Origin of the sequence: Nitrosospira sp. NRS527 (assembly GCF_018406445.1) — a bacterium.
In the GTDB taxonomy this organism is placed as follows: Bacteria; Pseudomonadota; Gammaproteobacteria; order Burkholderiales; family Nitrosomonadaceae; genus Nitrosospira; species Nitrosospira briensis.
On sequence record NZ_AP024515.1, the window covers coordinates 1,671,644 to 1,786,986 of the forward strand.

Annotated in this window: 108 protein-coding genes and 4 pseudogenes (1 of these 112 cut by a window edge); 43 read left to right on the forward strand and 69 right to left on the reverse strand. The window is 53.9% G+C overall.

The features are described 5' to 3' along the window. The 26 genes from KJS40_RS07435 to KJS40_RS07560 all read right to left on the reverse strand — a co-directional run. Positions 1–820: the 5' portion of a hypothetical protein gene (locus KJS40_RS07435; RefSeq protein ID WP_213536939.1), read on the reverse strand. 305 nt of this gene lie to the left of the window's left edge; only the first 820 of its 1,125 coding nucleotides appear in the window; it begins with the start codon at positions 818–820; the stop codon falls past the left edge of the window. Continuing rightward, positions 813–1,424 carry a GNAT family N-acetyltransferase gene (locus tag KJS40_RS07440; RefSeq protein ID WP_213536940.1) on the reverse strand — a complete coding sequence of 204 codons (612 nt, stop codon included), beginning with the start codon at positions 1,422–1,424 and terminating at the stop codon, positions 813–815. Before KJS40_RS07440 ends, KJS40_RS07435 begins: the two co-directional genes overlap by 8 nt. After that, the gene (locus KJS40_RS07445) at positions 1,424–2,950 is read right to left on the reverse strand and encodes a hypothetical protein (protein ID WP_213536941.1); all 1,527 of its coding nucleotides are present in this window, start codon (positions 2,948–2,950) and stop codon (positions 1,424–1,426) included. The genes KJS40_RS07440 and KJS40_RS07445 overlap by 1 nt, the downstream gene beginning before the upstream one ends. An 11-nt stretch (positions 2,951–2,961) precedes the next feature. Beyond that, entirely contained in the window at positions 2,962–3,399 is a 438-nt protein-coding gene (locus KJS40_RS07450) for a hypothetical protein (RefSeq protein WP_213536942.1), read from the reverse strand. A gap of 45 nt (positions 3,400–3,444) precedes the next feature. Then, positions 3,445–3,828, reverse strand: a complete 384-nt coding sequence (locus KJS40_RS07455; RefSeq protein ID WP_213536943.1) for a hypothetical protein — start codon at positions 3,826–3,828, stop codon at positions 3,445–3,447. A 91-nt stretch (positions 3,829–3,919) separates the two neighbouring features. Beyond that, positions 3,920–5,956, reverse strand: a complete 2,037-nt coding sequence (locus KJS40_RS07460) for a hypothetical protein (protein ID WP_213536944.1) — start codon at positions 5,954–5,956, stop codon at positions 3,920–3,922. A 12-nt stretch (positions 5,957–5,968) separates the two neighbouring features. Beyond that, complete coding sequence (locus tag KJS40_RS07465) at positions 5,969–6,508, reverse strand: glycoside hydrolase family 24 (RefSeq protein ID WP_213536945.1); 540 nt, start codon at positions 6,506–6,508, stop codon at positions 5,969–5,971. A gap of 49 nt (positions 6,509–6,557) precedes the next feature. Further along, the gene (locus KJS40_RS07470; protein ID WP_213536946.1) at positions 6,558–6,821 is read right to left on the reverse strand and encodes a hypothetical protein; all 264 of its coding nucleotides are present in this window, start codon (positions 6,819–6,821) and stop codon (positions 6,558–6,560) included. After that, on the reverse strand, positions 6,818–7,135 hold the full coding sequence (locus KJS40_RS07475; protein ID WP_244859486.1) for a hypothetical protein: 318 nt from the start codon (positions 7,133–7,135) through the stop codon (positions 6,818–6,820). Before KJS40_RS07475 ends, KJS40_RS07470 begins: the two co-directional genes overlap by 4 nt. Next, positions 7,120–7,299 carry a hypothetical protein gene (locus KJS40_RS07480; protein ID WP_090459777.1) on the reverse strand — a complete coding sequence of 60 codons (180 nt, stop codon included), beginning with the start codon at positions 7,297–7,299 and terminating at the stop codon, positions 7,120–7,122. The genes KJS40_RS07475 and KJS40_RS07480 overlap by 16 nt, the downstream gene beginning before the upstream one ends. A 169-nt stretch (positions 7,300–7,468) precedes the next feature. After that, entirely contained in the window at positions 7,469–7,810 is a 342-nt protein-coding gene (locus KJS40_RS07485) for a hypothetical protein (RefSeq protein ID WP_213536947.1), read from the reverse strand. Beyond that, positions 7,801–8,148 (reverse strand): hypothetical protein, encoded by a 348-nt coding sequence (locus tag KJS40_RS07490; protein ID WP_213536948.1) that lies wholly within the window; start codon positions 8,146–8,148, stop codon positions 7,801–7,803. Before KJS40_RS07490 ends, KJS40_RS07485 begins: the two co-directional genes overlap by 10 nt. Continuing rightward, positions 8,148–9,050, reverse strand: a complete 903-nt coding sequence (locus tag KJS40_RS07495) for a hypothetical protein (protein ID WP_213536949.1) — start codon at positions 9,048–9,050, stop codon at positions 8,148–8,150. Before KJS40_RS07495 ends, KJS40_RS07490 begins: the two co-directional genes overlap by 1 nt. A gap of 12 nt (positions 9,051–9,062) precedes the next feature. Next, the gene (locus KJS40_RS07500) at positions 9,063–9,704 is read right to left on the reverse strand and encodes a hypothetical protein (RefSeq protein WP_213536950.1); all 642 of its coding nucleotides are present in this window, start codon (positions 9,702–9,704) and stop codon (positions 9,063–9,065) included. Then, on the reverse strand, positions 9,701–10,033 hold the full coding sequence (locus tag KJS40_RS07505; protein WP_213536951.1) for a DUF6682 family protein: 333 nt from the start codon (positions 10,031–10,033) through the stop codon (positions 9,701–9,703). The genes KJS40_RS07500 and KJS40_RS07505 overlap by 4 nt, the downstream gene beginning before the upstream one ends. Before the next feature lie 10 nt (positions 10,034–10,043). Next, positions 10,044–10,460, reverse strand: coding sequence for a hypothetical protein (locus KJS40_RS07510; protein ID WP_244859487.1), 417 nt, complete (start codon positions 10,458–10,460; stop codon positions 10,044–10,046). 53 nt (positions 10,461–10,513) lie between these two features. Continuing rightward, positions 10,514–10,960 carry a hypothetical protein gene (locus KJS40_RS07515; RefSeq protein WP_213536952.1) on the reverse strand — a complete coding sequence of 149 codons (447 nt, stop codon included), beginning with the start codon at positions 10,958–10,960 and terminating at the stop codon, positions 10,514–10,516. Between the two features lie 155 nt (positions 10,961–11,115). Further along, entirely contained in the window at positions 11,116–12,387 is a 1,272-nt protein-coding gene (locus KJS40_RS07520; RefSeq protein WP_213536953.1) for a DUF4043 family protein, read from the reverse strand. Positions 12,388–12,398: 11 nt separating this feature from the next. Next, positions 12,399–13,367, reverse strand: a complete 969-nt coding sequence (locus tag KJS40_RS07525; protein ID WP_213536954.1) for a hypothetical protein — start codon at positions 13,365–13,367, stop codon at positions 12,399–12,401. A 155-nt stretch (positions 13,368–13,522) separates the two neighbouring features. After that, on the reverse strand, positions 13,523–15,046 hold the full coding sequence (locus KJS40_RS07530) for a NosD domain-containing protein (protein ID WP_213536955.1): 1,524 nt from the start codon (positions 15,044–15,046) through the stop codon (positions 13,523–13,525). A gap of 53 nt (positions 15,047–15,099) precedes the next feature. Next, positions 15,100–15,675, reverse strand: coding sequence for a hypothetical protein (locus KJS40_RS07535; protein ID WP_213536956.1), 576 nt, complete (start codon positions 15,673–15,675; stop codon positions 15,100–15,102). Next, on the reverse strand, positions 15,672–17,687 hold the full coding sequence (locus tag KJS40_RS07540) for a phage portal protein (RefSeq protein ID WP_213536957.1): 2,016 nt from the start codon (positions 17,685–17,687) through the stop codon (positions 15,672–15,674). Before KJS40_RS07540 ends, KJS40_RS07535 begins: the two co-directional genes overlap by 4 nt. Continuing rightward, entirely contained in the window at positions 17,684–18,937 is a 1,254-nt protein-coding gene (locus tag KJS40_RS07545; RefSeq protein ID WP_213536958.1) for a PBSX family phage terminase large subunit, read from the reverse strand. The genes KJS40_RS07540 and KJS40_RS07545 overlap by 4 nt, the downstream gene beginning before the upstream one ends. A 43-nt stretch (positions 18,938–18,980) precedes the next feature. Further along, positions 18,981–19,517, reverse strand: a complete 537-nt coding sequence (locus tag KJS40_RS07550) for a hypothetical protein (RefSeq protein WP_244859488.1) — start codon at positions 19,515–19,517, stop codon at positions 18,981–18,983. Then, positions 19,514–19,846 (reverse strand): hypothetical protein, encoded by a 333-nt coding sequence (locus KJS40_RS07555; protein WP_213536959.1) that lies wholly within the window; start codon positions 19,844–19,846, stop codon positions 19,514–19,516. Before KJS40_RS07555 ends, KJS40_RS07550 begins: the two co-directional genes overlap by 4 nt. Positions 19,847–20,024: 178 nt before the next feature. Further along, a complete protein-coding gene (locus KJS40_RS07560; protein ID WP_213536960.1) occupies positions 20,025–20,411 on the reverse strand; it encodes a hypothetical protein in 387 nt (128 codons plus the stop codon). A 556-nt stretch (positions 20,412–20,967) separates the two neighbouring features. Here KJS40_RS07560 and KJS40_RS07565 point away from each other — a divergent pair. The 3 genes from KJS40_RS07565 (at position 20,968) to KJS40_RS07575 (ending at position 23,736) form a co-directional block, all read left to right on the forward strand. Beyond that, complete coding sequence (locus tag KJS40_RS07565; RefSeq protein WP_213536961.1) at positions 20,968–21,543, forward strand: hypothetical protein; 576 nt, start codon at positions 20,968–20,970, stop codon at positions 21,541–21,543. An 11-nt stretch (positions 21,544–21,554) separates the two neighbouring features. After that, entirely contained in the window at positions 21,555–21,959 is a 405-nt protein-coding gene (locus KJS40_RS07570; RefSeq protein WP_213536962.1) for a hypothetical protein, read from the forward strand. A gap of 193 nt (positions 21,960–22,152) precedes the next feature. Next, complete coding sequence (locus tag KJS40_RS07575) at positions 22,153–23,736, forward strand: FAD-binding protein (RefSeq protein ID WP_213536963.1); 1,584 nt, start codon at positions 22,153–22,155, stop codon at positions 23,734–23,736. Between the two features lie 57 nt (positions 23,737–23,793). On the opposite strand, the gene KJS40_RS07580 is transcribed toward KJS40_RS07575, so the two are convergent. Genes KJS40_RS07580 through KJS40_RS07590 form a run of 3 tightly spaced genes read right to left on the reverse strand, consistent with a single transcriptional unit; the run spans position 23,794 to position 25,464 of the window. Further along, complete coding sequence (locus tag KJS40_RS07580) at positions 23,794–24,408, reverse strand: hypothetical protein (RefSeq protein WP_025039881.1); 615 nt, start codon at positions 24,406–24,408, stop codon at positions 23,794–23,796. Positions 24,409–24,452: 44 nt separating this feature from the next. Beyond that, positions 24,453–24,854 (reverse strand): hemerythrin domain-containing protein, encoded by a 402-nt coding sequence (locus tag KJS40_RS07585; protein ID WP_213536964.1) that lies wholly within the window; start codon positions 24,852–24,854, stop codon positions 24,453–24,455. Between the two features lie 43 nt (positions 24,855–24,897). Continuing rightward, on the reverse strand, positions 24,898–25,464 hold the full coding sequence (locus KJS40_RS07590; RefSeq protein ID WP_025039883.1) for an NAD(P)H-dependent oxidoreductase: 567 nt from the start codon (positions 25,462–25,464) through the stop codon (positions 24,898–24,900). Between the two features lie 357 nt (positions 25,465–25,821). Here KJS40_RS07590 and KJS40_RS07595 point away from each other — a divergent pair, with 357 nt between their 5' ends. Then, positions 25,822–26,418 (forward strand): PEP-CTERM sorting domain-containing protein, encoded by a 597-nt coding sequence (locus KJS40_RS07595; RefSeq protein WP_213536965.1) that lies wholly within the window; start codon positions 25,822–25,824, stop codon positions 26,416–26,418. Between the two features lie 126 nt (positions 26,419–26,544). Here KJS40_RS07595 and KJS40_RS07600 read toward each other — a convergent pair whose 3' ends face one another. The 8 genes from KJS40_RS07600 to KJS40_RS07635 form a co-directional block, all read right to left on the reverse strand. Beyond that, on the reverse strand, positions 26,545–27,675 hold the full coding sequence (locus KJS40_RS07600; RefSeq protein ID WP_213539771.1) for an NAD(P)-dependent alcohol dehydrogenase: 1,131 nt from the start codon (positions 27,673–27,675) through the stop codon (positions 26,545–26,547). A 121-nt stretch (positions 27,676–27,796) separates the two neighbouring features. Further along, complete coding sequence (locus KJS40_RS07605) at positions 27,797–29,341, reverse strand: FAD-binding oxidoreductase (protein WP_213536966.1); 1,545 nt, start codon at positions 29,339–29,341, stop codon at positions 27,797–27,799. Between the two features lie 23 nt (positions 29,342–29,364). After that, positions 29,365–30,342 (reverse strand): hypothetical protein, encoded by a 978-nt coding sequence (locus tag KJS40_RS07610; protein WP_213536967.1) that lies wholly within the window; start codon positions 30,340–30,342, stop codon positions 29,365–29,367. A 40-nt stretch (positions 30,343–30,382) separates the two neighbouring features. After that, positions 30,383–30,715 carry a cytochrome c gene (locus KJS40_RS07615; RefSeq protein WP_213536968.1) on the reverse strand — a complete coding sequence of 111 codons (333 nt, stop codon included), beginning with the start codon at positions 30,713–30,715 and terminating at the stop codon, positions 30,383–30,385. Between the two features lie 473 nt (positions 30,716–31,188). Beyond that, positions 31,189–34,512, reverse strand: a complete 3,324-nt coding sequence (locus KJS40_RS07620) for an autotransporter domain-containing protein (RefSeq protein ID WP_213536969.1) — start codon at positions 34,510–34,512, stop codon at positions 31,189–31,191. A gap of 429 nt (positions 34,513–34,941) precedes the next feature. Further along, entirely contained in the window at positions 34,942–35,568 is a 627-nt protein-coding gene (locus tag KJS40_RS07625; RefSeq protein WP_213536970.1) for a DVUA0089 family protein, read from the reverse strand. A 645-nt stretch (positions 35,569–36,213) separates the two neighbouring features. Beyond that, positions 36,214–36,480 carry a DUF2252 family protein gene (locus KJS40_RS07630; RefSeq protein ID WP_053111327.1) on the reverse strand — a complete coding sequence of 89 codons (267 nt, stop codon included), beginning with the start codon at positions 36,478–36,480 and terminating at the stop codon, positions 36,214–36,216. Between the two features lie 50 nt (positions 36,481–36,530). Then, positions 36,531–36,845 carry a hypothetical protein gene (locus tag KJS40_RS07635; RefSeq protein ID WP_213536971.1) on the reverse strand — a complete coding sequence of 105 codons (315 nt, stop codon included), beginning with the start codon at positions 36,843–36,845 and terminating at the stop codon, positions 36,531–36,533. A gap of 216 nt (positions 36,846–37,061) precedes the next feature. Here KJS40_RS07635 and KJS40_RS07640 point away from each other — a divergent pair, with 216 nt between their 5' ends. Further along, a complete protein-coding gene (locus KJS40_RS07640) occupies positions 37,062–37,589 on the forward strand; it encodes a DUF4142 domain-containing protein (RefSeq protein ID WP_213536972.1) in 528 nt (175 codons plus the stop codon). Positions 37,590–37,899: 310 nt separating this feature from the next. On the opposite strand, the gene KJS40_RS07645 is transcribed toward KJS40_RS07640, so the two are convergent. Beyond that, positions 37,900–38,271, reverse strand: a complete 372-nt coding sequence (locus KJS40_RS07645) for a hypothetical protein (RefSeq protein WP_213536973.1) — start codon at positions 38,269–38,271, stop codon at positions 37,900–37,902. Positions 38,272–38,783: 512 nt separating this feature from the next. Between KJS40_RS07645 and KJS40_RS07650 the strand changes: the two genes are divergently transcribed. Then, complete coding sequence (locus tag KJS40_RS07650; RefSeq protein WP_213536974.1) at positions 38,784–39,386, forward strand: hemerythrin domain-containing protein; 603 nt, start codon at positions 38,784–38,786, stop codon at positions 39,384–39,386. Between the two features lie 347 nt (positions 39,387–39,733). On the opposite strand, the gene KJS40_RS07655 is transcribed toward KJS40_RS07650, so the two are convergent. Then, positions 39,734–40,012 carry a KGG domain-containing protein gene (locus tag KJS40_RS07655; RefSeq protein ID WP_213536975.1) on the reverse strand — a complete coding sequence of 93 codons (279 nt, stop codon included), beginning with the start codon at positions 40,010–40,012 and terminating at the stop codon, positions 39,734–39,736. A gap of 404 nt (positions 40,013–40,416) precedes the next feature. Between KJS40_RS07655 and KJS40_RS15280 the strand changes: the two genes are divergently transcribed. From KJS40_RS15280 to KJS40_RS15530, 10 genes are all read left to right on the forward strand, one after another. Continuing rightward, positions 40,417–40,512 (forward strand): hypothetical protein, encoded by a 96-nt coding sequence (locus KJS40_RS15280; RefSeq protein WP_244859775.1) that lies wholly within the window; start codon positions 40,417–40,419, stop codon positions 40,510–40,512. A gap of 635 nt (positions 40,513–41,147) precedes the next feature. Then, a complete protein-coding gene (locus KJS40_RS07665) occupies positions 41,148–41,426 on the forward strand; it encodes a hypothetical protein (RefSeq protein WP_213536976.1) in 279 nt (92 codons plus the stop codon). A gap of 64 nt (positions 41,427–41,490) precedes the next feature. Continuing rightward, positions 41,491–41,622: a hypothetical protein gene (locus KJS40_RS15470; protein WP_280520229.1), complete on the forward strand. Its 132-nt coding sequence runs from the start codon at positions 41,491–41,493 to the stop codon at positions 41,620–41,622. A 55-nt stretch (positions 41,623–41,677) separates the two neighbouring features. After that, entirely contained in the window at positions 41,678–41,890 is a 213-nt protein-coding gene (locus KJS40_RS15285) for a GDCCVxC domain-containing (seleno)protein (protein WP_244859489.1), read from the forward strand. Between the two features lie 46 nt (positions 41,891–41,936). Next, entirely contained in the window at positions 41,937–42,251 is a 315-nt protein-coding gene (locus KJS40_RS15290; RefSeq protein ID WP_244859490.1) for an antitoxin of toxin-antitoxin stability system, read from the forward strand. Then, positions 42,208–42,339, forward strand: coding sequence for a type II toxin-antitoxin system RelE/ParE family toxin (locus tag KJS40_RS07675; RefSeq protein WP_213536977.1), 132 nt, complete (start codon positions 42,208–42,210; stop codon positions 42,337–42,339). Before KJS40_RS15290 ends, KJS40_RS07675 begins: the two co-directional genes overlap by 44 nt. A gap of 96 nt (positions 42,340–42,435) precedes the next feature. Next, positions 42,436–43,593 carry a PepSY-associated TM helix domain-containing protein gene (locus tag KJS40_RS07680; RefSeq protein WP_213536978.1) on the forward strand — a complete coding sequence of 386 codons (1,158 nt, stop codon included), beginning with the start codon at positions 42,436–42,438 and terminating at the stop codon, positions 43,591–43,593. A 178-nt stretch (positions 43,594–43,771) separates the two neighbouring features. Continuing rightward, entirely contained in the window at positions 43,772–44,995 is a 1,224-nt protein-coding gene (locus KJS40_RS15295; RefSeq protein WP_244859491.1) for a TonB-dependent receptor plug domain-containing protein, read from the forward strand. Next, complete coding sequence (locus KJS40_RS15300) at positions 44,992–45,990, forward strand: TonB-dependent receptor (RefSeq protein WP_244859492.1); 999 nt, start codon at positions 44,992–44,994, stop codon at positions 45,988–45,990. The genes KJS40_RS15295 and KJS40_RS15300 overlap by 4 nt, the downstream gene beginning before the upstream one ends. Before the next feature lie 19 nt (positions 45,991–46,009). Beyond that, positions 46,010–46,258 carry a hypothetical protein gene (locus KJS40_RS15530; RefSeq protein WP_348529515.1) on the forward strand — a complete coding sequence of 83 codons (249 nt, stop codon included), beginning with the start codon at positions 46,010–46,012 and terminating at the stop codon, positions 46,256–46,258. Here the strand turns inward: KJS40_RS15530 and KJS40_RS15305 are convergent. Further along, positions 46,217–46,300 (reverse strand): annotated as a pseudogene (locus tag KJS40_RS15305) (MerR family DNA-binding protein); the annotation flags it as partial. The gene KJS40_RS15530 and the pseudogene KJS40_RS15305 overlap by 42 nt on opposite strands. Positions 46,301–46,317: 17 nt before the next feature. Beyond that, entirely contained in the window at positions 46,318–48,228 is a 1,911-nt protein-coding gene (locus KJS40_RS07695; RefSeq protein WP_213536979.1) for a PAS domain S-box protein, read from the reverse strand. 923 nt (positions 48,229–49,151) lie between these two features. On the opposite strand from KJS40_RS07695, the gene KJS40_RS07700 reads away from it, so the two are divergent. Both KJS40_RS07700 and KJS40_RS07705 read left to right on the forward strand, forming a co-directional pair. Continuing rightward, on the forward strand, positions 49,152–51,257 hold the full coding sequence (locus tag KJS40_RS07700) for an ATP-binding protein (protein WP_213536980.1): 2,106 nt from the start codon (positions 49,152–49,154) through the stop codon (positions 51,255–51,257). Between the two features lie 145 nt (positions 51,258–51,402). Continuing rightward, positions 51,403–52,293: an alpha/beta fold hydrolase gene (locus KJS40_RS07705; RefSeq protein ID WP_213536981.1), complete on the forward strand. Its 891-nt coding sequence runs from the start codon at positions 51,403–51,405 to the stop codon at positions 52,291–52,293. Positions 52,294–52,347: 54 nt separating this feature from the next. Here KJS40_RS07705 and KJS40_RS07710 read toward each other — a convergent pair whose 3' ends face one another. Next, the gene (locus KJS40_RS07710) at positions 52,348–53,376 is read right to left on the reverse strand and encodes a fatty acid desaturase (protein ID WP_213536982.1); all 1,029 of its coding nucleotides are present in this window, start codon (positions 53,374–53,376) and stop codon (positions 52,348–52,350) included. Positions 53,377–53,698: 322 nt separating this feature from the next. On the opposite strand from KJS40_RS07710, the gene KJS40_RS07715 reads away from it, so the two are divergent. After that, complete coding sequence (locus KJS40_RS07715; protein ID WP_244859493.1) at positions 53,699–54,115, forward strand: MarR family transcriptional regulator; 417 nt, start codon at positions 53,699–53,701, stop codon at positions 54,113–54,115. A 161-nt stretch (positions 54,116–54,276) separates the two neighbouring features. Here KJS40_RS07715 and KJS40_RS07720 read toward each other — a convergent pair whose 3' ends face one another. Then, positions 54,277–54,576 (reverse strand): hypothetical protein, encoded by a 300-nt coding sequence (locus KJS40_RS07720; protein WP_213536983.1) that lies wholly within the window; start codon positions 54,574–54,576, stop codon positions 54,277–54,279. 304 nt (positions 54,577–54,880) lie between these two features. Between KJS40_RS07720 and KJS40_RS07725 the strand changes: the two genes are divergently transcribed. Further along, complete coding sequence (locus tag KJS40_RS07725) at positions 54,881–56,380, forward strand: FAD-dependent oxidoreductase (protein ID WP_213536984.1); 1,500 nt, start codon at positions 54,881–54,883, stop codon at positions 56,378–56,380. 439 nt (positions 56,381–56,819) lie between these two features. Here the strand turns inward: KJS40_RS07725 and KJS40_RS07730 are convergent, their stop codons facing one another. Continuing rightward, positions 56,820–57,551, reverse strand: a complete 732-nt coding sequence (locus KJS40_RS07730; RefSeq protein ID WP_213536985.1) for a hypothetical protein — start codon at positions 57,549–57,551, stop codon at positions 56,820–56,822. A gap of 134 nt (positions 57,552–57,685) precedes the next feature. Between KJS40_RS07730 and KJS40_RS07735 the strand changes: the two genes are divergently transcribed. Next, on the forward strand, positions 57,686–58,807 hold the full coding sequence (locus KJS40_RS07735) for a GGDEF domain-containing protein (RefSeq protein WP_244859494.1): 1,122 nt from the start codon (positions 57,686–57,688) through the stop codon (positions 58,805–58,807). A 22-nt stretch (positions 58,808–58,829) separates the two neighbouring features. Here KJS40_RS07735 and pyk read toward each other — a convergent pair whose 3' ends face one another. Continuing rightward, positions 58,830–60,305, reverse strand: coding sequence for a pyruvate kinase (gene pyk / locus KJS40_RS07740; protein ID WP_213536986.1), 1,476 nt, complete (start codon positions 60,303–60,305; stop codon positions 58,830–58,832). 458 nt (positions 60,306–60,763) lie between these two features. Here pyk and KJS40_RS07745 point away from each other — a divergent pair, with 458 nt between their 5' ends. Beyond that, on the forward strand, positions 60,764–62,107 hold the full coding sequence (locus tag KJS40_RS07745; protein WP_213536987.1) for a dicarboxylate/amino acid:cation symporter: 1,344 nt from the start codon (positions 60,764–60,766) through the stop codon (positions 62,105–62,107). A 415-nt stretch (positions 62,108–62,522) separates the two neighbouring features. Here the strand turns inward: KJS40_RS07745 and KJS40_RS07750 are convergent, their stop codons facing one another. The 6 genes from KJS40_RS07750 to KJS40_RS07775 all read right to left on the reverse strand — a co-directional run bounded on the left by KJS40_RS07750 (position 62,523) and on the right by KJS40_RS07775 (position 72,505). Continuing rightward, positions 62,523–64,244, reverse strand: a complete 1,722-nt coding sequence (locus tag KJS40_RS07750; protein WP_213536988.1) for an efflux transporter outer membrane subunit — start codon at positions 64,242–64,244, stop codon at positions 62,523–62,525. Then, positions 64,241–65,443, reverse strand: a complete 1,203-nt coding sequence (locus KJS40_RS07755; RefSeq protein WP_244859495.1) for an efflux RND transporter periplasmic adaptor subunit — start codon at positions 65,441–65,443, stop codon at positions 64,241–64,243. Before KJS40_RS07755 ends, KJS40_RS07750 begins: the two co-directional genes overlap by 4 nt. A gap of 91 nt (positions 65,444–65,534) precedes the next feature. Then, positions 65,535–68,834, reverse strand: coding sequence for an efflux RND transporter permease subunit (locus KJS40_RS07760; protein ID WP_213536990.1), 3,300 nt, complete (start codon positions 68,832–68,834; stop codon positions 65,535–65,537). A gap of 149 nt (positions 68,835–68,983) precedes the next feature. Continuing rightward, positions 68,984–69,991, reverse strand: a complete 1,008-nt coding sequence (locus KJS40_RS07765) for a hypothetical protein (protein ID WP_213536991.1) — start codon at positions 69,989–69,991, stop codon at positions 68,984–68,986. Between the two features lie 829 nt (positions 69,992–70,820). Beyond that, positions 70,821–71,213 (reverse strand): redoxin family protein, encoded by a 393-nt coding sequence (locus tag KJS40_RS07770; RefSeq protein WP_213536992.1) that lies wholly within the window; start codon positions 71,211–71,213, stop codon positions 70,821–70,823. A 326-nt stretch (positions 71,214–71,539) separates the two neighbouring features. Continuing rightward, on the reverse strand, positions 71,540–72,505 hold the full coding sequence (locus KJS40_RS07775; protein WP_213536993.1) for a PEP-CTERM sorting domain-containing protein: 966 nt from the start codon (positions 72,503–72,505) through the stop codon (positions 71,540–71,542). Positions 72,506–72,835: 330 nt separating this feature from the next. Here KJS40_RS07775 and KJS40_RS07780 point away from each other — a divergent pair. Next, a pseudogene (locus KJS40_RS07780) lies at positions 72,836–73,075 on the forward strand (AAA family ATPase); the annotation flags it as partial. A gap of 55 nt (positions 73,076–73,130) precedes the next feature. Further along, positions 73,131–73,894, forward strand: a pseudogene (locus tag KJS40_RS07785) (IS5 family transposase). A gap of 429 nt (positions 73,895–74,323) precedes the next feature. On the opposite strand, the gene tkt reads toward KJS40_RS07785, so the two are convergent. Then, on the reverse strand, positions 74,324–76,498 hold the full coding sequence (tkt, locus tag KJS40_RS07790; protein ID WP_244859496.1) for a transketolase: 2,175 nt from the start codon (positions 76,496–76,498) through the stop codon (positions 74,324–74,326). A gap of 905 nt (positions 76,499–77,403) precedes the next feature. Here tkt and KJS40_RS07795 point away from each other — a divergent pair. Continuing rightward, positions 77,404–77,838, forward strand: coding sequence for a PRC-barrel domain-containing protein (locus tag KJS40_RS07795; protein WP_213536994.1), 435 nt, complete (start codon positions 77,404–77,406; stop codon positions 77,836–77,838). Between the two features lie 299 nt (positions 77,839–78,137). Here the strand turns inward: KJS40_RS07795 and KJS40_RS07800 are convergent, their stop codons facing one another. Further along, positions 78,138–79,826 carry a protein adenylyltransferase SelO gene (locus KJS40_RS07800; RefSeq protein ID WP_213536995.1) on the reverse strand — a complete coding sequence of 563 codons (1,689 nt, stop codon included), beginning with the start codon at positions 79,824–79,826 and terminating at the stop codon, positions 78,138–78,140. 86 nt (positions 79,827–79,912) lie between these two features. Here KJS40_RS07800 and KJS40_RS07805 point away from each other — a divergent pair, with 86 nt between their 5' ends. Continuing rightward, a complete protein-coding gene (locus KJS40_RS07805; RefSeq protein WP_213536996.1) occupies positions 79,913–80,173 on the forward strand; it encodes a hypothetical protein in 261 nt (86 codons plus the stop codon). A 199-nt stretch (positions 80,174–80,372) separates the two neighbouring features. Here KJS40_RS07805 and KJS40_RS07810 read toward each other — a convergent pair whose 3' ends face one another. Together KJS40_RS07810 and KJS40_RS07815 are read right to left on the reverse strand one after the other, a co-directional pair. Next, positions 80,373–80,915: a hypothetical protein gene (locus KJS40_RS07810; protein ID WP_213536997.1), complete on the reverse strand. Its 543-nt coding sequence runs from the start codon at positions 80,913–80,915 to the stop codon at positions 80,373–80,375. A 14-nt stretch (positions 80,916–80,929) separates the two neighbouring features. Next, the gene (locus KJS40_RS07815) at positions 80,930–81,430 is read right to left on the reverse strand and encodes a hypothetical protein (RefSeq protein WP_213536998.1); all 501 of its coding nucleotides are present in this window, start codon (positions 81,428–81,430) and stop codon (positions 80,930–80,932) included. A gap of 743 nt (positions 81,431–82,173) precedes the next feature. On the opposite strand from KJS40_RS07815, the gene KJS40_RS07820 reads away from it, so the two are divergent. Continuing rightward, complete coding sequence (locus tag KJS40_RS07820) at positions 82,174–82,848, forward strand: hypothetical protein (protein ID WP_244859497.1); 675 nt, start codon at positions 82,174–82,176, stop codon at positions 82,846–82,848. A 17-nt stretch (positions 82,849–82,865) separates the two neighbouring features. On the opposite strand, the gene KJS40_RS07825 is transcribed toward KJS40_RS07820, so the two are convergent. The 5 genes from KJS40_RS07825 to KJS40_RS07845 all read right to left on the reverse strand — a co-directional run bounded on the left by KJS40_RS07825 (position 82,866) and on the right by KJS40_RS07845 (position 90,867). After that, the gene (locus tag KJS40_RS07825; RefSeq protein WP_213536999.1) at positions 82,866–84,140 is read right to left on the reverse strand and encodes an aminotransferase class I/II-fold pyridoxal phosphate-dependent enzyme; all 1,275 of its coding nucleotides are present in this window, start codon (positions 84,138–84,140) and stop codon (positions 82,866–82,868) included. Between the two features lie 181 nt (positions 84,141–84,321). After that, entirely contained in the window at positions 84,322–86,832 is a 2,511-nt protein-coding gene (locus KJS40_RS07830) for a mechanosensitive ion channel domain-containing protein (protein WP_213537000.1), read from the reverse strand. Between the two features lie 286 nt (positions 86,833–87,118). Then, the gene (locus tag KJS40_RS07835) at positions 87,119–89,497 is read right to left on the reverse strand and encodes a catalase (protein ID WP_213537001.1); all 2,379 of its coding nucleotides are present in this window, start codon (positions 89,495–89,497) and stop codon (positions 87,119–87,121) included. A gap of 382 nt (positions 89,498–89,879) precedes the next feature. After that, positions 89,880–90,335 carry a hypothetical protein gene (locus KJS40_RS07840; RefSeq protein ID WP_213537002.1) on the reverse strand — a complete coding sequence of 152 codons (456 nt, stop codon included), beginning with the start codon at positions 90,333–90,335 and terminating at the stop codon, positions 89,880–89,882. 124 nt (positions 90,336–90,459) lie between these two features. Further along, positions 90,460–90,867 carry a hypothetical protein gene (locus tag KJS40_RS07845; RefSeq protein ID WP_213537003.1) on the reverse strand — a complete coding sequence of 136 codons (408 nt, stop codon included), beginning with the start codon at positions 90,865–90,867 and terminating at the stop codon, positions 90,460–90,462. Between the two features lie 771 nt (positions 90,868–91,638). Here KJS40_RS07845 and KJS40_RS07850 point away from each other — a divergent pair. From KJS40_RS07850 to KJS40_RS07870, 4 genes are all read left to right on the forward strand, one after another. Next, positions 91,639–92,163 (forward strand): PRC-barrel domain-containing protein, encoded by a 525-nt coding sequence (locus KJS40_RS07850; protein ID WP_213537004.1) that lies wholly within the window; start codon positions 91,639–91,641, stop codon positions 92,161–92,163. A 661-nt stretch (positions 92,164–92,824) separates the two neighbouring features. Then, positions 92,825–93,166: a PRC-barrel domain-containing protein gene (locus KJS40_RS07860; protein ID WP_213537005.1), complete on the forward strand. Its 342-nt coding sequence runs from the start codon at positions 92,825–92,827 to the stop codon at positions 93,164–93,166. Positions 93,167–93,586: 420 nt separating this feature from the next. Continuing rightward, positions 93,587–94,567, forward strand: a complete 981-nt coding sequence (locus tag KJS40_RS07865) for a DnaJ C-terminal domain-containing protein (RefSeq protein WP_213539776.1) — start codon at positions 93,587–93,589, stop codon at positions 94,565–94,567. Continuing rightward, entirely contained in the window at positions 94,564–94,956 is a 393-nt protein-coding gene (locus KJS40_RS07870) for a chaperone modulator CbpM (RefSeq protein WP_244859498.1), read from the forward strand. The genes KJS40_RS07865 and KJS40_RS07870 overlap by 4 nt, the downstream gene beginning before the upstream one ends. Positions 94,957–95,094: 138 nt before the next feature. Here KJS40_RS07870 and KJS40_RS07875 read toward each other — a convergent pair whose 3' ends face one another. Together KJS40_RS07875 and KJS40_RS07880 are read right to left on the reverse strand one after the other, a co-directional pair. Beyond that, entirely contained in the window at positions 95,095–96,201 is a 1,107-nt protein-coding gene (locus tag KJS40_RS07875) for an ADP-ribosylglycohydrolase family protein (protein ID WP_213537006.1), read from the reverse strand. A gap of 184 nt (positions 96,202–96,385) precedes the next feature. Beyond that, positions 96,386–96,799, reverse strand: a complete 414-nt coding sequence (locus KJS40_RS07880; RefSeq protein WP_213537007.1) for a transcriptional repressor — start codon at positions 96,797–96,799, stop codon at positions 96,386–96,388. Positions 96,800–97,027: 228 nt separating this feature from the next. Here KJS40_RS07880 and KJS40_RS15310 point away from each other — a divergent pair, with 228 nt between their 5' ends. The 11 genes from KJS40_RS15310 (at position 97,028) to KJS40_RS07940 (ending at position 108,407) form a co-directional block, all read left to right on the forward strand. Continuing rightward, positions 97,028–97,909, forward strand: coding sequence for an all3515 family Zur-repressed PEP-CTERM protein (locus KJS40_RS15310; protein ID WP_244859499.1), 882 nt, complete (start codon positions 97,028–97,030; stop codon positions 97,907–97,909). Then, positions 97,909–99,162 (forward strand): GTP-binding protein, encoded by a 1,254-nt coding sequence (locus KJS40_RS07890; protein WP_213537008.1) that lies wholly within the window; start codon positions 97,909–97,911, stop codon positions 99,160–99,162. Before KJS40_RS15310 ends, KJS40_RS07890 begins: the two co-directional genes overlap by 1 nt. A gap of 358 nt (positions 99,163–99,520) precedes the next feature. Next, complete coding sequence (gene dksA, locus KJS40_RS07895; protein WP_348529517.1) at positions 99,521–99,892, forward strand: RNA polymerase-binding protein DksA; 372 nt, start codon at positions 99,521–99,523, stop codon at positions 99,890–99,892. A 26-nt stretch (positions 99,893–99,918) separates the two neighbouring features. Continuing rightward, a complete protein-coding gene (locus KJS40_RS07900; protein ID WP_213537009.1) occupies positions 99,919–100,683 on the forward strand; it encodes a DUF1826 domain-containing protein in 765 nt (254 codons plus the stop codon). Between the two features lie 356 nt (positions 100,684–101,039). Next, entirely contained in the window at positions 101,040–101,375 is a 336-nt protein-coding gene (locus KJS40_RS07905) for a hypothetical protein (protein WP_213537010.1), read from the forward strand. Further along, entirely contained in the window at positions 101,375–101,593 is a 219-nt protein-coding gene (locus KJS40_RS07910) for a hypothetical protein (protein WP_213537011.1), read from the forward strand. The genes KJS40_RS07905 and KJS40_RS07910 overlap by 1 nt, the downstream gene beginning before the upstream one ends. A 167-nt stretch (positions 101,594–101,760) precedes the next feature. Further along, the gene (locus KJS40_RS07915; protein WP_213537012.1) at positions 101,761–102,447 is read left to right on the forward strand and encodes an endonuclease/exonuclease/phosphatase family protein; all 687 of its coding nucleotides are present in this window, start codon (positions 101,761–101,763) and stop codon (positions 102,445–102,447) included. Positions 102,448–102,886: 439 nt separating this feature from the next. Continuing rightward, positions 102,887–103,432 (forward strand): SRPBCC family protein, encoded by a 546-nt coding sequence (locus KJS40_RS07925; RefSeq protein WP_213537014.1) that lies wholly within the window; start codon positions 102,887–102,889, stop codon positions 103,430–103,432. Positions 103,433–103,781: 349 nt separating this feature from the next. Beyond that, positions 103,782–104,291: a DUF4142 domain-containing protein gene (locus KJS40_RS07930; protein WP_213537015.1), complete on the forward strand. Its 510-nt coding sequence runs from the start codon at positions 103,782–103,784 to the stop codon at positions 104,289–104,291. A 409-nt stretch (positions 104,292–104,700) separates the two neighbouring features. After that, entirely contained in the window at positions 104,701–107,544 is a 2,844-nt protein-coding gene (locus KJS40_RS07935; RefSeq protein WP_213537016.1) for a cation-translocating P-type ATPase, read from the forward strand. Positions 107,545–107,879: 335 nt separating this feature from the next. Then, on the forward strand, positions 107,880–108,407 hold the full coding sequence (locus tag KJS40_RS07940; RefSeq protein WP_213537017.1) for a DUF1269 domain-containing protein: 528 nt from the start codon (positions 107,880–107,882) through the stop codon (positions 108,405–108,407). Positions 108,408–108,448: 41 nt separating this feature from the next. Here the strand turns inward: KJS40_RS07940 and KJS40_RS07945 are convergent. From KJS40_RS07945 to KJS40_RS07970, 6 genes and pseudogenes are all read right to left on the reverse strand, one after another. Beyond that, positions 108,449–109,370: pseudogene (locus KJS40_RS07945) on the reverse strand (IS3 family transposase); the annotation flags it as partial. 221 nt (positions 109,371–109,591) lie between these two features. Beyond that, positions 109,592–110,092 carry a hypothetical protein gene (locus KJS40_RS07950; RefSeq protein ID WP_213537018.1) on the reverse strand — a complete coding sequence of 167 codons (501 nt, stop codon included), beginning with the start codon at positions 110,090–110,092 and terminating at the stop codon, positions 109,592–109,594. Positions 110,093–110,468: 376 nt separating this feature from the next. Continuing rightward, positions 110,469–111,332 carry a hypothetical protein gene (locus KJS40_RS07955; protein ID WP_213537019.1) on the reverse strand — a complete coding sequence of 288 codons (864 nt, stop codon included), beginning with the start codon at positions 111,330–111,332 and terminating at the stop codon, positions 110,469–110,471. Between the two features lie 68 nt (positions 111,333–111,400). After that, positions 111,401–111,937, reverse strand: coding sequence for a hypothetical protein (locus KJS40_RS07960; RefSeq protein ID WP_213537020.1), 537 nt, complete (start codon positions 111,935–111,937; stop codon positions 111,401–111,403). A gap of 640 nt (positions 111,938–112,577) precedes the next feature. After that, complete coding sequence (locus tag KJS40_RS07965) at positions 112,578–113,033, reverse strand: DUF2501 domain-containing protein (protein ID WP_213537021.1); 456 nt, start codon at positions 113,031–113,033, stop codon at positions 112,578–112,580. 46 nt (positions 113,034–113,079) lie between these two features. Further along, positions 113,080–113,628: a pyridoxamine 5'-phosphate oxidase family protein gene (locus tag KJS40_RS07970; RefSeq protein ID WP_213537022.1), complete on the reverse strand. Its 549-nt coding sequence runs from the start codon at positions 113,626–113,628 to the stop codon at positions 113,080–113,082. Between the two features lie 323 nt (positions 113,629–113,951). On the opposite strand from KJS40_RS07970, the gene KJS40_RS07975 reads away from it, so the two are divergent. Then, on the forward strand, positions 113,952–114,557 hold the full coding sequence (locus KJS40_RS07975) for a UbiX family flavin prenyltransferase (protein WP_213537023.1): 606 nt from the start codon (positions 113,952–113,954) through the stop codon (positions 114,555–114,557). 554 nt (positions 114,558–115,111) lie between these two features. Here the strand turns inward: KJS40_RS07975 and KJS40_RS07980 are convergent. Continuing rightward, positions 115,112–115,282 (reverse strand): hypothetical protein, encoded by a 171-nt coding sequence (locus KJS40_RS07980; protein WP_213537024.1) that lies wholly within the window; start codon positions 115,280–115,282, stop codon positions 115,112–115,114. Positions 115,283–115,343: the final 61 nt, after the last annotated feature.

Below are 115,343 nucleotides of genomic sequence, written 5' to 3' on the forward strand. Positions count from 1 at the left end.
GCCCCATCATATAAGCGCCCCCCAGCGTTCCCACCAGGCTCCCCAATCCTTCCAGCGCGGCCGCCTTGTTTTGCTGCTGTTGCTGCCATGCGCCAAGCTGACCCTGGTACTGATTCAGCATTGTGTTGCCCGCTGAGTTGTTTGCCCCGGTAGCTCCGCCGAACCAGCTCTGTGCGGCACTCAGGCCGGCATTATGCAGCCCCGCCTGGGTGGCAAGATTTCCCGTGGCTGAGTTACCGGCGTTCAACGCGGCTGCATCCGTCGCTATCCCTGTGGTGGGCATATTGCGGCCAAATTGCGCCGCGCCTTGCCGCATGGCCAGGCCCTGCAGTTCGGTATCCCGGCGTGCCTTGTTCATGGCGCCTGCCGTATCTTTGGCCAACCCCAGGCTGGTTTCAAGCGCCAATGCCTGAAACCTGCCCGAATTCGGGTTGATGCCCATGCGCTCCATCGAGCGCTGGCTGGCTTCCCGCGCGGCCTGATAGCCACGCACGACGTCGCCACCCGCCTCTGCCGCCATCCGGTCTTTGCGTGCTTGCGAGTCGAACTCACTGGCATCCTTGACCATGCGCTCCTCTACGGGCGCGAACAGATCGCGGTAAATTTGCCATTGTGACTCCGCCCTGGTGGCATTGGCATCGCCCGCTGCAATCTGCTGATCGACAATCCTTTGAATCAACGGGTCTTGCACGCTGGCCCTATCCCTTTCCCACTCGAGCTGTTGTTTCGCCACATCAAGCTGTTGCTGCGCGATGTCGGCATTCTGTTTCGCCGTCTGGCCGATCAGCGGATCGGGTTTCGGCGGTTTCGAGCTACACATTTTCAACCTCCAGTATTTTATTCAATCCATTTTCCACATGGCGATAGCCGAGCAGACGGAAGAACCGCGCAGCCTTGTTGGTCGTCTTCACGGTAATATTGATCTCGCTTGCGCCGATCAGTCGCATCGCGTTTTCCACGTATGCCACAAAATACCGGGCAACCCTCCCCTTGCGCGCTTCGGGCAGCAAATAGAGCGTGTCTTCCGTGGCAATGATGGTTTGCGTATGTGCGCTCTTATCCAGGTACATGGCACAGTTACCCAATAATCTTCCTCCGCGCCTCAGGGTCAAAAGAACATACCGCCCGGCACGTTCATAGCGGATGAAGGTTTCGTAATCCGGGTTGAACGGCAGCCCATGCCGATGCGCCTCGGTCTCATCCCAGTGTGCACGGTGCAGCGGCTTTATCTCCTCGCCAATATTTTCGATACGCTCCGGGGAAAATATGAAATCTTCATGTTTTTCAGGCTTTATCCGTTCAATGACGCTTGCCGGTACCAGCGTTCCAATCCGGCTGGCGGCGATGCAAATATCCGCCGCCAACCCGGGCAGCAAGGGCAAGCCCATGTTTGCCTTGAGCAAAGCAATCAGTTCTGTATTCATCAGCTATCCAGTCTGGTAATGATGCGTTCCACCGCGATGCGGACGTCATTGGTATAGGCATAGAGCGCCTCGCATTCCGTTCGAGTAGGCACGGCAGAGAATGTGAGCGCGCGAAACGCCGGCGGCATGATTCTGTTTCCCCGCCGCCCGGTCAGTAGCTCGATCATGGTTTTCAGCCATTCCGGCGTTCCAGCAGGTATGCCCGGCTTCTTGATGCGTAGCATTGGCGCCACGCCGGTACTCAGCGCGGATTCGACGACAATCCCATCGCTGACCGCACCAGTGCCGGCTTTGCTGCCCTGGCTGGGAAAGGAGACAATGAGGATGTGCGCCTGCATAATGATCGCGGCGCCGGCAGCGTTTCTCTGGACCGCCGATTCCGCTTCGAGGCTGCCACTGTCGATATGTAGGACGCCAGTGGTGCTTTTGTTCTCCTGGGTAGGCGCAGTGGCAACGATGATGTGCGTTTGGGTTATCGTTGGCACGGAGCATGCCTGCCCCTGCGTTTGCCCTGGCACGATCAACATCCATGCCTGTGTTACCGCGCCGGTATTGGATGAATTAACCTGAGCGTTCGATACAACGGCAAGAACCTGATTCCGGGTAATCGGCCCATCCGCACTTGATGTGCTGGTCTGGGCGACGGGTGCAACAGCAAGAGCCTGATCCTGAATTAGCGGCCCGGCGCTGCCCGTACCATTTTGCGTCGATGCGGACCCAACCAGCGCGTTATCCTGCGCTACTGCTCGCATGTCGCCGAAATTCGCCTGAACTGGAGCTTCCGCAGTCAAATAATGTATCGTACCGCTGCTTTTCCACAGTTTTTTTGGGGAAACCTTGAATAGCTGCCACGGATTGTCATGGAACGCCCTTGATTCAGCGTCGCCCCAGATTTTCTCGGTATGCCCGGCGATAAGTATTGTCCCGTCAAAATCCCAGGATGTTCCGCCGACATATCGCCCAAGGTTGAAATTCTTGTTCCCCGGTCCCCACGCGGCGGGTGCGCCAGGCCAGGTCAACCCGCTGTCTTTACCGTCGAGAAAAGCCCTGCACGTTGCCGCAGTGCCGCCCGACACAAGAACAAGGCTCCGGTTTCTGGTATTGAACCAGGATGGCAGCGTCCCGTTGCTGGGCGGACTGGAACCAATATGCACTTGCATGGCTGGATTGATCTGATGAGCGAACGCGACAGGAGACGATGCACCGAATAAAGCATGCCCATAGGTGTCGGCGGCCCCTACGGTGGGACACCAGATGAAGAAGGAGCCGACATTGCCGGTAATCTCCGGATACCCGGTATAACCGTAATAATCATCGGCCCCGTCGAACGTGAATACGTGCCCCTTCCGACCCCTCGCTATTGCCGCATTACCGCCCGTAGACCATACCCGGCCTGTCGCGAGGTCAACGGGACCAGCGGCTGGATTCCACAGTATGCGTATGCCCTTGCCGAGCCCGGCGTAGTCGATCGGGGCAGCGTACTGTGGCTGCTTGTTAAGTCGGTTGGGCAGGATTATTACGGACATGTTTACGCGATCTAGGTGGAAAGGCCGGTAATGTCTGCCCGGTAAACGTTACCGGAACTGAGCGCCACGCCGGTATCGTTTTTTACGACCAGCTTGAGATAGCGTGTAACGGGCAGGCCTTGCAAGCTGAAGAATTTCCTGTGTATGTTGGTATCGTTGCAGGGCATTGAACCGATCCAATGCAAGTCCGCTTCTTCTGTGGATGTTGTGCCGCTTTCCGGCCCGCTGCCAAAATTGGTATTGTCCAGCGATAGCTTTGCGAACAGGATGAGCTGCCTGTTACCGGCAGGGGTTCCGTTCGGGTCGCATTCAATTTCCAAAGTAACGTCCAGCGGAATAACGGAACCCAGGTCAATTGCTGCCGAGGTTATATAGGTCGCGTGCGGCAGCGTTCCCAAATTGAGTACGGATGAGCTGCGAGCGCCTTGAGTCTGTGTGAAGGTTGCCATGATCTGTTCCTCAAGAGTTTTTCGGGAAAGCCTCGTCCAATAGATTTAAGCAGGCTGTGAACTGGTATAAGTCAGGCTCGGGAAATTGATGGTATTCCCGCTGGTAATCACCTGGTCGCTGGTTTCATCCGTTACCAGCAAAACCTTGCTGACGCTATCGGTAAAAGCAATGTGCAGATCCGGCGTTGCGCCTGAGTTGGCGAAAGCCATCCCGCTCTTGGCCGAAACGCTCAAAATACGTGCCGCACCATCGGCACCGGTTAGCGCGTAGTCGCCAGAGGCCATGGTAACTTCACAAATCGCGTTTCCGGTTACTGTTGCGTAGCTGTCGGCTGGCATGTAGGTTTTGAGCAAAAGCATGCGGATTGCACCATTTTTGATCGCGTTGAGGCCGCCGTCCAGCACATCGGAATGAACATATTTTGCCACTCGATACTCCTTTTTCCATAAACTCCATAAACAAAAAAACGTCCAGATGAACTGGGCGAACTGAGCGGGTCAAGTTTTAAATAAATACTTGCTATGCCTGCTTTAACCCATCCATTGTCTCGGCCAGCACCACGCCGGTAACCTTCACATTGCCGGATAACACAATCTCCACGTTATCGGATTTGTATCCGGTGGGAAGCCGGAAAGCGCGGCTGTTACGCACCTGCCTGGTGAATTTCAACGCACCATCGGCCCATAGCTGAAATTGCAGGGAATCGATGGCCAGCGGCGGAATATCCTGCATGGCATCGCCGCCAATCTCATATTCGGCGAGACAGGAGTCGGCTAATCCATCATTCATCATACCGTTGGTAATCAATGCCTGGTTTGCTGCGATGGCCGCATCGTAGGAGCTCTGCGCGGATGCCGCCTCCATTTCCGGCATGTCGAAGTCAGCATCTATCTTCGCCGCTCCGTAATTGACGGGAGGCGCAGTGATGAATTTCCGGCTTTTCCACTCGTAAGTGAGTTTGGCCCCGGCATCGCCTTCCCATTCGTAGATTTTCCTGTCCACCGCCACATAGAGTTTGCCTGTGGCCGGGTCCGCCCATATTGCGGTGATATTCTGATTCACCTTGATAAAGGATGCGCTCTCGGCCTTGTCGATCACAAACATGAGCGAACTATCGTTAGCGGTATAACCTGCGTAATAGCGGTTATCGGCAGAGGTCCCGATGAATGTGGCAGGGTTCAGTTCCGCCCATTCTCTTTGCGTGAACAGATCTTTGGTAACGATGTCGCTATTCGCTCCAATCACTACCATGCCTTGCGGAGCGGGATAACCTATGCCGAATGCGAAGCTCGCCACGCCGCGCTTCGCCATGCAGGACCACGCCACGCCCAGCTTCTCCATGCCGCCGCCCATCGTTACCGGATCAACCCCGGTGATGGTAAATGGGTTGCCTTCGGTCATACCGACCAGTGTGGTGCCGGTAACGGCAATCGCGACGATGTCCTGATCGTAGGTCTGGCGGTAAGCGGTGGGCCAGGCATAGGGTTTGAATGGTTCCGAGAACAGGATTTCATTACCGGCGAAACCGGCGGCAACCCCGTTCGCAAGAATCGTAATACCCTTCATGTCCGCAGGCGGCATACTCCAGTTTGTGGAAGGTAACGTCTCACCCAGGGCGACTTCCTCATCGCGGGTTGAATCCTCATACGAGGCGGTAATTGCGGGTATCGTGACGACATAGTGATACGCCGTGCCGCCTGAAGTGGTGAGCGTACGGTAAATACGCTTGGTCATGCCGCTCGTGTTGTGCCGCGCTACCCGTACCCATGCCCCGCCGGTGGTGTAAACCTGTGTTGTCGAAAGCGATATCACGACTTTGCTGGTGACCGGATCCACATGCGCTAGCGCAAATTCGCCATTGAGATCCGTCATGCCCTCCACGGATGTGAACCTGATTTTCTCATGTGCCCGGAGCCCATACACCGTATCCAGCGTGATCTCTACCTGCCCCCCAAACGGCATGTCCTTCGCTGCGCCGGTTATTGCGCCCGTATTGGGCGGCGCGGTATCCATGCCTGATAACGCCCAGGTATCGTCATCCTTGCCGGTCGTTACCGCCGACGCCGGCGACGGCGCGGATTCTTCGCCCCATTGCGTGACAAAGGTATAAACGTAGGAACGGGTAACCGTCGACCCCGCGCCACCGGCGACCATGACAACAGGCGGATTAAGCGGTTGCGCCACGCCCAGCACATAGCAGCCCGATGGATAAGGACCAGTGCCCGCAGTCGCCATGTCATATTCCGACGCACGCGGTTCACCATCGCCGGTATAGTAGAAGCGTCGCGATGTATTCCCGGCGACGGGAGAACGGGCAACATCCACGTCCTTGTCCCATGCCAGCCATTTTTCATTTCCATCCTTCTCCATACGAAACATGGAAACGATGTCGTTGGCGATGACCGGTGCAAATACCAGAAGCGGGCCGTTCCTCGGGCGTAAATCGCCACTTGTCAAATTACAGTTGGTCGCAACCTGGGCCTGGCTGGCGCCAAGCAATTGCCTGGCCAGCCTTGGCACCAGTCCGGAAAATCCGGTGATTCTGAAAGCGCTCACTCTGGCAAAACCTCAATTTTGGGATAATGTTGCGTTTTGCCGGCCTGATTTTTTTCCTTCGCATATTGCACGCTCTTCGGCCCGCCTCTTTACCAGGCCCGGCAATATTTTTCTGCCCGGTCCGTACTTGAACGCCTCTATACGTGCGCATGCTTCCGCATATTTTTCCGCGTTGATCAAATCGATCAGGTTAGGCGATTTTCCCGGCGAAGCTTTCCGGCAGAAGGTCGGGACGCCAATGCTATAAGCCAGCCTGACGAACGCCTCGTACTCATACTGGTACAGCGGTACGGTCACGCAGCGTTTAACGCCCGCGGCATAGACGCCCTCGATCTCGTCAAGCAACCGCACCAGTGACCGCACTGGCGTGGTCCTGTCGCCCATCCTGACCCCGGCAGTCGTGCCGTACCCGATAGTCGGCACATCGCCGGGCACAGGAATATATGCCTCATCCTTGTAGCCTTCATGCACTGCGATCCCCACGAGCGTGGACGCCGTCAGCACCAGTACAGCCATTGCAGACCGGACTTGCGCGGTGGATGGTTTAATCATTTCTCGATCCCTCGGATTTTTACTGCACTCTTGCCGATTGCACCGGATGTCATCTCGCATTTTCCGTAATGCAGTCGAGCTTCGCCTTTATCGTCTCTTTCATGTCGCCCGCATCCAGGGTGGCGCAGGACGCGATTTCGGATGAGGATGAGGGTGAAGACGACGTCCTGGGTTTCGGCTTGCGCGCCCCCGTCCAGTTTTCCGGCTCGGGATGAATGACGGACGCGGGCTCTTCGATCATCTTATGTTCTTCCGGTAGTGGCGCCAGCATGGTACATGACGCCAGAAACAGGGCTCCAAGCGGATATCTCATTGCTTCCTCCCGCGTGCCCACTGGTCAATGATCCGGTCGAGCTTCTCGTTGAACTCTTTCATCGTTTCCCGTTGCTCGACCCGTACCGATTTGAGCTCTTCGCTCAGGCGCTCGTTGGTTCTTTCCTGATAGAGTTCTCCCCGCTTCAAGCTTGCGATATCGTTTTGCACCGCGTTGTATGTCGCGACGCCCGACGCGAGCAGACCCGCCACCGCAATAATCCCGCTAAAGGATAATGTAGAGGTGGACGGCCCGCGCCGTCGCTCCATCTTGTGATCGCTGTCGTCATCCGCCATGATCAGGACAGGATCCATAAGATTGCAACTGCAAGCAGGGCGGCGCCCAACAGCACGGCTGCCGTCCATTTGGATGCCTTCAGTTTATCGAGCAGCTTGTCAGCGCTTGCGTCGACCGCCGCATTCTGCTTTTCCAGTTCTTCCTTGATGATTCTGATGCGCTTGCGCTGGAACATGGTCATGGTGGATTCTCCAAAAAAATAAATCTGAACAAACAGGCAAAGTGGTCCAGGTGATCCGAAGCGGTCAAAGTGGTTCTATGCAGGTGAGGAGCAAAAAAAAACGCGGCAAAGCCGCGTCATATCCGATGAATCTGATCAACTGAATCCAATCAATTGCGTTACGGGTGAGTTATGCATCTTCGCCCGCCGGGTAATCCGCTCTCGTTACATCGACAGCGGCCTGATAGGCTGCATCGATGCGTGCCAGCGCCGGCATTTTCGTTTGGTTGCCTGAAGGCGGAGCAGGCGGCATGGATGATTGCGACTGAGCGGTAGTCCATCGCTCTATAAATGGCTTGAAATCCGTTATGCTGTCCAGGGTCGTGTTTGCAGCGCCGTCATACTCTATATGCCCACTTGTGCCATTCCACTGCACGGCACGTATGCCTGCGTGTAGCGTCGACAAATCAACCGGCATGAATATTCCGGCAACTCCGACGATGCCGTCGTCTCGCATAATTGTTACTCGCATATGTCTGCTTGCTCCAATGGTTTGATGTCCGGTTTCCTGTTCGCCGATTGCGCCGCTACCAGCAGCACCTGCTGTGTCTGCGCTCCCTGCTTCACCATTTCGTTGCGAAACGATTCGGTGGCCGCCACACCCTTGCGCGATTCATTGGCCGCATTGATCGTCAGGGTGGGAAGCCATGCAATGGCGCAGCCCCAGGTGCTGCTTTCCTGTCCGGTATTCGTGTCAACGCCGCGAATCTGCACATACCAGGGGCAACGGTACAGGATCGGTTTCCCATCTTCGATTTTGAGCTCTTCGCACTTCGCCCCCAGAGGGCAATCGGAGACCCTGGTTTCCATCAGTCTCTACTCGCTATGATCATGTCGATATATTGCACGGCCAGGTTGATGGCTGTGCCAGTAAAAGTGTGATTGTGAGAGCCTCCGCCGCCAGTACCGCTATCTGTGACTGGCGTTCCCGTTACTACCCCTCCACCGCCGCCGCCAGGGTTCGGTCCCGCACCCGATGTGGCATACACGCTGAAACCATGTGTATGAGACGGTATCTGGGCCAAGGTAAGGGTAGTGGCACTGTTCGATCCGTTAACTGCTTGCGGCGCGAAGGCGGTCGTAAATGTGACTGAACCGCCCGAGTTCCCGCCGAGGCCGCTGACTATCCGTATGGCCTTATTGTCATGTGTGGTTATTTGCGTCCAGCCAACGGGGGCGACGGGCTGAAAAAATGACATGACCGTGCCGGATGGGATAAGCGCGCCAATCGCGGCGGGGATACCCAATGTTGCCCGTGCCGTCGCCGCCTCTGCATCATCCAGCAATGTTCGGGCAAACGGGCTCAGGTCAGCCAGTGCCGCCGTACCCGCCCCCGTGAAATACGGCAACTTGTCGGCGGATGCGGCCAATCCGCCCAGTGCGATGAGATTCGCGTTTGCAAGTGACTCTTGCAGGGCAACGTTGGTCACGCCGGCCAGAAAATAATCACCGGCCGCCCAGGTTCTTGCGGCGGTACCGTCGAGCCCACGTCCGCCCATGGAGATCGTAAGGCTATCTGCGCTGCGCGCCTCAACCTTCACGATTTCCCGATTGCCCGAGGCGTCCTTGAAAACGCCATAAAAATAATCGCCGGCGCCGAGCACCGGGAAGAGAATCCCTTTCCCGGCCTCAACCGTGAAGCTCAACCCCGCTGCCCCGCTTGGGGCAGAACTGACTATAGCCTTGCCGAAATTCGAGAACTTGAGTCCCATGCTTTACCCTTATTATTTGACGGCTGGTTCTATGCCCCTGGCCATGATCCTGGTTTGCAACCGCGCGCGCGTATAACCTCTCGCCACCCGCTGGCCTGCCGCCGCTGTCTTTACCGCGAATTGCTGCTGATGGTATTGAGCAAGTTGGGTGCTTGAGTACGGCTTCTTGGGCGACAGCATCAACCGCACCAGTGCGCCGTGGACAATCGCTTCGCGGTATTCGTTGAATTGCCCATCAGCTATCCCCGTGCTGACCGGTGAAGGTTTGAAAGCAACGGTCATCGACAGCGTACCGGGCGCGCCAGGTGCCGGCACAAACATCAAGGAAGCGGCGCCGGCAAGAATGTATGCCGGAATACCCTTCCGCCCGTGCCGGTTTATGCTGCCCATACCCGGTTCACCTGGATACAATGCGATTTCTTCTCCATCCAGTGCCGCATGGATAATTGCATGTACAACTGCATCCGCTGGTGGGGTAAAAGCATATTCCGCCGTGCCCGCCGCTACCGGAACATCAGGATGCGTTCCTTGCCACGCAAGAGATTGCTCGCAAGACGCAATGGCGGATTGGCGCAACGCGCTATCGGCAGCAGCGGATGGGCAACCGGGCACGTCCGGCATCATCAAATCGTAGAAATCACGCCACAGTTTCATGATTGCGCCTCGGCGCTGAATAGTTGGGCGAACACCGCAGCCCGACCGGAACTGGCGTGCTCGTCATCAGTCATTTCCGTTCTGGCCGTGACGTAATCCGCAACAGTTTGCACATACGCGGCAGATACTGGAAAGACATCGCTCAAGATCCTCTCTCCATCCGGCAGGTTGGCGAACTGCCCCACGAACAAATCAGGCCGGCGCTTGAGGATTTGTAGCACTGCCTGGTTGGCTAATGACAATAACGTAGCGTCTGAATATCTGGCTTTATCTTCATCATTGAGCGGTATGCGCGCCAGATCGATAACCGATTGGTAGGTGAAAGTCATCCGTCATCCCTCAGTCGGCCATTTCATGTCTGGAGAATAAGGCGATGACCTTGTGTCGCACCGTTTCTTCACTCTGACGCTTACCCAGACGTTCGTTATAATGACGTTCGGCATACTCGATCAGCGCATTTTTATCCATGGCATGGAAGTCGATGACGGGCAGCGGCTCTTCCATCGCTTGTGGCTGCTCAGCGAGCCCGATGCGTTCATTGCTTCCGTTCGCTTCACCGGCAATCTCCCAGGTATCGGTAAAGACAAGCAGACGTTCGGCCACTTCAGCGGTGACACTACGAACCTGCCCCGGCTGCCAGTTCAATCCGACACCGTTGATGCTGTCTGTCTTAACCGTAGCGGCAATGTATTTCAGATGCGGCATGTAATGCTCCATAAAAAAGGCGGCCACCTCGCGGTAGCCGCCCAAAATCACGCCCCTACTCCCCTACTCCCCTACTCCCCTACTCCCCTACTGCTGCCTGATATCTACTTCACTCCTACTCCATCGCCCTTGACGATTGCCGTTACCTTGCCTGGAGCAAACGATGCCGCCGACGCGGTAAGCGTGATCGTCAGATATACCGGTTTCTCGAATTTGACTGGCTGGAACGCCAGCGAAGCGCGCCCGGCATTACGGAGCGCGGTATTGCCGGCTGCCGTGAAGTACGCATCGCTCGCAGCGGGGCCGTCATCCGGGTAGACCGGCGCATAACCTGCCTTAAAGGCGATTGCAGGGGCGGCGTTGCTGTCCAGTTTGTCGTTCACGATGTCCACATCGGTTACCTCTATGCCTGCCGGAATAATCACCGGGCGGTAGATATCGCCGGCGGCCCCTGCGACAGGCGCCACTGAACCCCAGGCAACAGCGGTGTTGCCATAGCCGCCCATATGCCGGGCTTTGCTGCTCAAATCTGCTGCACTAAAAGTAGCCATTCGTAACCCCTTTGTAATAATGATTGAAGCGGTGCCTTCATAAGGCCGGTATCACGTGGAGGGTATCGTTGTTCCCGCGGAAACGGGAATTGGAGTTCCTCTCCAATCATTGGATACAGGTCTATGGCACCGCTTGCGCTAGTCGTAAGCCTGAGTTAGAGCGGTATCGCGGAATCGACCGCGATGACGCCGAAGTCTGTCGGCACTTTGGTACCCGTGCCATCATCGACCGAAAAGCGCACCTTGCTCTTTCCGCACACCTTCTCGCCCATGACTTCCAGGTTGCTTTCGAAGTTGTACCAGTGCTCCTTCCAGCCGAACTGCATGCCGCTGACCTTGGTCTTGCCATAAGCGACGCCCAGTGCCTGAGCACCGAGCAACAACCCGCGCTCCACGGCATAACCAGCGGTGAGGCCACCATTGACGGCCTGGCTGGTTTCGGTAGCGGTCGGCGCATTGCCGGCAGTAACGATACTGGTGTTCTCGCCGGGCATGAAGCGAATTGCCCGTTCATTCTTGATCACCAATATGCCGTTCCACATGCCGACTTCACCGGCAAAAAGCGGATGGCGAGTGTCCAGATAGGCCGAGCGATTCATTGCGTTCTGTTGAAATGCGCGTAGTGAACCTTCGGTCAGCAGTACCGAGTACTGGTTCGGTGTGGCAAGGAATATCCACATTTTCGAGGTCTGTGCAGCGCGGTCACCTGGCAGCTTCACCGATTGCAAGGGCTGATCCATGTCGTCCAGGCGCTTGCGCAATACATCCAGATGCGAGAGTTTCAGCATATCGGTGGAGACGATCGAGCCAAGCTGTTGACCGCCCGCTGTCAAATTTGCCCCGTTAACCACAAAATGCCGGTTGTAGGTCGGCGCTTTCACCGGGTTAACCATAATGTCGGCAAACTTGTTGCTGGTCTGAAGCGGTATCGTCCAGTCTGTTCCGGTTTGCGAGCCACGCGCGCCTGCCAGATGAACCAGCGACTCCTGGGTATCCAGCCGCGGGAAGTAGCCGGACAATTGCGCCAGGGCAATTTCGCGCAACTGGTGCTTGGTGCGTTGCTGCGACATGCTGCCACCGGCATCGATCACCTTGCTGGAAAGGTTGATCTTGATTTCCATTGAAGAGAACGACAGGGGATCACCCTTGCCCTCGCGGTTAACGTCGCCCATCAACGGCTCGCCGCTTACGGTATCGACCAGATCCAGCGAGACAATGTCACCTGCGCTTTTCATCAGATTGTCGATGCGGACAATGGGCATGCCGGGCTCGGTTTGACCCGCAATCTTTTCCATCGCGGCGGATGGCTCCACTGGTCCGGATAGATTTTCGATCGATGATGCCCCTTTCAGGGTGTTGGCGAAGAGTGCGGCGCTATAATGTTTTACAGCAACCGAGCTTCCGCTTGCTACGTTTGTTTCAGCCATTTCATTATTCCTTAATCAAGTTCGGCTCTCAGGGCGGCGGCTTTTTGCGATGGCATTTGCATCAACTTGCGAGCCAGTTCATGCGGGCTCAGGTTGTCGATCTGCTCTCGCTCGGACGCCGGATTTGCACCACCCTGAATATCCGACAGGGTTGTGGGTTTTCGTACTGGAGCGCTCTCAAGCTTTGCTTTCGCATCGACTTTCGTTTGCTCGTGGCCGGCATGCTTCGTTGGTAAGGAGGCCTCCGGCATGATTGCCCTGACGCGGCGGACGACTTCCTCGAACCGTTCGGAATAAGGCCTTCCCGACCATCGGATACTGGTTCTCAGAATCTCATCCTGCTTCAGGGCTTCATCCCAGGCTTGTGGATCGTTGCTTTCCCAATGGACGAGGTCAGGCGTATTCTCCTTGGCTTCGGCGATCTGCTCCTGAATACTCAACTGGACTGCACGGTCGGACTCCTCCTTTTCGCGCTTCAGTTCTTCGAGCGTTTTTTCCAGTTTCTCGCCTTGCTTCCGGCTTCCTTCAAGAACCGCGCTGATTACCTTGTGCAGCTCGGGCATATCGCTCCTGATAAGCTCCAGGTGTTTTTCGATGGCATCGTCCGCCACCGCAGTACTTGTACCTGTCGCGTTATCTTTTTTCTTCAAAAGCGCCCCAAGCTTCTCGGCGACCTTGCTGTTTTCCATCTGCGCGGATTTCAGTTGCTCGCGCAGCGCCGAGTTTTCCACACGCAATTCCTTGTGCTTCTCGTAAGGAATGGTTCCCTTGCCGCTCTTGTTCAGAACGACGGGCTCATCTTCACCCATGATGCCGCTTCTGCCACCGGGCGCACCTGTTCCCTCTTCCTGCCTGGGCTCATCTGCTACCGCTTGTTCGCCCAGAATTTCAACAAGACGGCCTGGTTCGTTCTCCAGCATCTCGATCTGTTCGGGCGTAAGGTTTGCAATTTGCTCATCCGTAAGCTGATCCATTTCCATTACCTTTTCCTCCAACTGCTTGACCCAGTGAGCGGGCTGCCCATACTAAACTCGGGCAGGGTTGATAAAAACTACGGTATCGCCGTTAGCGCGTATTACGTGAAACCATTAAAAAAGCCGCTCCAGGCGGCTCAGTATGGTGATCCATGTGAATATCAGCTTTGCGTCAGCGCATAGCGCGGCGTCACCGTTACATCATCCACCGCGCCGATATTAGGAGGGTTATAAAAATGCTTGCCGTTGAAATCCCTGCCGCCCAGATAGCTCCCTTTACGCACAAGCGCAGTGGACCGAGGGCGGTAATCGGCGTCAAGCTCTGGATTGGCAGTTACGCTTGTAGCGCTGATCGTGTGTCCTAACGAACTTCCAAAGCCCGAAAAAGCGTTATTCGATTCACCTGTCCAGATTCCGCCCAAAACGCGCACCGAGGTAACAGCGCCAGCGGCGGTGAATATGTTATTGCGAACAAAATTGCTGGTTTTATCAGCAGCCGTGCTTACATCTACCGCCATGGAACACCTTATGAACGTGTTGTTATGAATGTTCGAGGACTGCCCGGCCTCCTTATTGCCGAAGTGAATGCCGCAGTACGCATCCTCGATCACATTTCCGTACACTTCGATGTTTGTCGCATCGAGGATCGTGATCCCGTTACCACTATAATAGATACCCGGCACGCCCATCAGACGGGAGAATTTGTTCCCGTACGCAACGCTGCTATCGCACTTGTGATCGAAGAGAATACCGGTTCCGTCTATCGTGCTGGTGGTTATATCCTCGCCAACGTTGTCATATACGCGGTAAGTTCCGTAAAACACATTGATCATGCCGGTAACACCGCTTAGCCCATAACCTTTATTTCTGGCAATGACGTTTGCCCCAAAACCATCTGTCGTCGATGGGCTGAAGCCGCCGATAGCGAACCCCCCGCCCAGGGTTCCCATCATTTTCTGATTACGTATGATGTTGTCGGTTATCCTTATCCCGCTATTTCGCCCATAAATTTCTGAGTAAATCTCCATCGCCACTGCGCTGCAGCTGATGAATGTATTTCCAGATGCAACGATATCGGTCATTTTCGTACCAAGATTAGCGCCAGGCTGTATCCACATTTCAATGACCGCCCTTGCCGAGGAACACCCGATAAAGCGGTTATTTATGACACTCACCCGATTCAGCATCGTGAGGGGTGCGCCAGACGCGGCTCCGATCCAGCTAATCGCTGAACCGAGATTGCTACCAAACCCACCAATAAAATCATTGTTGCGTATGGTCAGATCGGTATGGATTACATTATTCGTGTAGTCCAGGCTGATTATTGAAGCGCTGCCGCCGTTGAGAACACAGCCTTCTATCGTGACGCCGGTAATCGAGGCGGCAGCGTATAGATAAATGCAAAAGCTCTTTTTGGCCGTGATCGTGAGGTTGGTAATACTCGTGTAGTTTCGAGGAACCTGCAAAAACACCCCGCCGTCTGCCGAGGCAATTATCGAGCCGCGATCCGCTGCATAGCCGCCGCTGATTGTCACTCTGTTATTTACTGTTGCGCCATGATTGCCCACGACGATAGAGGATGTGATAGCGTGTGTTCCACAGACATAGAGTGTATCTCCAGCAATCACTCCCGCGCCACCCCAGACGATTGCAGACCAGCCGCCCCAGGCAGTTGCGTATGACATGCCGTTACGCGTGGTCGAGTGACTCGTATCCGGTCTTACGTACCAGGTAGTCATCAGGCCCCCACGAAATGCAGGACGCGGAAATATTCGAGCTTCAAGCTATCTCCACTGTTGGCAAGCTGACCGGTGATCTCGACGTCGACCGGCCGGGAAAAATCTATCGCATACGTCGCGGGCACTCCTGCTCCGGCCGCTCCATAGCCATAATCATATGGCTGTATCTGCGACATGAGCGAATTTCGGTTCGCCAGCACGATCAGCGGCGCCTCTTTCACCGAAGTGGTGCGTGCGGCATTGTAAACCGTTGCGCCGCCGAGCCTGACTTTCACAATCTTGTTATTCGCGCTACTCGTAAACGTCCATAACGGCTCGACCTGCAGGATACTATTGACTCCGACTATCCCCGGAGCAATAGTGAACGAGGCAAGCACTTCATCAAAACCGGTCGATGCGCAAGATACCGCGACAGCCGACCCGGAAAGCATCTCAACCGGCCGCAAGACCACTGGATAATTTTCCGCATCCGCCGCGGCAATAAGCTGCGCCTCCGTTGCTGAGTCGAACCGCGCGATCGCGCCTTTTCCGAACCGGTGTCCTGCAACGGTTTCATCATTTAAAAACCTGATCATGTTTTCTCCTTCACTAAAATGCGGTATCGGTATGGCTTTAACTGTAATTCTTCGATCTTCAGCTGGGCATCCACCTCAAACTTCTCTTCTTCAATATCCAGGTTCCGCACTTTGAGGTCCAATTCACGCGACTTGTCAGCCAGTGCCTGCTGCGCCTTGACCAATTGCTCCCGCAATCCGGCCATAACCAGTTGCTGTTGCTCCATTGCGGCCTGGAACTGCTCCCGCATGAGCTGAGTCCCTTGGTCCGCTGCGTCCACGCCCCCGACCTTTCGCAGCTGATCCGCCAGTTCATGCCGGTTAGGTACATCGGACAGTTCCAGCATTACTGGATATAACACTGCCTGGTAAGCTGGCGGAGCCGCCTGTACGATCTGGCTGAATGATCGCAATTGCTGCGCCCGAAAACTGGGCGTGGCAGGTATATCTTCCAGCACGACCTTGACCTGGGCGGTTGCGATATCGTTTTCCACTACCGGGCCGGCATCGGTAACTACCTGGCGGTTGAAGTACACGATCTTCTGGCCCGCGCCACGCTTGACGGCCACGGCGGTTGCGTTACCCAGCATGTCCTGCTTGATGAGTGCCAGAAGCTGCTGCCCGACCATTCGCCGAGCGTAGCGAAAATTATCGTTGGGCTCCGCCAGAACGGTCGAGCCCTGCTCTACCAAACTGTTGATGGCGACGCCGCTGGTGGCCGTCGTATCCGCCCCCAGCATGGCCCGGTATATGCCACCGACTTCCTCGATTCTCCGCTTGCGCTCCTGCATCAACTGGAACACCTGCGCTGCAAGCTGGTGCTCACGCGTTACCTTGAATCCCGCGGTGTTCCGGCGCTGGGCGTTCAGAACAGTCATCGATCGCAAGCTGCTGATATTCTGCGCAACCTCATGGTATGAATTCTGACTGAGGTCGAGCGCATCATTGTCCACTTCGACTTTTACCGAATTCAGAACTTCATAGAGCAGAATATCCAGGTCGATAATCTGATCCTGCGGCCCGCGCATGTCGCGAATCAACCCGTAGGGCGCTCTGCTCCGGTCTTTGCGAAAACACCAGAACGGAACATAAGGGAAATCCGTATTCGGCAACGGGCTTGGCACATCCATCAATTTATGCGGCCCCAGCCAGATCGAGACGCGCGTCCTTGCGAGCAGCGATTTCTGTACCTGTACCCGTCCTTGTACTACCGCCATCTGATGGTACGGATTCTCCTCGCGGTATTCGATGGCTTTACCGTCCGGCAACGCCAGCACATACCCCTCCTCGAAATGCCGGTACCACAACTCGGAAAGCCTGACCATGCCCGAATTCCGGTTCAGATAATCCTGCTGGCCCTGATCCCAGGCCTGCTCGATCTCATAGGCTCTGGCCATACCGGTGTCAGTTCCATCATAGACGTCCAGGTTGTTCCATCCACACCAGCTGTTCTGGATGAGTTCGGCCTGATCCGGCAGCATTAATGACGCTTGCAGACGGTCTACCCATTTATCACGCCTCAGATAGCGCGCGTCGGATAAATCCGGTTCCTTCGCTGTCCAGTCCCAGTGGATCTCGTTACGGTGCACTTCCCGCACGCGATACGGATATTTCAGTGGATCGAATTCGCGGGACACTTCAACCCAGCCAATACCGGCACGAATCATGCTGGAATAGGCGTCGGACATTGCGCGGTCGGCGCGTGACTCGGTTTCCGCCTCCTTGATCCGTGCGGAAAGGCCTTCTGCGATCTCGGTCTGGCTCTCGTCGTCCGAGGTGACTTTATAGTCGGTGCGACTACGCGCTTCCAGACCCAGCACGGCATTGATCGTTGGCTTGATCAGATTCGAGTCCTGGGGCGGAATGCCCGCTTCCTTCAGTCGCTGGACCACCTCCGTGGTTGTCTGGGCGCCGTCGTAGTAATCGCAATCAGTGTCTGAGTCGAGCCGCCATTTCGGCTGCTGACGGATATCGCGGCAGATCTTGTCGTAAGCCTCGACCGATATATCCGAGGTGATTTTCTGTTCGATCATGCGCGCCACCCCTTCATGCTGACACTGCGCGCGCTGGCACCGGGTTTCTCATCCTCCACTGATACAGCAAAATACCTGAACGCATCCGCGGCGTGGCTGTGGTAGTCGTGTAATGGCCTGCCGCTGAATTGCCTGGATTCAGGATCTACATCGAATCGATAACGCCTCAAGCTCTGTAATCCTTCAGCACATTTCTGTTCGTCGAAATAGCAACGATTGAATATCGTTCTCCCGGCATTGATTCCGTCGGCAACTGACAGATTCGGCACTATCCTCACCTTGCGCCCGGCCGCGAGCATGATTTCCTCGACGCTCCGGCCGGTTGCCAGCGTTTTGGCTTTCGCATCATGGGGCAACCAATCAGTACCATATAGATATCCCTTGTTTTGCAGCACGCTGATGTAATGTTGTATCGGCATCTGGTTGCTGCTGTAATAATCGATCAGCCTGAGTTCGTTCCCAACCGCCTGGGCAAACCATATGCTGGTGTTATCGGCCCACCCCAGGTCAAAGAAGGTATGCACCTGCTTTGCCGCGTCGTAGGGCACGCTCCGGATGCGCCCTTCTTCCTGGGCAAGCCTGAGTTCTTTCGCATAGATCGCGCCGTCCAGCGTCAGCCTGCAATTTCCTTCCCAAACGTTCTGATAAGCATCGGGATCGCGCACTTTCAACGCATCTTTTTCCCGAAGCAAGGTTTCGGGAAACCATGGGTTGTCATTCCAGTTGATTTTCACCACGATGGCGCCAGGCGGAGGAGTGATGACAAATCGCTGATGCGTCTCGTCCGTTTCCAGTTCCGGGTTGTAAGTAACCCATATTTCCGATCCGTCCTTACGAATAGTCGGAATAAGCGTATCCCAGCTCGATTTGCCGACCGTCTGCGCCTCTTCAACCCAAACCCGATCAACACCCTCAAATGATTTGATTTTGGTAACATTATTGCGCAGCCCGGCAAATATGAATTCGGAGCCATTGGCCCCCCGAATCATGCTGTTTTGCACCTCATAAAAAGGCCCCAGTCCAGTTGCCTCGATCTGCGCCTGCAAGAGGTGATGCACAGATTCAACGATAGAGTTCTGGAACTCTCTCGCACACAGGATGCGCAAGGGGGTAGCAGCCGCCTGTATCAGCAATGCCCTGGCGACACCCCAGCTTTTTGCGCCGCCGCGGCCGCCGTACAGAACCTTATATCGCGCCGGCTCGAACAGGAAACGGAGCTTGGCCGGAAATTCGGCCCTATGCGCGGCCATGGCATGATGTCCTTGATGGCCTGTATTTCAGTCCCATATATTTTTATATGACCTGTTTGCCGGCATCGGTTGTAGAGACAAAAGCCACCTCGACGCTTTGCATCGCCTGTCTTTTTGTATCCCCCGCCTCGTGCGTTACCGGTGGTTTGTCGCCATATTTTCTTGGCGCCAGTCTTGCGGCATACCATTTGCGCGCGTCGATGCGCAATTGGGCGCGTGCGATGACCTCTCGATCTATCACTTGCTTGCCCTTCTCATCGATATAAGTATCCTTTGATCCGTCGTCGGAAATTTCGATGATTTCTTCAGCATAAGCATCCACACAAAGTTCTTTCGCGCGCAGATATTGCCGCATGAGATCTTCATCGCACGCCAACCAGTTCCATAAGACGCGTTGACTGATACCGACTTCCACACACATTGCCCGGGCCGATTTGCCAAGCGAAATACCGGCAAAAATCGCGTCCAGCAATTCAGGTGTTTTTATTGTCGAGGCCCCTTTTTTTCTTCCGGGTACTGTCGCGCCTGCTTGATTCTTCGCCGCTTTCATTGAAAGCACTTCACGTTCAAATTCACTCATGATCCGGCTTTTTCAGCGCTCATCGCACCCTCTTTTTTCGTCTCTTTGTTGCAGCCTTTCATGGCTGCGAGTAATTTGACCTCACATGCCCATCTCTCCTCGATTTCAGCACGCAGCGCCCTGTTGATGGTGACTGCATCGTCTTTTACCGAGGTACGATCAATCGCATAGGCTGACTTGCATTCAGATGGGGTTTCCACCAGGCACGGCACAGCAATTTGTTTTTCGATTACCTGCGTCTGAATTACCGGCTTGCCAGCGCAACCAGCCAGCAGCGTGAAAAATACCGATACCAATGCAAGGCGGGCATAACGCGTCGTAAATTCCATATGGGCATACCTGAACGAATAAGGTTAAAAACCATCTGGTTTTGATGGCGTGAGGAGGCGAATAATTAATCCATGCAACGTCGACAGACAACATGACGTCAATCCCGATTGACATCAGGCAAGGCGCGAGGAGGCGCATAGTCGACCTATGCAACGGTGAGCAACGCAGCTTGCCAATCTAGTTATTTTGGCGGCGGCTTTTTACGTACTCTATTTGCTCGCGAGTTAACACCTCACATTGATATTCCAATGCTACCGGCGGAAGAGCCGTTATCTTTTTTGCACGGTTTGTGTGTTTCGCTGCAACCGACGCTGCACGTCGCATTGCAACCGCCGCGTTTTTATCTCGCATGGCTGAGGCTGCCGCCAGCGCATCCATTGCGCTACGCACGGATTGAATATCTGTAGCGCATTTTTCGTTTGCTGCCGACAGCACGGCATTACTGGAGTTGAGCCGCTGTATCTCCGATGCAGACCGCCAGTTGCTGACTGCGAATCCGCCACTAAAGGCAAGAGCGACAAAAATTGCGAGGACGATTGCTATAATCGCTGGACTACTGATCATTTACGTTCGCCTATAAAAGCTGTTGAGAGCGGGCAATAAAAAACCCGCACGAGGCGGGTTTGCTGGAGAATACTGCGTAAGCGCAGGCCCTGTTTCATAGGGCGTTGGCGTCCATTAGCAATGGCACGTTACGCCGTACAAGAATTTCTTCAATATTATTGACCTTGTGAGCAGGCAAAAAAAAGCCGCTTAAAAGCGGTCGATAAAAAACCCGCGCTAGGCGGGTGGATGTGAGCCTCGCTGTAGCGAGGCTTTTACTTTTAGTGATCGTGCACGGAAATCCACAATATGGAAGCGAATTATACAGCGTTACTAGCCGTTGTCAAGAGGTTTCTATATTAAGAGGTAGAGAATGGAAAACCGCTATATTACGGTACTCGGTTTGCCATAAGAAGCGCCTGTGGAACTGTTTTCAACCGGAGTAAAATCGACTCAGCTACAATGAAAATTGATTTTTGGCGCGCGGCTGCTATAAATAAAAGCTGCCGGGACGGTCCGGTTTATAATGATTCAACCGGGTTCCGGCTTCGATACCCCATACTTTCTTGAGATATCCGTGATCAAACTTCCTGTAGTGCTCTTCATATTCGGTCTGGCATATTCCGGCCAGGCGCCAGCACAGGAATGGGAGGCTGCAACCCCGAACGCTGCAGCCAGCGCCCCTGCGGAGATGGCGCAGGAGAGCCCCTTTATTTATCCCCTGGTGATGAATAACCCCCTTGTGCCTCTGGGGGCGTCGCATAAACAGGATCAGCGCCTTGATCGATCTTCACTTGGCGGGCCGGTCGTGGTGTTGCCCATGCCACCGATGGGCGGTAGTTCGGGCTACAACAACATGCATGGGTTCCAGTATCCCGGCAGCTATATGCCGCGGGACACGCCTCTTCACAAATTTAATGGTTATGTCGCTTGCGCTCCGCCTGATTTGGCTGGGGAAACCGCGGCAGTAGGAACCACGACGGGCGCACCAGCACGGCGCTTGGTCAAGATCACGTCAACACGATCCCTGGCGGCACCCGCCTATCAGCAGCCTTGTCCGGTCTATACGGTAAACGGCGAGATACCAAAACAACAAGGTTATACCACCACAACCAGGCCTTCGGGTCGGAATGCGCCGCAAACTATGCGATAAGGAGAGCGGTGATGCGAACCGCAAGCATGAGAAAATCCAACACATGGAAGGAATTTCGCGCCTGGTGCACCGCTGCCTGCATGAGTCTTCTTTTCCTGTCCGGTTGCGCCAGTTTTCAGGTCAGCGTGCCGGATTCCGACCCTATAAAGCCTGAAGGCCAGACTGCGGCTTACCAAAAAAAGACCATGCACGCGTATTTTTGGGGATTGATGCTCGACCCGCAGGTTTTTGCCGCCGAATGCCACGGCCAAGGTATCAACGATGTTGTAATCTACCGTACCCTGGCGCATGATCTTGCCGGTGTTGTCACTCTGGGTCTCTGGATGCCGACGGAGGTGCGATTTCGCTGCAAAGCGCCGCCCACAAGGCCGGGCACGCTTCCTGTACCCCGAAAAAAAATACGTAATGTTTCTTGATAAGTATCAGCAGCCTGTCGGACGTGAAGAATCGCAGCGAAAAAGTAACCGGATGAGGACAGACTTTGAGGATTTTGAGGCCAATAGTCATTCTATTGACCGAAAAAGCGGCGAAATATGAACCAGCCAGATGCTTTTGCAGCCGATTTCCTTTAAGTCCGACAGGCTGCCAGACCAATAAGGAAGCAAGAACATGCCCAACGGACAACACGAAAACAGCTCGAATGGACGAATCTTCTTCCGGCCCACCATCCTGGAAACCGGACGGCATGACTCTTTCAGGCAGACGCTCGAGGGAGAATATGTCTTCCGCATCGATCGGGGCGACAAACCGCCCTTCGATACTTACAACGAAGCGACAAAGGAATTGCAGGGCATCATCCAGGCTTGCATTCGGGATGGCAAATCTCTGCGCGCGCACGGCAGCCTGTGGTCGCTGAGCACCGTCGCCGTGACGAATGGCCGCCTGATCGACAACACAGCGTTGCGGCTGGCGTTCGAGGTCCCGCATGCGCTGACCGATTCGGGGTATGCGGGCGATGCCGCGAAACTGCGCTTCGTCGAATGCGGCAACTCGGTTGCCGCGCTGAACGAATATCTCTTTGCCAGCGGCTTGTCGATCAAAGGTTGCGGCTCAAACAACGGCCAGACCGTCGCCGGCGCGGTCTCGACGGGAACCCATGGTGGCGCCTACAACTTTGGCGCGATGCAGGAGATGGTCGTCGGGTTGCACCTTATCACCGGACCGAACAAGCATGTCTATCTGGAGCGGAAGTCATATCCTGTGATGCAACCTGACTTTGCGCAGAGCATAGGCGCCAATTTCATACAGGACGATACGCTTTTCAATGCTGCGCTGGTGAGCCTGGGCTCTTTCGGCATTATTCACGGCATCATGATCGAGACGCGTGCGCTTTTCATTCTGAATGCCGTCCGGTTCCGGCATCCGTACGACGCCACGCTCAAAGCCGCGATCGCCGCCTGCGACCCGACTCTGATTCCCCTGCCGGCGGTAGCCAACGCCGTGCCCAGAGACAAACCCTACCATTTTGAAATATTCTTCAACCCCAACGAGGGCACGCCCCCTGCCGAAGCCATCGTTCTCGTAATGTACGAATCGGCCTATGATCCGGATCATTACACGCCGCCGGAATGGAATGCCGGCGAGCCCGGCCTGGGCGCCTCCGGCCTTGACATTATGGGCGCGCTGGTCGGGAAAATTCCCAGCCCGCTGAATAAACTGGCCCTGCCATTGCTCAACAGCCAGGTAGAGGCGGAGTTCTCGCCTTATTTCAAAAAGGCGATCATTCGCGATCTCTTCCGAGGCGAGAAGACTTTGGGCAAGACCCTCGGCTGCGGTGTCGGCATGCCTGTCTCCCGTGCGATCGAGGCAATGGAAATCGCTTTCAGGATATACAAAGAAGCAAACGTCGTCCTGCCGCTGATACTCTCGCACCGTTTTGTCAAAGGCACACGGGCCCTGCTCGGATTCACCCGCTTCGACACCACGGCAGTCCTGGAGATGGATGCGGTGAGCACCCCGGAAACCCGTGCATTCTACAATAAGGTCTGGGAAGCCCTTGATGCAGCAGGTATTCCCTTCACCCTGCACTGGGGGAAATATAATACATTCCTTACGCCTGATCGCGTGCGTAATCGCTATGGGGACACCGCCGTCGACCATTGGCTCGCCAGCCGCGAGACGTTGCTCGAAAGCGCAGCGGTGCGGAAGATATTCAACAATGACTTCACTGTCAACGCAGGGCTGACGAACTGAAACCGGATGTCCCGCCGGAAACCGCGGGCATCTTCGAAAATACAGATTTTTACCTTGCTATTGCACAGGGGTGATGCGTATCACTCTTGGATCGTCGGCAAACTCAAGCAGCAACCGCCGCACACGATCTTGCCAGGCATTGGCAAAGGCGGCCCGCTGCGCATCGTCTGCGTTGCCATACAGAATGGCAGCCATGCGCGCGCCCTGGGCAGGATCGCCCGGCACAGGAGAAACGTCCAGACTTACCGTAACGGCAGCTCCGGTGTCAAGCCGTTTGAAGTTGATGGCTTCACCCTCTCTACGTTCAGCAAAGCTGAGTAATCCCTTGCGTCTGAAGCGCCCCTGGATACCGTGAAAACCATTGTCCGAGGCGGCCCCGGTAAGCAAAGTCAGCACTTGTGCGGTCACGCCGGTGGTGCCTTCGCTTTCTGGCGCCGGCATATGTATGGCAATGGCGCCGCGCTCGGCAGGCTCATCCGGAAAGAGCGTAGCCAGCGCCGCTCGTCCCATCAGAAACGCGCCCGCGACCGTAGGGCAGGAATGCCCAGCCAGACGCACCGCGTCGGCGTAATGATATTCAAGCATACCGTCTTGCGCCGCACCCAACATCTCGGCGAATGGATCGCGGGTACGAACAACCGGAGCCTGTTCATAAAAATCAGGATAACTCATGCGAATCTCCTCCTTATGGGGTGAGTTGAATAGACCGGGGCCACCTAAGCATCAGCATTGGCAATGCAAGGGTGCGACTGCAATTGGGGGAAAAACACGCGCTCCTCGAAGCGCACGTGGGTTACGATAAGGTCGGCAAACCTACGCAACCGCATGGCTGGCTCAAGTGGGCAAGGTCCGTTGGCAAGCGCCCTCAGTTCGGCGTGCTCGGCAAGAATACGTGCAACCGCTTGCGCCTCAAGCGTATCCTCCGCAATTCGAATCAATCGCTCCTCCTCATCAAAGTGCGCAGCCATCACAGTCTTCCAGTGAGCTTCAATACGGGCAATTGCCCCGACCAGTGCAACTGCGTCTTTCTCATTCGCTGCTCGCCGCACATCACGCGCAACTACCAGCGATGTATGATGCTCGCGTGATAACACGAGCAAAGCACCAATTCGTGGCATTTAGCTAATGAAGTTGATCATAATATCCTTTCGAGGAAAAAGTTCATTGCCTCATCGTTTTCAGCGCCTCCGCCCACTTATGCAGTTCATTCAGCAATGATACGCCCGAAGTTTTATGACTATCGCTCGGCAGAAAATTATCGTTGTCATCAAAATGACCGGAAGCATTCTGAACAACGACGGCTTCCAGTATCGGCATCATTTTTAATGTGGTGAAGGTAAGTTTTTCCATCTGCACCGCCCGCATGCCACCTGAGATTCCACCATAGCTGACAGTCGCCGCAGGCTTGTAATTCCACTCCTTGTACACATAATCCAGTGCATTCAAAAGAGAGGGTGGCGGCCCAAAATTATATTCCGGCGTCACAAAAACGTAGGCATCGGCTGCATTCACACTCGCAGCCCATTTTTTTGTATGTTCGTGCTGGTAGTTCTGGCGGATGGGATGCTCGGGCTCATCATAAACCGGCAAATTGAATTCGGCGAGATCGACCAGCACTGCTTCGAACTTTCCGTGCTGCACGGCGAGCTCATGAAACCACTTGGCGATGGACGGCCCGATACGGCCCGGCCGGGTACTGCAGATAATGGTGTGAAGTTTTAGTTTCATGGGTATCCCGAGAAATGTCTACATAAACCCGCGCGAACATCCTTCTGCTTCGTACTGATTTTATCAGCTCAGTTGTATCATAAAAACATAAACTTGACGCTATTGCTGGCAAAGCGGAATACGCGCCAGCATACGATATCTTCAAATGCCCCGGTACGCCTAATTTTGCCAATTTACTCGAAAAAAAATTACCTAATGCGCGGATTCAGCTATAGAATTCCAATCACCAGCATCTTCTCCCGCTGGCGAAGTTTACGCCGCCCTTGCAACTGATATAGCCTGCCAACTCGAGCATCAAGCAGAATCGTTTTATCTCGCAAACTCTGATGGTCAATAATACTAACCGGAGCGATATAGATGAAGAAACTTGTTCTTACAGCAGCGCTGCTGCTGAGCATGCCTACTTATGCGGGAATAAATGGTACGGAGGTCAGTCTTCAAACGCTTGCCCAGGCCACGTCGTCAAGCACTCCCGTCGTCACGTCCTTCGCAAACGCCAGAGTGATCGGTTCGGATGTCGAATACCCTGATGTAGCCGATCTCTTCAACCCGGCTACAGAGGTTCAATCCGGGTTTGCACATAATCTCGTTGACGTGGCGATCGATATCGCCAGTGATCACATCACGATGGATTTTCATAACTCGGCCCCTTTCACGAGATTTGCATCGGCTTTTGAAAACACCTATGTATTCCGCTTCGATAGCGCTGCTGCCGGAGACATCATCGGTGCGAAGATCGATAACAGCATGACAACTCTCGGTTTGCAACCATCGGACGTTCGGTTCGTTGGAAATGAGCTGTTTATCAATGTCGAGGGTCTTGCATTCAACCCGTCCACCGTCGCTCGAGTGAATCTTCTTGCGCTTCCGGTTCCTGAGCCTGCCACTTACGCGATGATGCTTGCAGGGTTTATGTTGGTTGGTTGGGCATCAGCAAGAAGCCGAAGAATTTGAGTTTGACAAGCGCCCAAACCCCAGTTGAATCGGGGTTTGGGCGGAAGGCTGAACGGCTGCTGCCGTTTCATTTCCGCGGCCGCGAACCGTTGATCTCATACCAACAGCGCCCGTTGACGCGACAGTTCAGGATTCCAGACGGATGATGGGTTTGATGGTTATGCCCTTCTCGCTGTCTTCGGCTGCCTGGTTGATCTGGTCCAGCGTGTAGAATTTCACCAGTTTGTCGAAGGGGAAGCGCCCCTGCATGTATAGCTCGACAAGCGCGGGAATAAAAAGATCGGGGATGCTGTCGCCCTCAATAATTCCGATGATGCGCTTACCGGTTGTCATCACGCCATTCACATCGAAACTGGCTTCGGTGCCCAGCGCTGGTGCTCCCACAATGCCACAGGTGCCTCGCGTAGCCAGCGCATCAATGGCTTGGCGCAGCACTGCCGGTCGACCGCTCGACTCCAGCGTAAAATCCGCCCCACCCCCGGTAATTTCGCGTACGGCCTCGACAGGATCTGTTTCGCGGCTATTTACGGCATGGGTCGCTCCGAGTTCCATGGCCAGCGCCAGGCGCGATGGCACCACGTCAACGGCGATAATGGTGGTGGCTCCCGCCACGCGCGCCGCCATGATGGCACTCAGCCCTACCGCGCCACCGCCAAAAGCCGCGAAACTGCTGCCGGGGTTCAATTTCAGTGAGTTCATCACCGCTCCCGCGCCGGTTTGAATGCCGCAACCGAGCGGGCCGAGCAATTCCAGCGGCGCATTACTTGGCACCTTGATCACGTTACGCTCATGCGTAAGGGAAAAAGTGCCAAATGACGATTGTCCGAAAAAATGGTCGTGAATGGGCGCACCCCGCTCATGCGTGCCATGAGCATGCGCTTCATAGGTGGAGGTAGTGCCGTCTTCCCGCGCACCGCCAAAGTTCAGCGGGTAAAAGTTTTGGCAATAGGTCAGGTCGCCACGTAGGCAGGGCTTGCAATGGCCGCACCACATATAGGTCAGTACGACATGATCGCCCGGCGCCACCTTCTTGACACTGGTACCGATTTTCTCCACTACGCCTGCGCCTTCATGCCCGAGCACAACAGGCATGGGCACGTCATACAACTGGTCGCGCGCCACCATATCGGTGTGGCACATCCCGGTTGCTACTATTCTGACAAGTACCTCGTCGGGACGAGGCTCATCCAGCATCAGGGTTTCCACCTTGAAGGGGCCGCCCTTCCGTCGAATTGTCGCCGCCTTGATCTCTCTCATCCGTAGCGCTTCCTTATCCGTATTACATGACTGCCTGAAGTGTGAGGGCATTGATCAGGTTCCGCGCTCGCAGTTAAATGAAGAGCTGCCTGATTCTCAAAGGCCCATGGCACTCATGCATTTACCGGATGCCGGATTTCCCCGGCGCAAGGATGCCATTAGGATCCAGGGCTTTTTTGAGAATCTTGTTGACATTGCGCTGCACCGGACCATAAGTATCAGCCACCTTGTCCATAAACGCGGTGTTAACGCGATAAATTCCATATCCCTGCGCTGAAAACGTCGTCACCAGCTCATCAAAGCACTGATATGCCGCCTTCACCTGTTCCGGATTTGTCTTATCGTACAAGACATCGACGACATGATGCATGTCTCGCATACCGACAATGAATTCCCCAGAATAGTCCAATCCGTGCTTGCCAAGAATCTGCTTGGTCAAAGCCATCTGTTTGAGCGTTTCGCTTCCCCGAGCCTGGGAGACCGGCGCAAACCACATGGAGCCACCACCCCCGCGCCAGTTGTACAAGGAAAATTCCTGGAGTGTCATTTCTCCCCGCATGAGCTTGGCCCGATACACAAATGCAGGGTCGGCTGCAGCTTCCTCCTCCGTCAGGATTTTTGCCTTGCCGGATTTGCCAAATGCCTGCGTCACGATCTTCCAGTTCACCTCAATCTGTTCCGGCGTGCCGTAGAGGGCGGCATAAACGTTCCATATCCCCAGATTGTGATCCTTGGTGATCTGGCGCACCGCCTCATCCGGAATCGAACCCAGTCCTTTTACATAGTCGCTTCGACGGGCCTTCACCGGCGCTTCATACAATGCGTGGGCAATGACCACGGCGTTGGGTATCACACCATTGATGCGCAGCGGGCGGATCGTTTCTACGATCTCCACGATATCGTCCTCATTCTGGTACTGAATGACAAACGGCTTGAAAGCCGGAGGCGCGGGCATCAACCAGAAGCCGAGCTTGGTGACAATGCCGTAATTGGACTGGGTAAAGATACCGTCCAGGTAGGGGCCATAACCCCACTTGAATACCTGCCAGGTATTGGAATTCGGCATGGAGCCCATCCCCGTGCGCAGTACCTCGCCATTGGCAAGAACCACCTCCATCCCGCATGCATACATGAAATGCTCGCCATAGGGCGTATACCCGACGCCACGGTCCAGCGTATTACCGACCGGTCCCGCAATCGCGGAAGGAGCCGGAAAGGACAACCACAAACCCAGCTTGCGTTCGGCAATGTAGTCATAGAGCTGCTTGTAAGTCACACCTGGCTCGACCAGAGCATAAGCCAGATCCTTATCGACTTCGAGAATACGGTTCATGCCCTTGAGATCGAGCACGACCTGGCCACGCTCGGCCGGCGCGGCAGAGCCATAGCCCAGATTCTTTCCGGTTGAGATAGTCCATACGGGCACTTTATACCTGTTGCAGATGCCTACAATCTTCTGAATCTGCTCCACCGTCGTGGCCAGCAGCGCCGCTGAAGGCGCATGCTCTGCATCCGGCACCGGCATCATGGTCTTGATGTAGGGCGCGAGTTGCGCCGCGCTGGTGAGTACGGAAGCCTCGCCCAGAACAGCGCGAAACTCATTTATGGCGGCATCAAAAGTATTTTCAGATACACCGTTGGGTAGTGCAATATATTTGCTGGCCATAGCCTGTTCTCCTCGGTGCTACGCTAAATATCGATTACGAATGACGTAAACTTCGCCACATCAATCCGTTCGCCTCGGTTTCCCGCAGCTGACCGATGCACGAACGCGCGACTGGAGCAGGATTCCTGAAGCGCACCCATACCCAGCGCCGCAGCCATTACCGCATACCCTACCGATTCCACCCAGCCTGCGGAGCGCGGGTGCCCGGACCCCATGACGGTTCCACGCAGAGGAGCCTGCTGCGAAACAGGCGCCCATCTTCCTGCGCTACCCCAGCCAAGCGATTCGCAGCCATTGGAGGGCGAGAGGCCGGAGCAATGAAGATGAATCGCATCCGGTCCATCAAGCCGATAGCTCAGGAAACCGGGGGCAAATCCGTCTGTCGTTGCGCTATCGGTCTGCACCTGCGCGGCAGAATGCTCTGCGGAGAAAAAATTCTCTGTTATGGAAAAACTGCCCTGATACCCAATGAGCTGGGAAGCAAGAATGCCTCCCGCGCTGTGCGCAGGCGAGGCCGCCGCCCATACATGGCGAAGCCTGGGAATATCAGGGAAAATGCCTTGCATCGAAAGGTCATGGCCGGAGGAAACGTGCGAGCCCAGCAAGAGCAACCTGGCGCCGGCATTCCGCACCAGTTCCGTGAAGACCGCTGCGCTGCCGTCATCCATCACGGCAACCCAACGTGTTCCGGGGGACTTTTCCAGCAACCGTGCCGCTATCTCATAATCGCTGAGTAGTCCGCCTTTTAGCTTTACCACTTGCGGTGAGCCGTTACCTTGTCCCGCACCCGCCGCCATCACTCCACCACCCTTAGCAGAGTATTGAGCGGCCGAGCGGAAACCAGCGGCAAACGCGGCATCCACGGGTGTGTTTCCCAGCAGTAGGCCGAATCTTTCCACTCTTCTCGTGGGGGTTGCAAACGCGCCTGCAGGAATGCCCAACGCCAGCAGTGTTCCGCCCGTCAGCGCACCTTTCATAAGATTACGTCTGTTAACGTCCATTGTTAAGCCTCCCTGCGCTTATCGGTGACCGCCGGTCGATTCAGTTTTTCGAGATATATTCAGCCAGTTTTGCCAGCGACTCGTCGTCGATCTCGGCAGCCCGAAAAGCAGGCATCGCCCGGATTCCACTTCTCACCACTGTACGGATATACGCTGCGGGAAGCTCGCGACCGCGAATCTGCGGCCCCACAGGACCCCCTTCATGACAATAAGCGCAAATCTTGGTATAGACTTCGGCGCCATCTTTCCACGCAAACCCTGACGCGGGAACTTTCTCAGGCGCTGCCCACGCGGCATTGGCGGTAAATCCAGCAGTGACTATCATTGCGAGCATAAAACCGACAGCTGAGCCTTCCAGTCTTATTTTCCTCATACCGCGCCTCTCATAGATCGTATTGCTTGTTGAGAACAGAATTCATGCGCTGCACGCTTCACCTGCGGATAGCGAGAGTTTTTTTACCTTATCATATAAGAGCATACAAGAGAAAAAAAAGTAAAATGCTCTTAACTCTTAAGTTCATATCATGTCTCGAAGGTCGTAGCCCGCAGTTTTATAATGTCGACGATGCAAGGGCACAGTCGAATGTCTCCCTTGAGAAATTGGGAGATTTCTCATACTCACGCATAGCCAGTTTGTTGGTCTGTTCGTTTCCGCACGTGCAATAAACACGCGTGATGTCGAGTACCGCTTCGCTGGCTTTGCGACAGGACTATTTTTTATGGTTATCCTTTTCCTCCTTCACTATGAATCAAGAAAGCCATCAACTGCAACACTGATCCTTCCGTTTCCACTCAGTCCACTCAGCACGAGCAGGGCCTGGCGCAGCCCAACCCGGCAATACCCGATCAGAATTTCCAGCTGAGATTCGCACGGACGCCGTTATCCACGATATTGTGCAATACCTGCCCGTTGTAATAAATGCCGAAAGTGGCTGCTTTGATAATATTTACATCCATGCCCGCGACCATGACCACAGCATCGCCCGCGATCGGTACGCCTGCAGTGGTAAAGGAAGATCCGCCGGGAAGGGCAAAACTCGAGATCGGCGTCATTTCGCCAAAGGCATGGCGCCAGCCGAGCGAGCCGCGCAATGTGGTGGTCATCCTGTCGGAACTCGAGAATACCTTAGCGGCGTTGAGACCGACAGTCGTATAAGCAGTGCCTTGGTTATCCTTCTTGCTGCGCAGGGCTGCGGGCCCGCCGCGTTCCTGAAAACTATTCGCATCAAGGTTGACATAGGCAATTCTGCCGAATGGCTCAAGCGATATAATGGTAAACGGCAGACTGTAACCTATTTCGCCAAATACTTGGGCGGAATGTGCAGTGTAGCTTGTCTTGGTATGATCGGAGAAGCCGGCAAAGGCGATGTTTCGATTGGATTCAAGGTCATGCCATGCATATGCCGAGCCAAGGCGTAACCCAAGGGGACCCCACTGTGTACCGCCATACACCGAGATATGATAATTATCGCTAGAGCTCGCCAATAGCTGGTTGACGTTATATGAAGCATTGCTGTAGCCGCCGGCGATGCCAATGAGAAATTTATCCGCAATCAGCATATCGCCCCCAATGAAGACTCCGCCGATATTGCGGCCGATACGGCTGGCATTGCCGTCCCCATTGCGATGACCGAAAGAGCCGAAGGCACGGCTCCAAAAGGCACGCCCCGTGGTCGGATCTCGCTGTAGCGTCTGACCCGGCATTTCCTGGGCCAACGCGGCGTCCGTGCTGAGAGCCTGTCTCACCCGATCGGAAACGGCTTCACGCACGAAGCGGCTGTCCTCGATTATTGCAGCTTTTTCACTCGCGTGACCTTCGCCGGAGAGATTGTTGAATGCCCGTCGCACGCTCTCCTGATCGGGTAAGCCAACAATGGCGCTATAGATCGGATTGCCGGGTCCCAGGCTTTCCGCGCCATTCCCGGCGGCACACTGATTGCGAGTGCCGGCCATAGCGCAAAACCGGAGCACATCAAGATAAACATGAGTTGGATCATAGACCAGGCCGAGATTAATGAGCGGTAAATTCTGAGCGAGCCTATCGAACCGGCCCGTCAAGCCACCGTCGGCTGTCAGAATAGTATAGCGGTTGCCAGGTGCATAGTAGCCGGTCGCGTGGATAACGGAAACCGTGCCCCCTTTAATATCCGCCAACCCCTTGACGATAATCTGGTCGCTGCGGCCGCCCGGCTCAACCTCCACCTCATAAGTGGAACCGGGAAGCTGAGTGTAGTTGCCGTCAACAGTCAGCGTGCCGATCGAGTTTCCTGGCGCGATTGTACCGGCTGTAATGGTTGTTCCAGTCGTGCCTGTGCTTTGCAGACGGCCACCCGCCAGCACATCCAGCATTCCGCCCAGCGTCCCGCTTATCGCGAGTGTGCCGTCATTGACGAACATATGTCCACCAAAACCGCTTGAGTCACCGGTCAATGCCAGCACACCGGCTCCCTCTTTATTCAGCGACCCCGTACCGGAGATTATGCCGCCATAGCTGATGTTGTCGGAACGATTGAAGGTCAGCACCGCGTTATTCATCACATCGCCCGAGATACTGCCGGTTGTGCCGCCGTTGCCGATCTGCAAGGTACCGGCGGTAATTGTCGTACCCCCCGCATAGGTATTGGCACCGGTCAGGATGAGCGCGCCTGATCCGGTCTTGTTCAGGCTGCCGCCGCCGCTGATTACCCCGCTGACAACCAGATTCGCATCGGTCTGGAAGGTATCATTGGCTGTGTTGAGCGTTATACTGCGCCCCGTCGAGAAAGCCGCAGTGTTTACCAGCGTGGCCCCATTGAAGGTAAGCGTACCCGATGCAGCACCGAGATTTTCGTCCGAGCTCACCAATAGCGTGCTGGAGGTCAAAACCGTGCCGCCCGTGTAGGTGTTTGCAGCCGTCAATTCCAATAGGGACGCGCCGTTTCCGGCAATATTGAGTCCGCCGGCTCCAGACAAGACACCATTGATCCGAGCATGGCCACTGCTGGTGCCACCCTCGACCTGAATCGTGCGGAGCGCGCTGCCGAGATCTATTCCATTCTGGAAATCAAGCATGGCATTGCCGGAAGTACCCAGGATGAGCCGGTTGCCGGTAGGCACAAAACCGCCGCTCCCCCACGTCAGCGGGGTACCGGCGCCACCAATATTAACAACCCGATTCGATCCGGAGGATTGGAAACCACCATCTCCGACCCATCGTACCTGCCCGGCATCCGTGCCAAGATTCCGTGTAAAATCGCCCGACGCACCGGTAAGTTCAATTGAGCCACCCGTGCCAATCACGCCGTTGAATACCAGGTTGCTGCCGGACGAGAGCGCATTCGCACTACCCAGTTGCAGAATGCCCTGGGTTACCGTGGTCGCACCCGTATAAGTATTGTTCCCCGACAACGTCATGCGACCCATGCCGTCCCTTGTCAGAGAAAGCACATGGGCGCCGGTATTAGCCAGGTTGCCCGATAATGTGCCGTTTGTTCCATTCAATTTCATGATGGTCGATAAGGTCAGCGTCGGAGAGCCGTTCCATGTGGCGTCCTCTCCGCCTTGCACACTTACCGTGCCACCCATCAGCGTAAAATCGTGCGTGAAGTTAGTATTGAAAAAGAAGGTTGAATTCTTGTTCAACACTAGGTCGGAAGCTGCGGTCGAGGCACCGAGAGCATTAGCATTGTCCACGCGTAGCGTGCCGGCGGTGATCATTGTCACGCCGCTAAAGCCCAGATTATCCGCGGTCAGGATCAACGTACCCGTGCCACTCTTCCTAAAGCCGCTGCTTCCGCCAAGATTTGAGTTGATCGTCGCCACTGGCCCGCTGACAATAATGCTGGGGCCATCGCCGCCTAGGATCAGCATGCTGCCATTGATGACATAGTCGCTCGCATCATAGGTAATATTGTGCACGTTTACGGAGGTAGTCAACGTAACTGTGCCCGGCGTTCCGCCGAAGATCGCATTGTCGAAGGCCGGATTCTGCCATGGCTGAGAGTCAGTGCCGTTGAACCAATTTGAAGAGCTCGTGTCCCAGTTCCCGGAACCGCCTGTGCCTGTGGCCGTGTCATTGGTGTCCCAGGTAAGATTCTGCTCGCCATAAGCCGTTTGCATTAAAGCCGGTATTGCCAGTAGTGTCGCGGCCAATCGTATATGTAGAGAAAGGGGAATCGTTTTTTTCGTCATCGTTCCAGTGCTATATGAAATGGTTCTAATTTCCGGAGAATCGGATCGACATGATGGGAGCAAACGCGGGCATTATTCCGCGTGCACTAGGACTTGCTGCCAGGAGCGGGATTCGCTGCTCAAGTCCCTCAACCTGTCAACTGTCCCATCATGTGAAGCTGGAGTTATGCTGAAGTATGCAATCGCTGACTGGCGCCTGAGAGGGTGCCGTATTTTTGCGAAGACAAAAACTTCGGGGGGAAATAAAGCGAATATCTGCATACCCTTCGCTTTTGAATAACAGGCCTGTAGCGGCGAGAAATTTAACCGTAAAAGCGCGCCCTGACTACCTGTAAGATATTACAGGGTGTGATCAAAGCGCCTTTCTACCCTTCACCAGGAAAAATTCGCATCCGCCAAAGTTCATGCTGGTGATCAAAAACATGACCCTTATAAGGCATGCTTCCGGCGACGATTGAGTAAGACGCCCAAAACTCCGATGGCAACCAGTGCAAGCGTTGCAGGTTCAGGAACGTTAGCTACGTCCTCTCCTACAATCAGGAGCGGCGCTGGCATAAGCTGTGATATGCTTTTCTGGATTTGATAAGAACCCTCTATACCCTCCTCCACGTAGTACCTCATATTTCCCCCGTAGTTGTTGTCATAATACGTTATCCCCAGGAAATAGTTACCAGGGTCGAGTTCTAGTGAAAGTTGAGAGAACAGCGGTTGGTCGAAGTCGTCGTTGAATGCAAGCAACTTACCTGCTTCATTAAAAAGCGACAGCATGGTATCGAAATCGGAACCGAAGGTATCCGCAAAAAAGAACCCGCCTCCCCATTCAAAACCATAGACATCTGCACCATCGTCATCGTGAATCGCACCGAATATGGTTGTCGTATCCCAGGAAATGTATGCGGCTGTACCGGGTGTCGTCCCTGCATCGTCTACTTCGTGGTAAACGCTGGCGTAGACGGGATGCGCCGCCATTAACACGCCCGCCAACACAAGTGTCTTGCAAAACTTCCCGCATACTGATATCAATCTCATCATGTCCTCATTAAAATAATATGTCATATGGATGGAAATACTTTATTCCATTGGCTTCCTCGACCACGCACCTGCATCCATCGGTTCTCTATTCCGTAAACGCGGAAACCTCGTCTATTAGGCGTATTCATCGTTTCGCCATTCAAAACCACGCAGAATTTCACTGACTGATCATTTGGTTCGAACGATAGGGATGCATCATACTTATTCCAAGGCAAAGTCCAATTGGACTAAAGTACACCTATCGATAGTCGAGATGGCGTGAAAGTTACCAGGAGACCAAGCGATCCCGACTGCAGAAGACGCTCCTGTCGATGCCATACAGCAGCATGGGAGCACCGATGAGATCGATCCCGGACGGGTTCGAGCGACATCAGGATGTTGTGTTCTTCCTTCAGCCCTTCAACCTGAATCTGACAATCGGGGGGGTGGAGTGAGCGGTTTTTAGAGTGCGGAGCAAGGCGCAACGATGCGGAATGCAACCGCGCAGAGCAGTGCCGATGGGCCGAGCGAAATCACGAGGGTGCTTTTGTGCCTTTAGGCAATTTTATGCCTTTAGGCAAACATCCAGCATTCAAGGTGAAGGCGTTACCACCAGCGCTGTGGTCTTTCGACCTTGGCTGAGCAATTGCCGCCCCTTTCCGACCATTCACGCAAGAAAAATCCCATAACTCAGCCGTGGTTGATCAATAGGTAACCGATTTTGCCTTCGATATTTCCGATCGGACCCAGATTGCCTACATGACAATCGCCCACTATCCAGACAGGCGGGCCCTGGGGCAGCGCGCGCCCTTCGGCACCACTCAACCATTCATAAAAATGAGCCGTATTGCCCCTGACAAAAGCCTGCACGGAACGAGCCATTTTATGCCTGCGATAAGCCGTGAGGGTCGCTTCTCTGGCATGGAGAGGGGGAGGCTTGCTTGGTGCCCGTTTCATTTGAACCGCCAGAATTCAGGGGCTATGACTATCTTCCAAGAAGACCTTGGCTAATACCGGTCGAGAGGAGCAGGTCCGGAATCCGGGTGTTCGTTTCTGGTATCGTGATGCGGTTCAGATCCGGTGATGGATTTCGCTTCCTCGTGCGTCTCTTGTTTTTTGTTGGTGCGATTCTCTATCTTCTCTTCGACTCTATTCCCATGGGTTTCTTCGGTGACGGGAATACCTTCATCCGATTCATCAGGCAGTTGATCCACGGGCTCATCTGCCTTTGATTCATCATCTTTATTTTTTTCGGATTTTTCCATGAATGTCTCCTGCATTAAAATTAATTTCGCCAAAGCTGCGACATCCATGATTTTCATGAAGCGCGAGGGCAAGTTCCGTGCGATAGCGCACAGCCCCGGCTATTCTGCATTACCGCCGCAATAAAAGCACAAGAAACCATGTAGATACAGTGGGATTCCTATGTTTGCTATCGAACAGAGTTTTGCGCGGCGCATCCCTCATTATTGTCGAGCCAGCTTTTTATTGACGTGGCAGTCATTCCGTATAAATCGAACATTAAGGAGAAGAAACCGATGAAAAATTTACTCATGTTGACAATTGCTTTGATGCTTCCCGCGTTTGCAGTCCACGCGGAAACAAACAAGAAGGGTGACCTGAATGATGCTGAAATTGCCCATATCGTAGTTACCGCCAATCAGGTTGATATCAATGCCGGTAATCTTGCCAAGAAAAAAGCATCTGACGGAGACGTCCATGCGTACGCCCATCGTATGGTCGGCGAGCACACCGACGTCAATAAGGAAGCGAAGGAATTGGCTGCCAAGCTCAATGTGACGCCCCAGGATAACCCGATCAGCAAGAGCTTGAACGAAGATGGCAAGAAGAATCTTGAAAAGTTAGAGCGCCTGAGCGGCAAGGATTTCGACAAAGCCTACATTGACGGCGAAATCGACCTCCACAAAAAAGTAATCGATGTGGCTGACAATAAGCTGGTGCCCAACGTCAAGAACGAGGAGTTGAAGGCCTTGCTGGTAAAGGTACGCCCCGCGTTTGTCTCCCACCTCGAGCATGCCCAGAAAATCCAGGCGAAATTGAAATAAAAGTATTGAAGCTGAAGATGGAAGGAGGCCAAGTTGCATCGTTTTGCCTGGTCTCCCCCGCGTGCAACAACCTTGGAAGTTGTGTCGGTATCGATTGATGGGCCCATCGGACCTTTCAATCAAGCAAAAATCAAAGACTGCATCCTCGGACCAAATCTAGCAAGCTCATGCAGAAGCCGTCGGTGCTATATCCTGATTCACCTATTGCCAGGGCAGGTCAGGCTGTAGCCGGCGCCTCCAGCTAAACTGGAGACACCGGGAACCAGCGAAAGGTCCATATCTGTCCCAATCACTCTTCCATTATAAGAAATTAGTAGCCCCCTCCTGATCCATCCGATTGCCCGGAAGAACCCGCTCCCTGGCCCGATGAGCCGGACGAACCTGCTCCCTGTCCCATGGATGACCCCCCGGAGGAAGATCCCTCTCGACCCGATCCGCCTTGGCCCGAGTTAGAGCTGCGAGGTCTCTCGCTGCCTTGGCCTGAAGCAGCGCCTTGCCCTCCGGACTGCCCTGCCGAGGAACCTTTCTTGTCCACCGGCCCGCCATGCCCGGACATATCGCCATACTGTCCTGTCTGGTCTCCCGCGCCTGCGGCATGAGCCGCGCCAGTAGCACCAAAGATGACAATACCCGCAAAAACTACAGATCGGGCCATTTTTTTCAGCATAAGAATATTTTCCATAATAACCATCTCCTTTGCCAGCGGAATTGCTGAATTGAAATACTACTCAGAATGCCTTGGTGTTCCGTACGTTGACGCACAAACCAAATGCGCAGCTGTGGCAGAAACTGGAGCACGTCTGTCGGACTCATCAGAAATTTCAATTCTCCATCTAGGGTATTCGCATCTTGTTATTCCGCAATCGGATGAAATTGCGAGCAAGCCGCGTGAGCCAAAGAATGGCTTTATCCTAACCAGCAAAATCGAGCTGGCTCTGTTCGCCACATAACTTTGCTCTCTTCCTGCCATAAGGTGGAGCCTGTCGCTTATCAGCCCAACCAATCATGGCGGCCTATTCAACGAACCAGCAGCACGAGCAGGCTGCAGGCATTATCGAAAATGTGGGCTAACGAACAGAACGATCGAAAGCCCCGCGTTATCTTCCTGCCAACAAGCAATACTGATTTGTTTGAATTTGAGTAGACGATTTGCTTCCGACCACCAATTATATATTTGTCATATTGGAGATAACCATGCCCACCACGCACAGTACCGCTACAAGAAAAAGCCCGACACAACGCCCCACCATGCTCGGACCCAAGCACGACGCCATTAGGTTGCTGACCGACGATCATGCCAAAGTAAAAAAAATGTTCAAGGAATTCAAGAAACTGTGCAAGAAGAATGAGAAGGAAGGAAAGGAAGAGTTGGTGGAACAAATCTGCAAGGAACTTACGGTACATGCTCAGTTGGAGGAGGAAATATTCTATCCCGCTGCCCGCCAGGCGATCGACGACGACGACCTGATGAACGAGGCAATGGTTGAGCACGCATCAGCCAAGGATTTGATCGGCCAAATTCAATCGATGGAAGCTTCCAACCCCATGTACGAGGCAACGGTCAGTGTCCTCCGCGAATATGTCAACCATCATGTGAAGGAAGAAGAAAATGAAATGTTTCCCGAGGCAAAGAAGTCGAAAATGGACCTCGAAGAAATCGGCTCGGAAATAGCCGAACGGAAAGAGGTTTTGATGGAAGCATGGCGCAAACAGATGCTTAAGGCGCCTGCGAAGCGCACCTCGCTGCCGAACTCGGGGGCAAGCAAGGAACCGATCATCCGCAAAAGTAGAAAATGACACATCGGCGTTTGCCCGGTGCCTCAAGCATAGGCGGAAATGGCATTGCGGCAGGAACGGTACCGGGACCGAGCTTTATGCACGTAAATGCAAATCCTCCGACTGCGATTTCCTTGCTTTTAGCACCTCGCGGAGTAAATTAAAAAAGGTGAGCTGAAGCTCACCTTTTTTCCTCCGGTTCTATCTACCTGGCAGCCTGTCGGACTTAAAGGAAATCGGCTGCAAAAGCGTCTGGCTGGTTCATATTTCGCCACTTTTTCGGCCAATAGAATAACTATTGGCCTTCAAAATCTCCCCTTGCCCAGTCACTTTTTCGCTTCGATTCTCCAAGCTCGACAGGCTGCTGGTCATTTATGACTTTGGCTGCCAGCCTTGGCGTGCTGCATGGAGGATCCGCCACGGCCGGAAGATGAAGAGCGGCTGCCGGAGCCGCTTTTTCCGCCATGCGAGGCTTCGCCCCCTTTTCGACCGGCTTCGCGCGCTTCTGCGGAATCAAACTCATGGGCGGTTCCCTTTTCGTGAGCCGCTTTACCGCCTTTACTCGCGATTTCGCGCTGCTTATTTTCGTCCATCGAGGCAAAACCGCGCTTGCTATCACCACCACTACTACTTTTTGATGTAGGCATTTTTATCTCCTGATATCCAAAAAATAAAGAATTCCCGTTGATACCACTCCGGCACCCAATTCTGACGCGTGAAGCGACGGCAGTGCTCTTGGGAAACTTATCTCCACTATTAAAATTAAAAACTGAGACGTGATGTCATCTTAGTGAGCGTAACTACTCTTTTATGTACGGCGGCGAACATAAAGCCTAAAAAATTAATTCATTTGTATTTATTACGCCTGAATGAAAACAGGAACGAACGATCTTCTTGTCATGAGGACACATGACCACGGATAGATTCTGATTCTCCAGGTTCATGTAACATGGCTTGCGGTTGGTGCGGCGGGATAACTTCCTGTTGACTACACCCCGCCTGGCCTGAAATCAGGGTTCACGCCTTACGCGCGACCGCGGCCATCAATGCGCTGGATTATCAGGCGGACATTGCCAAGGTGCAGAAATGGCTGGGGTATGCGAATATTGCGACAACGCGGATTATGATCACCGCAAGACACGGCTGAAGGTAGTCCGACGTTTAAGGTGAGTTAATAACTTATGCTACGGTAAATTCTTTCAAACGCGCCATCATTGATGCGTTCATGATTCTATAGCCTTGGTTCCAAGATTCCGCAGACAATAAAAAACCCGCCGAAGCGGGTTGATCAGGGAAAGCCAGTACCGCCACCTTCCTTTTGCCAGCCAGGACACGGCAGTAGGAACCGTGTACGCTGGTCATTCCAATCTTCAGGAAACCAGCCCCATCAATCCGGTTAACATCAAGATCAGGACCAGTTCAAAAATGTTATCATTTTCGGTGCTTTCATCCTTACTGTTTTCCGGTTTCATGTTTTCAGTTTTCATTTTACCGCTCCTCGTTTGATTAATTACGAAGCTTGCACCATTGCACTACTTGTGAATAATATGTGAATAATGTGTGAAGAATATGTGAAGACCTTATTTTTGTCAAGGAGATAAAGACCTTCTAATGGTCAACTGGATTAGCTCACGGAGTGAAGGGGCATTCTCCGAATTCTGCAGATGATCCGCTAGTCTTCAGATATTTAAATCAGTTTTCCACAGCAACTGGAATCATCATGTTCAGATGCAAAAATGCCCGCAGGAATTCACTGTAATAACCAATAGATTTATTTGGACCGTGAGCACCGATTTGAATCGCTGCCCTCCCGTCGTGGTGTCTCCATGGGGCTGCCGATGCGGGCGTACGGCATATCATGGTGACGGCAGAGCTGACCGGTGTACCGGCGCTGCGTCTGTTGTCCGGTCAGACGTTACCGATCGCCTCGCGCTACGCAATCTGGGCGTCACGGGCGTGGTGCAGTTGCTGGCGCGGGGTGTCCAAGTCGAGATGTATACGTTGACATCGCGGCTGCAGGCGCGCGCGGCTATGACGAGTGGCCCAAGGGTTATGGCGTGAACACGTTTCTTGGCCCGCTGAGTGCGCGGCAATACTGTAGCGGATCGCTCCGATCCGCGGCGCTGTGAACGACCTGATGGCCGAGGTGCTGGAAGGGCATATTCGGGAACACCTGAGCTCGGATGGCATTTCACCTGACCAGCCGAATAAAGATCTGGAACAGGCGGTTGCGGTACTCCGGTCTCATCTTAAGTAATGCAGTAACGCCGGATTAGCATACGATTTTTTACGAATTCTGAGACGATCCCACCATGAGCGCCGTTATTCTTGAGTCCATACTGACTTGCCCGCATTGCGGTTTCGAGAAACAGGAAACCATGCCCATGGACGCCTGTCAGTTTTACTACGAGTGCAGTAACTGCAAAGCGCTGCTGCGTCCCAAGCCGGGCGACTGCTGTGTGTTCTGCTCGTTCGGTTCGGTAAAATGCCCGCCGATCCAACAGCAGCATGGGTGCTGTGGATAGCCGACTGGTCTTAAAGTACTTTATTTTCCGTATTCCGAGACAACCCTTGCTTGATTCAGCCAGTCCGAAACCCGAGCTACGCGCAGAGTTTATGGCCGAAGCCGAGGCAGCTGACCAGCCTGCGTCTCAAGTCGTACGCGAACTGATGCGCGAATATGTCCAGCGGCAGTGTCAGGCACGGGAATACGACGAGTTCCTGCACCAGAAGGTCGAGTCTGCCAGGAAATCGGTGCGTGCCGAGAGGGGCCGATCGAATGCCGAGATTGAAGTCGAATTTACCAATTTACCGTTAAGCGTGCCAGTACCGCAAACAAGGCGTGAGGGTTGTCTGGACGCCGGAAGCGGAACAGGATCGCGATGACATATGGAGTTACATCGCAGCCGACAATTCGGATGCGGCCATCTTGATGGATGAGTTATTCATTGATGTCGCCAGCTATTATGGCTAAAACGGGCCCTCGGGTCGAATTCTGACTGACCGTTCCAATGGGCGAAGACAGACCAGGTCTTTCCCGATTAGCAAGAACTATTCAAGGTCTTTCTTCATGAGAACACGTAAACTTGTCTTCAATATTCACCTTTATATTGGTCTTGCCAGTGGCCTGTTTCTGGTTCTGAGCGGGTTAAGTGGAAGCATGATAGTTTTTCGGGAAGAGATCGAGAAACTCATGCACCCAGAATTGCTGGAAACGGTGACACGCGATAAGCGAATCCCTGTGCAGACAGTATTAAATACGGTCAAGCGGGCATATCCAGAAGACAGGATAGTTTTTATCCGGATGCCGCGCACGTCACAGGAAACCTATTTGTTCAAGATGAATGGCGCTCATGACTTGTTCGTGTATGCGGATCCTTACAGTGGAGAAGTGCTCGGTGCGCATAGGCAGGAAGATACGCTTATAGGATGGGTTGCCCTTGTACATACCGAACTTCTGATTGGCGAGCGCGGTAAAACCGCCCTTGGCGTCAGCGCATTGCTCCTGATCTGCATGAGCGTCACAGGCCCCTTTCTGTGGTGGCCACCTAATGGAAAGATTTCCCGAGGTCTTAAAATCGATTGGCGGAGTCCCAGGAAAAAGCTTGTTTTTGATATGCACCGTGCATTCGGAATCTATTCCATGCTTTTTCTTCTTATCGTAGCATTCACTGGTGTCTCGCTGGTGTTCAATAAAACTGTAATCGAAATTACCAATTTTTTGACAGCCAGTGCGCCAAGACCTCCGCCCCCTTTCTCCAGTTCTCTCGGAAAAACCGAAACAATCCTTCCAATCGATGACTTGCTGCATAAGGCAGACCGCATTCTATCCGGCCCCACCACCTGGATCACCCTCCCTCAAACGGCAGAGGCACCGCTTGTGATCCGGAAAAAGATGCCTGAGGAATTCAATCCAAATGGAAAAAGTTTTATCTATTTCGATCAGTATACGGGTGAAGTGCTACTTGTCGAAGAAGCCTCGTCTGCTCCTGCGGGCGCACGCATCTACAATACGTTTTACCCCATACATATAGGTACGTTAGGGGGATTGCCTACCCGTATCTTTCAGGTGATCGTTGGTTTTTTACCACTCCTCCTATTTGTCACAGGTTATATCATGTGGAAAAATCGGAGCAAAGCAAGAGCGTATAAAAAAACTCCAAAAAGTAATTTGAAGCAGCATGATTCCAAACTTCTGGATTCAGGAGATCACGCGGCAGAACCTTAGCCGGGCTACCACAATCCAGGTGAACCCGCTATTAATCCTGGCTCTACCGAAAAGAGAATTCCAGCTTTACATGAGAACGATTCTAATTTACTATAAAAATAATTAACGGTACCAGCCAGCCACTCAGTCATTTGCCAGCCAGTGCTTTTCCGAGAAAATCAAGAAAAAGGAAAACATTGTGCTGCGCAAGATTACTGCCGCCTCCCGCCCTTCGTACACCCTTGCACAAATACGCTTCAAGCTGCTGACTTTGGCCATGCGCATGGCCTTCGCCGGCCTGTTGACCGTAGGATTCATCGATCATGTTCATGCGCAAGCTGCGCCACAGGCAAAGCAAGAGGCCACCGGAGACGCGGCGACACTTCCTGAGATGAAAGTCAGCGCAGAACGATCTGATGCGCTTCCGCAGCCCTATGCCGGCGGACAAGTGGCGCGCGGCGGACGGCTCGGGTTGCTCGGTAATACGGACCTCATGAAGGCTCCTTTCAGCATCAGCAGCTATACGTCGCAGATGATCCAGAACCAGCAGGCAATCACGGCGGCCGACCTCTTGTTCAAAGATCCTTCAGTCCGCTCCACCGGCCAGAGGGGTGGCGTCGTCGATTCTTTCTATATTCGCGGCTTTCCGATCGGCGAAGGCAACGTGGGAGAACTCGCCTTCGACGGGCAGTACGGTGTGGCGCCAAATTACCGGGTATTCACCGATTACGCCGAGCGCGTCGAGGTGATCAAGGGGCCTGCCGCCCTGCTGTATGGCATGTCCCCGAACAGTGGCGTCGGCGGTGTTATCAACATCGTTCCAAAGCGCGCGTCTCCGACCGACTTGACCCGGCTCACGGGCAACTACATGTCAAACACGCAGGGGGGCGGACATCTCGATGTCAGCAGGCGGTTTGGCGCGGATCGCCAGTTCGGCATCCGGCTCAATGGCAGCCATCACCAGGGCAATACGCCGCTGGACAATCAGTTCCGACAGGCGGATGTCGGCGCCGTAGCGCTCGACTATCAGGGCGAACGGTTCCGGGCGACACTTGACGCCATCGGCCAGTATGAGCGGTTCAAGGCGCCATCGCGCCCGTTCCTGGTTACCGCGGGCCTTGACGTCCCATCCGCGCCCAATGGCCGGCGTAATGTCACCCAGCCCTGGGGTTGGTCGAAGATCCAGGACAACTCGGTCCTGCTCAAAGCTGAATATGACTTCTCCGACGCGCTGACACTGTTCGCCAGTGTCGGCGGCGCCCACTCGTGGGCGGATCGTCTGTCCGACCAGACGCCGACGATCCTGAATGCCGCCGGCGATACCATATCAAAGCCGATGTACTTCAGGTTCGGCTCGAACGCTCCAGCACCGACGCCGGGCTACGCGCTCGCTTCAATACCGGCCCCATCCGCCATACCGTGACGCTTCAGGGCAGCGGTTATCGTGATCGTCTAAAGCGAGGTTCCAGCGCCGGTACGGATGTATTGTCGAACATGTATTCACCCATTGAGCGCCCGGGTCAAGACTTGGCTAAACCCGGCCTGGCGAAAGTCTCGGAGACCGAATTCTACGGAGGCACATTAACCGATACCTTATCCGTAGCCGACGAGCGTGTGCTGCTTTTGCTTGGCGGGCGCATACAGCAAGTTAATTCCGACAACTTCAGTCCAACCGGCGCCGTCACGTCTTCCTATGCCAAAAGCGCCATTACACCGTTGGTGGGTCTGCTCGTCAGACCCTGGAAAAACGTCTCGGTTTTCGCCAATCGCATCGAAGGGCTGAGCAAGGGGGATATTGCGCCGCAGATCGCAGTCAATGCCGGCCAAATCTTCGCGCCCTATAAATCTGAGCAAATCGAGGTCGGCATCAAGATCGATCATGGTCGCCTGATCACTACGCTGAGTGTCTTTCAGATCAAGAAGCCCAGCGGCCAGCTCACCGGCAATGTCTTTGCGGTTGATAGCGAGCAGCGCAATCGGGGCCTGGAACTCGCCCTGTTCGGTGAACCCGCATCGGGCGTTCGGCTGCTGGGCGGCGTGACACTGTTCGATGCCGAATTGACGAAAACCACCAGCGCGGCCACGCTGGGCAATAAGCCGGTCGGTGTGCCGTCATTGCAGGCCAACCTGGGCGCTGAATGGGATATGCCGTGGCTGCCTGGATTCACCTTGACCGGGAGCCTTATTCACACCGGCAAACGATATATCAACCAGATGAATACGCAAAGCGTGCCTTCCTGGACCACGTTTGACTTTGGCGCGCGCTACGGCACCAAGGTGGCCGGAAAATCTGCTACCGTACGGGCTAGTGTCCTCAATGCATTCGATAGCAACTACTGGGCAGGCGTGGCCTCTTTCAGCACTTTATCGCTAGGCACGCCGCGCACCGTACTGGTATCGGCCACGGTCGACTTCTGAGTTGAGGCGGGAGCACGCCATGCAAGACAATTTCCTATTGGTGGAGAACGAAGCCGGGCACATACGTGCCTCGATCCCAATCGCACTGCCCGTTCTCAATCAAAGCATAACGGATATGGTCTATTCGACACCGCATACACTCCTGGATCTGGTCAATCGGCATGGATCTCCCCTCCACGTCATTTGGCCGCATATTCTGCAGCAAAACATTGACGCGTTTCGAACCATCCTCGCAGTGGGTGCCATCGTCCAGCCGCAGCAGCTCTGAGATCTCGTTCAAACTAAACCCCAGCCGCTGAGCCGATTGCCTTTGAGTCCGACAAGCTGCTAAATGGCGGTGATCAAATCCTTGAGCACCTTAAAATTCACGGGTTTGGTGAGGTGATAATCAAAGCCGCTCTCATGCGAGAGCCGGCGGTCTTTCTCCTGGCCCCAGCCAGTCAATGCTATCAGCTTGATATCATTGAACTGCGGTTGCTGGCGAATGCAGCGTGCCACTTCGTTACCATCCATGCCTGGCATGCCGATATCCATGAGGATTACATTGGGCCGATAATCGGGAATAGTCGCAAGTGCTGCCGGACCGCTATTAACACCCTTGACATCGAGGCCCATTGATTCAAGCAACATGACAAGCACTTCGGCCGCATCATGATTATCGTCTACCACCAATACGCGCAACTTGCGCGCCGTGGCGTCCGTTTTCAGCGGTTCAGGCGTTTTTCCGTGCATGGTCATTTCCGATAACGGCAAACGTACAATAAATTCGCTGCCTTTATCCTCCCCCTCGCTTGTGGCTTCGACCGTACCGCCGTGCATTTTAACGAGACGATAGACCAGGTTGAGCCCAATACCGAGCCCACCCTGCGCCCCGTCACCATTTCGCCGTTCCTGAGCGAACATGTCGAACAAACGGGGCAGCATCCCCGGCAAGATTCCGATACCGTTGTCCCGCACGGATATGATGGCGCTATCGCCTTCCTGACGGACGGTCAGCCAGATCCGCCCGCCCTTTCTGGTATATCGTGCTGCATTGTTGAGCAGATTCGTGAATACCTGCTCAAGGCGTACGGAGTCGGCGTAAACGATTAAAGGCACCTCAGGCATGGATACATCCAATTTATGTTCCTTCTCGCTGATCTGCGCCCTGCCTGCCTCGACAGCATTGCACAGCACAACAGCCAAATCCGTGGGAGCTTGCCGCAGTTCCACCTTTCCACTGGTGATGCGCGATATCTCCAGCAGATCGTCCACCAGCCTGACCATATGGTTGACTTGCCGGTTGATCATCGGCAACAGGCGCGGAACATCCGCCGCGCCGCCAGGACGCGCGATGATCTCCAGCGCGTTGGCAATCGGCGCAAGCGGATTACGCAGCTCATGCGCAAGCGTGGCCAGAAACTCATCCTTGCAGCGGTCGGCATACAGCAGGGCTGTTTCCGCATTAACCGCCTCGGTAATATCTATTGAGATGCCGATGTGGCCCGCATACTCGCCGGCGGTGGTAAACCACGGCAGTGCATAAGACTTCAGCCACCGCCATTCCCCTTCGGCGGTCTTGATCCTGACCCGATGCTGAAAACGTGCGCGGTCATGCAACGCCTGCTCGAACGCTGCCACGTACGCCGGCGCATCGTCCGGATGAATGACCGAACGCCACCCGGTGGGCATCAGATCTTCCAGGGCAATGCCGAGCATATCCAGAAATCGCTGGTTAAGATAAACCGCATTCCCCTTTGCGTCCACTTGCCAAGTCAGTGCCGGGGACGCTTCCGCGATAGTGCGGAATCTTGCCTCGCTCTCGCGCAGGCTCTGCTCGGCCTGCTTGCGTTCGGTTATGTCAATAAGATACCCAACGCCCTCGTTATCGTTGAGTTCTTTTGCCGCAATCAGTGCCCACCAGCGCGAGCCGTCCTTGCGAAATAATTCCTTTTCATAGGGAGAAATGCGACCCGTTGCCTTGAGTTCCTCCGTAGCCTTCGAAGAAACTGTTTTCCATTCTGCCGGCGTAAGGTCGCCGCATTGCAATAGACCGGCGCTCGCATCTTCGCGGCTGAAGCCACTCATCTTCAGAAAAGCACTGTTCGCTTCCGTAATCCGGTTTTCCCTATTGAAGAAAATAACACCGACCGTGTCGATCTCAAATGCAGTTCGGAAACGCTCCTGTGCTTCCCGTATCGTCTTTTCGGTTTTTTGGCGCATTTTCACATGCTCGGTGACGTCGATTCCATGATTCATGACCCATGACCCAGGATCGGGGCATTACGGAATGCTTCTTCCAGCAGCTGTATTCGTTTTGCTTGTAACGCTCTTTGAGGCGGTGACGTTCCGACTCCCACGCACGCATCTTGATTACTTCGGTTTTCTCGCTAACCGTCACAAACACGGCGCCTGCCCCACCCCTCCGGATCTGGAGGATGTTTAGCACGCATCAAGTCACGATCACCGTCATTATAGCTCTGCATGAGCTTCATGCCCTCAATAATAATAAGGCGGCGAAAGGCAGCAAAAGCATGAAGTTAACCGCAAACTGAAGATTCCTGGACCATGTCGAGATTGACTCGACTTCGATTCAACCCAATCATGCCCGAAGATTAGCTCGCCCATTTCGCTGCCGCGCTACCAGTCCGGCATTTCTGCCTGAATCATGTGTATCCGCTCCTCCGGTTCAACTTCAGCACTTTGATATTCGATACCTTGTTTGATCACCAGACACACTCGAGAAAGATGTAGCCAAACTATTTTTTCCACATCTCGTTACCGTGCAGACTAGCATGATCTTGTGCTTCGCTTGCTCGCACACCCTCGAACTTGCGGCATTATGCTCAAGAAAAAAGAAATTATGCCATGACCGTGATAATTTTCTCGGAACAGGGCGCGATATCGTTGATACCGATTAAGAAAAGAACCGGTCCCATATATACTAATGCCGTTATGTAACGAACTGATCCGAAAAAACGGTATTGTTCAGTCTTTTGGCGTTGAATGGACTCAAGAGATCCTCTTGATTGAACTCAGGGATTAAACAGGGTGGGCAATGCCCGTGAAATAAAACCTACCGCGTATACCATTGTCAAAGAAAATTATCGAGTCTGGGCACCCACTGTTTACTGCTGCCTTGTTGTTTATAGCTGGCCAGGATTTTAAAAAGGAATGACGCAATGACGGAAGATAATGATGAAAAGCGGCCACGCTCCCACATCTTGCAAACTTCCAATACCATTCCTCATGCGAGCGAGCTTGTCAAGCACGAGCTCAAGCAGGTCAAGGAAGCGTTGGAAGAGAAAACCAGGCAACTTGACCATTCCCTGTCTATCCTGCGTGCCACCATAGAATCGACAGCCGATGGAATCCTGGTTACCGACGAGCATGATAATGTACTTCGCTTCAACGAACGGTATCTGGAGATGTGGCAGATCCACCCTGCCATTATCGATACGGGGCAACACCGGCATCTTCTGAAATTCTGCTGCAAGCATTTGGCGGATCCGCGGCAATTCCTGGATAAGCTGGAGGAAATCTACGCAACCTGGCCGCCAGAGAGTTATGATTTGCTGGAACTGGCCGATGGCAGAGTGTTCGAGCGCTTTTCAAGGATACAGCATATCGAAGAGCGGAGCAGCGGCCGCATCTGGAGCTTTAGAGATATCACGGCACGCAAGCACGCTGAGGAAGCCCTGCGCGAAAGCACCGAGCGCTTGCGTTTCATGGCTGAGGCAATGCCGCAAAAAATATTCACCGCCCGGGCCGATGGAACCCTGGATTATTTCAATCAGCAATGGAAAGATTACACAGGTCTTGCCCCTGAGCAAATGGCGGGCTGGGAATGGACAAAACTCATCCATCCCGAAGATATGGATGAGAGCATCGGGCGCTGGCATCACTCTCTGAACACGGGCGAGCCTTTTCGGATGGAATGCCGTTTCCGGCGGGCCGACGGGGATTACCGCTGGCATTTGATCCAGACTCAGGCCAGACGCGATGCCCGGGGAAATATATTGATGTGGGTCGGTTCTAATACCGATATCGACCCTATAAAGCGGGCGGACGAGGAAAAAAAACAACTTCTCGAGAACGAAAGAATCGCAAGAAGCGAAGCCGAGCGCGCCAACCAGTTGAAGGATGAATTTCTCGCCACCTTGTCTCACGAGCTCAGGACGCCGCTCAACGCGATCCTTGGATGGTCACAGCTCATATTGCAGGGAACAATGGGCAAGGAAGACATCCAGCGAGGCCTGGAAACCATCGAGCGGAATGCTCGCGCACAGAACAAGCTTATCGAAGACCTGCTCGAAATGAGCAGTATCATCTCGGGAAAGGTAAGGCTTGACGTGCAGCGACTGGATCTTGCCGGCATCGCCGAGGCGGCGATTGAATCCATCGCCCCGGCGGCGGAAGCCAAAGGGATTCGTATTCGAAGAACCATCGATCCGGCCGCGGGATGGGTTTCAGGGGACAATAACCGGCTTCAGCAGGTCATCTGGAACCTCCTTTCCAATGCGGTTAAATTTACTCCCAAGGGCGGCACCGTAGAGGTCATAGTCGAGCGGGTCGCTTCTCATCTCCATATTATCGTAAGGGATTCGGGGATGGGCATCAAGCCTGAGTTCCTCGCATACGTTTTTGACCGTTTCCGCCAGGCCGACTCCACACTTACGCGAAATCACGGCGGCCTTGGCCTGGGACTGGCCATCGTGAAGCAACTCGTGGGTCTTCATGGAGGAACGGTTCGAGCGGAAAGCGATGGCGAGGATAAAGGGTCGGCGTTTATCGTCAGCCTGCCGCTCGCTCCCATCAGTGAAAGAAAAGACCAGCGCCCCGCAGCGTCCACGCAAATTGCCTTTGAGAATGGGCATATCACGCTTCCCGGCGTAAAAGTACTGGTCATTGATGACGAACAGGATGCACGCGAACTCATCAAGGAGGTGCTTACGCTATTTCAAGCCGACGTGATTACCGCTGCCACCGCCGCAGCGGGCCTGGAAATGCTGAAAAACCAGCGGCCCGATGTGATAGTAAGCGATATTGGCATGCCGGAAAAAGATGGATACCAATTCATTCGCGAAGTAAGAAATCTTCCTGCAACTGACGGTGGGAAAACGCCTGCTATTGCCCTGAGCGCATTTGCCCACTCTGACGATCGGACGAGAGCGATAACTGCCGGTTATCAGATGCATCTCTCGAAACCCGTCGAATCGCATGAGCTGGTTGCCGCCATTGAAAACCTGACCGGATGGGTGCAAAAGCCAAGCGTGCAAGGGGCATAACTAGCCGGCCTTATTTTGAATCGGCCCCTTCCGCCTGAGAACCACCCGCCACGACATTGCTTGACCTCACGCAAAACCCGCATGGGAAAATAACCAGGGTTTATATCAGCCATTCCCACCATGAATCAACCATGAGCAGCCGCCTATGCGCCGTTTGATTTTGCTCGGCGTGCTTGCCCTATTTTCCTGCATCGCGGTGATATTGCTTGTCGCCATGGGTGTCGGCGAACTTTTATCAGGCGCGACGCCTACTGCCGTCAACACGCTATCAACCGATTTTCCGGTCGAACCGGTACAAATACCCCTCAGCACCCATTCACGAGAGGAAAATTCCGGTGTGCACGGTTGGCTGGCGCGGGGAACCCGAGGTGGCGGCACCGTGTTGCTCGTGCATTCGATCCGGAGCAATCGCGTCGAAATGCTGAGCCGCGCCAAGTTCCTGAATGAACAAGGGTACAACGTTCTCCTCATCGATCTCCAGGCACACGGCGAAACGCCGGGAGACCGGATCACCTTCGGCTTGCGCGAGTCGGAAGACGTGGAAGCCGCAGTAGCCTATCTGCGTAATACTTTCCCCCACGAACGGATCGCAGCCATCGGGGTCTCGCTAGGGGCGGCCGCGATCGTGCTCGCGAAAAATCCGTTGCGGCTTGACGCAGTGGTGCTCGAATCGCTCCATCCCACCATCAAGGAAGCCGTCGAAAACCGCTTGAGGCTTCATCTTGGACAGATCGGCCCGGTTTTTTCTCCACTCCTGCTGTCACAGCTATCGTTTCGTCTGAATGCCTCTCCCGATGAGTTGAACCCCATCAGCCGGATAGGCAATCTCAACGCGCCATTACTGCTGATTTCCGGCACCGACGACCAGCATACGACAATGGCAGAAGCCGAACGCCTGTTTGATGCCGCCCGGCAGCCGAAAGAAATCTGGATCGTCCCCGGCGGAGGGCACTTCAATATGCACGCCTATGCCGGTAAGGAATACGAGAATCGTATATCCGATTTTCTTCAATGGTACCTGCGCAAGCGGGATTAATTCACCTGAGGCTGAGCCATATCAACGAGTCGGCTCAGTGAAATTCTGACGTTCCTAAAGCGGTGTCAGAAAAGAAACCCCGCCCGCGCCCACCGCTGTGCCATCCCGAAGCCGTTGCGCAAACTGATCCCCTCGCGTTTCGCTGTCATCGCCGATAACACGTCCTATTCTGCTCTTATGGAAGCTCGATAACTGCTTCCCGAACGGAATGACAACTCGCGTATCATTTCCATACAACGTATCATGCAGCTTCGACAGTTCGTGCCACGGCGCGGTAGGTCTTGTGTGGTGCGCGTTGTGATAACCGAAGTTGAGGGTAAGAAGGTTCAGCCACGGGTGGCGAGCCGAGAGCAGATTGCTGAACGTATGAGATTCCTCATAACCCCGGTCGCCTCTATGCTTCATCAGGTCGGCATCGCTACCGAGCGCCGGAACAAGATCATAATTGTGTTGAAGCGCATCCATGAAGCGCAAAATCGTCAGGAATATAGTGTAAGCCAGCAGATAGCACGCATAAGCCAGTGGCGAATGCAGAAATACCATCAGAAGCAGGCTGAAACGGATAACGGTTATCCCGATTACCCGAGCCCGCTGGTCTTTTTTTTCCTTGAAGATAAACGGCGCGAGGATGAGCATTCCATGCATAAGGAACTCGATGACCGGCACATACAACCATTCCAGCACCTCTACAGTACGGCGCAGAACCGGATGGCGCGCAAGGTAACCCCTGTAGTCGATTAAAATAACATCCGCGTTATCCACATGGTGCCTCATGTGCGTCACACGCACATTGTCATACGTTGCATAGCAACCGCCAGTGAGCCAGTTTAGCCCGCGGGCCATCAAGGCATTGTGGTGCGGCGACTTGAACAGCGCGTTGTGGCCTAAATCATGAATAAGATAAGCCGCTATCGTCATCCCGTGCGCCATGGCGAGCGTACCCAGCACCATCGGTATTGGATTCAAGGACAGAATAAGGGTAGCCCCGCCAAAATAGGAAAACTGGCAGTAAAGGAAGGCCAAAAGGTTTGGGCGCAAGCTGCCTGAAAGGCGAAAGTAGGTCTTTTCAATTCTGTTGAACATGATTTGGCATTTCCTTAGCGGCAATATGCAGCTTTCCGTTTTCAACATATTTCGTTCCCATCGTCCGGTGACCTGGGATATCACCCCCTTTCATATCACCCTTTCACCGTGAGTATAGGGTTCGAATCCCCTTGGGGACGCCAGCCTCCAATTAGGCGGGGCTTTTATGATCTTTCGTGGGATTCCCCACTGTCATGCCACGCCGTGGCAAATCGTCAGGCCTTATAGATCGTAATTATACATGTAAAATTACATACAAATAAGAATTATAATTGTAGCTATGGATAATGGCTGATGCCGCGAGGCAAAAAACTGAAGAGAAATGAGCAACCCGAAAAAACAGGCGGACGCCAGGCGGCGCCAATTCATACATCTGCAGAATGATACGGATCAGTATTGGATGGATGTTCTGGGAGACACGCTTTTCCACGATCTGAACTACTACGACCTCTTCACGCGGATGTGGTTAAGGTTCAACGACGCTAATGACACGTTCCACAAATCGGAGTTGTATCAGCTCATGCCGAACGTCAGCCAGCGAACCGCGATAAAATATATTCAGATTGCTATCGATCACGGCTTGCTCATCGAGCACGTGGATCCCGATGACCTGCGCTCCAGGCGCATCACGATGTCCAGCGACCTCAAGCGTAAAATCGAGCTTTTTCTGGATTATTCGATATCGGTGTTCGAGACACTACCGCTGCCGATTCCCCGGCAGCAACGTCGTAATGGGTGACGACTTATACCAGAGGAGTCTGGTAATCAGCTCAACGGTTCACGCCAGCGCGCGAACCCGACAATTCGCCGCTCCCCTTGATGCCGGCCCCGACAATGTGCAGAATTTGAAGCATAAACTCAGCGGCGGAGGCGATCCCGCTCATAACTTACCCGGTGGTCTCACTGGCCATTACCACTCGCGTCATATATCGCTGGCGGGTTTGTCGCGTATGGGTTATTCGCGCTGTCACTGCTGTAAGGGCTGCCATATCGCCCATACGGGTTATTGATGGAATCTTCGCTATACTCGCTCCCGTAGCGGCCATACGGGTTGCTTGTCGAGTTGGGATCGTATGGATTGGCGCTGAGATTACCCAGATACTTGCCGGTTTGACGGTCCTTCAAATGTGGAGGCTCAGCTTGGGCAGCGGTAACCGCGAGCGTAAAAAAAATGGCAAAAATGATAAGTTGTTGTCTCACAATAGCGCTCCTTTTTTCGTAGGTCGGGCTCCGCCCGACATTATTTTACGACCGTCGGGCGAAGCCCGACCTACCTAGGTGGAATTCATAGACGGTATATTGGCCACTGCGGGCACCCACAACTATCACCGATTATCAGTATTTATCACACAGCCACAGCACTAAAATTACATCCACCCGAACCGCTTCGCATATGCTGCCAAGCCTGGGCTTAATGTGCCATAGCGTACAGAACAATTGAACAATTCCGGTTTATGTTCAACGATAGGCATCATCGCTTATTCTGAACAAGAAGGAAAATATCATGAATACGATTTCTGTCTGGCGCGCGACGGTGCCTCAAGCAGGCTTTGCAACACTTCAGGAAGAGATTACGGCCGATGTGGTCATCATCGGGGGTGGTATTACCGGCGTTACACTTGCCTTGAATCTGGCCGAGCAAGGCACCTCGGCCGTGCTGCTGGAAGCCCACACCGTTGGCTTCGGCAGCACGGGCAACTCAACGGGCAACCTGTACGAAACCGTCAGCAAGGGAATACACCATATCATTGACCGATGGGACAGCGATACGGCCCGAGCGGTTGCTACCGCCCGTCGCGCAGCGGTGGAACAGATCGACCAGCGGGTGCGTAAATTCGATATCCCCTGTGCTTTCCGCCGTTGCCGCCTCTACCGTTATGCCACCTCCGAGAACGCACAGGACTCAGTGGAGAAAGAATACCAGGGATCGCTCAAGGCAGGACTATCCGTTCATCTCGAAAAAGCGCTGCCCGTTCCCCTTGCCCCGCCTTCAGGGCTCATACTGGCGCTGGATAACCAGGCGCAATTTCACCCGCAGGCTTATGTTCGTGGGCTTGCCCGCCAAGCCGAAAATCAGGGTTGCCGTATCTTCGAAAACTCGACTGTTATCGAAGTGGATAAAGACAAGCGCGCAGTGCGTACAGACAAAGGCAAGGTAACAGCCAGGGAAATCGTGTTTGCCACTCATTCGCCAAAGGGCGTGCACCTGGTGCAGGCAGAGATGATCGCCAACCGAGAATACGGGCTCGCCGCACGCATTGCCAGGAATTCCTTTCCCTCCGGGATCTTCTGGGGCACCGGCATCGAACGGTTGTCGATTCGCAACGTGGATGTCGATGACGCCACATTCCTCGTCTGCGTCGGAGAGGAGCACAAGACGGGTCAGGAAAACGCGAAAATCAGCCTGGACCGGCTCGAGTCCTCCGCACACGCCCATCTTAATGTACGTGAAGTGGCGTTCAGGTGGTCGGCGCAGAATTACAGCACAGCAGATGGCTTGCCGTATATTGGCCGTGATGCGACAGGCTGCTTCATCGCTACCGGCTTCGAGACCGATGGTTTAACCTATGGAACGCTGGCTGCATCGCTGATCGCTGACCAGATTGCCGGGCGCGACAACGTTTTTGCCCCGCTCGTCAACGCGAGTCGTTTCTCGCCGCTGAAGGGAGCCAAGGGCATAGCCGAAGAAACGGTGAGCGTGGTGAAATCCTTCATCAAGGACTACGTGATCAACCGGGAGACGATGCAATTATCGCAGCTCATGCCGGGCAAAGGCGCGATCGTGGAGTTCGAGGATGAATCGCTGGCAGCATACAGAGCCCCTGACGGGACATTGATAGCGGTCTCGCCGGTATGCACGCATATGAAATGCAAAGTGCACTGGAATAGCGTCGAGACAAGCTGGGACTGCCCTTGTCACGGCAGCCGCTTCGCTCCCGACGGGGCAGTGATCGAGGGTCCTGCGATAGAACCACTGGAACGCAGGTTTCTGACAGGACAGTAATAATCCTAAATCCGGTAGTTGACCGCTCATCTAATAGATAAGTGTTATGATTAATAACAATATTTCATATTCTTGACGCCCACCTTCCGGGTGAGGGCGCTACGGGGTGAATTGCACAGTTTTTGCGGCGCATGGTTGCGTTGCAACTTCTTGGGATGGAACGGCGCCCCGAAGCGTCGCCCGAGGGACCCTGCGAAGCGGGGATCGGGCAGCGCAGGGGCTGCCGCGATCGCGCCCCACACGCGAGGGGGCGCCCGCATCCCGCTTCGGGGTCGCACCTTCCTGCGGAAGGCACTGCTCCGCCCTGCGCGGGCGCATTCCGCGTCGTTGCGCCTTGCCCTGCACCCCAAAAACCGTACACTTCCCCCCGTCCAACTACCGGATTTAGGTTAAAATAAAGCGTTCCGTCCTGCATTGAAGGTGTAGGCAAGATCGCCGATTACAAGGACCGGTTCGGCGTGAAGACAGCAAGGTAAGTTGGGGTGAAGCACGAACCCGGCATTTCAAATGCGGAACTGAACATCGGGGTTCTAGCGCTACCCCAATCCACAGGCGGCAGGCCCAGCCAAACGAGCTCGCCGCGACTCTGAAAATCCTCCAGCGCACGCAGGATCATCTGTTCAAGCACTTTTCCGAACGCCTGGTTCGCCGGAAAAACCTGAACATTGTCGGGTACGCTCATGTTGCCGATAGCGGTATGAACGGCATGCTGCATGCCCGTGCGGCTGAGTGTCTTTCCATTTACGCTGATAAACATCGACAGCTCATAAGCGTCCGTAATCAGTTTTCCAACCATCCACAACGGAAATCCTGTGCGGGATGCCTCCACCGCAACAGTGCCGCTGTCGGCAACATTGTTCAGCACGATCCTGATTTCGCCGTCTTCCTGCTCCGGCCCCAGAGAGAGCTCATCAATAGGATAAATTATGCCGGTGTCCCTGAGTATCCGGCCTGAATAATCTCTCAGTGGAACCTCTCCCATGGGAAAGCGTACGCCATTTCGCTGAAACTCGACAACAAGCTTCAGCCGAAGCGGTACGTCTCTCTTTTTGATATTCTTGTAAGTGACAGTCGGAAATGAACTTCCTAAAAACGACCGTGGCGACGCGCATCCCGCGAGTGCAAAGGAGGCAACGACATATAGCAATATTACGTAGCGGCCGAGATTCATGAGAAATGGTCCGTATGGGTACAGGAGAGTGCTGGCTATAGCAATGTCGAGGTTAACCCGTTATCCTTCATGCTGCAACTTTCTAGGCCTGTCCCTATGGAATCGCGGGTGTTTTATCTCATATAGATATCTGGATGATGAATCGGACAACGACTCCTTATTGCGCGATATTCGGATTTGACAGCACACGAATCAGGGAAGTACTTTCCATATTGGGATTCAGTGCGGAGCATGGCTTGCTTGCCGAGCGCATGCGCGCAGAAGTGATTGCTGGAAAAGCTGATGAGCTGGTCGATTCCTGCCTTGTCCCACTGGCGCGTAGCCGGGGCTTTACGCTGATCGAGCGAAATATCGGTATCGAATCCTTCAAGAGAACCTGGATCGAACGCTTGCAGCACTACGGCCAGAACTTTGATACCGCCGAGTATTTTGGGGATCGGCTTGCGAGCGCCGCTGCTTATGCACGCGCGAAAATTCCTCTGGGCATTTTTCAGGTACAGCACTGCCTTATCCAGCAGGTGCTCATAGACCGTCTATCAGTTAGATTCGCGGAAGCTGCTTCAACCGCCCGGCCTCTCGTAGATTGTGTTTTGAAGCTTTCATCCCTTGATTTATATCTCACGGCCGAGGGCTACCATTTGCCGGAAGTTGCCGAACTGCAAAAGTCGCTGGACAACCTCCGCAAAGAAACATCCCGATTACACCAGGAAGCCTCGATCGATCAACTCACCGGCTTGATGAATTATGCGGGCCTCATGGAATCCCTTGAGCATCAGGTTAACGCCGCGCACGCGAACCAGCATAAGAGTCAAAAGGGTCTTTCCGGCAACATGTGCCTGATCATGATCGATCTCGATTTATTCAAGAAAATCAACGATACGCATGGGCACGTCGTTGGTGACTTTGTGCTCCGGCACGTCGCAAGCCGAATTCAGGCGGCAGTACGCGATTTCGACATGGTAGGCAGGTTTGGCGGAGAGGAATTCGTCATTCTCATGGCAAATACCGATCTGGAACTGGCAACGGTCATCGCCGAGCGCGTGCGTAAAGGGGTGATGGACACGCCTTTACATCTAAAGGAGCTGACCATCCCGGTAACCATCAGCCTTGGCGTCGCAATGTTGAGGCCGGACGAACGCAAGGAATCATTGCTTGAGCGCGCGGATGTGGCAATGTATGAGGCAAAGAGCGCCGGGCGTAATCGCGTAATAATTGCGAAAGATGCTGACGATATCAGAACCCTACCGGAGCTATAGGCGCATCTGATTAAAAGGTCCGTTAACTATTCAACCGGACCGTCTGCAGCGTATCTGCTTTATCGCCGGCAGCGCCGGAGGCAGACAACAACACAGCCAGATCATCCTCTTGCGCCAACCCATGCGTAAACAACCACTCTCGAGCTTGTGCAAGGCGAGCCTGGGGCTCCGCTCCATTATCGGGCGCGTTGACAACGAGCGGCGAAATACCGCGGACCAGTGCGAGACTTCTATACAACCGCACGGAATCGGCGACCATGACAAGCGGTGCCTGAGGGCGGAAGCGGGCAACGGATAGCGCCGTCTCCATGGATTGAACGGGAGCAATGATGGCCCGGGCGCCGAGACGGGCAGCGAGCAGGCACGCCGCAAAACTCAGGGCGTTTCCTGCTTCGTTCGGGCTGGCTGTTTCCGCGGGATTCATCCGGTCTCGCGCCATGCGTCCGCCATACACCTCCTCGGTTGCGGTAAGCACGCGTTGGAGAAACCGCACTGCCGCCACCGGGAACTCGCCGACGGCTGTCTCCGCTGAAAGCATGACAGCATCGGTCCCATCCAGCACGGCATTGGCCACATCAGTCACCTCGGCACGCGTCGGATGCTCATGCTCCACCATCGACTCGAGCATCTGCGTAGCGGTAATAACAGGTCGACCTTGAGCATTAGCCACCGAAATAATGCGCTTCTGCACAATCGGTATTTCGGCAAGATCGGTTTCAACGCCCAGATCGCCGCGCGCCACCATCACCCCGTCGGATGCTGCCACGATCGCGTCAAGATCGTCCAACGCGCGGCGCTTCTCTATCTTGGCCATCAGCAGCGGTTTGATCCCGGGTCCAGCGGAGAGACAAGCCCTCACCCGCGCAAGATCGCCGGCCGATTGCACGAATGAGACGCCAACCCACTCGGCCTCTTGCGACACGGCAAACGCGAGATGCCTTCGGTCCTCATCGGTTGGAATCAGCATGTCTGTGGCGGATTCCGGTATATTAATGCCGGACCCGGAGCGGACAGTGCCGCCGATGCGCACTTGGCAATCGGCCCGGCTTGGGTTTGCAGTCACGCTTTTCACGCCGAGCTCGACCGATCCGTCTGCCAGGAATACCGGTTCCCCGATTCGCAATGCCTGAAGCAACTCACGGCTTCGCACCGGCAACAGACAGCAATTGTCTGCGCTGGCCCCCTTTGCCTCGTCACCCGCCACCACGAGCCTGACTATCGTTCCTTCCTCCAATTTACAAAAGCCATTTGGAAGATCGGCCAGGCGGAATTTGGGACCGGGCAAATCCATGAGCAGGGCCACTGGCTGGCCGAGCGCGTGCGCCGCCTGCCGGACCTGCCGAATACGCCGTGCATGGTCGGCATGATCCCCGTGCGATGTATTGATGCGCGCGACATCCATTCCGGCCTCGATCAACCGCTCTATCACGCCGGGCCGGTCCGTCGCCGGACCCAGTGTGCATACAATCTTGGTTCGCTGCCAGTTGGATTGCGTCATATTTGCGATACGTTTAGTTAGACTACCGGTTTTTATATTCTCGGATAGGTGAATAACAACCCCTATCCGATGATCCGGATGAATCGATGGTACTCCTCATTTTGTTCAGGTCGATAGTCTTGACGATGGGACAAGCCCTGCTTCATGCTATCTCGGCACGGTACGATACCCTTGCGGCGCCCTTTTCCTTCCCGGCAAGTATCGATTTTTTCTCTTCTACGTAATTCTACGTAGTCATCCTACATAATTCAGCACTTTTTCGACTGGTCGATAAGCCCGAAAATGATAAAAATACCAAGACGAAAATACGCGTCCACTCGAGTGCCGCCTTCGAATTCCCTGGGTTGACGTGAACCGGTAATTTCATTGTTCAAATCCCCGTAACCGGTAGTGGTAATAAAAGTAAAATTTCGATACGATTTTTTCCGATTGATAACCGTAAGATACGAAGGTACATCATGCCAATCAGTGCGACAGTGTCAACGCCCCGGCAAATCGCAGGGAGAAAACTCCCGCAGTGGGCATCTATTCTAATTGCAATGGCGCTGGGTGTTGGCACCGGTTACATGATATTTACCCATTACTCTACCGATGACGCTGCGCAAATTGCTGGTTACATTTCTTTAATATCGGATATTTTTCTCCGTCTGGTAAAGATGTTGATTGGTCCGCTGGTTTTTTCGACACTCGTTGCGGGAATCGCACACATGGGGGATGCGAAATCGGTCGGCAGGGTATTTTTCAAGGCCTTTGGCTGGTTTTTAATCGCTTCAGTGGTATCGCTGTTATTAGGCACGCTCGTGGCAAATTTATTACAGCCGGGGCATAACCTCGGATTGACCTTGCCGGCGGTGAACGCCGCTGCCGATCTCCAGGCACCATCGTTTACGTTAAAGGATTTTGTGATCCACCTGGTACCAAAATCATTTGCCGAGGCCTTGGCGAATAATGAAATCCTTCAGATTGTCGTATTTTCGATGTTTTTTGGCGTGGCATTGGCCGCCCTGGGCGATGTGAGTAAAACCCTCACCCGGATAATGAATGAGCTGACCCACGTCATGTTGAAAATCACGGCGTATGTCATGCTGCTTGCGCCAGCCGCGGTATTTGCGGCGATAGCGGCCACCGTCGCCACCAACGGTTTGGGAATTCTGTCGAAGTTTGCAGTTTTTATGGGCGGCTTCTACATTGCGCTTTTTATCCTGTGGTGTTTGCTTGCGTTAGCCGGTTTCATTTTTCTGGGACGACGCATATTCAAATTACTGGCTCTGATCAGGGAAGCGTTTTTATTGTCCTTTGCAACTGCAAGCTCCGAAGCAGCTTATCCGAAACTCCTCGATGCCCTGGATCGCTTTGGAGTGAAGCGAAAAATCTCCAGCTTCGTATTGCCGATGGGTTATTCATTCAATCTCGATGGCTCAATGATGTATTGCACTTTCGCGATACTGTTCATTGCCCAGGCATATGACGTCGAGCTATCGCTTGGCACACAGTTAACGATGATGGCGATCCTGATGCTGACTTCCAAGGGGATGGCAGGCGTTCCGCGTGCGTCATTGGTTGTCATAGCCGCAACGCTAGGTCACTTCAACATTCCTGAAGCGGGTCTACTGTTGATTTTGGGCGTTGACGCCTTCCTGGACATGGGACGCTCGGCGACCAACGCTGCGGGTAACTCGATTGCCGCCGCCGTGGTCGCAAAATGGGAAGGCGAGTTACTATCCGAAGCGGATGCGGCCGCTAATGCGAGGGCTCTTGATGCCGAATTGGCATTGGCGCTTGACCCCACTCATAAGGACTGATTTTCATGATGACAAAGTGCTTCTTCACCTTGCATCGGCCATTGCTGCGGTTTGATCCCAGGTCCAGGGGGAAACAAGACCTCACCCGCGCAAGATCGCCAGCCGATTGCACGAATGAGACGCCAACCCACTCGGCCTCTTGCGATACGGCAAATACGAGATGCCTTCGGTCCTCATCGGTTGGAATCGGCATGTCTGCTCCATATCCAAGCCCCGCAGGGACCATCAAAAGGTAGCAGATTCTCCACTTACGGACTTATTCAAATTCTTGGGGCCACTTCTCTGGCAATCGCGATACGGCTAACACCATCCCGGCTGGCCTCGGATGTAAGGCTCTTTTCGTTGTCCCCCACCTCCTTCAGGTAGACCTCCTGCTGTGCTTGCCAGCGAGCCCAGGAGCTCTTGCAAAATGCAGTTATGGAAAAAAGGGCTCTGGAAACGGGGGTGCCGGAAGTTTATTGTTTTTGTTTCCATCGCTATGATCTTCATGTTGAACCAGAGGCTTAGTCAAATTATTGTTTTTGCTGTTTCTATCGGCAGGATCCGCATTGACGTCAATTCCACCGACTGGCGATGGCTTATCAAGATCCCAATATTGAAGTACGCTAAAGGGTTGAATTTCCTTGTCTTCGGGTAATTGGTCGCGGTTCCAGCCCCCTCCAAGCGAACGAATGAGGTCCACCGATGCTACCAGTACACCAGTCTTGATCTGTACAGACTTGACGCTTGCCGTCAGCGTGCCGATCTGTGCATAAATGAGTTCAAGGCTGGAGGCCAAAGCGCCCTTATAGAGATCCATGGTAAGGTCTTGTGTGATACGTGCGGCTCCGACGGTAGCGTCCTGCCGTTCGGCGGCCTTGGCCATCCAATAGGTCTTGGTCAGGTTATTTTCAACTTCACGAAAAGCATTCAACACTGTCGAACGATATGCATTTTCTGTCTCGCGATAGGCCGACCATGATTGCTGCAATTGAGCCCGACGATATCCACCCTGAAAAATCGGAATGGAAAAAGAGGAACCATAGGCCCAGAAACTGTTAGCCAGGCTGAGCAGATTGAGCCCGGAATTCTCAAGCCCTCCTCCGACCCGGAAGGACACATCCGGAAAAAAAGCGGCACGTGCAATTCCAATGCCGCGGTTGGCCTGTGCCATCCGGCGCTCCATCGCGGCAATATCGGGCCGACGTTCAAGTAAAGTAGATGGAATTGTCTGCGGAAGGCTGAAATTCGTGGTAAGGAGGGTATCTACCGGCTCGATCCTAAAACTGGCTGGAGCGAGATTGAGGAGAATTGCAATGGCCTGCTCCACCACCTTTCGGTCGCTTTGCATCAGGGACAATTCTGACTCGGTAGCGAACAGCAGCGACTGAGCCCGTGCTACGTCGAGATTAGAGGCGATCTTGCCTTCAAACTGAGTCACTACAACATCCACCGTATACCTGTAAAGAATAATCGACCGTGTGTAAATCGCAATTTGTGCATCCAGTCCACGCAGGGCGAAATAATTCGATGCAATTTCCGCCTGCAGAATAAGGCGTGCGAGTCCATAATCAGCCGCACGTTCTTCAGCACGATAGATTCTGGATTGCGCCACATTCCGAAGTTTCGACCAGAAATCCGGTTCCCAGGATGCAATTCCGCTCATAATATGTTGAGTATCGCTGTCGGGTTCTCCAGGAGCACGAAAGAGGCTATGGTCGGATTGTCTGTTATTACTACCACCGTACTCAAAGCCGACCTGGGGGAAATATCGAGCACGTGCCTTCATCATTGCATCGCGCGCTTGAACGAACCGTTCAGCTGCTGCATGCAAGTCCGGATTGGCTGCAAGTCCTTGCTCCACAAGCTTGTTTAGAATTGGATCGTCATATAGTGTCCACCAGTCGGGCCGGATTGCATCATCCGACGGATTAGCCTTGACGAAATCACTCGTTCCCTCCCAGGAATCCGGAACAACATATTCAGGCGGTTTATAAGTGGGCGTCAGATCGAATGCAGGAAAGGGGAGGCCACTGCAAGCCGCCAGGCTGGCCGCCAGAAATAAAAACCCGCCAAATTTTGCGCCGAGACGACAGAGATTTGGAATATGGGTTCCTTTTTTACGCCGCAAGTCGATCATGGTCAAATGAGTGTTCATGATGCTTGTGATCCGTTCAATGCTTGTTTTAACCCCGGATCCGGTATTTCTGAATGAGAGTCCGGTTTCGAGGATCCCGAAACCAGCTCTTTTGAGTCTGGTTTCGATGACCCCGGCTCTTTGGGAACATTGATCAGATCATACCCCGGTGCAGGCGTTACAATGCTTACCTTGTCACCTTCAAGTATGGCAGCGCTGGGATTGTTTATAATCCGGTCTTCTGCTGAGACGCCCTCGGTTAATTCGACAGTAGCGTCGAGGATTCTGGTTATTTTGATCGGCTTGAAGTGAACAATGTTGTCGTCATCCACCACGGCCACTCGCGTCCCCATCTCATCAAATACCAGTGCGCTGGATGGAATGGAGAGGTGTCTATTCGGAACATCCACAGTGATATTGACTGATGCATAGGAACCCGGCCACAGATCCCGCGCTTCATTTTCAATCACAAATTGGGTGACCACCGTACGTGTACCAACATTGAAGCCGCGAGCAGTGGTCAGAAACTCGGCAGTGAAATGCCGACCAGGAAATTGCGGCACCGTCAGATCGGCTTTCAGGCCATCGTGCATAGTGGCGCCGTAGGCCTCAGGCACACTGACAAACAAACGCATCCGGCTCATATCGGCGACAGTAAAAAGATTGCGGACTTCACCTTCCGGTAAACTGATGGTGCCTTCCTTATTGATGAAGTCTCCCACATTAATGGCACGGTTGATGATCACACCGTCATACGGTGCAACAATCGTTTTAAACCCAATCAATGCTTCAAAGTTACGGACGTTTTGCCTGGCGGCATTCACCTTTGCCTGTTGGGCTTTTGCCTCGGCCACCTTTACCGAAATCGATTGCTCGGATACCGCCTGGTTTTTGCGCAAGGCTATCCACCGGTCCGCGGTAAGTATGGCGAGCTCATTAAGGGCCACTTCCGACGCCAGATCCGCCTTGCTTTGCTCGTATTGAGCATCAAGCGCCGGCGCGTAGATTTCGGCAAGTACATCTCCTTTTTTGACTATCGCTCCCCAATCCTTATGCCACATCTTGACGTAACCGGAGACCTGGGCATAGATCGGCGCCTGAAACCATGCCTGGATAGTACCTGGAAGCTTGATGGTTTCCTGAGCAGGCAGGTGCTCGGCCTTGATGATAGCCACAGTCCGAACATCATTCTCCATCGCCTTTTCTGTTAAAGAATCCATATGTTTACGGGATTCGATGACTCGGTAACCCAAATAGACAACACCGAGAACGATTGCCAAAATCACTATAGTTTTACTTGATTTTTTCATGTCAGGAATTCCCGAGTTGAGGAACAATTTCTTTGTCGCCAGGAACGCTTTCCTTGTCTTTAGGAGCGCTTCGTGCGTAATACATGATGGCATACACAGCCGGGACAAAGAACAGGGTGTATACCGTCGCGAACATCAAGCCGCCAATCACTGCACGGCCCAGCGGGGCATTGGTGGATCCTCCCAGCGCCATCGGAAGCATGCCCATGATCATGGCCGCCGCGGTCATGAGAACAGGTCGAATGCGGGCTTTGCCAGACTCGATGGCGGCCCGCAGCGGGTCGCCATGCGCTTCGATGCGCTCCAGCGCATAGGCCACGACAAGTATGGAATTTGCCGTGGCCGTCCCCATGGCCATGATGGCCCCTGTCAGGGCCGGAACGGAAATATTCGTGTGAGTCAGGAACAGGGCCCAGGCAATGCCTGCCAAAGCGCCGGGCAGGGCTGTAATGATGATGAAGGGAACCAGCCATGATTGAAAATTGACGACAAGCAAGAGATAGATCAGCACGACAGCCGCTGCGAGACCGATAAGCAGTTCGCCATAGGTGGTAACCATATTCGCGGCCTGGCCGGCGATTTGGACATCGGAGCCGCGGGGTACTTCTTCGTCCATCTCCTCGACGATTTTCTTGACGTCATCCAGCAGGTCGCCAAGCCCCCGCCCTTCGGCAGACACATACACTTCAATCAGCGGCATGATGCCCCTGTGGGTGACCAGGCCGGGCGTGCCTACCGGCGTTTTCTGCGTCAGATTGCCCAGGAGTTGATATTTCTCATCCAGGCCGCCTTCCCCCTCCGGTTTGACAGGAATCTTGTTCAACTCATTGGTGCTTGAGACCCAAGGTTGAGGCTGATAGATGTTGATCTGGTATGACATGCCGGTCGTCAGATCCAGCCAGTATTTCTGGTCGATCTGCTGGGTTCCGTTAGTCGTTATCAGCATATTCAGGGCAATATCCGATTCGCTCCTGTCAACACCGAGTCCATATGTCCTTTGGCCTTCAACAAACAGGGTGGGCGTGCGCATGGTTTGCTGGATCACCACATCACTTGAGCCGGGGATTTCACGCAGCCTGCCTTGCAATTTGCGCGCGTATTCGTAGTTTGCGTAGATATCCATCCCGTTAACCTGAACAGTAATCGGAGAAGGGGCACCAAAATTCAAGATTTTCGCTATCAGATCGGCTGGCTGAAAGGTGAATTCGCTCCCCGGATAGCGCTCCTTCAGACCTTTATGGATAATTTTCCGAATATCCCACACGGCTGATTTCTCGTCGAACAGGGTGATCGTCAGATCGCAGTCCTGCGTTCCGATCGTGGGCGTCGGAATAAACGCCAGATTATGCGGCCCGACGGGTAAGCCGCAATTGCTGATGACGCCTTCAACCTGCCCGGGAAGCATCTGCGAGATATCCTCCGCAACGCGCGTGGTAATGCGGTTTACGGCTTCTATCCGTGTGCCGAGAGGCGCCCTCATGTGCATCTGGATGGTCCCCGACCTGACCTCCGGAAAAAAATCGCGGCCGTTGAAGTAGAACAGAACAAGGGAGACGAGCGCGAAAGCCAGCATGATCGTTACGAACCGGCGGCGATTTGCAATGGTCTGTTCGAGCAGCCCGCCATACCAGGCGCAGAATTGAACAAAGCGAGCCTCGAATGCCTCCTGAAAACGGGAGAAAATCCCCATATGATATTTTAACTTCTCCTTGAAACCGGCAGCCTCCCCCCCTGGCTTTTCCTCGCCAGGGGGGTCGCCTTCCTTACCGTATCCTTCTGCATGTCCTTCCGCATGTCCTTCTCCGTGTCCTTCTGCGTGCGGATGCTTGATAATATATTTCGCCATGGTCGGCACGAGCGTACGCGACAGGATGAAGGACGCCAGCATGGCGAATATCACCGCCAGTGCCATCGGCTTGAACAGATAGCCCGATACGCCGGAAAGCGTGAACAGCGGCAACCAGACAATGCATATGCATAATGTGGCGAGCAGCGTCGGAATAACGATCTGGTTTGCCGCGTCGATGATTGCCTCATCGAGTTCCTTGCCCATTTCCAGGTGGGTATCGATGTTCTCGATCATCACTGTCGCATCGTCGACAAGAATCCCTACCGCCAGCGCCAATCCGCCCAGCGTCATGACATTCATCGACTCTCCCAGCACTTGCAGGAAGATGAGGGAGGTTAAAATACACAATGGAATTGAAGTTATAACGACTATCATGGGACGCCAGGAGCCGAGCATGAGCATGACGATCAAACCGACAAGCAGGCCGGCGATTGCCATCTCATGCGTCACCTCGTTGATGGATTCCCGCACGAAGACCGATGCATCAGTGATGATTCTAACGTCCACATGGGACGGCACGATCTCCTTGATGCGCGGAAGGGTTGCCCTGATGCCGTCGACCACGTCCAGGGTCGATGCCTCGCCGCTTTTCATGACGACAATAATGACGGCCTGTTTACCGTCCACGATTACGGAGTTTGTTTGCGGCGGCCCTGCCAGCTGAACATCGGCGACGTCACGCAAAAAAACGAAGGAATTTCCTTCCCTTTTAACCGGAATATCGTTGAATTCCGGAATCTCCGGCGGCATCGCGTTTGTCTGGACCATCCAGTCGGTCTGCTTGATCTTCATATCGCCCGCGGGCAGCACGATATTCTGTCGATCGAAAGCCGCATGGATATCAGTTGGCGATATATTGCGAGCCAGCATCTTGTCTTGATCGAGGGATACCAGAAGCTGCTTGGGCTTTCCACCGTAAGGATGCGGAACAATCGCCCCCGGGATCACGACAATCAGGGGCCTGAGTTGGTTATAAGCAAGGTTATAGAGGTCTGCCGGCGTCATCTCGTCCGAGGTAATCTGCAGGCTGGCTACCGCTACCTGAGAGGCTTCCAGCCGCATGATCATGGGCGGCGAAATATCTGGCGGCAGCGCCTTGACAATCGTCTGGGCTATGGCTGTGACTTCCGCTTCTGCGCCAGGGAGGTTGGTGTGGGGCTGAAGAAAAATATTCGTGATGCTGATGCCATAGTACGCCTGGCTGACGATGTCCGAGATACCTTCCACCGTCGAGGTCAAGAAGCGTTCGAAGTAAAAAGTGATACGACCCGACACATCCAGCGGCAACATGCCGGCGTAAGCCCAGACTACAGAGATCACGGGAATCTTGATAGTGGGAAAGACGTCTGTTGGCGAGTGCCGTATCGCCCTGACTCCGAATATGACGATCAGAATTGAAAGAACCACGAAGGTGTAAGGTCTGCGTAACGCAATAAGTACTATCTGGTTCATACTATGTATCCTCTTATATCTTCGGTAAAAAATTCATTTACCTACAATATTGCATGTAAGGATGAGGCAATTCTTTAGCAAACCTTTATAAAACAATACAGTTGCCTAAACCGCATAAAGAAACGAACTGTCACTAACGATCATTACAACTAAACTCCGGACGTGCAGCTTTCGGCCTTGCGCCTCCAAACGGTCTGAACAGGGTTATTGCCGATCCCTTGCCAAACCCAGGAGTTGATCGCCAGGCAGAATATCGCGGGTGAATGGGGGGGAGCGGGAGTCCGACCGGCCTCGCTGTTCCATCGCATCTCGTCCCCTCGCGCCGGCATCGCCCGGGTCCGGCTTACGCCCGGCGCCGTCATCCGATTCGCCTTGGTCATGTGTTGCCCGCTCGCCGCGTCGGCGCATATCTCGGCAGATTGCGATGGCCAGATGGGTTGCCCGATATCGATAAGATGAACGTTACAGTATTGGCCCCCGGTATCGAACCGTAGCTGATTGGGAAGTGTTTTGGCGATCAAGAGGAAGATGGCGCCAAACGCCGCAGTAGCCGGATTGTTTCCCGACGCAATGGCAATCGCCGCAGCGACCGAGGATATTTTTGCGATGCGCCTCCCATTTTCGCCGACTTGAAGGGCGGGAAAGCTCCAAGGCCTGTGGGTATGCTCCAGGGCATAGTTGAATCCAATCTCGCCGGCCTCGTCGTCTGTCTTCCCGACAGCTCGGGGGAAAACAACCTGGCACATTGTCAGAATTTGGTTCACGCTCCGGCCGCAAGCGCCGAGGATCGTTGCCGATGCGGCCACAGCTCCGCAGGCGATTTGCTGGGAGCGAGTGCCTGATGCGGCCCATTGCGCCGCATTTGCCACCGTGTTCGCGATGGCCTCGCTGACGACTCGCATGTTGTTCGCATTCAGGAGGCCTACGACGCCTCCTGAATGGTCCTTATCGTAGTGGCTGACGAGAATGTGATCGAGGGGGTAACCGTAACCTCTGAGGATGGGATCGATAAAGTTGTGGACCGTCTCCGCATACCCGAGCAGCCCGCCATCGATCAATATCGTCCGGTGTCGCCCGGCTGCCACGTCTGCCGCAACAACGAGCGCACTTTCTCTCTGCCCGACGTCAATCGTATGGATGGTGAGTTGCAGGGCCATGAGCTTCCAGATCTCCCTTCCAAGATGAACAAGTCTTTCTCACACCCGAGAGCGTTTAGCTGCTGCTTGCTATCACGTTGCCCCGGTTCCGATAGACTGGCGATTATGATGTGCGAATTATCTGTTCAGCAGCCAAACACGACAATTTCGCCGTGGCTTTTCTTAAACTGATCAGCGCAGATTCAAGAAAGAAGCCAATGTCCAAGGATGAGATAAAATTACCACACCACTTGTCAGGGAAATATTATGTATCGGTGGTCATTTTGTGAGCATTTCGACCTGAAAGTGGTCATCTTGTGAATATTCCGACCTGGAAGTGGTCATTTTGTGAATATTCCAACCTGAAAGTGATCATTTTGTGAACACTGCGACCTGAATCATTCAAGAGGCGTTGGCGGCTGTAAAGCGCCGTATGAGAGGGGAAGTGCTGATCGAAGCGCAGGTTTCTGCTCTGGAGAAGAAGCAGGACGGTCCTGGAAGCATTCATGCTTTCGCACTGGCCAGATCAGTCCCATGACCTGATTCTTCCAGATAGTCCGGGATCAGACTGAACCGCCCCGGCTTTCATGGAGGCCGGTTGGTTTAAATTAGACCACTACCGTGGCTTTTACTTGTAACGGCTCGCCTTTGAAACCGGTCGGGCTTGCATTTGGCGCTATTTTCAGCTCGAATTAATTGCAAATAAAATGACACTCCGGCTCACATTATCTGCAAATGAGCTTGCATTGACGGCGTCGGCTCGCATTCCATTGTCGTGGGCCCACATTAATTGCAAATGAAATGCCTGGTTCCAAAACATTACAATCAACGCAATTTAGTAAGTCCAATTTTATGATAGGTTACGCTTGGTTTCGGAAAGCCAAGCGCTCACCTCATCAACATTTTTATCCGGCGGAAATACTGGATAAAAGCACTTCCTGACTACGCCATCTTTAACAATGAGCGTTAGCCTCTTGATTAGTTTTAAACCGGCAACCTCAAGCATAGGCAATTCCATAGCCGAGGAAAACGAATACATTGAATCGCTTAACAGTGGATAGGATAACTCTAGGCGAATAGCAGCTTCTTTTTGTGCTTCCGGTGTTTGAGAGCTTAGACCGTAAACGCCTACACGATTGCGTTTAAATTCAGCGTGACTCACAATAAGAACAAACTTGTAGCGTACAGCCTGCGGCACCAGGAGATAGATTGATTCTTTTATCTGTGGAAGAGAGAGAAACATCGGGCATCAGCATGTTTTCCAGAAACAGCCGTAGTACATTACCCGGTGCACGATGAACCGATCTTCATGACTGGAATTTGCAAACTACAAGCCGTGGAGACAAGGCACGCCGCACCAGACGGTGTAAGTGGGTTTTGTGATTGTAACGGAGGACTGTGAAGGAGGCATGGTAGGACATCCACGACCGCAGGCTTGCCGCAGCGCTCGCCTAGGTCACGTAGATCGTCGGTTATCTTGCGATAACCATAGACACCGCCACTCTCCAGCCCTAAATCCATGATGTGGCAGTGTGCTTGCGGGCCTGGTCACGCTGTCTTCAGGAAAGCTTATATTTTTCGGCACGCTCGACGGGTTGCAATCAACGCTCCCATTCCCATTAAAATTAGCAAACCCGACGATGGCTCCGGCACAGCCACTGCCGCCGCTGACAGCGGCAACGTGTTTGGGAAAATTCCGGAGCCGGAATAAGTGGTGGTATTCTCCGGGCCGGTGTACGACGCAATGAGAGTATTGCTAAAGTCAGCTATTGCATGTGTATTAGTGGGTCCGAAAGTGTACACATAACTTGTAAGTGTCAACACCCAATCGAAATCCGATCCAGGCGTGAATGATGCTGAAACCGTTGCTGGATAGGAGGTCAATTCACCTATATATCCAGGATAAGGATTGCTCATACTCGGGCTTAACTGATAAAACAATTCTGTGATAATTTGTTGCGACCAGATCTCGTAGTACGCATTCATTTCTTCAGAAGTATCGCTTTCCATCCATCGCGCATAAGCATCCAATGCTCCGGGGGCCAGGATGGTAAGACCAAATTCCGAGTCGTGATATGCATTGAGATCTTTATCTACCAGCCCTGAAATATCGAAAGTAAAACTGGCTTCGGTCGTTGAGTTCCAAGAGAACGGGCTTTTGCCCTCAAAAGCTCGAAAGCTGTCGCCGATATCGGCACGACTGAAGGCAGCTATAAAACCGCGATTATCGCCGGCTGTTATCTCCGAAAACGCCTTCAGTTCACCGGTGGAGGGGTTCGAGCTACTATGAGCGATAGCAATGCCTTCGGGTGCGTATAATGAGCGGTCCGTGGCAGCGAAGTTTCCGTTCTTATCGATCATGCTGTCATAAAACTGCGCATCCTTGCTATAACCGGTCGAATCGACTGTCGAAGCACCCTGCACAAAGCTGACGGAAGTATTAAAACTAGTTATCGGTACTGCATATAAGGAGCCAGAGCTGAATAGCAATGCAGCAGCGATGAAAAAAATACGCCCATACTGAGGTTTAAGCACGTTTGATCTCCTTATAATGAAAATTACCTCTGGCTTAGCAATATCCATGCCACCAACAGCTGTGCTTCAGGTTTGCTTTGCTTTCCAATACTTACGAATCATTGGTTTTTTTAGATTCATTGGAATGTAAGTATTTCCGACACTCACGCTTTCGGCACCAGTGTCATCAGCGGATGCAAATTGACACAGAGCAGCGATTGAAGAGTGATATACCCATTTGAGAAGATGGCTGCATTTGGAAGTGGTCGTGATCACAGACGAGGTGTGCGGGCGCGAACCGCCTTGTTGCCCAAGACGACTTAGTTTTTGTTGTGTGCCAGAATTTGGTATATCGACATGCTGGCCGCCAAGCTGCGCACCCCTCTACAAGTCCAGCTGCACCTGACACTGGCACTGGAAGCCGGCTTCCAGACGGGTGAAAAGCCGGTCACGGCGGAACTGGTGGAAACCGTGCTATCGCGGCAGCTCGACGATCTGGAGCAGACGCTGACGCGCCACGGTTATCGGCTCAAAGACATGGTAGAACAGTTCGACGCCAAGCCGGCAGAAATCAGGGCGCTGTTCAGCAACTAGGGCCTGTTAACTCTAATAACTATATTGCATGTATTCAGCTATACTTACGGGCATGGAAATCACTCAAGCCCAGTACGAGCGAATCGTACACTGTCTGCCACTTCAGCGGGGCAATGTCAGTCTCAGCAATCTAAGCGTATTGAACGCCATTTTGTATGTGGCCGAGCATGGCTGCAGGTAGCGCGGTCTGCCCAAACGCTTCGGTAATTGGCACACTATCTACACTCGCATGAATCGCTGGAGCAAGAGTGGTGTGCTGGATCGGGTGTTTGAGCAGTTGCAGCGCACACAGATTGCTCGCATCAAGATCGAGGCCGTTTCCCTGGATAGCACCATTGTGAAGGTTCATCCGGACGGCACTGGGGCATTAAAAAAAACGGCCCCCAATCCATTGGCAAATCCAGAGGCGGGTGGACCACCAAGATTCATATGGTTGCCGCGGATGCTCGAACGGCTATAACGTTTGCGCTGTCCCCCGGACAGGCTCACGATGCGCTGGAGGGGCGCAAGCTGCTCGGCAGCCTGGACAAGCCCCGCTGGCCAGTTTATCTGCTAATGGATCGCGCCTACGAGGGAAAGGAAACACGGCAACTAGCGTTGGACCTGGGTTTCATTCCGGTAGTCCCACCCAAGATCAACCGGCTTGAGCCTTGGGAATACGATAAGGTTATGTACCGGCGGCGTAACGAGATTGAGCGACTGTTCAGGAGACTGAAAGGATTCCGCCGTATCTTCTCGCGCTTCGAGAAACTTGATGTAATGTTCACTGGCTTCATCCACTTCGCCTTGATCGTCGAAGCACTTAGATTGTGTTAACAGGCCCTAGCTTGAACCCACTCGCACGGCAGAGTTGCGCGATCGGATATTGGCGGCGGGATTGCCAATTTGAATCCAGTCATTTGCAATTAATGCGAGCCGGCGCCGATCAATGCAAGCTCATTTGCAGATAATATGAGCATGAGTGCCCAGTCATTTGCAATTACTGTGAGCCAAAAACGGTGTCGAATGCGAGCACAGTCGTTTTGAAACGCGAGCCGCTACAGCTATGCCCCAGAGCGGACGATGAAACAGAAAAACACGGTAACTCGGTAATGAAATATGGCCGGGAAATGAATTGTCGGTCTGCTCGTGCTAAAAAAAAACAGCAGCCAACCTACCCAGATCTGGAAGCATTATTTGTTTAGCGCTTCCCTGGAAGAACTAAAAGTAGTACAGCTCTGCCGTGGAGCAAAAGAGAGTACTTCCTCAGGAATGTCCTTCGGCCGACGATGTGGGTGCCACAGACGCGCCGCCCTGTTCATGCGGGTTCCCCTCTTCTTGCGCCGCCGCTTCCGAGCGACCCAGAAGCCGCAGAGCGGCAGCGGTGACGCGCTCGACAGTGAAGCCGAAATGTTTCATGACTTCTTCCGCCGGAGCCGAGGCCCCAAAATGGTCGATTCCGATAATGGAGCCTTCTTCTCCGGCAAACCGTTCCCATCCCAGTGTTGCGCCCGCTTCCACTGTTATGCGTTTTCGCACACCGGCAGGCAGCACTTGCTGGCGGTAGCCGCTGTCCTGCTCCGCAAACAACTCCCAGCTCGGCAGGCTGACCACGCGAGCGCGTATATCCAGCTCCTTCAATCGCGCTTGTGCCTTGACGCATAGCTCGACTTCCGAGCCGGTTCCGATCAGCAGTACCTGAGGCGCGCCACCCACAGCCTCCGAAAGGATATATCCCCCTCGCGCCACCCCGGCATCGTGCGCACGCGAGCGGTCGAGAATGGAAAGGTTCTGGCGCGATAGCGCCAATAGCGTGGGCGAGCTTCTCTCTACCGCAATCACCCATGCCTCTGCGGCTTCATTCGCATCGGCCGGGCGGATAACAGTCAGGCCGGGAATCGCCCTCAGGCCGGCCAGGTGACCAATCGGCTCGTGCGTCGGCCCATCCTCGCCCACAGCAATGCTGTCGTGCGTGAAGACATAAATCACCCGCAAGCCCATGATCACTCCCAGGCGTATCGCTGGCTTCATGTAATCGGAGAATACGAAGAACGTTGCACTGAAGGGGATTATGCCTCCATGCGCGGCCATGCCATTGACGGCTGCGCCCATCGCATGCTCGCGAACGCCGAAGGCGATATTGTGACCCGCATAGCTCCACGTACCGCCGACTGCACCCGCAGCGGCTGGCACTGGCGTCTCCTCCGATGGCTGAAAATCGCCTTGCTCCTTCAGAGCCGTGTTGGTAGAGGGGTTCAAATCGGCCGAGCCGCCGATAATATTCGGAATGCGCTGGGCGAGCGCGTTCAAGGCCTGCCCGGCAGCCACCCGTGTCGAAACGGGTTTGTCGCCGGGTTTCCATTGTGGTAACTGCGCCGTAAAGTCTGAAGAAAGCCGGCCGCCCATGACCTGGTCCCATTCGGCGGCTTCTACGGGAAAGGCTGCCCGGTAAGCATCGAAGCGCTCCTGCCATTCCTGTTGCGCTTTTGCTCCGCGCCCGATAGCCTGCCGAAAGTGCGCCACGGCCTCGGGCGGAAGGAAGAAAGAATCGGTCGTTGGCCATCCTAATGCTTTTTTGGTGGCAGCTACTTCTTCCGCACCCAAGGGTGACCCATGGGCATGAAAGGAGTCCTGTTTATGGGGACTGCCATAGCCTATATGCGTCCGCACCAGCAGGAGCGATGGACGGTTTTTCTCACCCTGCGCCTCTCGCAGGGCAGCGGCCACGTCCTCCGTGTCGTTGCCATCCGGCACCGTTCGGGTATGCCACCCATATGCCTCAAACCGCTTGCCGACATCCTCAGTGAACGTAAGATCCGTTGCGCCAGCCAGCGAAACGTGGTTTTGATCATAAAGATAAATGAGCTTGCCCAGGCGAAGATGTCCCGCAAGCGACGCTGCTTCCGCAGCCACCCCTTCCATTAGATCACCATCCGAGATGAGAGCATAAGTGTAGTGATCGACCAGATCATGACTAGGGCGGTTATATCGAGCCGCCAGCCATGCCTCGGCCATAGCCATGCCGATGCCGTTGCCGAAACCTTGCCCGAGCGGACCGGTCGTAACTTCGACTCCCGGCGTGTGCCCTCGCTCGGGATGGCCTGGCGTGTGACTGCCCCACTGGCGAAAACGCTTGATCTCGTCAAGCGAGAGATCATAGCCTGTAAGATGCAGCAGGCTGTATAGAAGCATGGAACCGTGTCCCGCAGACAGGACAAAGCGGTCGCGATCTGGCCACAGCGGATCATGAGGATTGTACTTGAGGAAGCGCGTCCAGAGAACATAAGCCATCGCCGCCGCTCCCATGGGTAAACCCGGATGTCCCGAATTGGCCTTCTGAACAGCGTCAATGGATAGGATCCGGATCGTATTGATGCACAGTTCCTCCAGATGCTGGTCCACTTGTGCTGGTTCGCTGCTTTTGGTTCCCTGGATTGTCATTTTGGCCTCTCGCTTTAACTGAATCTGACGTCTGGCCGATAGCCAGCCGGCCCTTCCGCAGCATGGTGCTGATTGTGCCGCCATAATGCTAAACAGCTAATTCAATTACGATTGCCAGCCCAACCTCGCCGCGGCTGTAATGCCACTGCTTCACCAGGACCCATATCAATCGCACGATACATGGGCGTGAAACTGATGGCAAGGTCATGCTCAAACACAGCTAAGTGTATAGGTGCCAGATTCGGGATAAATTCTGATAAATACAAAAAAAGACTTAATAATCAAATAGCCATATAGCAGCCATGTGATTCAAGCTTGTCAACTGCCCGTTTTCGGCCAGATTTTAGACATCGGATGTAATATTACTAGCGCCAGAACAGCACCTGGAACGGTAGTGGCTTCCCATCTGAGCCCCGTGGCGATCTATCGCCACCGTCAACCATAACCCGCCGCCGTGGTAAGCCCTTGCACTGTTTCTTCACTAGTGCGTTTAAGAATAGTGGGATATCGGAGAATTCCGTTGTCATCATATTAAACCCAGATAATTCATTAGGCGGCTCTGCGAGCCTACCCGGGTGCTGGCGGTCAGTTTGCGGCCATTTTCGCCGCCATTTTTGCTACCTGAGCGGCGTCCATAGACCAAGATATGGATTTCTCCCAACCGGCAAAACTGTCTCGCAACCCGCCTCGCCATCATCTCGCGTCCTAATGGATTATCTGGGTTAAAGGCGTCCCGCTACCATTCATGCATTGCAGCGGGCACGTCAGACACCGCGCTGTGTTAGCCACCGAACCGACCTCGTTGGCTGGCTCAGGCACGCTTCGTCAGCCATAAGCTTACGAAGCGGCTTGCGGAATGCATGACGTCATCGGAAGACCTTAACTATATACTGCAGGAGTTCAACATGACTTATGAACACAATACTCAAGGCCTGGATAAAATAATGCCGGAAAGTAACAGCCCCGCCCCCAGATTCATGGGTGCCACCTGGCCTTTGGGAATGGATGTTTACACGCCGAAGGGGGAAATCCTCGGCGCAATCAAGGAAGTAATGCTTGATATGGAGCATGCCAGCGTTGCTTATGCGGTGCTGGCCACCGGCGGTATCCTGGGCCTTGGCGAAAAACTTCATGCTGTACCATGGTGCGCGCTAACGCTTAAACTCGAAACTCTGGACAGGCGTTTCATATTGGATATCGAGAAGGAACGCCTTGAATCCGCACCAGGGTTCGATAAGAACAACTGGCCGGATATGGTCGATGAGTCCTGGATCAGCCAGACCAACACATACTACGGTACCCGGCATTATGGGGCCGGCAGATCGGACCAGCGCGGTTGATAAACGGGCCCGCTGCCAGCCTCTAATCAAGCGGTTATCCTTTAAACCTGAATCCGGCAGTTGATCGCTCATTTTCAGCTCATTTGTCAACTAAGTGCCATAAACAAAAATGATTTTTTTATCCGTGAGCTTCACATCTTTGGTGAGCTCGCTACGAGGCGGATTCGGGTTGGGAAGTTTTCAGCCATCAATCCACCCGCCGCGGGGCATCACCGGGCACACTCATCTTGATGAGCCCAAGCTCAAGAAACCAGGTCCTTCCCGTCTCCTTTTGTCGATACGACAGTATTCCTCATAAGCTACGAACTGCACGATAATGCCGAACAGCCGGCCTTGTGTCGGGCCCACTCGGGACGCCGGCCCGCCAGCTCGTCATGTTCGGGCTGCTCGTCGTATGGACGTTTCAGCACTTCCATGAGCCGTGTAATGACAGAAGCATCGCCTCGCTCCAGCGCTTCAATTGCCTGCTGAGCGAGGTAATTGCGCAGCACATACTTGGGATTGGCACGGCTCATCCGTTGATAACGCTGATCCGGAGAATCACCATCCAGGCGCAACCGCGCGATATAACGACGCAACCAACCGGCCAGACGGCCAAGCTGCGCGGGTTCGAATGCTCGCTGCTCATCGTAGAATGCCTTCCGAAATAGCTCCGCCAGTGCCCGATCATCCATATGATCCACGTTGCCCGGTTCAGGAATTTCCATCAGGGCGCGAAAGAACAGCGTCATATCCGTCTCGACCTGTTGCAGCAAATCGAACAGCTCGCTGATGAGCGCGTCGTCATCTCTATGGTTCAGTGAAGCCAGTCCGAGCTTATCAGCCAGCATTCCACGCCATGTGTTGTTGAAGGTTTCGCCATAGACCGCTAATCCCTGCTCCAGTGCGGCGTGATCCTCGATCAGTGGCGCAAGCGCGTTCGCGAGACGGATAAGGTTCCATTGCGCGATTTGCGCTTGGTCACCGAAGCAGTAACGCCGCCCCTGGGCATCCGTGGTGTTGGGTGTCCATTGAAAATCGAAACCTTCCAGCCAGCCGTAAGGGCCATAGTCGATCGTCAATCCCAGGATCGACATATTGTCGGTATTCATCACCCCATGCACAAAGCCCACTCGCATCCAGTGAGCAACCATCAACCCGGTGCGCCGGCAGATCTCCTCGAACCAGCGGGCATAAGTCGAGGGTGCAGAAACGGCGGAAGATATGGAATGTGTAGAAGAGGATGGCATCGGCAGTTCGGGAAAATGCTCGCGTATCACGTAATCGGCCAAGCGTTTGAGTACATCGGGTTCATCCTGCGCGGCCAGTATTTCGAAGCTGCCGAAGCGTATAAACGAGGGTGCGACGCGGCAGACAATGGCGCCCATCTCGGCCTGCGGATTGCCGTCATAGAACATGTCGCGCACCACCGATTCACCCGTTGCAACCAGGCTCAATGCGCGCGTCGTCGGCACACCGAGATAATGCATGGCTTCGCTGCACAGGAACTCGCGAACTGACGAACGAAGCACCGCACGGCCATCCGCGGTTCGCGAATAGGGCGTTCTGCCCGCGCCCTTGAGCTGCAGCTCAAACCGCCTGCCGTCAGGTCGGAGTATCTCGCCCAGGGTGATGGCGCGGCCGTCACCCAACTGTCCCGCCCAATGGCCGAACTGGTAACCGCCGTAACGTGCCGCGTAAGGTTGCATGCCAGGAAGGATACGATTGCCGCCAAGCACGTCTGCCGCAAGGCCCACAGGCGAACTGGGCGGCGAGATGCCGAGCATTTCCCCCACGGGTTCGGCCCACGCAAGCAGTCGCGGGGCGCGCACAGCGGTCGGCGCGACGCGGGTATAGCTTGCCCCACGCACCGCACGCGGCACATTGGTTGTCACCGGGTCGCCCGGCAGGCAGCGTACAAAGCTGTCGTCGAATTTCACATCGCACAAGTCCGCGAGATCGGTGCGTTCAACGGCTATGGCGCTAAGCTTGAGATTTTGTTGGGTCATATATTTATCAGCATGGAATAGAGGTTCCTTGACACGCGTTCATAGTAGACCTAAATTCATTTATAGACATGAACAAGGAGAGAAAGATGCCTAAACTGACGGACTACGTCAAAATGGCAGCGGATGAGTATGTGCGGGAAGCGGGAAGCACCGAACTCGATGCGCACTGGATTGCGGAATTCTTTCAGGACTGCGGTGTGCAGGACGCTTATCCCCGGCAGGACCTGGTCGCTTTCGCAGGACTGGTGCAAAAAGAGTTGACAAAAGAAGACGAACGAGCGGCCAAAAAAGCAGATTTCCAACTGGACAAAATGATTCGCGGCGTCAAGCTTCCTCGAAATCCATAAACTCTTCCATTGGTAAGTACTTCCGCTGGATACGCTGAATCGCCGGAATTCGAAATCGTGCGCGTCGATCCATACGTGCGGGCACGGCCAGATGCTCATCCGGAACCGACAATGGGCAGGGTGCAATTGAGCCGGGAATGACGCCGGGAAAGCACATTGGGCGCCTTGCCGGCAATCTGAGCTGAACGCAGTACCAAGATTATGGGGGCGGGGGCGGGGGATTTCCAGGCGGCGGCATTGTAGTGTTCGATAAAGGTTGGGACGGCGCCTCCACAGGCTGGTTACGCGTGTTATCCATGACTTGGCCGGATACCGGTACGCGATGACCCTTACTATACATGCATTGGGTATAACCCGCGTCATATCGCTGCTGGCCGATATTGCCTGAATCACGCGCAGTGCCGGTTCCCACCAGTCCGCCTAGCAAGAGACCACTACCGGCGCCAAACGCAGCACCGGTTCCCCCGCCGAAAGCCCCACCTGCCGCAGCGCCAATAGCTGTACCGATGGCGGCAGTTCCCAAGCCGCTGAGTATCGACGCGCGATTTGGCGTCTCTCCCCCCATTTGCGCATTGGCGTACTGTTTGCAGTAGACATCGTCTTCCCGAAACTGATCGAATGTTTTGCCTGTACCTGGCAATGCCATGACGCTGGGGCCGCTGGGAATGCTTGCGCACGACACCAGGAAAAAAGGCGCAAGCAGCGCCACCAGTAATGAGGCCCCGTGATGAATTCTTGTCATGGTGGATTATCGTTTCAATTCTGGCTGGAAGGTTGCGGCGCTACCTGCAACCAGCCATCAGGGCACTTTTTAACGTAAGGGTAATAGCCTTCCGGATTTCTGCAATAGTGCCAGTAATTGATTTGTGGCGGCGGCACAGCTTGTTGGGGCTGCGGTTGCTGTTGTTGAATATACACAGGCGGAGCCGCTGGCACAGCCACTACCGGGGGATAGGCATAATACGGCGCTCCAAAACCATAACCCCCATAGCCGCCGTAGCCACCATAGCCACCCCAACCGCCATAACCACCGTAGCCATAACCACCATAATAACCCAGACCATAACCCAGGCCCAATCCTAGCCCATATGCACCAAAGGCATAGCCTGGATAAAAACCTCCCCCATAAAAATGGCGCCCGCCATGATGGTGGCCACCGACATGATGGCCCCCGCCGTGGTGACCGCCACTTGCCCATGCGGAGCCGGAAATCGGCCCGAGGGAAAGCAGGGCGAGGCATATTAATTTAATTTTCACATAAGCTCCAGTTCTGTATCAGCGCGCCATCGTCAAGCCCAGCCTGACGTACGGCTCATATTGTTGAACACATCAACATCATATATCTGCTTAGAACATCAATCAGTCGCCGCGTTCCACCTGCCCGGATGAACCGGGTTGACAGTATCCGTTGCATCGCGTTGAATGAGCGTAGGCTATGGATGTTGATACCGCCTGGACCGTGGAATCGGGATTTTGATGGAAAACTTGCATAGAGCAATTATCCTGGATCGGCCAATTGGGCGAGGTGGAGCGAGTTCACCAAAAAGGTGAAGCTCACGGGGTACAAGAAATCCTTTTCGGCTATAACGCTTAATTGACAAATGAGTTGACAATTGAGCGGTCAACTGCGGGCTTCGGGATTATGACCTCCGTAGCAAACTGTTTGTTATTGCTGATGCAGGTGATAGTGCAGAGCTTGCCCAGCTTTATGGCGATGCGTGGGTAATAGACGCAGTCGAGCTATTCGCTCTACCCCGGCTACAATCCAGCAAAAGCGAATGGCAATGAACCCATGTCGCGCGTATGGGATGAGGCGGTAGGCGAATACAACAGCAGATCGATGGTGAACCAGTATGCGCCGCGAGGGGCTCCTGTGCGATTCCGAAGGAAAGGGTTCGCTCGAGTTTTCGCAATTTCTTCCCGGCAAGCACGTGCGGTAATTTTCCGGTATTCGGTTGACGCGCGATGTCAACCGATAGTCCGGCTGGAGACGTCGACGAATGGAACGAATGATCAGGCTGTTGAAGAACGTAGCCGTAAGTGCCGTCTGTATTGGGTTGGCGGCAGGCTGCTCGACTACCCAAAGAACAACCCAGTCGCCAAGAACCGCTATCGAGCAACTCCTTATCAGTGAAGCAGTACTGCGGAGCCTGCCTGCCGAATCTCAACGTATGCTTTCTATTCCTTCGGGTGCGGGTGTGATATTGAACACGGCTGGAATAAGCCCGGACCAGGCTCTTCTGCAGAAAATACTGGTGGGGTGGCTGGGAAAACAGGGGTTTTCTGTTCAGAAAGACGAGAAGAACGCAACGTACAGGATTAATGTAATCGTTAATGCGATGGGAACGGAATTCGGTAGCGATTTTTTCGGTATGCCGCCTGCCTCCAGCCAGTTTATTCCGGTTTCCCTCCCGGAATTGGCTATATACAAAGCACAATTTCAGACCGGATATGTGAAGTTCTACCTGGACATCTTCAAGTTGCCGTCAGAGCAATTTGTCCAGTCCACGCCCGTGTTCCTGGCCGAGACCTATTACAACAATCATACGTTGCTGCTTTTTATATCGTTTACCCGCACGGATCTCGCCTCTCCTCCGCAAATGAGTATTTTTCGCAAAGCGGTCAATACTGGAGATACGCCGGCGGAGGACGTGTGGCGAGCAGTTATTCCATGAAAATCCCGGTGTAAATCTCAATCAGCCGCATCCAGCGCCTGGGCTATATCCTCGATGATGTCCTCGATGTGCTCGATGCCCACGGATATTCTGACCAGACCTTCCGAAACCCCCGCCTCTTTCAACTCTTCCGGGCTCAACTGCCGATGTGTGGTGGATGCGGGATGGCAAGCGAGCGACTTCGCATCGCCGATATTGACCAGGCGCAAAATCATCTTCAGCGCATCGATAAACTGCGCACCGGCAGCAGCTCCGCCCCTGATCCCGAAGCTCAGCAGACCTGAGGACTTTCCCTTGCTTAACCGGTTACACAGGTCATGATACCGGTTGCTTGGCAATGCCGCGTAATTGACCCACTCCACTTTTGGATGCTGCTCCAGAAATTGCGCGACCTTCAATGCATTTTCACAGTGCCGATCCATCCTCAGACCCAGCGTTTCCAGTCCTTGCAGCAGTAGAAAAGCACTGTGCGGCGACAATGCCGCGCCGGTATTGCGTAGCGGCACAACCCGGCAGCGGCCGATATACGCTGCGTTTTCGAAAGCCTCGGTATACACAACCCCGTGATAGGACGGATCGGGCTCGTTCAGGAGCTTGAACCGGTCCTTGTGCTTTACCCAGTCGAACTTCCCTGAATCGACTATCGCCCCGCCTACTGTCGTGCCATGGCCACCGATGTATTTCGTGAGCGAGTGTACAACGATATCGCCGCCAAACTTGAAAGGCTGGCATAGGTAAGGCGTGGAAACGGTGCTGTCCACAATGAGCGGCAAGCCATGCTTATGCGCGATATTTGCCAATTTTTCAATATCGACGACATTACCGGCGGGATTTCCGATCGATTCGCAAAAAATCGCCTTGGTATTGTCATCTATCTGTTTCTCTACAGCGCCATAGTCATCGTGCGAGACCATGCGCACCTCTATGCCTTGCCGCGGAAACGTGTGGGCAAACAGGTTGTAAGTGCCGCCATAGAGCTGGGTAGTGCTGATGATATTGTCGCCAGCACTCGTAATGCACTGGATGGCATAAGTGATCGCCGCCATGCCGGAAGCCACGGCTAGCGCGCCAACCCCGCCCTCCATCTCCGCGATGCGCTTTTCCAGCACGGCGGTGGTGGGATTCATGATGCGCGTATAAATATTCCCCGCCACCTTTAGGTCGAACAGGTCGGCACCGTGCTGGGTATTGTCGAAGGTGTAGGAAGTCGTCTGATATATGGGAACCGCCGCCGCTTTCGTCGTCGCTTCGGATTCATACCCATAGTGCAATGCCAGCGATTCTAGTTTCATATCGGCCCCCTTGTTTTATCTGGATAAGCAACACACTGCCATATGGCTTCAGCAACTTGACTGTGAGTCGGGATTCTATCAAATCTGTCGGATGTCATCATCCTGCGGGAAGGAAAACCGGAAGAAACATGGCACCCGGCACGTTGACCCCGCCCAGCAGATCGGTGATGGCCTTCTTCACCTAGCTTTTTTTGGACTCTTCATTCTGGTGCGCTGCCATCACGACAGCGGCAGCGTCAACCCCTGCCTCGGCTTCCGAAGGATGCGTTGAGGAAAATCCGGGCAATTGAGCCATCACCTGCCTTCTCTGTGGATTGGCAAACTGGATGCCCTGTTCCCGGAAGCGCTGCAGGATGAGCCGGTTAAAGCCACGCTGCACTGGCCATCGACCTCTATCCAGGGTGCGTATCTGCCCAAGAATGGTAATCATTGAGCCATCGACCTGATCCACTCCCCAGATCTCCACATCCGCGAGGATCAGATCCCTGAATCGTGGATCGGCCCGCATCTCTTCGCCCACGCTCGTGATCGCCTCAAGAACCCTGTCTACATCCGAGTCGGCCGTTACGCTGACTCGGACGGAGGCGTTGCCAATGCCGCGATTGACATTGGTCACGGTTGTAACGGAACTGAACGGCACAACATGCAACGCACCATCGGAAGCACGTAGACGCACGGTACGTATCGACAGGTGCTCGACCGATCCCGATACGTCTGCCACGGTGATGAAGTCGCCAACCTGAATGGCATTTTCCATCAGGAGGAAGAGGCCTGTAATGAAATCCTGCACCAGCTTCTGGGAGCCGAAACCCAACGCGACGCCGATAATACTGGCGCCCGCCAACAGCGGCCCAATAGTAATACCCAGCTCGTTCAGTGCTGCGAGCAGCACGATCAGCCCAATGATAAAGAACACGGTGGCGCGCAACATGGGCACCAAAGTGCGAAGCCGTGCGGCTCGCGCGGCATCCCCCACCTCCGTCCACTGGTCGATGCGCCGGCGCATCGCTCTGTTGAGCGCCTCCCACGCCATGAACGCCATTATGCAGGTAACGGCGATCGTGGCGACGGCGGAAGCAAGGCGACGCCCTACCGACCCGCTTTCAAACCAGGAAAGAGTATCCACGCCCCATATTTGCAGCAACGCAATGAACGCGACGATGCCGATCAACGTGGAGACCGCGCGATACACCAGCAGGTGATAAGTATTCTTTGCGGCGGACTCTGGCGGTATATCCCTGGACTGGTCGGATTGCCCCAACTGTGCCCGTTTGTTTTCGATATTTTCGATGAATGCGCGGTCAATCGCGCCCAAGACAAAAATCGACACCAAACTCGCGCAGACGATCACTGCCGCCGACCATGCAAAGACCTGAAGCACATGCTGAAAACCATTCTCCGCCCCTGCCGACCACAGCAACCACATGGCGACGATAACGAATGTCGCGACAAACGACCAGCTATCCGCCAGCATCCCGCGAATCCCGAACAAATCCTGGCTATCCGAAACGGTACCACGGATAGCGGCTGCAGTCGCTTTTCGACTGCGAAAGACCATGATCAACAACATCACATGAACAACCAGGCTGACCAACCGGGAAAGCGCAAGGTGCGTATCGGAGGTCGCGCCCGTTTGCAGGGCGATATCGGCGATGGCGGTACCAAATACGGCGACTACGACAATCCACCGCAGCCAGCGATTCAGGAAATCCGCCGCGCCATCGCTGATGTGCATCAGCCGCAGGCCCTGCCCGAGCGGCGACGCCATGAGATGAACCACGCTCAACGCTATTCGCGTGGCGGCGTACGCACCGACTATCAAGATGGTGGCGCTGTAAAACGGAGTGGACCGGCCACCGAACGCATTCAGCAATACGATGGCGACAGCAACAAAAGCAGTCAGTGGAAGCAATTCCAGTACCCAGTGTGCAACGGCAAACGGCAGTCGGCGCAGAAGGCTCCAGTGGCGATCAGCGGCCGGTACCTTTCGCATGGACGCAATAGTGTGTTCACTCGGGGAAGCCGGACTGGGGGCGGCTTCCGCCTTCACCTTCGATTGCACAGGGACCGGTTGCCTGGCGGCCTGGCGAGCCGCCGCGTGGTCCTCAACCAGCCTGCGAGGCCGACGGAGCGCAAACTCCAGCAGCCAATACGCGAGAAGCGCTCCGGCCAGCGTGAGGGCTGTCTCCGACAGCGCATCGAGCACCACCGCCCGGCGCTCCGGTACACCCAGGTTATACTCCCACCAGTCGCCCACTGTCCTTATCTGAAACAGCATGCGCGCGGTGGATCGCAGCTGGCCGACAACCGCATCCACGCGTTTTGCCAACAGGTCAAACACCTGAGCAATCAGGCCACCCTCCGCCAGCTCTATAGGCAGTGCTTTTTTTTCCGCCGCCGGTTCGGCAGGCGCGACGGGCGTAGCAGTTGCAGCAGATGCGTCTGCATCGGCCGGTGCTCCGCCTGTGGCTTGAGCTATTGCATTCAGGGTTTCTTCGAGCTCTGCTCGTTTCCTTTCATCCTGAAGAATGGAAAGCGTGTGCTTGGCTTGCGCTGGGGTGAGCTGTGCCGGGGCAGTTTGTGCCGGCGCGGGGGTGGATTCACGAATCTGTTCGTCCGCGAGAGCCACGTTGAAAAACGTGCCAGCCAATGATAAAACGAGCGCCATCATCAAAGTGGCAGATGAATTCATTTGGAAGAACATGGGCAGAGATACCGTGTACAGACGAGGGAAAGATTCTTGTGCCGCAGTTGGCCCGGCAACTCTGCAATGCAGAGCGTCGAGGACGCACCGTGGGCACGCGCTGTAAAATGGAGACGCGCACACTTTGCTTGCCGTCCCGGCTCATCGCAGAAGTGAAGTTACATCGTTTTCATCCGCTCGCGAATTATTCCGTCCTTGATATGTAGGACAGCCCCGCATGCCGGCTGTCACGTATCCGCAAGTTCGTTACATTGACCGAGTTACATTGACTGGGTTACATTGATCGAGGCGGTTCGATTTCCCTTTCAAAGTGGCGGTGCGCGGCAATCGCTTCAACAAACTGCGGCAGGATATCGTCAAGGTTGCCCTCCGGAAAGTAAAGAATTCCAGGATCAAGCTCGCCGGACGGAAGCTTCAATTTTACACCCGCGCTTTTAATCATATTCCTGGCATTCCCCAGTACCAGGATGGGCTTGCAATGGCGATACTGATCCTTGATGAATTGGACCGCGTCCGCAGAATGCGCCAGAACCGTGCTATCTTCGCGAAAACCGGGCACTACGAGGGCATCAAAAAGAACGGATGGCATTGTTTCAAAGGTGGCGTCGACTTCGATCGCGTTACTATCGCCGGCCTGTACGGTGCCGAGGCGCGTACCCACAAAGCGCGGCACGGCTTGCTCACCCAAGAGTCCGGCATATAATGCCGTTACGGACTTCCCATCTACCCCATCCGCGACCAGAATCGCGATTCTGCGGGTGCGGATGCTGCTCTCGCCCGGCCTGGCAAAAAGCGAAAGTGCGGGCGACGACATCACTTCCGGCACAGGTGGATTTTGCGTTGCCCTCGGTTGAGCAGGCGGAACACGCATCCCAAGTCCATCGGCGACACTTTCCGCCAGATCCTCCGCAACATTGACGAGCAGCGACACCATGCGTTCCCGTATCGCGGGTGTTTGCACCCGCGTCAGCTCGAAACGAAACGCGTTAATGATATGGGCTTTTTCGATGGGGGCCTGGCTGTTCCAGAATAATGTTGCCTGGGTATAGTGGTCGGCGAACCGCTCCGGCTTTCCACGCACCTTATCCCCCTCCACCGGTTCGCGAAATGAGGTGAAGCCGGCTGCGCCGGCCTGGAATGGGCACCCTCCTCCCAGCGAATTCGGCTCATAGGCAACACGGCCTCGATTGATAGCCTGACGATGCATTCCATCCCGCTGATTATTATGCGCTTGCGCCACCGGAGAATTGATGGGTATTTCGTGGAAATTCGGCCCGCCCAGGCGCGATATCTGGGTATCGACGTAAGAGTGAACGCGGCCTGCCAGCAGCGGGTCACTACTGAAATCCAGCCCAGGCACGATATGCGCCGCGCAAAAGGCAACCTGCTCTGTTTCCGCAAAGAAATTATCCGGGTTCCGGTTGAGCGTCATTTTGCCGACGGGCATAACCGGCACGAGCTCTTCCGGGACTATTTTCGTCGCGTCCAGCACATCGAAGCTGAATTCCTCGGCTTGCGCTTCAGTGAAAATTTGCATGCCAAGCTCATATTCTGGGTAGGCTCCGCACTCGATTGCTTCCCATAGGTCGCGGCGGTGGAAGTCGGGATCGGCGCCGGAGATTTTAACCGCCTCGTCCCATTCAAGCGAGTGAGTCCCGGCGAGCGGCTGCCAATGAAACTTCACAAAACTCGATTCGCCCTCGGCTGCCACCAGTCGGAAAGTATGAACGCCAAAACCTTGCATCATGCGAAAGCTGCGCGGTATCCCACGATCCGACATTGCCCACATCAGCATGTGCATCGATTCCGGCATAAGCGAAACAAAGTCCCAGAAAGTATCGTGCGCGGTCGATGCTTGCGGCATGGCGAAATGCGGTTCAGGCTTGGACGCGTGCACCAGATCCGGAAATTTCATTGCGTCCTGGATAAAAAATACGGGAATATTGTTTCCCACCAGATCCCAATTTCCTTCGTCCGTGTAGAATTTCACGGCGAAGCCCCGTGCATCCCGCACCGTGTCGGCCGAACCGCGTTCCCCAAATACCGTTGAAAAGCGTACGAATACGGGCGTTTGCTTTCCGGCGACTGAGAACAGAGAGGCACGGGTATACTTCTCCAGCGACTCATAGCATTCAAAGTATCCGTGTGCGCCCGAGCCCCGCGCATGCACGATGCGTTCCGGTATACGCTCATGATCGAAATGCGTGATCTTCTCCCGGAGAATGAAATCTTCCAGCAAGGCAGGACCGCGATAGCCGGCTTTCAAGGAATTTTGATTATCGCCGACAGGGACACCCTGGTTGGTCGTCAGCACCCGGCCGCTCGAATCGGTCCGCACCCGGTCAAGCGGTTCATTGCCGGCGTTGAAGCCGGGCTGCGGATCGCCACTGCCCGTTTTATCTGAGCCGTTCATTTCGGTCAGCGTGCTTCCCGTCGTAGCAGGGTCGGCAGGCTCTACCGTCTGGCCTTTCTCAGGCACGCCGGAAATGTCTCCGTACTCGAGCGCCTTGTTGGTATTGTAAGGCATCGCCGCAGCCAGTTCCTGTGTCGCGGCAAGCTTGGCAGTGAAATCATTTCCGGATGTGCCACTCTGATGAGCGGGACCGCCGACGGTGGATCGATTGCCTGTTTTACCGGTTGCTTTTGCTTTCATATGATCTGCTCCTGAACGTAATCGAATGGTTTTATTAGCTATAACCAATCATATTGACACCTCTACGCGGCTGTTTCAGTGCGACAACATACATAGGAAGCATTATTCTGAATGCGACAGTTGAAACATGATGAACTTGGGGCCATCGATAGGGCCGATTACCTGATTATTGGTGGATCGCCTATTGGTGCAAGGCCCGCTGGCTGACTATGCCGCAGGAGATGTGGTTGACGAACTGAACTAGATCCGCCGGGCATGCCGCGCTCGAGACAGTTACAGTCGTAACCGGTAGAACCGGTCTCGCACCCGATGAAGACTGTAGCGAAAGAACGAGTTGCGCCAACAGACCTGGCAAAACCCAAAAATGGACGGACGCGAGCTATTACCGAACGGCCGGCCAGATCAGTGTAAGCTTCTCATGCTGCCCCTTCTGAATGTTCAGCTGCCGATAAAGCTTTATCGACTGGTAGGTGGCATCCAGAGAATATTTTCCCGGGGGAAGTTTTATCAGCAGGAAGGGACCCTCCGCAATCGTGTCCAGCACGATCTTGCCCGATTCATTGCTGATGGTCACCGGAACGTCACCGATATATTCGGCGCGAGGTGTGGCTGCCTGTGCCAGTTCAAGCATGAGCGGCCATGAAATTGCTTCCTTCTTTATAGCCTCCGATTCGTCCTCGCCGATACCGCCTGACAGAAATGCTACCTCACCTTGCGTCTGCGTGGCCGGCAAGGATGTGCCCGGGCTCGTGTTATCGTTCCCGGCAAATCCGGATATCGAAAAGACGGCGAGAAATATCAAGACTAAACCTGCTTTCGTGAATTCAGTACTGTTCATAAACCGCTCCTCATTAATGAAAAAATTCCTGGCGGCAGCAACGCGCCCTGCCCGCACATGCCAGCCCCATTGCCTGGCTCGGCACATTCGGCCGGCAACCTTTCACGCTAATGGGATCGCCCACTCAAGGGAATTTACTGGCCTTTTTGTCTTTGTCGCCGGAAGGATTATCCCCGCCTTTTCCGGGGTGCCTGCTTTCACCGGCTGAAGGAAGCGAGCAGTGGCCGGAGCCGAAAATATCGGAAGGTATTCCCCTGCAATCGGTATCCTCCAGGCCACGTTCGATATCATCCGCCGCCTGCCCCATCACGGCACGTCCCATCACGGTTTCATTAGGATTACCGGTTGACGCGGCGCCGGTCGTTTCATCCCGTTCGTGCGGAAGCAGAGACTGCCCTTCTGCCTTCGCGTGCCCCTGCTGCGCGGAATCCGCTTTAGTAAGCTTTACGTCCTCTGTTACCAGACCGGTTTCTGTGCAATTCGTTTCCCCCGGTGGCGCTTCCTTTCCCGGGTGCCTGTTAGCGTTGATCATCACTTCCCCTCCTCTGCATTGTTTAGCCTATGGCCCACTAGCCTGTACTTTGCCGCGACTACGATACAGCATTTGCATTTACTCGCTGTATGCCATCGCACATAACCCGCATTGCCAGACAGTCGGGAGATCGACCATACAAATACAGCACGAATACGTCAATACACCCGAACTTATGTGCGCTGGCGTACTGTTCATAGAGGGATATTCGCTTACATTTGTTCAGGACAATATAAGACAAGTTGACGTCTAATTGGCGTCCGCGCAGGAATTGACCGGTTGTGAATCCTCGCCCTCAGTGATTAAACACCCTCGTCCCTTTGCGGTTCGGATGCAGGCTGCGCTTTGATTAAAATTATGCCCGATGATTACCCGTCATGCTCCCTGTGTATGCGCGATTGGAGAGGTATACGCCATTGCTTTCAAAACTGAAACTTGAAAAAACAGGTGGCTGTGCTCCTCCTGGCTTATCGATTTTGCTGCCGAAGGCAAACCCCATTATCGCTTGGCGCCGAGGTGTGACGCCGCCGTTGCTGGCGGTGCGTAATACACAGAGTACACAGAGTACACAGAGCTGGCAAAACGGTGCGGAGGAGGCATTGTCACCTTCGAGAGGTTCCCCATCACTACTGATGAAGCGGATACGGGCATAAAGATTCCAGAGGGGTCCGGCATGACGTCGCAGATGTCGAGCCGGACTACCTTCGGTAAATGGGCGCGCCGCGAGGCCGCGCAATTAAATAGCAGGCAATCAATCAATAGGAGATCAACATGAACCTGAAACGTATCCGACAAATAATTATTGTGGCAATTTGCAGCTTTTCGTTGATCGGCATAGCGGCAGCCCAGAAGGATATGACGAGTGCTCCCGGAACGGGTACAACCGGCGAGGATATGAAGAGCGCTCCGGGAACCACTGCTGCCCCCGGCGCCATTACCACTGCTCCCGGAACGAATACGCCCGCCGAAGGTTACGAAAGTGCTCTCGCACCCTCTGCGGCTGAATCCGGTCTCATTGCCACTGGCTGGCGCGTATCGAAACTTAATAAAGCAACCGTATATAACGATGCCAATGAGAAAGTTGGAAAAATTGATGATTTTATCGTTACCAAAGATGGATCCTTGACTTTTGCCGTTGTTAACCTGGGCCGATTCCTGGGGTATGGGAATTATCTGGTTGCTATTCCCATACATAGATTCTCTCAAATCGTCCCCAAGGCAATTCTTCCTGGGAAGACCAAAGCCGATCTGGAAAAGCTGCCCAGATTCGAGTATAAGCTCATCCTCGGAAAATAATATGACATCTAGGAGTTGTTGCGACGGCTTCTGGTCATGAAATCGTTTTTCCTTCTTCATATTGGAAGCTCGAGTTCCAGGAGGGGAAAGTTTTGGCCAGCTCATTTGCGACGCGAGAAAGAATATGCGCCGCAACATTTAATTAAAACGCGCTCAGGTATAAAGTCAGTTCGGTGAAGTAGGTCGCGCTAAAGCGGTCGCGGGAAGCGCAAACAAGATTTCGCCAGGCATGTTCTCGCAGGATTTAATTTATAGAAGCTTGCTTATGATGGAATATAAAGATTATTACAAAATAATGGGTGTCGCACGCGATGCTTCGCGGAGCGACATCAAGCGCGCATACAGGAAGTGAGCGCACCGCGAGGCCGCGCAATTAGATAGTGGACATCAATAGGAGACCGACATGAACCTGAAGCGTATCCGAAAAATAATTATTGCGGTAATTTGCAGCTTTTCCTTGATCGGTGCAGTAGCAGCCCAGAAGGATATGACGAGCGCTCCCGGAACGGATACAACTCGCAAGGATATGAATAACACTCCTGGAACCACTGCTGCTCCTGGCATGACGAACGCTCCCGGAATGAAACCAGACCGCAGGCCGATGAGGAGTCCTGCTCCCGGGCCCAATGCTGCTCCTGGCGCCATTACGACAGCTCCCGGCATGGATACGCCCGCCGCCGATAGCAACGGCGCCGCGCCGGACACGGCCCAATCCCGTCTTATTGCGAGCGGTTGGCGCGTTTCGAAGCTGAAAAAAGCAACTGTCTATAACGATGCTAACCAGAAAATTGGAAAAATTGATGACTTTATCGTTACCAAAGACGGGTCTTTGACCTTTGCCGTTGTTAACCTGGGTCGATTTCCGGGCCGTGGCACTTATATGGTCGCGATTCCCACGAATGACTTCTCACAAATCGTCCCTAAGGTCATTCTTCCCGGGAAGACCAAAGCGGATCTGGGAAAGCTGCCCAGATTCGAGTATAAACTCATCCTGGGGAAATAATATGACGTTCGGGAGTTTGTCGCGGCAGCTCTAACAACCTGTCGGATTTGAAGAATCGCAGCGAAAACGTGACTGGGTGAGGGCAGATTTTGAGGATTTTGAAGGCCAATAGTTACTCTATTGGTCGAAAAAGCAGCGAAATATGAACCGGCTAGACGCTTTTTCAGCCGATTTCCTTTAAGTCCGACAGACTGCTAGGCCGTAAGATCGTTTTTCCTTCTTCACATTGAAAGCTCGCGTTTCAGGAGCCCCAAGTTTTGGCCAGTGCATTTGCCACTTCAGGAAGAATGTGTGCCGCAACATTTAATTTAGAATACGATCCAGTATAAAGTCAGTCCGTAAAGCGGTCGCGGTGAAGCGCAAATAGGATTTCGCGGGCGATATTCCTGCACGATGCAATTTATAGAAGCTCGCTTATCGATGGAATACAAGGATTATTACAAAATAATGGGTGTCGCACGCGATGCTTCGCAGGACGACCTCAAGCGTGCGTACAGGAAGCTGGCGCGCAAGTATCATCCGGATGTAAGCAAGGAACCCCAGGCTGAAGCCCGCTTCAAAGAGCTGGGCGAAGCCTATGAAGTTCTCAAGGACCCTGAAAAGCGGGTTGCATACGACCAGCTCGGCACAAACTGGAAAGCAAATCAGGAGTTCCGCCCGCCGCCGGGCTGGAATGCTGGTTTCGAATTTTCGCAGCAGGGATTTACCGGGGGGGACGCTTCGCAGTTCAGCGACTTTTTCGAATCATTGTTCGGCCGGGGCTTTCACTCACAGGGCAACCGGTCTGGCAGCACGCCGGGCGCTGGCCGAAGCCCCTCCTATCACGCTCCGGGTGAGGATCACTATGCGAAAGTAATGATCGACCTGGAAGATTCCTACACGGGCGCCACCCGCACCATCTCGTTGCAAGTGCCCGAAGTCGATGGCCAGGGATATGTATCGACGCGCGAACACAAGCTCAACGTCGTCATTCCGAGCGGTATTCGACCCAAGCAGTATATTCGCCTTGCAGGACAGGGCGCGCCGGGCCAGGGACAGGGCAAACGCGGGGATCTGTATCTTGAAATTGAATTTCGCCCGCACCCCTACTATCGGGTGGAGAACAACGACGTCTATCTCGATCTGCCGGTGGCGCCATGGGAAACTGCCTTGGGCGCCACCGTGAAAGTGCCTACACCCGGCGGAACAATTGAGCTCAAGATTCCTGCGGATTCCACCACAGGGAGCAAGTTGCGGTTGAAGGGACGCGGCATCCCCGGCAAGACGCCGGGAGATTTCTATGTCGTACTGCGTATCGTGTCTCCGCCAGCGACCGATGAAGCGGCCAGGTCGCTCTACCGGGACATGGCCGAGCAGTTCAAGTCTTTCAATCCCCGGGCCAAACTTGGAGTGGCGCCATGATGGATGAAAACAGAGGGCCGGAGATCCGGTCTGGAAGACCGCCCGGGACGCAAACCGAGCTCAACGCAATCGTTATCGATGAGCAGAACGCCCTGACGCTGTCCGAGCTTAGCCGCGCTTGTGCCGTACAAACCGGCTATATCATCGAACTGGTTGACGAAGGCTTGCTCACCCCAGAATCGGCGGAAGAGCATGAGCCTCAGCGCTGGCGCTTTACGGGCATACAAATGCGCCGCGCCAGAGTGGCGCTGCGGCTGCAGCACGATCTTGGCGTCAACCTTGCCGGCATAGCGCTGGCTCTGCAGTTGCTGGATGAAGTTGAAATGCTGCGAACACGGCTAAATGCCATAGATGCGGCGATGAGCAGCGATGATGTAAATAGCCGGTAATGGCAGATATGACCAGCCCGGCATCCTCCGGTAGAAAGCCAGGCATGACGTCCGCACCATCTGACCAGGAGCCGGAGCCGGAGCCTGGCCAATAAAACAACAGATCGGGTTAATTTCTTACTCTGATTATCCTTCGGGCTACCGGGTTTTACTCTCCCCGGCGGACGGTGTGCCTACTTGAGCGGCCAAGTCCACTGCAAGCTGTCGGAGCGTTTCGCCTTCTTCCAGTCCGTCGAGGAAGCGCTGGGGAATACCCGACAGTCCAGCTTGGGCTCCGGCTAGCGCGCCAGTCAAAATGGCACGCGCCTGGTTTTGCCCTCCGCCATTCACGGCGTGCAGCACAGCCGATTCGAAGTCCTGAGGAAAGCGGGCAGCCAGGTAGTAGGCCGCGGGAAGCTGGTGATAGATGGCGCAAGGCATGCCATATACGAGGGAGACCTTCCAGGGTGGCTCTATCTGTATTCCCGGGTCCGCGGCGGCGGTGGCAACATACGAAGGTGTCAGCAGGGCGTCAGGTGATGCGAACCGCCCGGCGAGAGGCGGGTCGGGGTCGCCGGGGCGCGGCGGTTGCAAATCTGAATGCGTTACTGCATGAAAAGGCAGTTCGCCCGTCTTCACCAATTGCATCAGCTTGCCAGACAGGTTTTTGTCGAACTCGTGCCCTTGCACCAGGAGGCTCAGTACCGCCCCGTAAGCAACAGTCATCGAAAGCACGATATCGTCGATTTGGGTAAGGTGGGTATTATTGGAAATTGCTTTCGCCAACTCGTGTGGCTGAGTCGCATAGCGGACGGCTAAGGCGAGCGTGCGTTCGATGGCTTCTGTCGTATCGGCATGGCCGCCCGTTTGTCCCCAGGGCAGTTTCTGCTGGACGCGCTTGCGCCAGGCATTGCGGATGGATTGGCTTGTATATCCGCCAGGTCCGTTCGCTGGAGTACCATCAAGCAAAGGAAACAGCTCTTCATCCATGCGCCTGCAGAAATCCGCTTCGTCATAGCCGCCTCGCTCGACGAGCGAACGGAGCATGAGCCTGAGAATAATGCCTGCCTGCGACAACTGGCCTGCCTTGAGGCCGTCATGGTAACGGCCCGGTTTGGGATCGGTATAAGTTGTGATCCAGTCACCATAGTCGCGGTGAAGTTCCTCCAGGTCATAGTACCAGTGGGGGCCGAGGCCCAGGGCGTCTCCGATAAAGGCGCCCATGATGGCGCCGGCAGCACGGTCTTGAATGGCGGGTTTGGCCATGATTCTGATCCTCCTCCGGTTAAACTGGATTTCTGAACAAATAGGTTAAACAGGTTGGAAACGTAAGTTGTGCCAGACTGCGCCGATCCGCTCCCAGCGAGGATGGCTATCGCGAATAGACTACTCTATCAATTGCGCGGGGAGCGGAGAATTGACCCGAAGAGATTAACAGGCCCGCCGCCCTTTAAACCAAGTGTTTTGCCGCTCCCGACTCCGTATCTCCAGGCTTCGGAACGCACTCGCTACAGCGACCATAAAGAATAAGATCATAACTCTCGACGATGAAATCGGCGGGTGCCGGAAGATTATTATTCTTGATCCTCTCATGGATATCAAAAACCTTGCTGCATGAGCTGCACTTGAAATGGTAATGCTTCCCCAGCTTTGTAAGCTCGTAGCGATCCGCCTCGCCGGGAAGTTTTACCGGCACGATCCAGCCTTCAGTGATCAGATCCTTCAGCGTCCGGTAAACCGTCGCGATACTCAGCGATGGCACGGCGACCTGCCCCTCCACTAGGATTTCCTGTGTCGAAAGTGGTCTCCCGGCTTCTGTAATCACGCCGAGAATAGCGTTGCGCTGCCGGGTATTACGCTCCACGCATCTTATCCCGATAAAAGTTAAACAAAAGAAATATGAGTGGCGGTAGAGGTTGAATGCCTGAGCTTAGCGCCGCCAAAAAATCCCTTGAGCAATAATCGTTCTTGACCATAGCGCTATTGATAAACTATTATCAATAGCGTCACTCCCGTATAAGCTCGGCTTATGCATCGATGGCTACGATTTTATCTCACAACTTTATCTTACAACTGCACACGGAGAAAGTATATGCGTTCCAACGTGTTATATGCCGGCTTGGCTGGCTGGGCTATTATGATGGCTTCCTTCAATATTTCGGCATCATCGCGGCATGATGAAGGTATCGGCTTCTACATCGGGTACGATGGGCTGGCGACTATCGCTTCAGGCACTTATGCCGGGTTGCCCAACCCCAACGTGGACCGCCTCACTCTATTGCTCGATCACGGCGAGCATTTTCACGGTATCGGCGCCTACAGCTACAGCGGGACAGCATCCGCCCCCAATGTACTGCCTACCAATGCGAATAATCGTATTCCCGAAATTTCTTCACTCGAAAATCCCCTGCCACTTGAGTTGGGCAGCGGACTCTATGATGGAACATTGCGCAGCGCCGTAGGTAGTTCGGAATACAGCCATCTCGGCATTGCGTCGATCCAGTCTCTCGCGGGCCACGCATCGGGAAGCATGGAGGACATCCTGTTTCAGAGCAGCAACAATCGCTGGTCGGGATCGCTGAACAATGTGGAGCTTGGCCTCAGGCTTGTCGAGAGCACGCAGGGGCTGCATGTCGGAACCGCAACGACAAAAGATATCTATAGCACCGGTGATGTATTCAACCTGGGCATCAGTAATAACTTCGAGTTCAAGCCAATCTACTGGGTCGACGCATCCGCTCCTGGCGGCATCTACTCTGCGACTTTTGAGTTGCTGAATACGGAAACAGGCTCGTCCATTAAGGATTCGGGTACTTTCCATCTGAATTTTGCTGTTTCGCCGATTCCGGAACCAAGCACCTACGCCATGCTTCTCGCAGGCCTGTTCTTTGTGGCATGGGCAGCGCGCAGGCACGCTCGACAAGAACGAGAGAGTCTCATTAGTAGCGTGCCAAACCAGATGACGAGGTTGTAATGGAAACAATGGAAAAACGCTTGCCGGTGACAGTACTCTCGGGATTCCTCGGTGCAGGCAAGACGACCTTGCTTAATCACGTTCTGGCCAATCGTGAGGGGTTGCGCGTAGCGGTAATCGTTAACGACATGAGCGAAGTGAATATCGATGCCTCGCTCATCGAAAGAGGCGCCCAAAACGCAGGCGCCGCTTTATCGCGTACTGAAGAAAGATTGGTGGAAATGAGCAACGGCTGCATCTGCTGCACCTTGCGCGAGGATTTGCTTACAGAAGTACGCAAGCTCTGCGCCGAGGGTCGTTTCGATTATCTCCTGATCGAATCGACCGGAATCGGCGAACCGATGCCTGTCGCAGCAACATTTGATTTCCGGGATGAGGGCGGCAATTCGCTCAACGATATCGCCCGGATAGATACTATGGTCACTGTGGTCGATGGAGTAAACCTTTTTCGGGATTTTTCCAGCGAAGACCTGCTGGCCCAGCGCGGCGAAGTGGCGGGTGATGAAGACAATCGATCTCTGGCTGGCCTATTGACGGAGCAGATCGAATTCGCGGACGTAATCGTGATAAGCAAGATAGATAAGGTAACACCGGGCCAACTCAGTGAAGTCATGGGTGTGATCAAGGCCTTGAATCCGGGAGCGGAAATAACTTTCGCCAGGCATGGTGATGTTCCCTTGAACGAAATCCTCGGTACAGGGCGATTCGACTTGGATTGTGCCAGTAAGATGGCGGGTTGGTTTAAAGAACTTGCCGGAGAACATATGCCGGAAACAGAGGAATTCGGCATCGTCAGTTTCGTGTTGCGCCTGCATGCACCATTGCATCCCCAACGTTTTGCAGCTTTTATCGAGCGCCCGCTACCGGGGATCCTGAGGGCGAAAGGCTATGTGTGGCTGGCAAGCCGTCCTGAATGGGCAATCTCCTATTCGCGCTGTGGCAACATCGCCAATGTGGAGCCCGTGGGGCGTTGGTGGGCGGCGGTGCCGAAAGAGCGCTGGCCAGCGGAAGGAAGCGAAGAGCGTGCATCGATAGAGCAGAACTGGCGACGGCCATACGGAGACAGAATCAATGAAATCGTCTTCATCGGCCGCGATATGGATCGGGATTTGATAAAAAAAGCTTTTTCCGAATGCCAGCTTCGGTCTTATGAAATCCGCAAGGGCCTGGACTACTGGCGGAAGCTGCCAGACCCGTTTCCCGAGTGGGTTGCGGCGGCAGCGCTCGCGGAAGAGGCAACGGAACATATATGAGCGCGGTAATTCCACAGACTTTCGATGAGTGGCGCCGGTGTATTGAGCACGGCTGCGGGATTCCACTGACTCAGGAATTCATTCAAAAGCGATTAACCGTATTTCGCCAGCCACGGCATGAGGAGACACTCCGCTTCATTCATCATTATGGAGAAACGCACTTGAAAAGAATCCTGGATTGGTATCAGCGTGCGTTTAACGAGCTTTTTAAATAATGGGCCGTACGAGGCTGATGGAACCGATAGAAGTTCGCATGCTCTGCATACGCCAGCTTGGCTTAACTATGATATGTCATGAAAACTAAGCACTCCTCCTCCGTGGAGCGCGCTATTCGCGAGGTTCCGTCCGGGGAGTACATGTGCGCGGCGCAATTGGAATTCTTTCGTTTCCGGCTGGAAGTTTCCGGCTGGAAGATGAGTGGCGCATGTTGCTGGACAACGCCCAAAGCACGCTCGAGCAGATGCAGGCTATTGTTTCGGAGTCAGATTCAAACGACCGGGCAAGTACGGAGGAGAAATTTTCCCTTGAGTTCCGAGTGAGGGACCGCGAGCGTAAATTGCTCAAGAAAATCAAGGATGCCCTTCTGAGTATCAAGGCTGGGACGTATGGCTGGTGCGTGGAAACTGGGGAGCCTATCGGCATCGCGCGCCTTTTGGCGAGACCGACGGCGACGCTCTGCATTGAAGCACAAGAGCGTCACGAACGTTATGAGCGAAGTTATCGAATCTAGTATCCAGGAAGGCGGCGCAATCGACGATGAATGATGAACTGGCTACCATTGAGATGATCGATCCGAATCTGCTACAGGATAGTCGCGAGGCCAGCTTTGTTCAAGCAATGGATAGGCATGCCGAGCCTTCTCAAAAATCGTCGCAAGATCAAATATCTCATCCGTATGCATGCACTACGGCTGAGCCAGTGGACCTGATACGGATTTTTCATCCGCTTATCCAGGTTGTTCGGTGGCGGCGGCAGGTCGATCCTGGTATCGAGGCTTACTTGCAGCAGAGGCCGGTAAATAGCCATTTAAGAAATGGTTTCCGTATCGTTATTCCGGCCGGTGAAGGCCTGGAGCTTGATTTCTTGCCAGACCTTCCGGGCCGACGAGCAATGGCCCAGGATATTTCGCTCATTGCTGATATTTACTCGGAGCTTCTTGGTTGCGATGAAATCGCCCTACGTCTGGAAGTGTCCAGCAAAGCCATGTGCCCTCGTTTTCACGTGGATCGCACAGGCATCCGTCTCATTTGCACCTATCGTGGACAGGGAACAGAATGGATTGACGACAAGTGGGTGGATCGTAGCAAGCTCGGACAGGGATCGCTGGGTCTTGCCGATGACGCTTCCGGCCTGTTCGACACCAGAACGACAGTTGAGGCAGCCGCACCATTCGACGTCTTGCTCTTGAAAGGTTCGTTGTGGCAGGAGAATATTCGAAGAGGTGCAATCCATCGTTCACCCTCCGTCACTGCCGGGAGCGGGCCGCGCATTCTCCTCGTAATGGATGCAATCTGGACTTGAGGAAAAAAGCCTGACTTCCGTCTTCTTTGACAATGTTTCGTTACGCCGTGCAGCGGTGAGCGGAATGCGTGGTTTCGCATGCGATACCATGCGCCGAGGTCCAAAAACATGCCTGTTTCCGGTACGGTTGGCTTTGGAGGTTGCTGCGGCCGAGCCTGACCCAGTCGCCCGGTCTCGGAAGCTTTTCCATCCATTCAACGGTCGCGGGTCGTACGGGGGGCGTCGCTCTCCGCTCCCGCCTTTATGTACGACAACGAACGGACGAGCAATCAACTAACTCATACTATTCAAGCTTTGGTATTTGCCCCCAATGAAAGATGGAGCAATATTCCCATGGAACGAATCAGGAGTTGATAATGGAAAAGGAACCGTTGATCAAGTTAGCCTGGCGCGGCCATGAAACGATCGAATCAATACCACCGTTGCTGGGCGATGCGCAGCAGATAGAAATTATCTTGCCAGCCAACTATAACCACTCTTTATTTTGCGCGCTTCATCCTGACGAGCCTCCAGCTCAGCTGGAAGAAATCGATGCTTCGGGTGGCCCGGAGCTTCTCGCTGTCATCGCGACTGTCAAAGGACTGGAGGAGTTTATTGCACTCGCAAGAGCACTGGCCACAGCGCACATCGAGGTGCAGGTCGTCAGTCCGCCGAGTGTGATAATCAAGCCCATCGGGCATCTCAACACGTAATGCCCCACTCCACCATCTTGAAGCCAGGGGCTAGCTGTTGGCGCGTCGAACATGCCGATCGGGCCGCATTTCTTGTGGATGGGGCTGAATTTTTTCGGGCTTTTCGTGAAACGGTAAAACAGGCACAGCGTTCGGTATTGATCATTGCCTGGGATATCGGTAGCCGTATCGATCTTGTCCATGTCAACCTTCGCGCTGGGCCATTTGCTGGGCCGTAATACAGTACGCCAACAAACTCCCGATTGAGAGCACGCCGATTGAATGAATACCTGACATGAATTTCCAGCACGGCACAAGAACACCGCGACACTAACACCAGCGTGGCAGCCTGCTCATACTATATTCTTCATGACAGAAAATTTAATCTTTAGTCTTTACGCGACTTATGCACCTTACGCTGGTTACATACAATATACATGCGTGTGTCGGCACAGATGGCCGCTTCGAACCTGCACGCATCGCTGACGTGCTTCGTGAGCTGGACGCAGATGTCGTGGCGCTGCAGGAAGTGGACCACCATCATGTCGACGGTTATGACCTGCTGGATTACCTGGCTGCGAAAACCGGCTTGACCGCCATTGCCGGCCCTACCCTGCTGCGCGAATCCCGGCATTATGGAAATGCCATATTGACAAAGCTTCCCATCTTGACAGTCAACCGCGTCGACCTGACCCTTCCCGGCCGGGAACCGCGTGGGGCGCTTGATGTGACCCTCGATGGTAAAGAACGGCATGTGCAGGTGGTCGCGACCCATCTCGGACTCAAGCCCTGGGAAAGGCGCCACCAGGTTCGTCAGCTGCTCAAGCTGTTCGACATCGGCTCGAAGGATATTTATGTGCTGCTGGGCGATTTAAACGAATGGTTTCTCTGGGGACGTCCCCTGCGCTGGCTGCACGGCCACTTCCTATCCACGCCCCACGTCGCGACCTACCCTTCGCGCCAGCCCTTCATGGCCCTCGATCGGCTTTGGGTGCATCCACGTCGCCGCCTCGCAAAATTGGAGGTCCACGCCAGCAGCCTCGCAAGAATTGCGTCCGACCACCTTCCCTTGAAAGGTATCATTGAAATCTAGCGCGCGAGAACAATAAATCGGTTCAATGTCACGCCCTGTAAATCCCCTGCTGCTTGCAGTTTCTCCTGTACCGATCGAGAAACTCTGGCCATGAATCCCGCCCCGTTCTTTTATTGCGCTGTCCTCCCAGGGGTGTGCCGTGGTCACCTTGCAATTGATTATTCTGCGCACCGCGATAACGGGGCGGTCACCTGGTTCAAATTTGCAGTACTTTTGCACTACGTGTACAACCGCACAGATCACGTGCGGCAGAGAGTACATTATCTTAAAAGAGGTGCAATTTGCTGCTGTGTTCACTCGAACCGTATGGGTAAAACGCGGACAAATTTTCTCTCACAGTTGAGCGAGTCTTCCGCCAGCTCAAGTACCAAGCCAGGTAAAGCTCGCGAATGAAAAGAACTTCGGAATGGCAGTGGGCATCTACTTGGGGGAAATTAAAATGTTAAAAAAAATTGTAACGATCGCTGCGGTTACCGCAGGGGGACTCATGCTGTCAAAAAAAATCAGGAAATCTCGCGATTCTGAAAACACGTCGACAATGGAAGATTCGATCGAGGTAAATTTGCCGATAAACACGGTATACAATCAATGGACACAGTTTGGGGATTTTCCCCGCTTCATGAAAGGAGTATGCGAAGTACGGCAAATTGATGACACGCATTTGCACTGGCGCGCAAAAATCGGCGGTAAAGAAACGCAATGGGATGCAGAGATCACGGAGCAAGTGCCGGAAACGCGGATTGCCTGGCGTAGCACGAGCGGCGCTAAAAACGAGGGTGTCGTCAAATTCTACAAAATATCCGATTCGATAACCCGGATCGTGCTGCAAATGGATTACGGCCCCAAGGGTATTATTGAAGAGATTGGCGATGCGTTGGGACTGGTAAAGATGCGAACGAGCGGAGATCTCAAGCGTTTCAAGGAATTCCTCGAAAATCGCGGGAAAGAAACGGGAGAGTGGCGCGACTCGGTCGCCCAACACTAGAAAGTAATGCCGGATAAGCCCCTGGGTTCACCCACAGGGGCCGAAAGCGGCACTCAAAACGGGCTTGTGGCGATGACAGAGAGGCGAAGATACGCATTCGCCGACCCTTGACCACGAGCTTGAAAAGTAGTGCGTCTTGCCTACTTCAATCCGCACCGCGTCACCCGGCGTTCATCTCGTCAACCGCTGCCCTTTTTTACACGGCATTCCTTAGACAATTTCCCTGGACAAGTCCAAGGCGGGTAGAAACGCTCTACTGATAACAGCTTTTGCGACTTTCGCCGTAGAGTTTCCGTGGTAGAGTTCATTGCTCAGTTTATTACTCGACCTATCAAAATAGGGGATCAACATGAGAAATCTACTCTTTTTGACTGTTGGGCTGGCCGGTTCCGCATTTGCCGCCGCTGAACAAAAGATCGGCATCGACGATGCGCAAATCGCTCACGTCGTGGTTAGCGCCAACGATGTGACTGTCGAGGCCAGCAGGTTGGCAGGGCTTAAATCGTCCAACGAGGAAGTCAAGGCGTTCGCTCATCAAGTTGCACGTGAGCACTCGCATGTGAATAAGGCGGTCGCTGAGCTGGCAACCAGGCTTGAATGGACACCCCGGGACAGCCCGATCAGCCAGGAGCTGAAAGTCGATGGCGAAAACCACCTTGCCGGGCTGAACGTTGCATCTGGCGAGGAATTCAATAAAGCGTACATCGACCAGATAGTCGCTTTTCACCAAAACCTGCTTGATTTGATTGACAATACACTGATGCCCAATGTCAAGAATGAGGAACTGGCAGCGCTATTGTTCAGTTTATTCGCACCCCTTTCCGACCATCTCGAGCACGCCCAGCAGATTCAGAAGTAGCAGAATAAACTACCACCTACTAAAAGTAGGTGGGTTAGCGCAGCTTGGAAGCAGACGACTAAAGTCGTCTAATCGCACCAAGCTAAACACGCATAAGTCAAAATATTTAAAGTCAGAGTCACCGGCTAAAGCCGGTGGTTTTAACCAAATTTATTGAAATAAAGCTAGCTGCCTGTCGGACTTGAAGAATCGCAGCGAAAAAGTGACTGGGTGAGGGCAGATTTTGGGGGTTGAAGGTCAATAGTTATTCTATTGGTCGAAAAAGCAACGAAATATGAACCAACCAGGCGCTTTTGCAGCCGATTTCCTTTAAGTCCGACAGGCTGCAGAGCCGGGTAATCACAAGTTTATCTACTGCATGAACTCTCATGCTCGGCCTTCAACTACAAGCACATCTTGAACCTGGCGGATGAACATAGCGCATCCTGAGCAAGATCAGAAGATCCCTTACCAGCAAGAGATCGAGAACGTATTGATCGTATTCGCCACAGACGCACAGCGTGGCTTGAGCGAAGAGGAAGCGCGGGCGCGGCTCGATAGATATGGGAAGAACGAGCTCGAGGCTGAAAAACCGGTTCCCCGGTGGAAGAAATTCCTCGCCCAATTTCAGAATGTGCTGGTTATTCTGCTGCTGATTGCAACGGCGATCTCGGCAGGATTGTGGCTGTACGAACGCGAATCGGCGTGGCCCTATGAAGCAACCGCCATATTCGCGGTCGTGTTGCTAAACGCGCTCATGGGCTACATACAGGAATCACGAGCGGAGGAGGCAGTAGTTGCGCTACGCCAGATGTCGGCGGCGCACGCACATATTATCCGCGATAGTGCCCAGCGAAACGTCCCTGCAGCCGATCTCGTACCCGGCGACATCATTCTCGTCGCGGAGGGTGACACCATCCCCGCAGACGCCCGGCTGCTCGAGTCGGCTGCGTTGCAAACGGCGGAGGCGGCGCTCACCGGCGAAAGCCTGCCTGCATCAAAAGATACGCTTACCATCATGGATGATGCCGAGCTCGGCGATCGCCGCAACATGATCTTCAGCGGTACCGCAGTCGCTTCCGGGCACGGGCGTGCCGTAGTCGTGGCAACGGGCATGCAGACCCAGATGGGGCGCATTGCCGGAATGCTGAAAGATACATCGGCAGAGATAACACCGCTACAAAAAGAACTGGCGCGCGTGGGCAAGCTGTTGGGGATTATCGTTGTCGTTATCGCCATTGTGATGATAGCGGCCATTATCATTGTTGAAGATGTCAGCGGTGCCGCGGCTCTTTTTGACGTGCTTATCCTTGGAGTAGCGCTGGCTGTCGCGGCAATACCCGAAGGTTTACCTGCGGTGGTAACCGCGGTTCTATCTCTCGGTGTACAGCGCATGGCCGCCAGGAATGCCATCGTGCGCCACCTCCCCGCCGTTGAAACGCTCGGTTCGGCAACTGTCATCGCCTCCGATAAAACCGGTACGTTGACCAAAAACGAAATGACGGTGCGTATCATCGTCACCGCAAGCGGGCGCATATCCGTGGGCGGCGTGGGCTACGCACCGGAAGGAAAGGTAGGCGAAGTGCGGCCGCACGAAGATGAAGCGCTGAGCCCGCACGGAAACAGGATGATTGACGGCGCACTGCGAAGTGAATTGGAACAAGCGCTTACCATCGCCGATCGCGCCAATAATGCCGTTTTACAGGAGCACAATGGGCACTGGAGCGTACAGGGCGATCCCACGGAAGGCGCGCTCATTGTAGCAGCGCGTAAAGCGGGGCTGGAAGATAGGGCGCTCAATGCGCGTTTCGAGCGCGTTGCCGAAATACCCTTCTCATCCGAGCGCAAGCTGATGACGACGATTCATACCGACGCCCAAAAGCGGGAGCAACTGATCGTCTTTACCAAAGGCGCGCCGGACCTGCTGCTTGGGCGCTGCTCATACGAGCTTGTGGGAAGCGAGACAAAAACTTTGGTGGCGGATCGCCGTGCAGCGATCAGAAAAATGAATGAAGCGCTGGCAGGCGAAGCATTACGCACCCTCGGGGTTGCTTTTCGCTTGTTGCCGCCCGGCGCGCTCCAAATCGATGATGTCGACGAACGCATTGAACAAGACCTCGTGTTCGCCGGGCTGATCGGCATGATCGATCCACCGCGTGAAGAGGCGAAAGAAGCCGTCGCCCGCGCGAAGAGGGCCGGGATACGCCCGATAATGATAACCGGGGACCATCCGGTCACTGCCGGGGTTATCGCAGCCAGCCTTGGCATAGCGGAACATCCGCAGGCCGTTACCGGCGCCCAGCTTGAGAGGCTATCGGACGATGCTCTCGACCAGACAACAAAAGAGGTGTCGGTTTACGCGCGCGTCAGCCCCGAGCACAAGCTGCGCATCGTAAAAGCGTTGCAGCGAGGCGGCGCAATTGTCGCAATGACCGGAGACGGCGTAAACGACGCACCTGCCTTGAAAACTGCGGATATCGGCATAGCAATGGGCATCATGGGGACGGATGTTTCCAAGGCCGCCGCCGACATGGTGCTCGTGGACGACAACTTCGCTTCAATCGTTGCGGCTGTCGAAGAAGGACGCGCCATTTTCTCCAATATCCGGAAGTTCCTGCGCTATCTTCTGTCATCGAATATCGGTGAAGTATTCACCATGTTCTTCGGTGTGCTGCTGATGGATGTCATCGGGCTGAAGGCTGAGGAAACTATCGTGCTCCCGTTGCTGGCGACGCAACTCCTGTGGATCAACCTGGTAACGGATGGTGCACCCGCGCTCGCCCTCGGCGTCGACCCCGCGGATCCTGGCGTGATGCGCAAAACGCCGCGGCCGAAAGGCGAAGGCGTTATTACATCCCGGATGTGGTTTGGCATCCTGTTCACCGGCATCATAATGGCAACCGGTACGCTGCTGGTGCTCGATGCCAGTTTGCCCGGCGGATATGTGGAGGGCTCAGGCAGCATGCGCTACGCGCAGACCATGACGTTTACAACCCTGGTGATGTTTTCGCTTTTCACCGTTTTCAATGCCCGTTCCGACGAGCAGAGCGCATTCGTCGGGCTGTTCTCCAATAAATGGCTGTGGGCCGCTGTTATGCTGGCGCTCGTGTTACAGGTGGCAGTGATTTACATACCCGTTCTGCAACAGGCATTTTCCACCGTAAGCCTGAACTTTGACGATTGGCTACTTTGCACGGCGGTGGCAAGTTCAGTGCTATGGCTGCGTGAACTCAGCAAGCTGATACTGCGCATCGCAAGGCGGAGTCGCGGTTGACTGCTTGATATCCGCCAAGACCGCTTCGATTGACCTGATCTTCCACGGATGTCTCGCCCGTTCTGTGCGGGTGCAAGAAAACCGCCGGGAATAATCGGATGGCGCGCTTTATGCCACTAATCCTTTATCCATCTGACGGACTATGTCGCCAAGCTATGTGCGGCACCGAACAGACAGGCGGTAGTAAGGAACTTATAATTGGGTTTTTTGCCGATGCTGTTCACCTATCACTATTCTGAAGGATTGGCTCCTCGTCGGCTCGCGCTGCTTCGAGCACAATGAGGCCATCTGAATCGTGTAGGGCATGGTGAACAAAACAATTAGAGAGGATAAATATGTCTGAATTAGTTGTAGTGGGCTTTGAAAATACCGAGGAAGCCGATCGTGTACTGTTGAGGCTTGCCAAGTTAAAAAAAGAATACCTCCTGGATCTCGAGGACGCGGTTGTCGTCGTTCGTGATGACGAGGGCAAGGTCCATCTCAAGCAAAGCATCAATCTCACCACTGCCGGCGCAACGTCGGGTTTTCTTTCCGGCGGCCTGTGGGGCATGCTGGTCGGATTGCTATTCCTTAATCCATTTGCCGGATTTGTACTGGGCGGCGCTATTGGCGTCGGGGCGGGTGCGCTGTCAGGTTCTTTATCGGACTATGGTATCAACGATGACTTCATCAAGTCATTGGCCAATACCATTCCGAATAACTCGTCGGCACTTTTTATTCTTGTGCGTAAGGCACAGCCGGAAAAAGTCATGGCTGAACTCGCCGGCGTTACAGGCAAAGTACTCCGTACATCCCTGTCCCCCGACCAGGAGAGAAAGCTTCAGGAAGCACTGGCGGGCTCAACAGCGGCAGCTAAAACATAATCTTTTGAATTTTGAACCGGGAGCCGATCCTGGTTCCCGGCGCGTCCATTGAATAACTCGATGTAGGCGTTCTGATTGGGCTTGCCCGGTTCGATCAGGAACAGCTTGACACCCCGTTCGTGTGCCCAGGTCAACATGGCCCGTCCGCAGAACTCCTTCCCGTTGTCGTGCGAATTGCCTGAGGAAGTCCGCGCGCGACCGCCAGCTTATCCAGGATTCGTACCAGGTGCTGTCCGCCAATGGCCCGCTCCGGAACAATAGCCACCGCTTCATGGGTTGCATCATCCACCACGGTCAAGCTCTTGATGCTGCGACCCTCCGCCGTGCGGTCAAATATGAAGTCCATGGACCAAGCCTGGTTGGCGGCCTGTGGCCTGCCCAGCGGTTGGCGATGGGCCATCGGAATCTTCTTGCGTTTACGCCTTCTTACCTGAAGACCTGCCTCTGCGTACAAACGGTCGACGCGCTTGTGATTGACCACCACACCGGCTTGACGCAGCTTCAGATAAATCATGCCTGCCCCATAGCGACGGTGCCGCTGTGCCAATGCCACGATCTGCGCTTTCAACGCCGAGTTTCGGTCTGCAACAGGTTGATAGCGATAGGCACTGGCACTCATGCCAATTATCCGTAATGCCCGCCGTTCGCTTAATCCTCGGCCGGTCATATGGCGCACCAGATCACGACGTGACGGTGCGCTTACCACTTTTTTCGGAGGGCCTCCTTCGTGATCTCGCTTTCCAGCATCGACTCGGGGAGCAGTTTCTTCAACCGCGTGTTCTCGGTCTCCAGCTCCTTTAGCCGCTTCACATCGGAGATGTTCATTCCCCCAAACTTGCTGCGCCAGAGGTAATAGCTCGCCTCAGAAAATCCCTGCCGACGACACAACTCCGCCACCGGTAACCCCGCTTCGGCCTCCCGTAGAAATCCAATGATCTGCTCTTCGGTGAATCGCTTCTTCATGTCCAATCTCCTTTGCGTAAGATTGGACTCCAAACTCAGCCGCTACTCAAGTTTGAGGGGGCGTCGGTCTTGAACGAATTTGCGACATTTTCGTAAAAGTAACGTGCAAATTTTGTTCGCTCTTTCAAGAAGAATTCTAAATCCAAATTTCACTCCAAGAATTTCTGGTATGCATAACGTGTGAATTGTATGGGCCGCCAGCCGTTCGCACCAATGAGTAGCTAGACGACATCATGGCCATTGCGAGCTTCGTTCTCCTCGACGATCAAATATTTGTCTATTGCGACTGCTATCATGACAAAACGATACCTTGCATCTGATTTCTCGTATTCTGGCATCCCATGCTGACCGAGTTGGGCGTGGGTATCCGCATATGCCTCACGAATGATCTTTTGGTCTTCCTGCGAGAAGGCCTGCCAAAGCCGTTCCACCATTGCATCGGTCAGTGTTACATCAAGGCTATGGGCAAACTCGTTTCGAATTTCACCTAATACCTTGAGTGGTTGTAGAATTTCCTCGTTCAGCCCTAGCGCTACGGCCATTCTTATCCGTTGTTCATAGCGCAGATTGTTTGGAAGATGGGTAGGGTGAGGCGTAAGGGCAGCGAGCACCTGGTAGACGCGAGCTTCAACGTGTATGTGTGCCCGGACGACAGCACCTAATGGGTCCTCTCCCAGTAAAGCTTGAAAGAACGCGTTATCGCTCGCTGGAGTACGGACCATATGGTGTCGTCTAACTTTGTTATAGGGAGACAACTTTGCGCCCTAACTCCGATGTCTGCCTCTCAACCCGACGTGCAGAATATCTCTGAAAGGCGCTTGCTGACTAAATAGCTCTTTTATGCTCGTTGCATTTATACAGTATTAAATTTTCGTGTAAAGCAGCACTACGCATATAGAGCGACAAGGCGGCAGCATATACCCAGTGTGTCTAACTGTCTGCTTCCAGAGAAAAACATCAATGATGGCCGGTTCTGACACATTTCTGCTCGCGGCGAAAGTCGCAAACCGACACATTTCAGACAATTGGTCTTCCCGATAACGGACGCTCAACGTTGCTGTTCACCCGCCGCCGACGGTGGTGCGGTGCAAAAGCGGATTAGACACCTTTCCCGCCTATTTCGATGAGATATCGAATGTACGCGACGCCTATGAATAGTGAAAGCTCAGCCTCTGGCAATTGAGGGCGTCCGGTTTGAACATGCCCATGTCGTACAAGCGGTGTCGTATTGGAATATACATAAAGACGTTCAAGAGCGTCAAGTAGGTGCGTAGAATACTTTGGATCCTTCCGCATTAACTTGATTGCATTGCCCAAAGTTGAAGCTTTTGGAACAAGAGCCTTTGCGACGCTCTCAAGTGCACTGACGATTTCTTTGATGCTATTCGCTTCGTCGATTGGATGCTGATAAAGATACGTGACTGCCTTTTGATAGTGAACGCGAGCAGTGGCGAATCTATCAGCCAATTCCGACTCGATAAGGGTTACGCGCTTACCCATCGACTTTGGAATTTGACGATGCAGTTCTGATTTGTCATTCAGACTCCATCCGATAGTATCCTCTTGAAGTAGGACATTCAGTTTTGTCTGATATCCTTTGGAGTATTCTGTTTCGTTGAATGGCCCATCGTCATCTTTCTTAAGGAGAAGCGCTCCAACGAGTTCAACGAAGTCATAGAATTCTGGCCATTCACAATCCTTGAGGTGAGCGGTCAATGCCCCCCAGGAACTATCATTGTCGTAATCCCAAGGGTCTGCCTCTTCTCGAATCAACGCTATGAAGGCTTGATGAGTTTCCTGAGTGTCGAGCGGTTTGCTACGCTGACTATATGAACTGCCGTGAGTACCAACGAACTCACCCAGCACCCCTTTGATATATCCGACCCGAGTTGAACGTGGTGCATCCTCGAGGATCAGCGTCCGATTGCCTTTACTTGCTGCGAGTCGTGCAGAGAAGCGCATTGAAGGTGCCTAACGTTGGAGATCAACGGCCTGCGCGGCTTTTTGTGCAGATCCGGTGGATGGGGAGGTTAGGTCTCGGCACGGAAACCCTCCAGTTGTTTGGCTAGCATTTCTGCACCGATGCTTAATTTCTGTGATCGTGGAAGTGTGCTTAGGCCGGGAAAAATAAGCTCTGCTTTTTTTTGAATTTCGTTTTCGGCGCAAAGGTCGAAGGCACCCGATGCAAGAAACCAGAACTGGAAGGTCTGCATTTGAATAGACGTACTTTGAAGCTCCCCGCATTCAAGAGTGGCAAAGAAGACTAGGTACTCCGACTCACTTTTGTCAAATTCCAGTATCCCTTCAGGATCACGGTCCCCATGTTTGAAGAAATTCCATGCGCTTTGCATTATATTTTTAATCGCAGCTTTGGATACGCCGTGATCAATTCGCATTTTTTCGCGCCATGACTGGGTTCCTGATCTCTTGTCAATGACGTCAGAAAATATGTTCGAGGCTGCGACGGTTAGCGTGTGAACAACAATCGGATCTGCTCCATCGAAGAGCAGCGATATCGCTGCATTTAGCTGTCTTGAAGCTGCGTCGAGCTTTGCGATGCGTTCCATCTGCGAGATCTAGCGTTCGAAATAATCGGCCGCCAAACGGGTCCGGTGCATTAAGGCGCTCTGTCCCATAGATAGCAAGATTCTTGCGTAATGAAATGCAATGCTTTGTGGGAAGGAATCAAGGGCAAATTAACTATCAAATACTTATAATGCACTATAGCATACGGACGGAGGAGGTATATGGCAAACAGGTCTCGACATATCGCGTATGTACAAATGGCGGCTTGGGAGCTGAAGCTTGACCGTCTCCCCTTGGCACATTTCTACCTGTGGCGAAAGTAGTAAACCTATCCCCAGGGTCACTTTGAGAATTCATTAAATCCGACACGGTCTGACATTTTCTGGCGGATCAAGTCGGAGCTACTATAGTGTGGCGGTAACTTTGACGGTAACTACATTTTCTCCAACTAGAATAACTTAATATACACGGGCATTGCAGAGCATTATTCAATTGACGCCGCCTCAGCGAGTTGGCTACATGCGCATTGAGCACTTCACTATCTGGTTGCACCTCGAACCGATCATCCGGTACTCGGCGTCAAGATGGGCGTACAGGAGCGGTAGTTGTCGCCTTCGTCCACCGACGCCCTCTGCTCACGGTATACTTATCGGGCATAACCCGGCAGTTCAAGACCAGCGATCAAAGCATGGACTTGGCCTGGTCGAGTATCTTGTTGCATACTTTCTTGATCGCCTTGGCCTTCAGGCCAGCCATACTCAAATCAACGCTCTGGCCGCCACTGCCCGTCAGGATACCACTCGCGCCGCTAATATAGTCGGGGTTGTTCTGGGCCGGTTGTTCCTCGCTACCGGCGAGCTTTCCCATCAATTGATCCTTGACCGAAGAGGCCGAAGAGGCGTTTTCACCGCCCAGATAATTATTCTTGACGCAAAATTCGATAACGCCCGCGGCATTGCCGGTACTTCCCGCCGTTATGGATGACAACGACCCCAGTGAAGAGGCTGCGCCGCCGATATTGCTTCCGCCCATGATGCCTTTCAACTGACCCAAATCCTGGGCTGCAACGGAACCGGAAAATATCGCTATTGCAATGCTGCCGCCTAATAACAACGGATGACGCTTGGAAATATTCATTCGACTTTCCTCCAGGGTGTTTAATAAACTGCTGTGATAAGGCGCGTCACACTGACGGTACATTCCGCAAGACCGCAATCTGGCGGTACCAGCGGGCAAGAACGACTTCCGGTTCGTGTAGGGAAAAGGTCAAGCCAGACTCCACGTCTGCATAGCGCGACAAATGCTTGTGTATGCGCTGTACTTGTCCTTCGAAAATGGCGAGCGCAACGCCGGCAGCTTTACTCTCGCCCAGCTTTCGCATTCGCATCCGTATTTCGCACATACCACGGTCGAGCGGCATGGTCAGCGTCGAGCGGCCGTCACGAGCAATATTGGCGGCGGTACCCGAACTCGGGAAGATAATAAACCGGATACGCCCGTCAGGCAGCACAAGTATCTCGCCGGCACTGAGCAAGGCGGCGTGAGGCCAGCCGTCCGAATCCACAGTAGAGAGCTGGAAAGCAACATTTTTGGTGGCCAGGTCTTCCCCATTCAAATAGATGGAAATTTCATGGGGAATGTCAATCCGAGATATTTCAGTCGGCGGGAGGTAAAGCGGGTTGGCTTCGCTCATGTTGGTTTCGTCCGCACTGATTAGGTCACAACGTGCCACTTAAACCTAGCACAGGCCTAAACCATCGTCAACATAGATCATTAACATAGATATCGGATATTGTGATCTGGCGAAGCATACGACGAACTCAGCCGCTTTGACAGCCCAGCCATATCAGATATGAAGAGCGCGATTCCGTTCTCCCAGCCGCCAGCCTACCCGTTCACTCTGGTTAGAGCGACTGGAGCTGATAAAATGTTCCCAAAGTTCGATCTGACATAACTGCCAATATTTTATTTCGGATAAGTGGAAGTAAGATTTTATTAAAACGATTAGAATCAGACGAATCACGCCTCTCAATTGAATTCGGAGTACCGCATCGCATGGTCGAATCACGCAAACAGAGACTTATCGTGGGCATTAGCGGCGCTACGGGAATCATTTATGCGATACGGGCCCTCAAGGTGCTTCGCACCATCGGCATCGAAACGCATCTGATCGTCAGCCGTGCCGCCGACCTGACGCGGACGTACGAAACCGATCTCAGCAGGGAGGAATTGGCGGCCATGGCAGACCATGCCTACAACATCAAGGACGTGGCAGCCCCAATCTCATCAGGATCCTTCCAGACGCTGGGAATGCTTATTGCCCCCGCATCGATGCGGTCGGTCGGCGAAATAGCCACAGGCGTTACATCCTCGCTCCTGACACGCGCTGCCGACGTCGTACTCAAGGAACGCCGTCGATTAGTGCTGATGGTCCGTGAGGCGCCGCTGAACCTGATTCATCTGCGCAACATGACAACTATTGCAGAAGCCGGTGGCATCATTTTCCCCCCCGTGCCCGCATTCTACTCAAGGCCCACAACGCTGGAACAAATAATCGATCAGTCGGTCGGGCGGGCTCTCGACCAGTTCGGCATTCATACCGATATATTCCCGCGATGGGGAGAAGGTCTCCGCAACAAGATGACCCGCCAAAGCGAGTAACACCAATCGCCACCTCTTCATATCACCGTTAGACTCATGAATACTTCCCGGCTTTAGTTCCCCTTCAAGCCTCAATCGAGGTTGTCCCTTCCTCCAGCTTCCTTCGTTGCCCGGTAGAGATAGTCGGTGGGCTATTCATTGCCTTCCCCACCGACAAGGCTCTAAGAAGCCTAAGACACACTGGTGAGAACTCCAAGACACCAGCCACCTCGTATGGAAACATATACGAACCGGAAAAGAAATTCCTGAATAAAACGCTTATGTGCGCTGACGCGCGGAAAACCATAATGAGTCAGGGGAGAATTGATGACAAGTGAACGCGGCTATCCAGCTTCGCGTTATTTCACTCAATAACTTGATATTCAAGGAAACGACATGAACAATATTATCTGGTGGGTAGGCTTCATTGTTATTCTTCTCGCTGTATTAAGTTTCGTCGGGCTGCGTTAAGGAAAATTGCCTCGGTATACTTCGGTAGACCGAGGCGACCTCGTTGTTTCGAAGATACTGCCTAAGCAAACGGCGCCGTGAAATAGCGCAGCGCACGACAACTATCAGCGCGCCATAACGAATAGCGAGATGGGCAACAGATTCACAAAATTAGCCCACCCTCCATACTCGGGTCTCGATAATACCTGGCTGTATTTTTTGGTTTTCATCAGATTACGCCGCGCTAACCCGAGCTTTTCGAAATTCCCGTTGGTCGCAGCGTTTACAAAACGCATTTAACCGCGCGGCGAGAACACCACCAAATCGGGACGATGATTTAACCTGCCCGGTGCCTCA

Excerpts from the sequence above, each read along its gene's own strand:
- KJS40_RS07440 (WP_213536940.1), bottom strand. The coding sequence starts at position 1,424 with ATGAATACAGAACTGATTGCTTTGCTCAAGGCAAACATGGGCTTGCCC.
- KJS40_RS07445 (WP_213536941.1), bottom strand. The coding sequence starts at position 2,950 with ATGTCCGTAATAATCCTGCCCAACCGACTTAACAAGCAGCCACAGTAC.
- KJS40_RS07450 (WP_213536942.1), bottom strand. The coding sequence starts at position 3,399 with ATGGCAACCTTCACACAGACTCAAGGCGCTCGCAGCTCATCCGTACTC.
- KJS40_RS07465 (WP_213536945.1), bottom strand. The coding sequence starts at position 6,508 with ATGATTAAACCATCCACCGCGCAAGTCCGGTCTGCAATGGCTGTACTG.
- KJS40_RS07470 (WP_213536946.1), bottom strand. The coding sequence starts at position 6,821 with ATGAGATATCCGCTTGGAGCCCTGTTTCTGGCGTCATGTACCATGCTG.
- KJS40_RS07475 (WP_244859486.1), bottom strand. The coding sequence starts at position 7,135 with ATGGATCCTGTCCTGATCATGGCGGATGACGACAGCGATCACAAGATG.
- KJS40_RS07480 (WP_090459777.1), bottom strand. The coding sequence starts at position 7,299 with ATGACCATGTTCCAGCGCAAGCGCATCAGAATCATCAAGGAAGAACTG.
- KJS40_RS07485 (WP_213536947.1), bottom strand. The coding sequence starts at position 7,810 with ATGCGAGTAACAATTATGCGAGACGACGGCATCGTCGGAGTTGCCGGA.
- KJS40_RS07490 (WP_213536948.1), bottom strand. The coding sequence starts at position 8,148 with ATGGAAACCAGGGTCTCCGATTGCCCTCTGGGGGCGAAGTGCGAAGAG.
- KJS40_RS07495 (WP_213536949.1), bottom strand. The coding sequence starts at position 9,050 with ATGGGACTCAAGTTCTCGAATTTCGGCAAGGCTATAGTCAGTTCTGCC.
- KJS40_RS07500 (WP_213536950.1), bottom strand. The coding sequence starts at position 9,704 with ATGAAACTGTGGCGTGATTTCTACGATTTGATGATGCCGGACGTGCCC.
- KJS40_RS07505 (WP_213536951.1), bottom strand. The coding sequence starts at position 10,033 with ATGACTTTCACCTACCAATCGGTTATCGATCTGGCGCGCATACCGCTC.
- KJS40_RS07515 (WP_213536952.1), bottom strand. The coding sequence starts at position 10,960 with ATGGCTACTTTTAGTGCAGCAGATTTGAGCAGCAAAGCCCGGCATATG.
- KJS40_RS07520 (WP_213536953.1), bottom strand. The coding sequence starts at position 12,387 with ATGGCTGAAACAAACGTAGCAAGCGGAAGCTCGGTTGCTGTAAAACAT.
- KJS40_RS07525 (WP_213536954.1), bottom strand. The coding sequence starts at position 13,367 with ATGGAAATGGATCAGCTTACGGATGAGCAAATTGCAAACCTTACGCCC.
- KJS40_RS07530 (WP_213536955.1), bottom strand. The coding sequence starts at position 15,046 with ATGTCATACGCAACTGCCTGGGGCGGCTGGTCTGCAATCGTCTGGGGT.
- KJS40_RS07535 (WP_213536956.1), bottom strand. The coding sequence starts at position 15,675 with ATGATCAGGTTTTTAAATGATGAAACCGTTGCAGGACACCGGTTCGGA.
- KJS40_RS07540 (WP_213536957.1), bottom strand. The coding sequence starts at position 17,687 with ATGATCGAACAGAAAATCACCTCGGATATATCGGTCGAGGCTTACGAC.
- KJS40_RS07545 (WP_213536958.1), bottom strand. The coding sequence starts at position 18,937 with ATGGCCGCGCATAGGGCCGAATTTCCGGCCAAGCTCCGTTTCCTGTTC.
- KJS40_RS07550 (WP_244859488.1), bottom strand. The coding sequence starts at position 19,517 with ATGAGTGAATTTGAACGTGAAGTGCTTTCAATGAAAGCGGCGAAGAAT.
- KJS40_RS07555 (WP_213536959.1), bottom strand. The coding sequence starts at position 19,846 with ATGGAATTTACGACGCGTTATGCCCGCCTTGCATTGGTATCGGTATTT.
- KJS40_RS07560 (WP_213536960.1), bottom strand. The coding sequence starts at position 20,411 with ATGATCAGTAGTCCAGCGATTATAGCAATCGTCCTCGCAATTTTTGTC.
- KJS40_RS07570 (WP_213536962.1), top strand. The coding sequence starts at position 21,555 with ATGCGAACCGCAAGCATGAGAAAATCCAACACATGGAAGGAATTTCGC.
- KJS40_RS07575 (WP_213536963.1), top strand. The coding sequence starts at position 22,153 with ATGCCCAACGGACAACACGAAAACAGCTCGAATGGACGAATCTTCTTC.
- KJS40_RS07580 (WP_025039881.1), bottom strand. The coding sequence starts at position 24,408 with ATGAGTTATCCTGATTTTTATGAACAGGCTCCGGTTGTTCGTACCCGC.
- KJS40_RS07585 (WP_213536964.1), bottom strand. The coding sequence starts at position 24,854 with ATGCCACGAATTGGTGCTTTGCTCGTGTTATCACGCGAGCATCATACA.
- KJS40_RS07590 (WP_025039883.1), bottom strand. The coding sequence starts at position 25,464 with ATGAAACTAAAACTTCACACCATTATCTGCAGTACCCGGCCGGGCCGT.
- KJS40_RS07595 (WP_213536965.1), top strand. The coding sequence starts at position 25,822 with ATGAAGAAACTTGTTCTTACAGCAGCGCTGCTGCTGAGCATGCCTACT.
- KJS40_RS07600 (WP_213539771.1), bottom strand. The coding sequence starts at position 27,675 with ATGAGAGAGATCAAGGCGGCGACAATTCGACGGAAGGGCGGCCCCTTC.
- KJS40_RS07605 (WP_213536966.1), bottom strand. The coding sequence starts at position 29,341 with ATGGCCAGCAAATATATTGCACTACCCAACGGTGTATCTGAAAATACT.
- KJS40_RS07610 (WP_213536967.1), bottom strand. The coding sequence starts at position 30,342 with ATGGACGTTAACAGACGTAATCTTATGAAAGGTGCGCTGACGGGCGGA.
- KJS40_RS07615 (WP_213536968.1), bottom strand. The coding sequence starts at position 30,715 with ATGAGGAAAATAAGACTGGAAGGCTCAGCTGTCGGTTTTATGCTCGCA.
- KJS40_RS07620 (WP_213536969.1), bottom strand. The coding sequence starts at position 34,512 with ATGACGAAAAAAACGATTCCCCTTTCTCTACATATACGATTGGCCGCG.
- KJS40_RS07625 (WP_213536970.1), bottom strand. The coding sequence starts at position 35,568 with ATGACATATTATTTTAATGAGGACATGATGAGATTGATATCAGTATGC.
- KJS40_RS07630 (WP_053111327.1), bottom strand. The coding sequence starts at position 36,480 with ATGAAACGGGCACCAAGCAAGCCTCCCCCTCTCCATGCCAGAGAAGCG.
- KJS40_RS07635 (WP_213536971.1), bottom strand. The coding sequence starts at position 36,845 with ATGAAAATCATGGATGTCGCAGCTTTGGCGAAATTAATTTTAATGCAG.
- KJS40_RS07640 (WP_213536972.1), top strand. The coding sequence starts at position 37,062 with ATGAAAAATTTACTCATGTTGACAATTGCTTTGATGCTTCCCGCGTTT.
- KJS40_RS07645 (WP_213536973.1), bottom strand. The coding sequence starts at position 38,271 with ATGGAAAATATTCTTATGCTGAAAAAAATGGCCCGATCTGTAGTTTTT.
- KJS40_RS07650 (WP_213536974.1), top strand. The coding sequence starts at position 38,784 with ATGCCCACCACGCACAGTACCGCTACAAGAAAAAGCCCGACACAACGC.
- KJS40_RS07655 (WP_213536975.1), bottom strand. The coding sequence starts at position 40,012 with ATGCCTACATCAAAAAGTAGTAGTGGTGGTGATAGCAAGCGCGGTTTT.
- KJS40_RS15285 (WP_244859489.1), top strand. The coding sequence starts at position 41,678 with ATGAGCGCCGTTATTCTTGAGTCCATACTGACTTGCCCGCATTGCGGT.
- KJS40_RS07680 (WP_213536978.1), top strand. The coding sequence starts at position 42,436 with ATGAGAACACGTAAACTTGTCTTCAATATTCACCTTTATATTGGTCTT.
- KJS40_RS15530 (WP_348529515.1), top strand. The coding sequence starts at position 46,010 with ATGCAAGACAATTTCCTATTGGTGGAGAACGAAGCCGGGCACATACGT.
- KJS40_RS07695 (WP_213536979.1), bottom strand. The coding sequence starts at position 48,228 with ATGAATCATGGAATCGACGTCACCGAGCATGTGAAAATGCGCCAAAAA.
- KJS40_RS07700 (WP_213536980.1), top strand. The coding sequence starts at position 49,152 with ATGACGGAAGATAATGATGAAAAGCGGCCACGCTCCCACATCTTGCAA.
- KJS40_RS07705 (WP_213536981.1), top strand. The coding sequence starts at position 51,403 with ATGCGCCGTTTGATTTTGCTCGGCGTGCTTGCCCTATTTTCCTGCATC.
- KJS40_RS07710 (WP_213536982.1), bottom strand. The coding sequence starts at position 53,376 with ATGTTCAACAGAATTGAAAAGACCTACTTTCGCCTTTCAGGCAGCTTG.
- KJS40_RS07715 (WP_244859493.1), top strand. The coding sequence starts at position 53,699 with ATGAGCAACCCGAAAAAACAGGCGGACGCCAGGCGGCGCCAATTCATA.
- KJS40_RS07725 (WP_213536984.1), top strand. The coding sequence starts at position 54,881 with ATGAATACGATTTCTGTCTGGCGCGCGACGGTGCCTCAAGCAGGCTTT.
- KJS40_RS07730 (WP_213536985.1), bottom strand. The coding sequence starts at position 57,551 with ATGAATCTCGGCCGCTACGTAATATTGCTATATGTCGTTGCCTCCTTT.
- KJS40_RS07735 (WP_244859494.1), top strand. The coding sequence starts at position 57,686 with ATGATGAATCGGACAACGACTCCTTATTGCGCGATATTCGGATTTGAC.
- pyk (WP_213536986.1), bottom strand. The coding sequence starts at position 60,305 with ATGACGCAATCCAACTGGCAGCGAACCAAGATTGTATGCACACTGGGT.
- KJS40_RS07745 (WP_213536987.1), top strand. The coding sequence starts at position 60,764 with ATGCCAATCAGTGCGACAGTGTCAACGCCCCGGCAAATCGCAGGGAGA.
- KJS40_RS07750 (WP_213536988.1), bottom strand. The coding sequence starts at position 64,244 with ATGAACACTCATTTGACCATGATCGACTTGCGGCGTAAAAAAGGAACC.
- KJS40_RS07755 (WP_244859495.1), bottom strand. The coding sequence starts at position 65,443 with ATGGATTCTTTAACAGAAAAGGCGATGGAGAATGATGTTCGGACTGTG.
- KJS40_RS07760 (WP_213536990.1), bottom strand. The coding sequence starts at position 68,834 with ATGAACCAGATAGTACTTATTGCGTTACGCAGACCTTACACCTTCGTG.
- KJS40_RS07765 (WP_213536991.1), bottom strand. The coding sequence starts at position 69,991 with ATGGCCCTGCAACTCACCATCCATACGATTGACGTCGGGCAGAGAGAA.
- KJS40_RS07770 (WP_213536992.1), bottom strand. The coding sequence starts at position 71,213 with ATGTTTCTCTCTCTTCCACAGATAAAAGAATCAATCTATCTCCTGGTG.
- tkt (WP_244859496.1), bottom strand. The coding sequence starts at position 76,498 with ATGACAATCCAGGGAACCAAAAGCAGCGAACCAGCACAAGTGGACCAG.
- KJS40_RS07795 (WP_213536994.1), top strand. The coding sequence starts at position 77,404 with ATGACTTATGAACACAATACTCAAGGCCTGGATAAAATAATGCCGGAA.
- KJS40_RS07800 (WP_213536995.1), bottom strand. The coding sequence starts at position 79,826 with ATGACCCAACAAAATCTCAAGCTTAGCGCCATAGCCGTTGAACGCACC.
- KJS40_RS07805 (WP_213536996.1), top strand. The coding sequence starts at position 79,913 with ATGCCTAAACTGACGGACTACGTCAAAATGGCAGCGGATGAGTATGTG.
- KJS40_RS07810 (WP_213536997.1), bottom strand. The coding sequence starts at position 80,915 with ATGACAAGAATTCATCACGGGGCCTCATTACTGGTGGCGCTGCTTGCG.
- KJS40_RS07820 (WP_244859497.1), top strand. The coding sequence starts at position 82,174 with ATGGAACGAATGATCAGGCTGTTGAAGAACGTAGCCGTAAGTGCCGTC.
- KJS40_RS07825 (WP_213536999.1), bottom strand. The coding sequence starts at position 84,140 with ATGAAACTAGAATCGCTGGCATTGCACTATGGGTATGAATCCGAAGCG.
- KJS40_RS07830 (WP_213537000.1), bottom strand. The coding sequence starts at position 86,832 with ATGAATTCATCTGCCACTTTGATGATGGCGCTCGTTTTATCATTGGCT.
- KJS40_RS07835 (WP_213537001.1), bottom strand. The coding sequence starts at position 89,497 with ATGAAAGCAAAAGCAACCGGTAAAACAGGCAATCGATCCACCGTCGGC.
- KJS40_RS07840 (WP_213537002.1), bottom strand. The coding sequence starts at position 90,335 with ATGAACAGTACTGAATTCACGAAAGCAGGTTTAGTCTTGATATTTCTC.
- KJS40_RS07845 (WP_213537003.1), bottom strand. The coding sequence starts at position 90,867 with ATGATCAACGCTAACAGGCACCCGGGAAAGGAAGCGCCACCGGGGGAA.
- KJS40_RS07850 (WP_213537004.1), top strand. The coding sequence starts at position 91,639 with ATGAACCTGAAACGTATCCGACAAATAATTATTGTGGCAATTTGCAGC.
- KJS40_RS07860 (WP_213537005.1), top strand. The coding sequence starts at position 92,825 with ATGGATACGCCCGCCGCCGATAGCAACGGCGCCGCGCCGGACACGGCC.
- KJS40_RS07865 (WP_213539776.1), top strand. The coding sequence starts at position 93,587 with ATGGAATACAAGGATTATTACAAAATAATGGGTGTCGCACGCGATGCT.
- KJS40_RS07870 (WP_244859498.1), top strand. The coding sequence starts at position 94,564 with ATGATGGATGAAAACAGAGGGCCGGAGATCCGGTCTGGAAGACCGCCC.
- KJS40_RS07875 (WP_213537006.1), bottom strand. The coding sequence starts at position 96,201 with ATGGCCAAACCCGCCATTCAAGACCGTGCTGCCGGCGCCATCATGGGC.
- KJS40_RS15310 (WP_244859499.1), top strand. The coding sequence starts at position 97,028 with ATGCGTTCCAACGTGTTATATGCCGGCTTGGCTGGCTGGGCTATTATG.
- KJS40_RS07890 (WP_213537008.1), top strand. The coding sequence starts at position 97,909 with ATGGAAACAATGGAAAAACGCTTGCCGGTGACAGTACTCTCGGGATTC.
- KJS40_RS07900 (WP_213537009.1), top strand. The coding sequence starts at position 99,919 with ATGAATGATGAACTGGCTACCATTGAGATGATCGATCCGAATCTGCTA.
- KJS40_RS07905 (WP_213537010.1), top strand. The coding sequence starts at position 101,040 with ATGGAAAAGGAACCGTTGATCAAGTTAGCCTGGCGCGGCCATGAAACG.
- KJS40_RS07910 (WP_213537011.1), top strand. The coding sequence starts at position 101,375 with ATGCCCCACTCCACCATCTTGAAGCCAGGGGCTAGCTGTTGGCGCGTC.
- KJS40_RS07915 (WP_213537012.1), top strand. The coding sequence starts at position 101,761 with ATGCACCTTACGCTGGTTACATACAATATACATGCGTGTGTCGGCACA.
- KJS40_RS07925 (WP_213537014.1), top strand. The coding sequence starts at position 102,887 with ATGTTAAAAAAAATTGTAACGATCGCTGCGGTTACCGCAGGGGGACTC.
- KJS40_RS07930 (WP_213537015.1), top strand. The coding sequence starts at position 103,782 with ATGAGAAATCTACTCTTTTTGACTGTTGGGCTGGCCGGTTCCGCATTT.
- KJS40_RS07935 (WP_213537016.1), top strand. The coding sequence starts at position 104,701 with ATGAACATAGCGCATCCTGAGCAAGATCAGAAGATCCCTTACCAGCAA.
- KJS40_RS07940 (WP_213537017.1), top strand. The coding sequence starts at position 107,880 with ATGTCTGAATTAGTTGTAGTGGGCTTTGAAAATACCGAGGAAGCCGAT.
- KJS40_RS07950 (WP_213537018.1), bottom strand. The coding sequence starts at position 110,092 with ATGGTCCGTACTCCAGCGAGCGATAACGCGTTCTTTCAAGCTTTACTG.
- KJS40_RS07955 (WP_213537019.1), bottom strand. The coding sequence starts at position 111,332 with ATGCGCTTCTCTGCACGACTCGCAGCAAGTAAAGGCAATCGGACGCTG.
- KJS40_RS07960 (WP_213537020.1), bottom strand. The coding sequence starts at position 111,937 with ATGGAACGCATCGCAAAGCTCGACGCAGCTTCAAGACAGCTAAATGCA.
- KJS40_RS07965 (WP_213537021.1), bottom strand. The coding sequence starts at position 113,033 with ATGAATATTTCCAAGCGTCATCCGTTGTTATTAGGCGGCAGCATTGCA.
- KJS40_RS07975 (WP_213537023.1), top strand. The coding sequence starts at position 113,952 with ATGGTCGAATCACGCAAACAGAGACTTATCGTGGGCATTAGCGGCGCT.
- KJS40_RS07980 (WP_213537024.1), bottom strand. The coding sequence starts at position 115,282 with ATGCGTTTTGTAAACGCTGCGACCAACGGGAATTTCGAAAAGCTCGGG.